This is a genomic window from Streptomyces fuscichromogenes, assembly GCF_014645815.1.
GTDB classification, from domain to species: Bacteria; Actinomycetota; Actinomycetes; order Streptomycetales; family Streptomycetaceae; genus Streptomyces; species Streptomyces fuscichromogenes.
Genome location: NZ_BMML01000002.1, coordinates 1 through 111,012, shown reverse-complemented (window position 1 = coordinate 111,012; position 111,012 = coordinate 1). Strand labels below are relative to the sequence as shown.

The 111,012-nt window shown below is 70.5% G+C and carries 106 protein-coding genes, 1 tRNA gene and 2 pseudogenes (1 of these 109 only partly in view); 35 read left to right on the top strand and 74 right to left on the bottom strand.

Going from position 1 to position 111,012, the window contains the following annotated elements:
* The 8 genes from IEZ11_RS04275 to IEZ11_RS04240 form a co-directional block, all read right to left on the bottom strand.
* On the bottom strand, nt 1–301 hold the 5' portion of the coding sequence (locus tag IEZ11_RS04275) for an AbfB domain-containing protein (protein ID WP_189261212.1). The gene continues 167 nt to the left of window position 1, outside the view; only the first 301 of its 468 coding nucleotides appear in the window; its start codon is at nt 299–301; its stop codon lies beyond the left edge, outside the window.
* Between the two features lie 116 nt (nt 302–417).
* The gene (locus IEZ11_RS04270; RefSeq protein WP_189261211.1) at nt 418–1,452 is read right to left on the bottom strand and encodes a glycoside hydrolase family 6 protein; all 1,035 of its coding nucleotides are present in this window, start codon (nt 1,450–1,452) and stop codon (nt 418–420) included.
* A 384-nt stretch (nt 1,453–1,836) separates the two neighbouring features.
* Nucleotides 1,837–2,508, bottom strand: a complete 672-nt coding sequence (locus IEZ11_RS04265; RefSeq protein ID WP_189261210.1) for a class F sortase — start codon at nt 2,506–2,508, stop codon at nt 1,837–1,839.
* 12 nt (nt 2,509–2,520) lie between these two features.
* Complete coding sequence (locus tag IEZ11_RS04260; RefSeq protein ID WP_189261209.1) at nt 2,521–3,177, bottom strand: hypothetical protein; 657 nt, start codon at nt 3,175–3,177, stop codon at nt 2,521–2,523.
* A 128-nt stretch (nt 3,178–3,305) separates the two neighbouring features.
* Nucleotides 3,306–4,085, bottom strand: coding sequence for an HAD-IIA family hydrolase (locus IEZ11_RS04255; RefSeq protein ID WP_189261208.1), 780 nt, complete (start codon nt 4,083–4,085; stop codon nt 3,306–3,308).
* 530 nt (nt 4,086–4,615) lie between these two features.
* Nucleotides 4,616–5,611 (bottom strand): hypothetical protein, encoded by a 996-nt coding sequence (locus IEZ11_RS52190; RefSeq protein WP_189261207.1) that lies wholly within the window; start codon nt 5,609–5,611, stop codon nt 4,616–4,618.
* A gap of 205 nt (nt 5,612–5,816) precedes the next feature.
* Nucleotides 5,817–6,503 carry a DUF4232 domain-containing protein gene (locus IEZ11_RS04245; protein ID WP_189261206.1) on the bottom strand — a complete coding sequence of 229 codons (687 nt, stop codon included), beginning with the start codon at nt 6,501–6,503 and terminating at the stop codon, nt 5,817–5,819.
* A gap of 131 nt (nt 6,504–6,634) precedes the next feature.
* The gene (locus IEZ11_RS04240; RefSeq protein WP_189261205.1) at nt 6,635–7,552 is read right to left on the bottom strand and encodes an alpha/beta hydrolase; all 918 of its coding nucleotides are present in this window, start codon (nt 7,550–7,552) and stop codon (nt 6,635–6,637) included.
* Between the two features lie 235 nt (nt 7,553–7,787).
* Here IEZ11_RS04240 and IEZ11_RS04235 point away from each other — a divergent pair, with 235 nt between their 5' ends.
* Entirely contained in the window at nt 7,788–8,657 is an 870-nt protein-coding gene (locus IEZ11_RS04235; protein WP_189261204.1) for a helix-turn-helix domain-containing protein, read from the top strand.
* Between the two features lie 35 nt (nt 8,658–8,692).
* Here the strand turns inward: IEZ11_RS04235 and IEZ11_RS04230 are convergent, their stop codons facing one another.
* Nucleotides 8,693–9,748 (bottom strand): ROK family transcriptional regulator, encoded by a 1,056-nt coding sequence (locus tag IEZ11_RS04230; protein WP_229712801.1) that lies wholly within the window; start codon nt 9,746–9,748, stop codon nt 8,693–8,695.
* A gap of 210 nt (nt 9,749–9,958) precedes the next feature.
* Here IEZ11_RS04230 and IEZ11_RS04225 point away from each other — a divergent pair, with 210 nt between their 5' ends.
* Both IEZ11_RS04225 and IEZ11_RS04220 read left to right on the top strand, forming a co-directional pair.
* Entirely contained in the window at nt 9,959–11,035 is a 1,077-nt protein-coding gene (locus IEZ11_RS04225; protein WP_189261202.1) for a Gfo/Idh/MocA family oxidoreductase, read from the top strand.
* Nucleotides 11,035–11,535, top strand: a complete 501-nt coding sequence (locus tag IEZ11_RS04220) for a heme-degrading domain-containing protein (RefSeq protein WP_189261201.1) — start codon at nt 11,035–11,037, stop codon at nt 11,533–11,535. The genes IEZ11_RS04225 and IEZ11_RS04220 overlap by 1 nt, the downstream gene beginning before the upstream one ends.
* Nucleotides 11,536–11,640: 105 nt before the next feature.
* Here the strand turns inward: IEZ11_RS04220 and IEZ11_RS04215 are convergent, their stop codons facing one another.
* Nucleotides 11,641–12,498 carry a fumarylacetoacetate hydrolase family protein gene (locus tag IEZ11_RS04215; protein WP_189261200.1) on the bottom strand — a complete coding sequence of 286 codons (858 nt, stop codon included), beginning with the start codon at nt 12,496–12,498 and terminating at the stop codon, nt 11,641–11,643.
* Nucleotides 12,499–12,627: 129 nt separating this feature from the next.
* Nucleotides 12,628–13,155: a winged helix-turn-helix transcriptional regulator gene (locus IEZ11_RS04210; protein WP_189261199.1), complete on the bottom strand. Its 528-nt coding sequence runs from the start codon at nt 13,153–13,155 to the stop codon at nt 12,628–12,630.
* A 91-nt stretch (nt 13,156–13,246) separates the two neighbouring features.
* Here IEZ11_RS04210 and IEZ11_RS04205 point away from each other — a divergent pair, with 91 nt between their 5' ends.
* Entirely contained in the window at nt 13,247–14,632 is a 1,386-nt protein-coding gene (locus IEZ11_RS04205) for an MFS transporter (protein ID WP_189261198.1), read from the top strand.
* 157 nt (nt 14,633–14,789) lie between these two features.
* Here the strand turns inward: IEZ11_RS04205 and IEZ11_RS04200 are convergent, their stop codons facing one another.
* The gene (locus tag IEZ11_RS04200) at nt 14,790–15,494 is read right to left on the bottom strand and encodes a glycosyltransferase family protein (RefSeq protein WP_189261197.1); all 705 of its coding nucleotides are present in this window, start codon (nt 15,492–15,494) and stop codon (nt 14,790–14,792) included.
* A gap of 198 nt (nt 15,495–15,692) precedes the next feature.
* Here IEZ11_RS04200 and IEZ11_RS52185 point away from each other — a divergent pair.
* Together IEZ11_RS52185 and IEZ11_RS04195 are read left to right on the top strand one after the other, a co-directional pair.
* A pseudogene (locus tag IEZ11_RS52185) lies at nt 15,693–15,755 on the top strand (hypothetical protein); the annotation flags it as partial.
* A 94-nt stretch (nt 15,756–15,849) separates the two neighbouring features.
* Complete coding sequence (locus IEZ11_RS04195) at nt 15,850–16,899, top strand: glycosyltransferase (protein WP_308426455.1); 1,050 nt, start codon at nt 15,850–15,852, stop codon at nt 16,897–16,899.
* Nucleotides 16,900–17,057: 158 nt separating this feature from the next.
* On the opposite strand, the gene IEZ11_RS04190 is transcribed toward IEZ11_RS04195, so the two are convergent.
* On the bottom strand, nt 17,058–17,822 hold the full coding sequence (locus IEZ11_RS04190; RefSeq protein WP_229712800.1) for a class E sortase: 765 nt from the start codon (nt 17,820–17,822) through the stop codon (nt 17,058–17,060).
* Between the two features lie 276 nt (nt 17,823–18,098).
* Between IEZ11_RS04190 and IEZ11_RS04185 the strand changes: the two genes are divergently transcribed.
* Nucleotides 18,099–19,571, top strand: coding sequence for a glycoside hydrolase (locus IEZ11_RS04185; RefSeq protein ID WP_189261196.1), 1,473 nt, complete (start codon nt 18,099–18,101; stop codon nt 19,569–19,571).
* 51 nt (nt 19,572–19,622) lie between these two features.
* Here the strand turns inward: IEZ11_RS04185 and IEZ11_RS04180 are convergent, their stop codons facing one another.
* Nucleotides 19,623–19,913 carry a DUF1905 domain-containing protein gene (locus IEZ11_RS04180; RefSeq protein ID WP_189261195.1) on the bottom strand — a complete coding sequence of 97 codons (291 nt, stop codon included), beginning with the start codon at nt 19,911–19,913 and terminating at the stop codon, nt 19,623–19,625.
* 77 nt (nt 19,914–19,990) lie between these two features.
* On the opposite strand from IEZ11_RS04180, the gene IEZ11_RS04175 reads away from it, so the two are divergent.
* Entirely contained in the window at nt 19,991–21,001 is a 1,011-nt protein-coding gene (locus IEZ11_RS04175) for a hypothetical protein (RefSeq protein WP_189261194.1), read from the top strand.
* Nucleotides 21,002–21,178: 177 nt separating this feature from the next.
* A complete protein-coding gene (locus IEZ11_RS04170) occupies nt 21,179–22,522 on the top strand; it encodes a DNA cytosine methyltransferase (RefSeq protein WP_189261193.1) in 1,344 nt (447 codons plus the stop codon).
* On the opposite strand, the gene IEZ11_RS04165 is transcribed toward IEZ11_RS04170, so the two are convergent.
* From IEZ11_RS04165 to IEZ11_RS04150, 4 genes are all read right to left on the bottom strand, one after another.
* The gene (locus IEZ11_RS04165; RefSeq protein ID WP_268239899.1) at nt 22,466–22,894 is read right to left on the bottom strand and encodes a very short patch repair endonuclease; all 429 of its coding nucleotides are present in this window, start codon (nt 22,892–22,894) and stop codon (nt 22,466–22,468) included. The two genes, IEZ11_RS04170 and IEZ11_RS04165, sit on opposite strands and share 57 nt — an antisense overlap.
* A 75-nt stretch (nt 22,895–22,969) precedes the next feature.
* Entirely contained in the window at nt 22,970–24,787 is a 1,818-nt protein-coding gene (locus tag IEZ11_RS04160) for a DEAD/DEAH box helicase (protein WP_189261191.1), read from the bottom strand.
* A complete protein-coding gene (locus IEZ11_RS04155; protein ID WP_189261190.1) occupies nt 24,784–26,214 on the bottom strand; it encodes a ParB N-terminal domain-containing protein in 1,431 nt (476 codons plus the stop codon). The genes IEZ11_RS04160 and IEZ11_RS04155 overlap by 4 nt, the downstream gene beginning before the upstream one ends.
* A 19-nt stretch (nt 26,215–26,233) precedes the next feature.
* Entirely contained in the window at nt 26,234–26,923 is a 690-nt protein-coding gene (locus IEZ11_RS04150) for a KpnI family restriction enzyme N-terminal domain-containing protein (RefSeq protein ID WP_189261189.1), read from the bottom strand.
* A 300-nt stretch (nt 26,924–27,223) separates the two neighbouring features.
* On the opposite strand from IEZ11_RS04150, the gene IEZ11_RS04145 reads away from it, so the two are divergent.
* Nucleotides 27,224–28,228 carry a helix-turn-helix domain-containing protein gene (locus IEZ11_RS04145; RefSeq protein ID WP_189261188.1) on the top strand — a complete coding sequence of 335 codons (1,005 nt, stop codon included), beginning with the start codon at nt 27,224–27,226 and terminating at the stop codon, nt 28,226–28,228.
* 30 nt (nt 28,229–28,258) lie between these two features.
* On the opposite strand, the gene IEZ11_RS04140 is transcribed toward IEZ11_RS04145, so the two are convergent.
* Entirely contained in the window at nt 28,259–28,882 is a 624-nt protein-coding gene (locus tag IEZ11_RS04140) for an ATP-binding protein (protein WP_189261187.1), read from the bottom strand.
* Between the two features lie 213 nt (nt 28,883–29,095).
* On the opposite strand from IEZ11_RS04140, the gene IEZ11_RS04135 reads away from it, so the two are divergent.
* Entirely contained in the window at nt 29,096–29,944 is an 849-nt protein-coding gene (locus IEZ11_RS04135) for a helix-turn-helix domain-containing protein (protein ID WP_189261186.1), read from the top strand.
* Nucleotides 29,945–30,142, top strand: a complete 198-nt coding sequence (locus IEZ11_RS04130) for a DUF397 domain-containing protein (RefSeq protein WP_189261185.1) — start codon at nt 29,945–29,947, stop codon at nt 30,140–30,142.
* Between the two features lie 13 nt (nt 30,143–30,155).
* On the opposite strand, the gene IEZ11_RS04125 is transcribed toward IEZ11_RS04130, so the two are convergent.
* The 11 genes from IEZ11_RS04125 to IEZ11_RS04080 all read right to left on the bottom strand — a co-directional run bounded on the left by IEZ11_RS04125 (nt 30,156) and on the right by IEZ11_RS04080 (nt 40,086).
* Nucleotides 30,156–31,190, bottom strand: a complete 1,035-nt coding sequence (locus IEZ11_RS04125; protein WP_189261184.1) for a hypothetical protein — start codon at nt 31,188–31,190, stop codon at nt 30,156–30,158.
* Nucleotides 31,190–32,206, bottom strand: a complete 1,017-nt coding sequence (locus tag IEZ11_RS04120; RefSeq protein ID WP_189261183.1) for a glycosyltransferase — start codon at nt 32,204–32,206, stop codon at nt 31,190–31,192. The genes IEZ11_RS04125 and IEZ11_RS04120 overlap by 1 nt, the downstream gene beginning before the upstream one ends.
* Nucleotides 32,206–33,498 carry a serine--tRNA ligase gene (gene serS / locus IEZ11_RS04115; RefSeq protein ID WP_189261182.1) on the bottom strand — a complete coding sequence of 431 codons (1,293 nt, stop codon included), beginning with the start codon at nt 33,496–33,498 and terminating at the stop codon, nt 32,206–32,208. Before serS ends, IEZ11_RS04120 begins: the two co-directional genes overlap by 1 nt.
* A complete protein-coding gene (locus tag IEZ11_RS04110; RefSeq protein ID WP_189261181.1) occupies nt 33,491–34,201 on the bottom strand; it encodes a histidine phosphatase family protein in 711 nt (236 codons plus the stop codon). The genes serS and IEZ11_RS04110 overlap by 8 nt, the downstream gene beginning before the upstream one ends.
* Nucleotides 34,198–35,121 carry an aminoglycoside phosphotransferase family protein gene (locus IEZ11_RS04105; RefSeq protein WP_189261180.1) on the bottom strand — a complete coding sequence of 308 codons (924 nt, stop codon included), beginning with the start codon at nt 35,119–35,121 and terminating at the stop codon, nt 34,198–34,200. Before IEZ11_RS04105 ends, IEZ11_RS04110 begins: the two co-directional genes overlap by 4 nt.
* Nucleotides 35,121–36,410, bottom strand: a complete 1,290-nt coding sequence (locus IEZ11_RS04100) for a methionine adenosyltransferase (RefSeq protein ID WP_229712799.1) — start codon at nt 36,408–36,410, stop codon at nt 35,121–35,123. The genes IEZ11_RS04105 and IEZ11_RS04100 overlap by 1 nt, the downstream gene beginning before the upstream one ends.
* A 117-nt stretch (nt 36,411–36,527) precedes the next feature.
* A complete protein-coding gene (locus IEZ11_RS04095; protein WP_373294819.1) occupies nt 36,528–37,091 on the bottom strand; it encodes a flavoprotein in 564 nt (187 codons plus the stop codon).
* Entirely contained in the window at nt 37,088–38,323 is a 1,236-nt protein-coding gene (locus tag IEZ11_RS04090) for a helix-turn-helix domain-containing protein (RefSeq protein WP_189261178.1), read from the bottom strand. The genes IEZ11_RS04095 and IEZ11_RS04090 overlap by 4 nt, the downstream gene beginning before the upstream one ends.
* A gap of 224 nt (nt 38,324–38,547) precedes the next feature.
* On the bottom strand, nt 38,548–38,679 hold the full coding sequence (locus IEZ11_RS51875; protein WP_268239898.1) for a hypothetical protein: 132 nt from the start codon (nt 38,677–38,679) through the stop codon (nt 38,548–38,550).
* A gap of 172 nt (nt 38,680–38,851) precedes the next feature.
* Nucleotides 38,852–39,343, bottom strand: coding sequence for a GNAT family N-acetyltransferase (locus tag IEZ11_RS04085; protein WP_189261177.1), 492 nt, complete (start codon nt 39,341–39,343; stop codon nt 38,852–38,854).
* Between the two features lie 248 nt (nt 39,344–39,591).
* The gene (locus IEZ11_RS04080; protein WP_189261176.1) at nt 39,592–40,086 is read right to left on the bottom strand and encodes a hypothetical protein; all 495 of its coding nucleotides are present in this window, start codon (nt 40,084–40,086) and stop codon (nt 39,592–39,594) included.
* A 285-nt stretch (nt 40,087–40,371) separates the two neighbouring features.
* Between IEZ11_RS04080 and IEZ11_RS04075 the strand changes: the two genes are divergently transcribed.
* A complete protein-coding gene (locus IEZ11_RS04075; protein ID WP_229712797.1) occupies nt 40,372–42,354 on the top strand; it encodes a protein kinase domain-containing protein in 1,983 nt (660 codons plus the stop codon).
* Between the two features lie 51 nt (nt 42,355–42,405).
* Here IEZ11_RS04075 and IEZ11_RS04070 read toward each other — a convergent pair whose 3' ends face one another.
* Both IEZ11_RS04070 and IEZ11_RS04065 read right to left on the bottom strand, forming a co-directional pair.
* The gene (locus tag IEZ11_RS04070) at nt 42,406–42,882 is read right to left on the bottom strand and encodes a DUF6924 domain-containing protein (protein ID WP_189261175.1); all 477 of its coding nucleotides are present in this window, start codon (nt 42,880–42,882) and stop codon (nt 42,406–42,408) included.
* A gap of 147 nt (nt 42,883–43,029) precedes the next feature.
* Nucleotides 43,030–43,539 (bottom strand): hypothetical protein, encoded by a 510-nt coding sequence (locus tag IEZ11_RS04065; protein ID WP_189261174.1) that lies wholly within the window; start codon nt 43,537–43,539, stop codon nt 43,030–43,032.
* A gap of 356 nt (nt 43,540–43,895) precedes the next feature.
* Here IEZ11_RS04065 and IEZ11_RS04060 point away from each other — a divergent pair, with 356 nt between their 5' ends.
* A complete protein-coding gene (locus tag IEZ11_RS04060) occupies nt 43,896–45,830 on the top strand; it encodes an N-acetylmuramoyl-L-alanine amidase (RefSeq protein WP_189261173.1) in 1,935 nt (644 codons plus the stop codon).
* Nucleotides 45,831–45,952: 122 nt separating this feature from the next.
* On the opposite strand, the gene IEZ11_RS04055 is transcribed toward IEZ11_RS04060, so the two are convergent.
* The gene (locus IEZ11_RS04055; protein ID WP_189261172.1) at nt 45,953–46,657 is read right to left on the bottom strand and encodes a Clp protease N-terminal domain-containing protein; all 705 of its coding nucleotides are present in this window, start codon (nt 46,655–46,657) and stop codon (nt 45,953–45,955) included.
* A gap of 164 nt (nt 46,658–46,821) precedes the next feature.
* Here IEZ11_RS04055 and IEZ11_RS04050 point away from each other — a divergent pair, with 164 nt between their 5' ends.
* Nucleotides 46,822–47,991: a serine hydrolase domain-containing protein gene (locus IEZ11_RS04050; protein ID WP_189261171.1), complete on the top strand. Its 1,170-nt coding sequence runs from the start codon at nt 46,822–46,824 to the stop codon at nt 47,989–47,991.
* Nucleotides 47,992–48,098: 107 nt separating this feature from the next.
* On the opposite strand, the gene IEZ11_RS04045 is transcribed toward IEZ11_RS04050, so the two are convergent.
* The gene (locus IEZ11_RS04045) at nt 48,099–48,947 is read right to left on the bottom strand and encodes an SDR family oxidoreductase (RefSeq protein WP_189261170.1); all 849 of its coding nucleotides are present in this window, start codon (nt 48,945–48,947) and stop codon (nt 48,099–48,101) included.
* Between the two features lie 142 nt (nt 48,948–49,089).
* Between IEZ11_RS04045 and IEZ11_RS04040 the strand changes: the two genes are divergently transcribed.
* Both IEZ11_RS04040 and IEZ11_RS04035 read left to right on the top strand, forming a co-directional pair.
* Entirely contained in the window at nt 49,090–49,638 is a 549-nt protein-coding gene (locus tag IEZ11_RS04040; protein WP_373294844.1) for a TetR/AcrR family transcriptional regulator, read from the top strand.
* A gap of 154 nt (nt 49,639–49,792) precedes the next feature.
* The gene (locus IEZ11_RS04035) at nt 49,793–50,095 is read left to right on the top strand and encodes a hypothetical protein (protein ID WP_189261168.1); all 303 of its coding nucleotides are present in this window, start codon (nt 49,793–49,795) and stop codon (nt 50,093–50,095) included.
* Nucleotides 50,096–50,115: 20 nt separating this feature from the next.
* On the opposite strand, the pseudogene IEZ11_RS04030 reads toward IEZ11_RS04035, so the two are convergent.
* Together IEZ11_RS04030 and IEZ11_RS04025 are read right to left on the bottom strand one after the other, a co-directional pair.
* A pseudogene (locus IEZ11_RS04030) lies at nt 50,116–51,332 on the bottom strand (helicase-related protein).
* Between the two features lie 99 nt (nt 51,333–51,431).
* Nucleotides 51,432–52,394 carry a GlxA family transcriptional regulator gene (locus tag IEZ11_RS04025; protein WP_189261167.1) on the bottom strand — a complete coding sequence of 321 codons (963 nt, stop codon included), beginning with the start codon at nt 52,392–52,394 and terminating at the stop codon, nt 51,432–51,434.
* A 144-nt stretch (nt 52,395–52,538) separates the two neighbouring features.
* Between IEZ11_RS04025 and IEZ11_RS04020 the strand changes: the two genes are divergently transcribed.
* Together IEZ11_RS04020 and IEZ11_RS04015 are read left to right on the top strand one after the other, a co-directional pair.
* The gene (locus IEZ11_RS04020; protein ID WP_189261166.1) at nt 52,539–53,000 is read left to right on the top strand and encodes a DUF2269 family protein; all 462 of its coding nucleotides are present in this window, start codon (nt 52,539–52,541) and stop codon (nt 52,998–53,000) included.
* A gap of 53 nt (nt 53,001–53,053) precedes the next feature.
* Nucleotides 53,054–54,556, top strand: a complete 1,503-nt coding sequence (locus tag IEZ11_RS04015) for an alginate lyase family protein (RefSeq protein WP_229712796.1) — start codon at nt 53,054–53,056, stop codon at nt 54,554–54,556.
* A 96-nt stretch (nt 54,557–54,652) separates the two neighbouring features.
* Here the strand turns inward: IEZ11_RS04015 and IEZ11_RS04010 are convergent, their stop codons facing one another.
* The 7 genes from IEZ11_RS04010 to IEZ11_RS03980 all read right to left on the bottom strand — a co-directional run bounded on the left by IEZ11_RS04010 (nt 54,653) and on the right by IEZ11_RS03980 (nt 63,026).
* Complete coding sequence (locus IEZ11_RS04010) at nt 54,653–56,149, bottom strand: MFS transporter (protein ID WP_189261165.1); 1,497 nt, start codon at nt 56,147–56,149, stop codon at nt 54,653–54,655.
* Between the two features lie 64 nt (nt 56,150–56,213).
* Nucleotides 56,214–57,530, bottom strand: coding sequence for a DUF445 domain-containing protein (locus IEZ11_RS04005; protein ID WP_189261164.1), 1,317 nt, complete (start codon nt 57,528–57,530; stop codon nt 56,214–56,216).
* 289 nt (nt 57,531–57,819) lie between these two features.
* Nucleotides 57,820–59,394, bottom strand: a complete 1,575-nt coding sequence (locus tag IEZ11_RS04000) for a COG1361 family protein (protein WP_189261163.1) — start codon at nt 59,392–59,394, stop codon at nt 57,820–57,822.
* Between the two features lie 160 nt (nt 59,395–59,554).
* Complete coding sequence (locus tag IEZ11_RS03995; protein ID WP_189261162.1) at nt 59,555–60,328, bottom strand: DUF1707 SHOCT-like domain-containing protein; 774 nt, start codon at nt 60,326–60,328, stop codon at nt 59,555–59,557.
* Between the two features lie 33 nt (nt 60,329–60,361).
* Nucleotides 60,362–61,402 (bottom strand): ABC transporter ATP-binding protein, encoded by a 1,041-nt coding sequence (locus IEZ11_RS03990; protein WP_189261161.1) that lies wholly within the window; start codon nt 61,400–61,402, stop codon nt 60,362–60,364.
* Nucleotides 61,403–61,432: 30 nt separating this feature from the next.
* On the bottom strand, nt 61,433–62,197 hold the full coding sequence (locus tag IEZ11_RS03985; RefSeq protein WP_373294843.1) for an ABC transporter permease: 765 nt from the start codon (nt 62,195–62,197) through the stop codon (nt 61,433–61,435).
* Nucleotides 62,198–62,240: 43 nt separating this feature from the next.
* The gene (locus IEZ11_RS03980; RefSeq protein WP_189261717.1) at nt 62,241–63,026 is read right to left on the bottom strand and encodes an ABC transporter permease; all 786 of its coding nucleotides are present in this window, start codon (nt 63,024–63,026) and stop codon (nt 62,241–62,243) included.
* Nucleotides 63,027–63,736: 710 nt separating this feature from the next.
* Between IEZ11_RS03980 and IEZ11_RS03975 the strand changes: the two genes are divergently transcribed.
* Complete coding sequence (locus IEZ11_RS03975; RefSeq protein WP_189261716.1) at nt 63,737–66,055, top strand: transglycosylase domain-containing protein; 2,319 nt, start codon at nt 63,737–63,739, stop codon at nt 66,053–66,055.
* A gap of 69 nt (nt 66,056–66,124) precedes the next feature.
* On the opposite strand, the gene IEZ11_RS03970 is transcribed toward IEZ11_RS03975, so the two are convergent.
* The gene (locus tag IEZ11_RS03970) at nt 66,125–66,481 is read right to left on the bottom strand and encodes a GroES family chaperonin (RefSeq protein ID WP_189261159.1); all 357 of its coding nucleotides are present in this window, start codon (nt 66,479–66,481) and stop codon (nt 66,125–66,127) included.
* A 24-nt stretch (nt 66,482–66,505) separates the two neighbouring features.
* Complete coding sequence (locus IEZ11_RS03965; protein WP_089106679.1) at nt 66,506–66,838, bottom strand: DUF3618 domain-containing protein; 333 nt, start codon at nt 66,836–66,838, stop codon at nt 66,506–66,508.
* 96 nt (nt 66,839–66,934) lie between these two features.
* On the opposite strand from IEZ11_RS03965, the gene bcp reads away from it, so the two are divergent.
* The 3 genes from bcp (at nt 66,935) to IEZ11_RS03950 (ending at nt 68,701) form a co-directional block, all read left to right on the top strand.
* Complete coding sequence (bcp, locus tag IEZ11_RS03960) at nt 66,935–67,402, top strand: thioredoxin-dependent thiol peroxidase (protein WP_189261158.1); 468 nt, start codon at nt 66,935–66,937, stop codon at nt 67,400–67,402.
* Between the two features lie 159 nt (nt 67,403–67,561).
* The gene (locus IEZ11_RS03955; RefSeq protein ID WP_189261157.1) at nt 67,562–68,584 is read left to right on the top strand and encodes an HNH endonuclease; all 1,023 of its coding nucleotides are present in this window, start codon (nt 67,562–67,564) and stop codon (nt 68,582–68,584) included.
* Between the two features lie 32 nt (nt 68,585–68,616).
* Nucleotides 68,617–68,701: transfer RNA gene (locus IEZ11_RS03950), tRNA-Leu, on the top strand.
* 44 nt (nt 68,702–68,745) lie between these two features.
* On the opposite strand, the gene rdgB is transcribed toward IEZ11_RS03950, so the two are convergent.
* The 4 genes from rdgB to IEZ11_RS03930 all read right to left on the bottom strand — a co-directional run bounded on the left by rdgB (nt 68,746) and on the right by IEZ11_RS03930 (nt 70,996).
* A complete protein-coding gene (gene rdgB / locus IEZ11_RS03945) occupies nt 68,746–69,351 on the bottom strand; it encodes an RdgB/HAM1 family non-canonical purine NTP pyrophosphatase (RefSeq protein WP_189261156.1) in 606 nt (201 codons plus the stop codon).
* A gap of 33 nt (nt 69,352–69,384) precedes the next feature.
* The gene (locus IEZ11_RS03940; RefSeq protein ID WP_189261155.1) at nt 69,385–69,792 is read right to left on the bottom strand and encodes a hypothetical protein; all 408 of its coding nucleotides are present in this window, start codon (nt 69,790–69,792) and stop codon (nt 69,385–69,387) included.
* A 130-nt stretch (nt 69,793–69,922) separates the two neighbouring features.
* Nucleotides 69,923–70,660: a ribonuclease PH gene (rph, locus tag IEZ11_RS03935; RefSeq protein ID WP_189261154.1), complete on the bottom strand. Its 738-nt coding sequence runs from the start codon at nt 70,658–70,660 to the stop codon at nt 69,923–69,925.
* Nucleotides 70,661–70,762: 102 nt separating this feature from the next.
* The gene (locus IEZ11_RS03930) at nt 70,763–70,996 is read right to left on the bottom strand and encodes a PTS sugar transporter subunit IIB (protein WP_189261153.1); all 234 of its coding nucleotides are present in this window, start codon (nt 70,994–70,996) and stop codon (nt 70,763–70,765) included.
* 201 nt (nt 70,997–71,197) lie between these two features.
* Between IEZ11_RS03930 and IEZ11_RS03925 the strand changes: the two genes are divergently transcribed.
* Both IEZ11_RS03925 and IEZ11_RS03920 read left to right on the top strand, forming a co-directional pair.
* A complete protein-coding gene (locus IEZ11_RS03925) occupies nt 71,198–72,496 on the top strand; it encodes a PTS transporter subunit EIIC (RefSeq protein ID WP_189261152.1) in 1,299 nt (432 codons plus the stop codon).
* Nucleotides 72,497–72,628: 132 nt separating this feature from the next.
* Nucleotides 72,629–73,876, top strand: coding sequence for a PTS transporter subunit EIIC (locus tag IEZ11_RS03920; RefSeq protein WP_189261151.1), 1,248 nt, complete (start codon nt 72,629–72,631; stop codon nt 73,874–73,876).
* A 77-nt stretch (nt 73,877–73,953) separates the two neighbouring features.
* Here the strand turns inward: IEZ11_RS03920 and IEZ11_RS03915 are convergent, their stop codons facing one another.
* A complete protein-coding gene (locus IEZ11_RS03915; protein WP_189261150.1) occupies nt 73,954–74,706 on the bottom strand; it encodes an MBL fold metallo-hydrolase in 753 nt (250 codons plus the stop codon).
* 237 nt (nt 74,707–74,943) lie between these two features.
* On the opposite strand from IEZ11_RS03915, the gene IEZ11_RS03910 reads away from it, so the two are divergent.
* A complete protein-coding gene (locus tag IEZ11_RS03910; protein ID WP_189261149.1) occupies nt 74,944–75,402 on the top strand; it encodes a type II toxin-antitoxin system PemK/MazF family toxin in 459 nt (152 codons plus the stop codon).
* A 3-nt stretch (nt 75,403–75,405) separates the two neighbouring features.
* Here the strand turns inward: IEZ11_RS03910 and IEZ11_RS03905 are convergent, their stop codons facing one another.
* The 9 genes from IEZ11_RS03905 to clpS all read right to left on the bottom strand — a co-directional run bounded on the left by IEZ11_RS03905 (nt 75,406) and on the right by clpS (nt 83,592).
* A complete protein-coding gene (locus IEZ11_RS03905) occupies nt 75,406–75,912 on the bottom strand; it encodes a hypothetical protein (RefSeq protein WP_189261148.1) in 507 nt (168 codons plus the stop codon).
* Between the two features lie 122 nt (nt 75,913–76,034).
* Nucleotides 76,035–78,113, bottom strand: coding sequence for a putative Ig domain-containing protein (locus IEZ11_RS03900; RefSeq protein ID WP_189261147.1), 2,079 nt, complete (start codon nt 78,111–78,113; stop codon nt 76,035–76,037).
* Between the two features lie 245 nt (nt 78,114–78,358).
* Nucleotides 78,359–79,309, bottom strand: a complete 951-nt coding sequence (locus tag IEZ11_RS03895; RefSeq protein WP_089106667.1) for a PLP-dependent cysteine synthase family protein — start codon at nt 79,307–79,309, stop codon at nt 78,359–78,361.
* Between the two features lie 7 nt (nt 79,310–79,316).
* Complete coding sequence (locus IEZ11_RS03890; protein WP_189261146.1) at nt 79,317–79,595, bottom strand: MoaD/ThiS family protein; 279 nt, start codon at nt 79,593–79,595, stop codon at nt 79,317–79,319.
* Between the two features lie 87 nt (nt 79,596–79,682).
* Nucleotides 79,683–79,778, bottom strand: coding sequence for a putative leader peptide (locus tag IEZ11_RS52360; RefSeq protein ID WP_350784557.1), 96 nt, complete (start codon nt 79,776–79,778; stop codon nt 79,683–79,685).
* A 355-nt stretch (nt 79,779–80,133) separates the two neighbouring features.
* On the bottom strand, nt 80,134–80,556 hold the full coding sequence (locus IEZ11_RS03885; RefSeq protein ID WP_189261145.1) for a M67 family metallopeptidase: 423 nt from the start codon (nt 80,554–80,556) through the stop codon (nt 80,134–80,136).
* A gap of 129 nt (nt 80,557–80,685) precedes the next feature.
* On the bottom strand, nt 80,686–82,143 hold the full coding sequence (locus IEZ11_RS03880; protein WP_189261144.1) for an amino acid permease: 1,458 nt from the start codon (nt 82,141–82,143) through the stop codon (nt 80,686–80,688).
* 373 nt (nt 82,144–82,516) lie between these two features.
* Nucleotides 82,517–83,122, bottom strand: coding sequence for a DUF2017 domain-containing protein (locus IEZ11_RS03875; RefSeq protein ID WP_189261143.1), 606 nt, complete (start codon nt 83,120–83,122; stop codon nt 82,517–82,519).
* Between the two features lie 152 nt (nt 83,123–83,274).
* Nucleotides 83,275–83,592 (bottom strand): ATP-dependent Clp protease adapter ClpS, encoded by a 318-nt coding sequence (clpS, locus tag IEZ11_RS03870; protein WP_189261142.1) that lies wholly within the window; start codon nt 83,590–83,592, stop codon nt 83,275–83,277.
* 58 nt (nt 83,593–83,650) lie between these two features.
* Between clpS and IEZ11_RS03865 the strand changes: the two genes are divergently transcribed.
* Together IEZ11_RS03865 and IEZ11_RS03860 are read left to right on the top strand one after the other, a co-directional pair.
* Nucleotides 83,651–84,997, top strand: coding sequence for a nicotinate phosphoribosyltransferase (locus tag IEZ11_RS03865; RefSeq protein WP_189261141.1), 1,347 nt, complete (start codon nt 83,651–83,653; stop codon nt 84,995–84,997).
* Between the two features lie 148 nt (nt 84,998–85,145).
* The gene (locus tag IEZ11_RS03860; RefSeq protein ID WP_189261140.1) at nt 85,146–85,730 is read left to right on the top strand and encodes a nicotinamidase; all 585 of its coding nucleotides are present in this window, start codon (nt 85,146–85,148) and stop codon (nt 85,728–85,730) included.
* A gap of 540 nt (nt 85,731–86,270) precedes the next feature.
* Here IEZ11_RS03860 and IEZ11_RS03855 read toward each other — a convergent pair.
* A complete protein-coding gene (locus IEZ11_RS03855) occupies nt 86,271–86,600 on the bottom strand; it encodes a hypothetical protein (protein ID WP_189261139.1) in 330 nt (109 codons plus the stop codon).
* Between the two features lie 121 nt (nt 86,601–86,721).
* On the bottom strand, nt 86,722–89,073 hold the full coding sequence (locus IEZ11_RS03850) for an immune inhibitor A domain-containing protein (protein WP_189261138.1): 2,352 nt from the start codon (nt 89,071–89,073) through the stop codon (nt 86,722–86,724).
* 423 nt (nt 89,074–89,496) lie between these two features.
* Here IEZ11_RS03850 and IEZ11_RS03845 point away from each other — a divergent pair, with 423 nt between their 5' ends.
* Nucleotides 89,497–89,805: a hypothetical protein gene (locus tag IEZ11_RS03845; RefSeq protein ID WP_189261137.1), complete on the top strand. Its 309-nt coding sequence runs from the start codon at nt 89,497–89,499 to the stop codon at nt 89,803–89,805.
* Between the two features lie 115 nt (nt 89,806–89,920).
* Here the strand turns inward: IEZ11_RS03845 and IEZ11_RS03840 are convergent, their stop codons facing one another.
* Both IEZ11_RS03840 and IEZ11_RS03835 read right to left on the bottom strand, forming a co-directional pair.
* The gene (locus tag IEZ11_RS03840; RefSeq protein ID WP_189261136.1) at nt 89,921–90,637 is read right to left on the bottom strand and encodes an RDD family protein; all 717 of its coding nucleotides are present in this window, start codon (nt 90,635–90,637) and stop codon (nt 89,921–89,923) included.
* Nucleotides 90,638–90,817: 180 nt separating this feature from the next.
* On the bottom strand, nt 90,818–92,113 hold the full coding sequence (locus IEZ11_RS03835) for an RDD family protein (RefSeq protein ID WP_189261135.1): 1,296 nt from the start codon (nt 92,111–92,113) through the stop codon (nt 90,818–90,820).
* Between the two features lie 242 nt (nt 92,114–92,355).
* On the opposite strand from IEZ11_RS03835, the gene IEZ11_RS03830 reads away from it, so the two are divergent.
* Entirely contained in the window at nt 92,356–92,769 is a 414-nt protein-coding gene (locus IEZ11_RS03830) for an SsgA family sporulation/cell division regulator (protein ID WP_189261134.1), read from the top strand.
* 33 nt (nt 92,770–92,802) lie between these two features.
* Here IEZ11_RS03830 and IEZ11_RS03825 read toward each other — a convergent pair whose 3' ends face one another.
* A complete protein-coding gene (locus IEZ11_RS03825) occupies nt 92,803–94,209 on the bottom strand; it encodes an FAD-binding oxidoreductase (RefSeq protein ID WP_373294817.1) in 1,407 nt (468 codons plus the stop codon).
* 93 nt (nt 94,210–94,302) lie between these two features.
* Between IEZ11_RS03825 and IEZ11_RS03820 the strand changes: the two genes are divergently transcribed.
* Nucleotides 94,303–95,796: a tetratricopeptide repeat protein gene (locus IEZ11_RS03820; protein WP_189261132.1), complete on the top strand. Its 1,494-nt coding sequence runs from the start codon at nt 94,303–94,305 to the stop codon at nt 95,794–95,796.
* A 2-nt stretch (nt 95,797–95,798) separates the two neighbouring features.
* On the opposite strand, the gene IEZ11_RS03815 is transcribed toward IEZ11_RS03820, so the two are convergent.
* Both IEZ11_RS03815 and hppD read right to left on the bottom strand, forming a co-directional pair.
* Nucleotides 95,799–96,680, bottom strand: a complete 882-nt coding sequence (locus IEZ11_RS03815; protein WP_229712795.1) for a phage baseplate protein — start codon at nt 96,678–96,680, stop codon at nt 95,799–95,801.
* A 64-nt stretch (nt 96,681–96,744) separates the two neighbouring features.
* Nucleotides 96,745–97,893, bottom strand: coding sequence for a 4-hydroxyphenylpyruvate dioxygenase (hppD, locus tag IEZ11_RS03810; protein ID WP_189261131.1), 1,149 nt, complete (start codon nt 97,891–97,893; stop codon nt 96,745–96,747).
* Between the two features lie 123 nt (nt 97,894–98,016).
* Here hppD and IEZ11_RS03805 point away from each other — a divergent pair, with 123 nt between their 5' ends.
* From IEZ11_RS03805 to IEZ11_RS03795, 3 genes are all read left to right on the top strand, one after another.
* Nucleotides 98,017–98,496 (top strand): Lrp/AsnC family transcriptional regulator, encoded by a 480-nt coding sequence (locus IEZ11_RS03805; RefSeq protein ID WP_189261130.1) that lies wholly within the window; start codon nt 98,017–98,019, stop codon nt 98,494–98,496.
* Nucleotides 98,497–98,575: 79 nt separating this feature from the next.
* Nucleotides 98,576–99,160: an ArsR/SmtB family transcription factor gene (locus IEZ11_RS03800; RefSeq protein WP_189261129.1), complete on the top strand. Its 585-nt coding sequence runs from the start codon at nt 98,576–98,578 to the stop codon at nt 99,158–99,160.
* Between the two features lie 10 nt (nt 99,161–99,170).
* Nucleotides 99,171–99,347 carry a hypothetical protein gene (locus IEZ11_RS03795; protein ID WP_189261128.1) on the top strand — a complete coding sequence of 59 codons (177 nt, stop codon included), beginning with the start codon at nt 99,171–99,173 and terminating at the stop codon, nt 99,345–99,347.
* A 119-nt stretch (nt 99,348–99,466) separates the two neighbouring features.
* On the opposite strand, the gene IEZ11_RS03790 is transcribed toward IEZ11_RS03795, so the two are convergent.
* The 3 genes from IEZ11_RS03790 to IEZ11_RS03780 form a co-directional block, all read right to left on the bottom strand.
* On the bottom strand, nt 99,467–100,255 hold the full coding sequence (locus IEZ11_RS03790; protein ID WP_189261127.1) for a S16 family serine protease: 789 nt from the start codon (nt 100,253–100,255) through the stop codon (nt 99,467–99,469).
* Between the two features lie 75 nt (nt 100,256–100,330).
* A complete protein-coding gene (menC, locus tag IEZ11_RS03785) occupies nt 100,331–101,440 on the bottom strand; it encodes an o-succinylbenzoate synthase (RefSeq protein WP_189261126.1) in 1,110 nt (369 codons plus the stop codon).
* Complete coding sequence (locus IEZ11_RS03780; RefSeq protein ID WP_189261125.1) at nt 101,437–102,231, bottom strand: chorismate synthase; 795 nt, start codon at nt 102,229–102,231, stop codon at nt 101,437–101,439. The genes menC and IEZ11_RS03780 overlap by 4 nt, the downstream gene beginning before the upstream one ends.
* A 109-nt stretch (nt 102,232–102,340) precedes the next feature.
* Here IEZ11_RS03780 and IEZ11_RS03775 point away from each other — a divergent pair, with 109 nt between their 5' ends.
* The gene (locus IEZ11_RS03775) at nt 102,341–103,888 is read left to right on the top strand and encodes a PucR family transcriptional regulator (protein WP_189261124.1); all 1,548 of its coding nucleotides are present in this window, start codon (nt 102,341–102,343) and stop codon (nt 103,886–103,888) included.
* On the opposite strand, the gene dapE is transcribed toward IEZ11_RS03775, so the two are convergent.
* From dapE to IEZ11_RS03755, 5 genes are all read right to left on the bottom strand, one after another.
* Nucleotides 103,866–104,912 carry a succinyl-diaminopimelate desuccinylase gene (dapE, locus tag IEZ11_RS50550; RefSeq protein ID WP_229712794.1) on the bottom strand — a complete coding sequence of 349 codons (1,047 nt, stop codon included), beginning with the start codon at nt 104,910–104,912 and terminating at the stop codon, nt 103,866–103,868. The genes IEZ11_RS03775 and dapE overlap by 23 nt on opposite strands.
* Entirely contained in the window at nt 104,909–106,351 is a 1,443-nt protein-coding gene (locus IEZ11_RS50545) for an amino acid permease (protein WP_229712793.1), read from the bottom strand. Before IEZ11_RS50545 ends, dapE begins: the two co-directional genes overlap by 4 nt.
* 341 nt (nt 106,352–106,692) lie before the next feature.
* The gene (locus IEZ11_RS03765; protein ID WP_189261123.1) at nt 106,693–107,334 is read right to left on the bottom strand and encodes an IclR family transcriptional regulator; all 642 of its coding nucleotides are present in this window, start codon (nt 107,332–107,334) and stop codon (nt 106,693–106,695) included.
* Nucleotides 107,335–107,675: 341 nt separating this feature from the next.
* Nucleotides 107,676–109,478, bottom strand: a complete 1,803-nt coding sequence (locus IEZ11_RS03760) for a DEAD/DEAH box helicase (protein ID WP_189261122.1) — start codon at nt 109,476–109,478, stop codon at nt 107,676–107,678.
* A 133-nt stretch (nt 109,479–109,611) separates the two neighbouring features.
* The gene (locus IEZ11_RS03755) at nt 109,612–110,943 is read right to left on the bottom strand and encodes an MFS transporter (RefSeq protein WP_373294816.1); all 1,332 of its coding nucleotides are present in this window, start codon (nt 110,941–110,943) and stop codon (nt 109,612–109,614) included.
* Nucleotides 110,944–111,012 lie beyond the last annotated feature (69 nt).

The window sequence follows — 111,012 nt, the reverse complement described above, 5'->3', positions numbered from 1 at the left end:
CCAGGACGAAGGTCGATTCCTCCAGGACCTCGGCCTTGACGGCGGCGTCGACGATCGCGGTGTAGAACTTGCCGTGCACGCGGAACCCGTCGAGCGGATCGATCCGCAGGTAGAAGCCCAGTGGCGCGACCGCCCGCTGCAGCTGTCCCGTTTCCCCGAAGTCCAGCTGGAGACCGCTCCACCCGAACGTGGCGTTACCACGGTCGATATCGGTTTCGATCTTGGCGATATCGACATCGCCGACCCGTTCGATGACGTAGAAGTCCGGGAAGTTGTTCGAAGACAGCGAAAGGTCAGGCATGGTGCCCCTTCTTCCGCGATGTGGGAGATGTGAGAACGGGAAGTGGCTCCCCTCGGCTCCATCATGCGCCCCACGGGGCGGAGCCGCATATCGGACACGGCCCCGCGCCGCACGCCTCAGGAGGTCGTCGCCCTCGCCAGGTCCAAGGCGTAGCCCGGCCACCAATTCCCCGCCTGCGGACCCCCCTTGCAGGTGCCGTCCGACTCTCCGGGGCGTTTGACCCACAGGTAGGCGTCCACCAGGGGGTCGGCGGTCTTCGTCGTCGGGGTCTCCCCCAGGGCCCGGCCCGGGGGATTGCACCAGCGTTCGTCCGGACTGCCGCCCGCGTAGGGGCCGTTGCCGTTTCTGCTGGTGTCGATGACGAAGTGCTTGCCGCCGACCTTCGCCGAGAGCTGCTTGCCGTAGGCGATGGAGTCCTGGGTGGAGTAGAAGTTGGAGACGTTGACCGCGAAGCCGTCGGCTTCGGTGACGCCCGCCTCCTGGAGGGGCTGGTAGATCTGGTCGGGGTGGCCCCAGCCGGCGTTGCCCGCGTCCAGGTAGACCTTCGTGTTCTTCAGGGACTTGAGTTTCGTGATCGCGCCGCGTAACAGGTCGTAGCGCTCCTCCGCGAACCGGGCCGGGGTGCAGCCGTCCACCAGGTGCAGTACCGCGTCCGGTTCCAGGACGACGGTGGCCGGGCGGTCCTGGATGCCGTGCGCGACCCCGTCGATCCACGCCCGGTACGCGTCGCCGTCGGCCGCGCCGCCCTGGCTGTACTGGCCGCAGTCGCGGTGCGGGATGTCGTAGAGGACCAGAAGGGCCGTACGGCCGGACTTCTGGGCGGCCTCGGTGAAGCCGCGTGCCTCCTGCTCCGGGTTCTCCGGGCCGATCCACTCGCCGGTCGGCTGTGCCGCTATCTTGCGGATCTGCTCGGCGTACCCGTCCTTCCCGGCCTTCGCGTAGGCCTTCACCTGACGGGCCGCGTTGGAGTCCGGGTTCACCCAGAACGGGTCGGCCTCCTTGGGCTGCTGGGTGATCGCCGCCCGTGGGCCGGCGGCCGGTTCGTCCCCGCCTCCGCCTCCGCCGCCGCCCGAGGAGCAGCCGGCGAGCAGCAGCGCCGCCCCCAGTGCCCCGGCCCGAGCCGCCGCGCGGGCCCCCCTGCTGTCGTACATCCAATTCCCCCCTGGGTGCACTTGGCCAGAGCCCAATCGTGACATACCCACCGTACTCGTCACGAGATCACCCAACTCTTGTCGGTGAGCTGTTACAGCCCTGGTTGACGGGCGAGTTGACGAGTCCGGGGAGGCTTGGCGAGCGCGAACCTAGGCCCGGGTGCCCGTTGCCCTCTAGAGTCGCTTGCGGGCGGCCCGGACCCCGGCCCGCCTTCCCAGCCTCCCGCGCCTGCCGCCGGGTTACTCCCGCAGCCCGAGCGCGCGCGGTCGAGGACCGGCCCGGTCGGCGGTCTCAGGGGAGCGGGCCGCCGACCGGGTGACAGGTGGGCGCACACACAGGTGGGCGCGGCACCGCGGGCCGGCGGTACCTCAGGCGGCGGTACCTCAGGCGGCGGTGCCGGTGAGGTACGCCGAGACGACCACGTTCGCGGTGTAGTTCCCGGTCGTCCGGTCGAAGGCGCCGCCGCAGGTGATCAGACGGAGCTCGGCGCGCCCCGACTCCCTTTCTCCATAGGCCTGTTGGGCGTCGAAGTGGTCGCGGGGCAGGACCCGGACGTCGTCCACGGTGAACTCGGCGACCGTATTGTCGGAGCGGACCACCCGGATCGTCTCACCGGGGCGCATCGCGCTGATCTTGTAGAAGACGGCGGGCCGGGTCTCGGTGTCGACGTGCCCGACCAGGACCGCGGTGCCGGCCGCGCCGGGGCCGGTCCCGGCGCCGTACCAGCCGACCACGCCGGGCTGGTCGAGGGGCGGCGGGTCGACACCGCCGTCCCGGTCGAGGCCGCGGGCGACCACGGGGGCCTGCACGCCCAGTTCCGGGATGTCGACGCGCTCGGGCACGGCCGAGGTCAACGGCTTGGCGGCGGGCGGGAGTTCGGGGTCCGTCGGCGGGCGCCCGACGGCGGCCATGTCACCCGTGGTGGGCGCCGTCATGCCGTCGGGCACCTCGGTCACCCCGCGGCCCCACAGCCACAGCCCGAGCAGCAGGATCGCCCAGGCCACCCCGGTCAGCAGCCGTCCGGTGCCGGGGGAACGTTCGGTGTCGTCGGCCATCTGGTCCCGTCCTCAGCGCGAGCCGCTTCCGCGGCGGGCGCCCAGCAGCCCGACGGCGACCGCGGCGAAAGCGGCGAGGACAAGGCCGGTCACCGCCTGCGCGGTGTCGGGACCGGTCGAGCGGGACTCCACCGAGGCGAGCGGAGCGGTGCCCCCGCCGCCGGCGTGCACGGGCGCGACCGGCGAGGCGGGCAGCACACCGGCCGCGTCCTGCCGGGACGACTGAGACGCCTGGAACGACTGGGCCGACTGAGCGGACTGGGCCGACTGGGCCGACTGGGCCGACTGGGCCGACGACCGCGGTACGACCGTGACGCTGCCGGTGACGGCGGAGCCGGCGCAGCTGACCCGCACGTCGTAGGTGCCGGCGCCGATCGCGGAGCGGACCTCGGCATCGCCGGTCAGGGCGCCGCCGGTGCCGCCGGTGCCGGCGAGACGGGCGTCCGAGGCGAAGGCCGTCGAGGTGGCGGTGCCGGTCGTACCGGAGCAGCCGCTCACCCGCAGCGCCACGACGGACCCGGCGGGCGGGGAAGCCGGGGTCACGGTGACGTCCTGGCCGTCCGCCGCACGGGCGGCCGCCGGGGAGAGGCCGGGGAGACCGGAGAGACCGGAGAGGCCGGCGGCACCGGCCAGCAGTCCGGTACAGAGAGTGAGGCGAATTGAGCCCATCGTGAACCTCCAGATATCTGGAGGCTCCCCCGCACCCGGCGCCCCCGCATCCTCGGGGGGCGCCTTCTTGCTCCGTACGGGTGGCGCCGGGTTTGGTGCCCGACGGCCGGAAGCGGTTCGGCGGCGGTTCAGATCCGGTCGACGAGGTCCGCGATCGAGTTCACGACCTCAGAGGGCCGGAAGGGGTGGCGGTCCACGTCGGCCGGCTGTGTGACGCCGGACAGCACCAGGAAGGTGCGCATCCCGGCCTCCAGACCGGCGAGGACGTCGGTGTCCATGCGGTCGCCGATCATCGCGGAGTTCTCCGAGTGGGCGCCGATGGCGTTGAGGCCGGCCCGCATCATCAGCGGGTTGGGCTTGCCGACGAAGTAGGGCTGCTTGCCGGTCGCGGCGGTGATCAGCGCGGCGACCGAGCCGGTGGCGGGCAGGTCGCCCTCGACGGACGGGCCGACGTTGTCGGGGTTGGTGGCGATGAACCGGGCGCCGCCGTTGATCAGCCGTACGGCCTTGGTCAGCGCCTCGAAGGAGTAGGTGCGGGTCTCGCCGAGGATGACGAAGTCGGGCTCGTGGTCGGTGAGGATGTACCCGATGTCGTGCAGCGCGGTGGTCAGGCCGGCCTCGCCGATGACGTAGGCGCTGCCGCCGGGGCGCTGGTCGTCCAGGAACTGCGCGGTGGCGAGCGCCGAGGTCCAGATGTTGTCCACCGGCACGTCCAGGCCCATTCGGCGCAGCCGTGCGTGCAGGTCACGGGCGGTGTAGATGGAGTTGTTGGTGAGCACCAGGAAGGGCCGACCGGACTCCCGCAGCTTCTTCAGGAAGGCGTCCGCTCCGGGGATCGGAACCCCCTCGTGGATGAGAACCCCGTCCATGTCGGTGAGCCACGACTCGATGGGCTTGCGCTCTGCCATGTGGTGCGTCTCCTGCGTGCGGGATGGCGTATGTGCCGTAAGTGCGGTCATGCGTCAGCTGGGGGGAGCGCCGGAACCACGGCGTACCGACGCCCCCAGCGTATGCGCTCCACGCTGGGGGCCGTACGGGGCCTCTGCGGCGCGGACGGGGCACGGGGCACGGGGCACGGAGTGAGCGGCACGGGGCGAGCGGCACCAGGTACTGCTGGCAGGGGCAGGGGCCGAGGGCAGACGGCAGCGGGCCGAGGAGAGACGGCAGGGGCAGCGGGCCGAGGGCAGACGGCAGCGGGCAGGAAACACCGCCGCGGCACGACTTGCGAGGTCCACGAGCTGCGCCGCCCGTACGCCCCCGCACGATCCGCCGCCCACGCGGCCCCGGGATCCGGCGACCCCATCGAGCCCGGCGACCCCGGGGAGCCCGGGGACCCCGGCGCGGTCGGGGAGCCCGGGGACCCCGTCGCGGTCGGCGACCCCGGCGAGCCCGGTGACCCGTCGCGGTCGGCGTGCGCGTCGCGGTCGGTGTGCGCGGGTCAGCGGCGTCGGCGTGCCAGCAGGTACGCGCCTGCTCCTACGGTGAGGAGGGTGACGGCGGCCGTGAACAGGCCGTGGGCCAGGCCGAGGCCGGTTCGGGCCAGTTCGCGGGCACGCTCGCCGGCCTCCCAGGCGCCCTCCGCGTCCCAGGCTCCTCGCGCGTCACCGGCCTCACCTGCTCCTCCGGCCCCTCCGGCCTCACCTGCTTCCTCGGCTTCCTCTGCTCCCTCGGCATCCTCGGCCTCGTCGGTGACGGGTCGGGCGCTGGTGTCGGGTGAGGGGGTGGGGGTGGGGGTGGCTCCGGGGCTGGCCCCAGGGCTGGTCCCTGGACTGGTGTCGGGGCTGTCTGGGCTGTCGGGGTTCTCGGGTGTCCGCGCGCCGTCGGAAGGGGCGGCGGGGGCGACGCCCGAGGGCAGCGGCGGTGGTTCGCCGGCGATGCCGAAACGGTAGTCGTTCGACTCCCCCACCCACTTCCCGTCCGCCCCCTGCCGCTGGACCACGGCCGCGTCGACGGTGACCCCGTTCCGTACGGCGTCGGAGGTGACCGCGAGTCTCACCTTGACCGAGACGGTAGCGCCGGGGGCCACGGTGAACCCCGGGAAGTCGGTCCCGTCGAACACGCCGACCAGCTCGGACTCGTCGGTCTGCGTCAGCGGGACCGGGCGGGTGGCCGGGCCGTCGTAGAACTCCAGCTCGGTCTGGGACGGCTTGAGGACCCGCTTGTCGTCGACGAGGACGACGACCGGGTGGATGTCGGTGCAGGTGCGGCGGGTGATGTTGGTGAGGTCGAGGTACCAGGTGCCGTAGCCGCCGCCTGGTTCGTAGGACGAGGGGCCGTCGTGGAGGCGGGTGGTGAGCGGGAAGCCCTGCTCGTCGGCGCCCGCGCAGGACGCCTCGGCGACGGCGGGGGCGGCCGTCGCCGGTGACGCGGGGGCGAGCAGCGCGGCTGCGGCGGCCAGGCAGAGGGACAGGGGCGTGCTCAGTCGCATGCGCATGGACAGGTGACTCTGCCGGGCGCGCACCGCGGCCGCCGGGCGCCACTCCGCGGGAGCGGACACACTCCGCCCGATCAGCCGTCCCCGTACCCGGTCCGGCGCCGCGGCCGCCGGGCTCGCCGCTCTGCCCCGCCCCCGCCGCCGCGACAGTGATCCCGTCTGCCTGCCGGAGGCACCCGACCGTGTGTACGGCCCGGCCCGGCCCTCAGCTGCCGACGGGACCGGTGTAGGTGCCGGGGTGCGTGGCGCCGTCCTGGAGCAGGACACTGCCGCCGGGCCAGGCCAGGGTGGTCGAGGTGGTCTCGTTGGGCGGGGTGACGACGACGGAGGTGGCCTTGAACTCGGTGCCGCTGCCCTGGTTCCACGGCAGGTAGGTGATGGTGAACGTCGCGCTGCCGCCGGCGGCCAGGGTGATCTTCTTGGGCGTGGCACTGCTGCGGGTCAGCGACCAGCTTCCCCCGGAGGACTTCAGGTCGACCCCGGGGAAGCCCTCGATGGTGCACGCGGCGGAGGTCTTGTTCTTCAGCACCACGGGAAGTTGCTGCTGGTCGTCCGAGCTGCTGATCTTGCCGTCGCCGGAGCCGAACGAGAAGCCCAGCCCGGCGGTGTGGCAGCGGCTCGTGCCGGTGCCGTCACCGCTGGTGCCCGTACCGCCGCCGGAGCCGCTGCCCGCGGCACTGCTGCCACTGCTTCCGGTGCCGCTGCCCGCGTCCTTGGTGGCACCCGCGTTCTCGGCCGTGGCGCCGCCGTCCGCAGCGGCCGAGGACGAGGACGTCGGTGCCGACGACTGCCCGCCCGAAGTGTCGTTGCCACTGCCGTTTCCGCAGGCGGTGAGCGCCAGGGCGAGCACTGAAGTGGCGGCCAGCGCGGTGGCGGAGTGGAGCAGGCGCATGATGGTGTTTCTCCGTTGCGTAGGCGCGCTGACGAGCGCGGTGTTGATCACCAGAGTAGGTGGAAAATCTCAACAGGCTTGTAATCAAGGAGTTCTGATGCAGCATCAGCGAGCAGGGGAGCCACCGCGCGTCACCCGGCCAGGTGCCTGCCGAAGAACTCGGTGAGCTTGGCCACGGCGGGGGTGACGTGTTCGTCCTTGTCGTACAGGTCGATATGGGTGGCACCGTCGATGACCACCAGTTCCCTGGGCTCGGCCGCCTGCTCGATCGCTTCCCGGCTGAAGTAGGCGCTCTCCGCCTCCGACCCGGCGATCATCAGCAGGGGGCGGGGCGAGATGAGCCGGATCATCGCGTACGAGTCGTACTGGGCGAGCTGGTCGACGCTGCGCAGCACCCATCCCTGGACCGCGCGGGGGTGGTGACCGCGCGGGGTGCGGTAGTACTCGAACGTCTCCCGGAACTGGCCGGTGGCGGTCCTCATCAGTTCCTCGGCGTTGTCGGGAATCCATGCCACCAGCTCCGGAGCCGCGCCGCGTGCCTCGGCGGTGCGCGCCGCCGCGGCCCGGTCGAGCATGCCCGTGAGGATCGCCGGGTCCTGGGTGCGGCCCAGCCCCTCACGGATCACCGAGCCCATGTCGACGGCGCTCACCGTGGCCACGCCCCTGATGCGGTGGTCGGTCTGTGCGGCGTAGGGGACGTAGCCGCCGGACGCGCAGATGCCCAGCGCCCCGATCCGGTCAGGGTCGATGTCGTCACGCGTGGTCAGGTAGGTCACGGCGGACCTGACATCCTCGGCGCGCTGGAAGGGGTTCTCCATCCCGCGCGGCTCGCCCTCGCTCTCGCCCTGACAGGCCGCGTCGAAGACGAGCGCGGCGAATCCCTCCCGGGCCAGGCGTTCGGCGTACACGCTCGGGCTCTGCTCCTTCACGCCGCCTCCCGGATGGGAGATGACGACGGCCGGCAGCCGGCCGTCGACATGGCCGTCGGGGGTGAAGAGGATCCCTGCGAGGGAGAGACCACTGCTGGGAAAGGTGACGCTGGTCTTCACGACCTGTTTCTCCTGGTACGGGTGGGGAAGTGCGGTGACCGCGGACGGCGCGGATCTTCCGGCCGGCTCTCCGGCGGCGCCTTCGGCCTCGGGGCGGCCCGTCCGCCGGCCATGCCACCGACACTCGCACGCGGTACACGGGCGGGTAAGGGGCTTGTCCTGTCCCCGGACAGCGCGGTCCTGGGACACGGCAGGCCCCCTGTCACAGGCCCGGCAGGCTGCAAGACTTCTGCCCATGAGCAGCAGCAGCGCCCACGACAGCGAACTGGGCGCCTTCCTGAGGGCGCGGCGCACCGAGCTGAGCCCGGCCGAGGTGGGGCTGACCGGTTCGGCCGGCAGACGCCGGGTCAAGGGCCTGCGCCGCGAGGAGGTGGCCTTGTTGGCGTCGATCAGCCCCGACTACTACACGCGCCTGGAGCAGGGCCGCCGTCAGGCCTCCGAACCGGTGCTGGACACCCTCGCGCGTGTCCTCAGGCTGGACGACGGTGAGCGTGCCTACCTGTTCGAACTGTCCGGTCGGGACGCGGCCTGGCCGCGTCGGCGCATCACGCAGAAGGTCCAGCCGCATCTACGGCGGCTGCTGGAGGACCTCTCCACCACGCCGGCCGTCGTCATGGGCCGCCGCACGGACATCCTCGCCTGGAACGCCATGGCGGCCGCCCTGTTCACGGACTTCGCGCGGATCCCGGAGAAGGACCGCAACTTCGTACGGCTGGTCTTCTGCGAACCGGCCATCAGAGCGCTGTATCCGAACTGGGATTGGGTGGCGCAGACGACCCTGGCGCAGCTGCGCATGGAGGCCGCCCGTGATCCGAAAGATCCGCGGCTGGCCGAACTGGTGGGCGAGTTGTCGCTCCAGGACCCCGACTTCCGGCGCTGGTGGGGCGCCCACCGCGTCGCCCCCCAGGAATCGGGCACGAAGACGCTGAACCATCCGGTGGCCGGCCCGCTCACCCTCGACTGGTCCTTCCTCACCTCGACCGACGACCCCGACCAGCAGCTCATCATCCTGACCGCCGAGCCCGGCACACTCAGCCACGACCGTCTGCGCATCCTCGCCTCATGGGCCGCGCCGGCCGCCGACCACCCGGCAGCGGACCGTTAGGGGCTCGTCCGCTTCCCGGGCCGGCCGAACGCCGGTCAGCCGTCCGCGCGACCGAACAGCGGGGCGAGGAGCAGTTGGGCGGCCCCCTCCGCGACCCCCCGGTCCCCGCCGGGGGCGACGCGGACGGGGATCGTCGTACCGAGGCCGCCCTCGCGCCGGGCGCGTTCGTCGAGGACGGCGGCGACCCCTCGTACGAAGGGCTCCGGCGCGGCCGCGATCGTGCGGCCGCCGAGCAGCACGAGGTCGATGTCGAGCAGGCCGGCCAGGTTCGAGGCACCGACGCCGAGGACCCGCGCCGCCTCGGCCACGTCGCCGCGGGCCACCGCCGCCAGGCACAGCGCCTCGATGCAGCCGCGGTCGCCGCAGTGGCAGGGCGGCCCGTCGAGCTGGACGACCTGGTGCCCGAACTCCCCGGCCCCGGTACGCGCCCCCCGGTGCACGGTGTCGCCGATCACCAGACCGGCACCCAGCCCCGTACCGAGAAGCAGACAGGCGAAGGACCCGCCCTCACCGCCGACGGCGAGCCCGAGGGCGGCCGCGTTGCTGTCCTTGTCGACGACGACCGGCACCCCGAGCCGCTCCGCGAGCGCGTCCCGCAGCGGGAAGCCGTCGTACTCGGGGAACCCGGTGACCCGGTGCAGCACCCCGTGGGTGTGGTCGAGCGGACCGGGTGCCCCGACCCCGACCCCGAGCAGGGTGTCGCCGCCGCGCTCGACCAGCTCCCCGGCCAGTTCCACGACCGCGCCGAGGACAGCCTCCGCCCCGGCGCCCAGGTCCACCTCCGCGTGCCGGGCCGCCACCACCGTGCCGTCGAGCTCGACGAGCACCGCACGCAGCTCGTCCCGGTCGAGCTGGATGCCCACCGCGTGCCCGGCGTCCGGCACCAGCCGCAGTACGGTGGCCGGCTTGCCGCCCGTGGACGCGCGCCGCCCGGCCTCCGCCGCGAGGCCCTCCTCCCGCAGCCTCGCGGTGATCTTGCTGACCGCCTGCGGGGTGAGCCCGGTCCGCTCGGCCAGTTCGAGCCTGCTGATGCCGCCCTCGCCCGCCGTGCGCAGCAGATCCAGCACCAGCGCGGTGTTGTGACTGCGCATGGCCGGCAGATTCGCCCCGGCCACACCCGGCCGTCCGCCCGATCCAACCGGTCCACCCGGTCCACCCGGTCCACCCGGTCCACCCGGTCCACCCGGTCCCACCGGTCCCACCGGTCCACCCCGTGCGCCCCGTCCGCTCCTCGTCGTGTTCACGGCGCTCATTCTCCCCGCCGCTTGCACTTTGGCAACAGCGTTGCGAAAGTAGGGCGCATGACAGCTGCCACTCCCCTGCGCGTCGGCCTCATCGGCTACGGCCTCGCCGGATCCGTCTTCCACGCCCCCCTGATCGCCGCCACCGAGGGCCTCGCCCTGGACACGGTGGTCACCTCGAACCCCGAGCGGCAGGCACAGGCGAAGGCCGAGTTCCCCGAGGTCCGGGCCGTCGCCACCGCCGACGAGCTGTTCGACCGGGCCGACGGGCTCGACCTGGTCGTCATCGCGTCCCCGAACAGGACGCACGTCCCGCTGGCGACGACCGCCCTCGATGCGGGTCTGCCGGTCGTGGTCGACAAGCCGGTCGCCGGCACCGCCGCCGAGGCGCGCGAGCTGGCCGCCCTCGCCGAGGAGCGCGGCCTGCTGCTCTCGGTCTTCCAGAACCGCCGCTGGGACAACGACTTCCTGACCCTGCGCAAGCTGCTGGAGGACGGCGAACTGGGCGAGGTGTGGCGCTTCGAGTCCCGGTTCGAACGCTGGCGTCCGCAGCCCAAGGGCGGCTGGCGCGAGTCCGGCGACCCGGCAGAGATCGGAGGTCTCCTCTACGACCTCGGCAGCCATGTCGTCGACCAGGCCCTGGCCCTCTTCGGCCCGGCCACCGAGGTGTACGCCGAGTCGGTGATCCGCCGGGCCGGCGCCGAGACCGACGACGACACGTTCATCGCGCTCACGCACGCGGGCGGGGTCCGCTCCCACCTGTACGTCTCGGCGACGACCGCCCAGCTCGGCCCGCGTTTCAGGGTGCTGGGCTCGAAGGCGGGCTACGTCAAGTACGGCCTGGACCCGCAGGAGGACACCCTGCGCACGGGCGGGCGCCCCGGTGCCGTGGACGCCTGGGGCCACGAGCCGGAGTCGTTGTACGGTCGTATCGGCGCCGGCGAGTCCCCGGTCACCGGCGGCGGCCGGACCGTCCCGACCCTCCCCGGCGACTACCCCGCGTACTACGCGGCCGTGGCCCGGGCCCTGCGGGGCGAGGGTCCCAACCCGGTGACCGCGCTGGAGGCGGCCACCGCCCTGGACGTACTGGAAGCAGCCCGCCGCTCGGCACGAGACAAGGTGACGGTGACCCTCTGATGCAGCACCCGCAGATCACCCCGAGGTTCGCTCCCGAGATCACCCCGTCGGTGGAGGAGCTGGAGAAGCAGGAACGACTCCTGGTCTTCCGGCAGTTCACCTGCGACGACGCGTGGGCCCTCGGCTCGCTGCTGGTGGAGATGGCGCGGGAGCGGCAGGCCCCGGTGGCCGTCGACATCCACCGGGCCGGCCAGCAGCTCTTCCACGCGGCCCTGCCCGGTTCGGCCCCCGACAACGACGCGTGGATCGCCCGCAAGCGCCGGGTGGTGGAGCGCTACGGCTCGGCGTCCTACCTGGTCGGCGCCCGCTTCCGGGCCAAGGGCACGACGTTCGAGGAGTCCTCCCGCCTGGACCCGGACGAGTACGCGGCCCACGGCGGCTCGTTCCCGATCACCGTGGAGAACGTGGGCGTCATCGGGGCGGTGACGGTCTCGGGCCTGCCCCAACTGGAGGACCACCGCTTCGTGGTGGAGGCCCTGGAGGCGTTCCTGAAGCTCTGAACGCCGCCGGCCGGAGCGCCCCGTAGGGGCACGGGGAACTGCGCGGGCAACCACAGCACAGCCGCCCCCGCCCGCGCAGAGCACCCGCAGAGCACCCCTTGCCCCTCAGGCGTTCTTGAACTCCTGGCGCTGACGGCCAAGCCCGTCGATCTCCAGCTCCACCACGTCCCCGGCCCGCAGGAACGGCTTCGGCTCCGGCGCCCCCAGCGCGACCCCCGCCGGAGTCCCGGTGTTGATGACGTCCCCGGGGTACAGCACCATGAACCGGCTGACGTACCGCACGACCTCGGCGACCGAGAAGATCTGCTCCGCGGTCGTCCCGTCCTGCTTCGGCTCGCCGTTCACCCAGAGCTTCAGCGACAGGTCCTGCGGGTCCCCGACCTCGTCGGCGGTCACCAGCCACGGACCCAGCGGGTTGAACGTCTCGCAGTTCTTCCCCTTGTCCCAGGTGCCGCCCCGCTCGATCTGGAACTCCCGCTCGGACACGTCGTGCGCGACGGCGTACCCGGCGACGTAGGCCAGCGGGTCCTCGTCGTCGGCCACGTACCGGGCCGTGCGCCCGATGACGACGGCGAGTTCGACCTCCCAGTCGGTCTTCACCGACCCGCGGGGCACCAGCACGGTGTCGTTCGGCCCCACCACCGTGTCCGGGGCCTTGAAGAAGACGACCGGCTCGGCCGGTGGCTCGGCGCCCGTCTCCCGGGCGTGGTCGTGGTAGTTGAGCCCGATGCACACGATCTTCCCGATCCGCCCCAGCGGCGGCCCGATCCGCAGCCCGGTCGCGTCGAGCGCCGGCAGCTCCCCCGCGTCGGCGGCGGCGCGGACCCGCCCGAGCGCCGCGTCGTCGGCGAGCAGCGCCCCGTCGATGTCGTCGACGATCCCCGTCAGGTCCCGCAGGACACCCTCGGCGTCGAGCAGCGCGGGCCGCTCCGCCCCCGCCGTACCGACACGCAGCAGCTTCATGGTCGTCACCATCTCCCTTGACAGCAGTCGCCCGGCCGATGGGTGCAGCCATCGGAGGACTGGCCGATCCTCCAAGATGAACGTGCAACGGGCAAGAGCCTGTTCACGTACTGGACCGTAGGCCGCCGCTCACGCGGGGTCCGCCTCCAGCGACTCCAGGAGCCTCTTGGGCTTGAGGAGCGCCCTGCTGACCGGATCCGCCGGGTCGGGGTCGAGTCCCGGTCCCGGTGTGATGAGAACGTCCGCGACGGGTACGACGGTTCCGCAGGCGGGGCATTCGCCGTACGAGCCGAGTTCGGTCCCGCAGTCGGCGTGCCGAAAGTAGCGCAGCCGGCAGTCCGTGAGGTGCTCGCGTCCCCAGACCGCGAGGGTGCGCAGGACGGGCCAGAGCTCGATCCCGCGCTCGGTGATGACGTACTCGTCCCGGGGCGGCGACTCCTGGTACCGGCGCTTCTCCAGGACCCCCTCCTCGGTGAGCGTCCTGAGGCGGGCCGACAGGACGGCGCGCGGGATGCCGAGGTGGACGAGGAAGTCGTTGTAGCGACGGACGCCGTAGAGCGCGTCGCGGACGACGAGCAGGGTCCAGCGCTCGCCGACGACCTCCAGCGCGCGGGCGATCGAGCACTCCTGCGTCGCGTAGTCCTTGCCCAGTGCCATGGGACCACCTTAGTCAGTTTTCCTGCCATGGGTTCAATGACTGAACCGACGGTGCTACGGTACCCCCATGAGTAGGTTCAATGAAAGAACCATGAAGCGCGCAAGCTCCGCCGCGGACACGGACCCCAGCCCCGGCCCCACCCGGAGCGGCCGCCCCGCCCTCGCCCTCACCAGCGCCGCGACCGCCGTGGCCCTGATGACCTACACCGCCCCGGTGGTCACCCTTCCGAACACGGTCGCCGCCCTGCACACCCCGCCCTCCGCGCAGGCCTGGCTGCTGAACGGCACCCCGCTGGGCCTCGCCGCGCTCCTCCTGGTGGCGGGCAGCCTGGCCGACGACTACGGCCGGCGCCGGATCTTCGTCGCCGGCACCCTCGCCCTCGGCCTGACCACCGCCCTCGGCGGCCTGACCACCTCCACCTGGGCCTTCACCCTGGCCCGGGTGGCGCAGGGCGCGGCGAGCGCGGCGATCCTGGCGAGCAGCCTGGGCCTGCTGGTGGCCGCGTTCCCGAGCCCGCGCGGCCGACTGCACGCGACCGGCGTGTGGGGCGCGTTCGTGAGCGGCGGCATCGCGCTCGGCCCACTGGTCGCCGGCGCGCTGCCCAGCTGGCGGGTGGCGTACGCCGTACTGGGCGCGGCCGCGCTGCTGGTGGCCGGAGTCTCCGCCCGCACCCTGACGGAGTCCCGCTCACCCCGCGGCGGCCGCCCGGACATCGCCGGCGCCCTGACCTTCGGCCTCGCGCTGGTCTCCCTGGTGGCGGCGCTGACCCTGGGCCGGGACGGGTGGCTGCGCGCACCGGTGGCCCTGCTGCTGGCGGTCACGGTCGTCCTGCTGGCGGCCTTCGCCCTCGTCGAACGCCGCTTCTCGTCCACCCCGATGATCGACCTGGCCCTCTTCCGCACCCCCCGCTTCCTGGTCTCCTCCCTCAGCGGCCTGGTCACGGGCCTGACGGTGATAGGCCTGTTCAGCTACCTGCCGGCGGTGCTCCAGCAGACGCTGGGGATGTCCGCGATGGACACGGCGTGGCTGTTCCTGCTCTGGTCCGGGCTGTCCTTCACGGTGGCGTTGCAGGCGAAGCGCCTGGCGGGCCGGGTCCCGGCGCGCCGGCAACTGGCGGCGGGTTTCCTGCTGCACGCGGCCGGCGCGCTGACCATGCTGGGCGCCCTGGACGCCGGCTCCTGGCCCCGGCTGCTGCCGGGCCTGGCCCTGGGCGGGGTGGGCAGCGGCATCCTCAACGCCGCGCTCCCCCTCCAAGCGGTCGAGTCGGTCCCCGCCGCCCGCGCCGCGATGGGCTCGGGCGCCCAGCAGACCTTCCGCTACATCGGCTCCTGCGCGGGCGTGGCCCTGACCATCGCCCTGGCCACCTCCACCGGGGGCGGCCTCGCCCACGGCACGGACGTGGCGATGGCGGTGTCGGCCGGCGTGGCGGTGCTGGGGGCGGCAGGGGTGGTGGCGCTGCGCGAGCGGGCGCACTAGCCGAGCGGGCGCACCAGCCGAGCCGCCCCGCGACATGCGGAGCACCCCGCGACCGGCTTGCCGCCCCGCGACATGCGGAGCACCCCGCGACCGGCTTGCCGCCCCGCGACGCGCGGGGCGCCCGCCCCGCACGAGCGGCCCGCGGGCGCCCGGGACGTCAGCCCACCGGGGTGTTGTAGTTGGTGATTCCCGCCACCATGAGGGCGACCGCACCGGCCAGCGGGCTGTCCACCCCTTTCGCCACCACGTCGGGTAACCGGTGCGCCTCGTTCTCGGCAGCCGCGACCATGCCCCAGAACGCGTTGAAGCCCGACGGGTCGGCCGGCTTGTCGATGGCCGCCCCGACGGTCAGGAGACCCCCCGCCTCGACCACGGCCAGCGCGCCCATCTGCCGCAGCACGCCTGGATCCCGTTCCTCCGCGGCCACGACGCTCCACCCCGTCACCGCCGTGTGCCGCACCGCGGCGAGGAGAATGTCCGCGCTGTCCGCGTCGGAAACAACGATGTCAGGCAGGACCAGGGCCACCGTCCCCCGCACCATGGGCAGGGCGGACCGGATGGCCCCGTCGAGACCCGGTTCAAACGACTCGTTCTGGTAGATGAAGACCAATTGAAATGTCTCGGCATAACGCTCGAGATAACGCACGGTATCCAGTTTGTGCGCCCCGATCACGACGACCAGACGCACATTGAGCCCGCTTTCGGCCAGTTTGACGACGCCCTCCAGACTGCGGTCCAGGACCGTGACTCCAGGAGCCAGACAGTGCAGCTCCTTCGGGTAGGGCGCGCTGAATCGGGTGCCGAATCCGGCACAGGGCAAGATGACCGAAACATCAGGTATGAACTCTGACGAACCATGCATGCAGCAGCTCTCAGGTTGTGTTGACGATCGGGAACCAGCCTGGAAGGCAGGCCGGCGCTCACCGCGGCCATCGAGGACGGCGCCCTGCTGCCCGCATATTCCCTGCGCCCTCCCGCCGCGCGGTAAACGGGCATTGCCCGATGCCGCGGCGGGTACGGACCGAGACGCACGGGAATCCGGAACGAAAGAGGGCGCGGAATGCGGGTGTTGTTGTCCACATACGGAACGCGTGGCGATGTAGAACCGCTGGTGGCACTCGCGGTGCGGTTACGGGCGCTCGGCGTCCGGGTGCGGATGTGCGTCCCTCCGGACGAGGAGTTCGCACGGCGGCTGACACGGACTCGGGATCGAACCGGTGCCGGTCGGCCCGCCGGTGCGCGAACTGATGCGCGGCACGGCGCTGCCGTCGGCGGCGGACCTGTCCCGGTACCGGGCCGAGCTGGTCGCCACCCAGTTCGACGTCTTCCCCTCGGCGCTCGACGGATGCGACGCCCTGGTGGCGGCCGGCCTGGCCCAGACAGCCGCACGGTCCGCGGCCGAGGCCGCGGGTGTCCGCTACGTGTACGTGAGCTACGCGGCGGTCCACCTGCCCTCGCCGTACCACGCTCCGCCGCCGCGGCCGGGCTGGCCGGAGCCGGCGGAGACCGACAACCTGGCGCGCTGGGAGCTGGACGCCCGCGCCGTGCACGCGGAGTTCGGCGAGGCGCTCAACGGCCACCGGTCGTCGATCGGCCTGCCACCGGTGGCCGACGTCCGCGGCCACGTCCTCACCGACCGGCCGTGGCTGGCGGCGGACCCGGCCCTGGGACCCTGGCGGACGACACCCGGCCTCGACGTGACACAGACGGGCGCGTGGACCCTGCCGGACGAACGCCCGCTCCCCGCCGACCTGGTGACGTTCCTGGAGGCGGGCGACCCGCCGGTCTACGTCGGCTTCGGCAGCATGATCCCGCCGCAGGACATCGCCGGCTCGGTCATCGAGGCGATCCGCGCCCAGGGGCACCGCGCCCTGGTCTCCCGCGGCTGGGCGGACCTCGGCCTGGTGGACGGCCGGGACGACTGCTTCGCCATCGGCGAGGTCAGTCACCAGCGGCTGTTCGGCAGGGTGGCCGCCGTGGTGCACCACGGCGGCGCGGGCACGACGGCGACGGCCGCCCGGGCGGGCGTCCCGCAGGTGGTGGTGGCCGTCCAGCTGTCGGACAACCCCTACTGGGCCGGCCAGGTGGCCGAGCTGGGCATCGGCGCGGCACTCGACGGTCCGGCCCCGGCCGTCGACGCCCTGGGCGTCGCCCTCAAGACGGCCCTGGCACCCGAGACCCGCGCGCGGGCCAGGTCACTGGCCGGCGGGATCCGCACCGACGGGGCGGCGGTGGCGGCGAACCTGCTGGTCGACACCCTCCGCTGAACGGGAGCCCCGGCCGCCGGACCACCGGCCGGGGCTCCGCCCAGCGACCGCGTGTACGCAGGCAACGTGACCGCGTGTACGCAGGCAACGTGTACGCAGGCAACGCCGACGAGGACGCGACCGTGGACCGGGGCCGGCTGCCCGGCCGCGGCCCCGCGTCAGGCCCTCGGCCGCGTCGACACCAGCTTCCCCCACACCGCCATCCGGTACCGGGACGTGAACTCGGGCGTACAGGTGGTGAGGGTGATGTAGTACCCCGGCTCCTCGTACCCGTACGACGGCTTCACGATCGAACGCGGTACGGGCCGTACGACCCCCGAGTCACGCGCCGACGTCTGCGGCAGGATCTGGTCCACGACATAGGTGTACGTCGCCGTTCTCGTCTCGACCTCGATCGTGTCCTTGCGCCGGAGCCGCGGCAGATAGCGGAACGGCTCGCCGTGCGTGTTGCGGTGCCCGGCGAGTGCGAAGTTCCCTGCCTGGCCGGGCTGTTGGGTACCGGGGTAGTGGCCGACGTACCCGTGGTTGAGCACCTTCGGCTTGCTGACGCCCTCGGCGATCGGGACCCGCAGCCCGAGCCGCGGGACGACGAGGACGGCGTACGCCTGGGAGGCGACGACGCGGGTGGCGTACGACGTGCCGGACCGGGCCGCCGACGACGAGGAGCCACTCGTACCCGCACCGCCACCCGACCCCCCGGAGGCCCCCGAGCCGTCGGAGCCACCGGAGCCGCCCCACTCCCGCTCCAGTGCCGCCACCTTCCGCGCGGCCCCCTGCTTGGCCTCCCGGTTGGTCCACCACAGCTGGTGCACGACGAGGAGCATCAGCACCACGCCCATGGTGACGAGGAGTTCGCCCCCGGTCCACAGCACCCGTCGGCGCCGCGCCCGCCTCCGCCGCTCGCCGTGCCCCACGACCCGCACCGCGCACCTCCCGCCGACCCCCGGTCGGTCCCGCACGATAAGGCGCCCGCCGCCAACTCACCAGAGCCACGCGGACCCTGCTCACCGGACCTCCCCCTCCGCCGCTTCCCCTTTGCTTCCTCAACGGGTTTTAGAAACCACTGTCAGAAAGCACTGTCACACCCCTCGACAACCTCATACGCCACACCTGATGCTTCCTGTTGGCATGCGGGGGGACGAGTCGACGCCGGTCCGGGAACCGGTGTTTGAGCCGCACGGAGAGGTTGAGAAGCAGCCATGATCCGACGCAGAACACTCCTGGCCGCCGCGGGAGGCGGCCTCCTGGGCAGCGCCCTGGCCACCGGCACGGCACGGGCCGACGCGACCATCGCCGTCAGCCCGTCCACCTCGTACGGCACCTGGGAGGGCTGGGGCACCTCACTGGCCTGGTGGGGCAATGTCTTCGGCACCCGGGACGACTTCGCCGACATCTTCTTCACCACCAAGTCGACGACGTACAACAGCACTTCGCTGCCCGGACTGGGCCTGAACATCGCCCGCTACAACCTGGGCGCGTCCAGCTGGAACAGCGTGAACGGCGAGAGCATGGTGGCTTCCGCCAACATCCCCGCGTTCAAACAGATCGAGGGCTACTGGCAGGACTGGAACAACGAGGACCCCACCTCCTCGGCCTGGGACTGGACCGCCGACGCCACCCAGCGCGCGATGCTCGTGAAGGCGGTGAACCGCGGCGCGACGGCCGAACTCTTCGCCAACTCCCCCATGTGGTGGATGTGTCTGAACCACAACCCGTCCGGCGCCTCCGACGGCGGCAACAACCTCCAGTCCTGGAACTACCGCCAGCACGCCTCCCACCTCGCCTCCGTGGCCCTGTACGCCAAGAACAACTGGGGCGTGAACTTCGCGACGGTGGAGGCCTTCAACGAACCGTCGTCCTCGTGGTGGACGGCGACCGGCACCCAGGAGGGCTGCCACATGGACTCAACGGTCCAGGCGGCCGTACTCCCCTATCTCCGCAGCGAGTTGAACAGCCGAGGCCTGACGACGACCAAGATCTCGGCCTCGGACGAGACGAGCTACGACCTCGCCCGCACCACCTGGAGCGCCTTCTCCTCCACCACGAAGGGCTACGTGGACCGCGTCAACGTCCACGGCTACCAGGGCTCCGGCGGCCGCCGCGACCTCCTGTACACCGACGTCGTGACGACGGCCGGCAAGGCCCTCTGGAACTCCGAGACCGGCGACAACGACGGCACCGGCTACACCCTCGCCTTCAACCTGCTCTACGACTTCCGCTGGCTGCACCCGACCGCCTGGGTCTACTGGCAGGTCATGGACCCGTCCACGAACTGGGCGATGATCGCGTACGACGCGGACACCCTGGCGGCGGGCGCGGTCACCACCAAGTACTACGTCATGGCCCAGTTCAGCCGCCACATCCGCCCCGGCATGAAGATCCTGGACACGGGCGTGAGCAACGCCGTGGCCGCCTACGACAGTTCGGCCAAACGCCTGGTGATAGTGGCGTTGAACACCGCCACCTCCGCCCAGACCTTCACCTTCAACCTCTCCGGCTTCACGACGGTGACCGGCGGTACGAACGGCCTGGTCCCGCGCTGGAACACGGTGACGACGGGCGGCGACGCCTACAAGTCGTACTCGGACACCTACCTGTCCGGAAAGACGGTCGCGGTGTCGGTCGCGGCGAAGGCAGTGCAGACCCTGCAGATCGACGGCGTGACGATCTGACCCGGCCCGGCGGCGGGGGCGCGCACCCACCGTGCCCCCGCCGCCGCAGGACTACCCGAGCCGCACCCGCACCGCCACCCGTACCTCGTCCCCCTCCCCCAGCCCCCGCGGCCTGCGCACCGCGCTCTTGAGCGGCAGCAGATACCCGCCGTCCCTGGGGAACAGGGACGTCTCGAAGACCACCCCGTCCAGGGTCACCTCGACCGGGATGACCCCCCACCCGTACGAGGCCATGGCGGCCACGGCCCGGATCTCCTCGCACTCCTCCTCCGGGACGGGCAGGAAGTAATAAGGAGCGGGCCCCCGCCACTCCACGACACACCCACCGAACTCGAACCGCACCGAACGACTCCTCTCGCCACCGACTGCCCCCCATCCCTATCTCTTCTTTGTCACCGCCGGGCAGTACCGTGTCGTTCATGCGCCCCGACACGCCTGCCGAGAACGTCGTCGACCACACCGCCGAAGCGGCACGCCTGGAGCGGACCGCCGACCGGTATCCCGAGGACGCCGAGGCCCTCCTCCTCCAGGCCGCCGCCCACCTGGAACTGGCCGACGCCCGCCCCGCGGCCACCGCGCTCTACGACCGCCTCCTCGCCACCCCGGACACCCTGGAGAACGCCCCCCTCGTCCGCGCCCTCAAGGCCTCGAACCTGTGGGAGTACGACCACGAGGCAGAGGCCAGGGCGATCATCGACGGCATCCGCACCACGGCCCCCCGCGACCCGGCCCCCTGGGTCATCGTCGCGGAGTCCCTCGAATCCCACGACGAGCTGGAAGCGGCGCACGACACGTTCACGGAGGCGGCGGTCCTCCTCCTCACGGACGCCGTGGAACCCCCGTACGCGACGCACCCGGTGTTGTTCGGCCGCCACCGCGTCCGCCGCATGCTCGGCCTGCCCCACGACGACTGGGACGCCCGCGCCGACACCCTCCACTCCTCCCCGATCTCCCTGGACGAACTCCACGACCCGAAACGCGTCTGGTCCCTGGGCTCGGACAACCCGGCGGAACTGGAGGCGGAGATCTCCCGCCTCCGAGCGGAACTGGGCACCTACCGCGAGGCCCTCTCCCGCCCCTTCCCGGTAGCGGTCCTGCACTGGCCGGCGACCGAACTGGCGGAACTCCTGACGGCCTACCCCGACCTGGCCGCCGAGTACCCGTCCCACTCCACCCACCTCTCGACCATAGAGTCCTCCCTCCGCGAGCTCTCGACCTCCGGCACCCCGAACCTGGGCATCGTCACGGGCACGGTCCCCTCCTACGAGGCCTTCGCCGCCTCGGAAAGCTCCTCCCCGTCCGACACGGCCCTCCTCCCCCAGTACGCGACGACGCTCGCGGCGCGTGGCCGAGCAGTGGCCTGGCCGCCACAGCGCACGTCGGACTGCTGGTGCGGGAGCACAACCTCATACAGCGCTTGCCACGGCTGATCGCCAGCGGCTGCGAGCAATGCCATTCGACTCTCGGGCCTCCAGCTCATGTGACTCATGCCCCTAGGCGTACGGGCGCGCACGCGTGGGTCCTGATTAGTGCGAGACTCATGGTGCCGGGGTTGCTGTGGCAAGATCACCAACTCTCGTATGAACCATGATCCAGTAAGGAGAGTCATGTCCAGCGGCCATGATCGCCCCCAGTTCAGCCAGCCACTGACCTCAATCGAGATCTGTGCGGGGGCGGGCGGCCAAGCCGTTGGGCTGCACCACGCGGGATTCGATCACAGCGCCCTGGTCGAGTGGGATACTCACGCTGTCACCACGTTGCGTGCCAATGTGGGTGATTGGCCAGGATGGAGCCCCGAGAAAGCACAGCAGATCCACCCTATGGATGTCCGCAAATTCTTGGGATCCGATCTCGAAAAAAGCCTGAACCTAAAGCCAGGAGACCTCGACCTCCTGGCTGGCGGCGTACCCTGCCCTCCTTTCTCCCTGGCCGGAAAAAGACTCGGGGAAGACGATGAGCGCGATCTCTTCCCTGCCGCCCTGGAGATCATTGAAGAGTTGCTGCCGAAGGCTGTAATGATCGAGAATGTGCGCGGCATTCTCGAACCTCCAGAATTTTTCATCGACTATCGGATTAAGATTTTGAACCGCCTGCGAAAGGCAGGCTACGCAGTTCCGAAGATCAATTCCAACGACTCACCCAAAGCTCAGGATATTGCCATGCGTAAGGTATGGCGACGGCTGGACGCCAAAAATTATGGCGTGCCACAGCTACGCCCACGGGCAATCCTTGTCGCCATCCACAAGAACGCACTGGACAAGAGTCCACACGATTTCGAATGGCCAGCTTACCTCAGGGCCGACGAGGCGACAGTCTTCTCTCATCTCCGAGAGACCATGCGTGAGCGCCTTGAAAAGTACTGGGACCTGAACAAGGACGGCAAACCCGCGAAACCTGGCGAGCGCACCGGCCAGAACGTGTACGACGACTGGTACGACGCAGCCGAGAAGGCCGCCTCGGCGGGCCGGGGCGTGGCTCCGACCCTGGTAGGTGGATCCAAGAAGCATGGCGGAGCAGACCTCGGCCCCACGCGAGCCAAGCGCGCCTGGGCGACCATGAACGTCGACGCCATGGGCGTCGCAAACGACCCCAAAGAATGCAACCCGGAGCGGGATCTTTTCAGGCCCGTCGGCCCCATGCTCACGGTGGAGCAGGCGGCAATCATTCAGGGTTTCCCGCGCGAATGGGATTTCCGGGGCGGGAAGACAGCACGGTACCGGCAGGTCGGAAACGCTTTTCCGCCGCCGGTCGCCGAAGCGGTGGGTCGCGCTATCGCAGCAGTTCTCCGCCCCGAATACCGGACCAAGTTGCTGGCCAAGTACGCAATGGAATCTAGCGATACTGTTCGCCTTGAGACCTCCGATCCCAGCGCAGAGCAGATGGAGATTTCCGTATCAACGCGCCCTGCGCGCCAGAACCGCGTCAGCGATCTGGCTAGCACAAGCGCCTGACGGCTCGTGCTCCCAAAACCGGAGCACGAGCCACCCTGCCTCGGTCAGCCGCTGGTCCGTATCACGGTCTCTTGTTACGTTCCGGAGAACCTTCTCCGACCAGTAGCCGGAGTTTGTCTTCGGCGGCACATAGTGCTCGGGGCATCCGTGCCAATAGCACCCGTCGACAAACACCGCGACCTTCACCGGCCGGAAGACCATGTCAGCCGTCCGGCGGAGGTCCGGTAGCGGGCGGGCGGCGACACGGTAACGAAGCCCTTTGGCGTGCACCAGCCGACGGATCAACTGTTCGGGCTTCGTGTCACGGCTTCGGATCGCCTGCATATTCCGGCGTCGCGCCGCAGAGGACGCCCACGATCCCTCCGGGGGCACCCACTCGGGTTCGTTCGTCACACTTCCAGAGGGTAGTAGGCGTCCCCTCCCCGCCGACAGGAAGCCGGCGGTACGTCAGCGACCGCCCACGTGACGCAACAGGGCTTCGACATCGCTGGGCGCAAGACCGGCCCCGACCGAGGGTTCCTCCTCAAGGTCCGCGAGCTGCTGAACCGTCGGGTCGTCGAGGATCCGCCCCATGAAGTCGAGCTTCTTCTCAAGCCGGTTAGCCACCACCTCATCGATCGTCTTGCGCGCCGCCAGCACAGTAACCCTGGTCTCAGTGTCCGGTGCCAGTCCGAGCCGGTGGATGCGGTCGAGGCTCTGAAGAAACCGGCCGGCCATGAAGTCCCGGTCGACGTAGACGGCGTCGTGACAGACGTGGTGCAAGCTGATGCCCTCGCCCAGGGTGGCGGGGTTGGAGATGAGCACCATGCAGCTCGGGTCTTCACGAAAGCGCCTCAGCTGTTCGTCACGGTCAGGCGTGCCACCGTAGACGACAGCCGGGCTGTACTTCTCCAGCAACCGCTCCAGCGTGGTCAGGCTCCGGACAAAGGTCGTCCAGAGCAAGGTCTTGCGGCCACGCGCGGCGTTCTCCGCGATGATCGTGATGGCCTCCTGGTACTTGGGTGACAGTTCATGGTCAGGCAGGGACTGCATGAGTGCGTACAGGGAACTGTTCGCTGGAATCTCCAAAGGCGGGAGCTGGTACGCCAACGGCTCGTACTTGCTTCCGCTCTCCAGGAGAAGCGCGGGGCTGACCGCCGCCATCAGCAAGCGAAGCGCTGTCCGGCCCAGAGCACTGAGATCGTCTCGGGCTCGCTCCGCTTTCGCGCCCTGGGCCAGCGACTCGTAGATTTCGTCGTGGAGCGGAGGCAGATCCACGTAGCGCAGACTCAGCTGAACTGGGGGAAGACCGAGTTCGTGCTTGGTCGTCCGGGTGAACAGGGGTCGTAGGACCGTACTCGCATGAGCGAGGTCACCACCAGCCACAGCTTGGACCACCGTGCGCTGGCCATGCCCCGGCCATACGAAGCCCAGCAGGTTCTCCAGGTCCTTGGCCCCGTTCGGCGCAGGCGTTCCTGTGAGGATGAGGCGACGCGCTGCCAGCGGTCCCAGGGCCATGCAGGCAGCGCCATACGTACCTCGCGCGCCCAGTTTCATCCGGTGCGCCTCGTCCAGAATGATCATCGCGGGTCCGGCCTTAAGCCACCCGGCCAGCAAGCCGAGCGAGCGGTCAAGGCGTTCGTAGTTGACGATCAGGACTTCCGTCCACTGGTCCATCGAGCCGTCGAGCACGTGTGTCCGCAAGGCGTGTTGGAAGCACACGGCCGTCTCGTAACGCCACGACTCGTAAGCCGACTTAGGGCAGACGACGAGAAGGCGGCTCACCCGTCCCTGTGCCTTCTGAGCCGCGTACACAGCGAGAGCGACACGGGTCTTGCCGGCACCGGGGACGCTGAAGTTCGCCCCATGCTGAAGAGACAGCAGCTTGGCTATGTCCCGGAGCTGGAACTCACTGAGCTCACCCCGCCAGGTCTCTCCCAGGAGGCCTCGCACCTCGCCGGGTGCCGTCTCAGTGTGCCCGGGAGACTCGTCCAGGCGTTGCTTGACCGTGTTGGCGTCCTGCACCACGCCGGCCACCAGCGTGCGCAACCCGGATTCCCACTCCACACCCTGGGGGTGCGGCCAGGACCCGAGCACCCCCAGGTCAGCGAGGAGTTCATCCAGCGCGATCGACGCGCTGAGAGGGCCCAGCTGGCCGCCCGTACGAAAGCGGGCGGCCAGCTGGACGAGATCCTGCTGATACTCATCGGTGGTGCGCAGCACCACACGGGTGCGCGTCTCATCGAAAGCGAGTCGCAGCGAGGTTCCTTCAGCACTGAGCGTCATACCGTGGGCTCCACCGTCGCGGCTTCGAGCAGCCAGGCAACCCCGTCACCGGGGTCAGGCATACCCCGGCCCGCCTGCTGCGCCAGCTTGCGCAGGCTGCTGCGGAGCTTGAGGACGGCATCGTCGAACGCTTCCTCGTCCAGACTGCGAGAAGACCGTGCCTGCACAAGGTCGGCCACACACTGGTCGATGCTGGCGCACGCCTCGGCAAGCCGGGCGGGAGCGAGCTGCTTACGCTTGCGCAAGCGGGCACTCCGGCCGGCCGCCTCGATGGCCTTGTCGAAGGCCTTCTCCGCCTTAGTGATCACTTCCTGCTTCTCGGCCTTTCCGCTGTCCGCGAGACCAGGGTTGCCGGTGGCCACCGCGGCTTTGGCCCGAAGAAGCCGGTCGTTCAGCGCGCGCGCCTCCGAGACGGCGGAGGAGGCCGCCGGGACAGTAAGCCCCAGGCCGGGAATGGCTATCCCTGCGGCCTCAGGCACCGTGGGGCCCGAAGCCTCTGCGGCGGGGAGCATGTCGCCAAGCCCCTCCTTGAGGAAGTCCTCGTCAATGTGTCGCACATCCGTCTTGGAGAAGTCCAGAAGGATGGCCGCCAACCGCCATTCCTTGAGCACTTCGGCCTGGTCGCGGTCAACCGACTCCAGCTTCATGTAGAGCCTGTGCAGTTCCTTCAGGCGTTCCTGGGCTCCTTCCCAGTCGACAAGGCGCAGCTTCGAACCCCCGCCGCTCGCGCTGCGGTCGATCAGCTCCCGAATCGTCGTCAGGATCCAGCGCTCCTGGTGGTACGTCTTCACCTGGATCCGGAAAGCCTTGGCGATCTGCTCCGGGGTCCGCCCGAGAGCGGCCTGCTCCTCCAGCGCGAGCGCGCGGTTGATGAAGGTGTAGTCCCTGCGGTGATCCTTGCGGAGCTGCAAGGACAGCTCGACAGCGTTGACATCGGCCCAGGTGAACGACTCAGGCAACACCCCGACCCGCATCGACTGCACACCCAGCTTCCGCAGGGCGCAAGCCCTCGTGTTGCCGTTGACCAGGATGCCGTGGTGGGTGACCAGGCCGGGATCGTTCTGCCCGAACTGCTTGAGGCTGTCCAAGAGGGCGTCGAAGTCCGGGTCGCGAAGGCTGGGGTCGGCCGGCGAGGCCTGGAGGAGGAACCCCAGGTAGTCCTGGCTCTCCGTGCTCCACGGATCCTTGTCCAACCCCTCGTCCCGGACGGGGTCGTGGCTACGCTGGGCACGAATCCGGTGTGTGCCGGGGTTGAAGTACAGACTGTTGAGCGGGAGGTCGATGACCTCGACGTGGGCCTGCTGCTCGTTCCAGTCGACCGTCACGGTTTCGCGGGTGCCGCCGGCGTCGCGGACCTCCCGCACCTTCGTTTTGATCCGTTCACTGAACTCATCCGCCCTCGGCGGCGGGGCAAACTCTCGCATCATCGTTGTCTCCGCTCCCGTGTCAGTCGTTGTCGTCGGCCAGTTCGGCGGCCACGACCTTGCGCGAATCCGCGGGGAGACTCCGGTAGGTGCCCCACGCCCTTTCCAGCACTCCGAGTGTGCGCTGGTCAGCCTCAATCCAGCTGGTGAGCACCTGCCGTTCCATCGGAGAGAGAGCGCGGACCTCCGCCAGCACCTGCGCCAACTCGACCGTCCGCTCACCGCTCCCCACACCGCACCGCTTGCACTCCGTCACGGTCTGGTAGCCGACGGAACCGTCCGGCAGCACCACCTTGCGCCGGGCCACATTCAGCACGGCCGGGGTAACGGTGTCCTCGTAGGCCTCACCGGCTGTGATTCCGCACGACCGGCACATGTAGTTGTCATCCGCGAGGATCTTGGACCTCTGAGACGTCGTGATACTCGCCTTGTGCTTGGGAGCCTTGGCCTGTCCAGGCAGCCATACCTCGGCACCCGCGGCGACGAAACGCTGCTCCTGCTGCGTCAGCGTCGGGTCTTCACGGCTCGTATCGATCTTCCAGCCGTAGTCCCGGAGGCCGCGCAACCGCCGGTCGATCTGCGCGACGTCCGGAAACGCCTCCCGCAGCTCCACCTTCTTGAACCTCTCGCCTACCCCCACCACCTGGAGAAGCCACAAGGCCGTACGCGCCATGCTTCCCAGGTCCTCGCTCTGCCACGACGGCAGCGTCATCTGCTGATCCTCCAGAATCTGCCAAACGGCGAAGGCGCACATAAGCCGCCAACAAAGCAAGTCGCGTTTAAAGCATGCATAAAGCACATCTTTAGACGCAACAAGCCCCCCGCTACGCGACTTTGACGTCACGAATGATTGCCTACGAAGATTCTTGCACCAGCGATCAGGAAGGAGTCAAGGATGCGCCTCTTGCGACAAAAACAGCAAGCGCACCTCACGCTCCTTACGGCACAATCGATGACACAGCAGCAGCCTGAACCGGCAGCAGGGCCGCGGAGCGCAAGGGATGACTGAGACATGACATATGGCAGCCCTGGTCACACGTGGGCGCGGAAGGCCATCGGCAGTGACGTTCCGCCAGGGAAGCGGGAGCTGGCTCTGCAGCTCCAGCAGCTCTGTTGTCACCTGACGGGTGAAAGTAGAACAAAGAAAGACATTCCCGATCCGACTCAGGCGCAAGCGGCAAAGCGTCTCGGAATTTCCGAGACGTCACTGTCGCGATTCCTCAGCGGAAAATCCGTTCCAGCGCTGGAGCTCCTTGAACAGATACACGCGTCATCCTGCGCGGACGCAAGCAGCGGCTCCCAAGTCGACGTCACGTTCGCCGACCTGCGTGAGCTTCGGCAGCGAGCGAACGCGGACCACTGCGACAACTGCGTGGCCCTGCGCGCCGAACTGGAGAAGCTGAGGACAGAATCTGCGGGCGACGCCCTCACGGAAGCTCGGCCATCCTCGGCCACGACCACGCATCTCGCTCGTCACCCCCAGGGAACGGAGGTGGCGAGCGACGAGCTGGAGCCGCAGAGGGGTCGCCTGAAACAGCTCCGCGACGACTCCGAGATCGAGATTGACCGGCTCAGGAACGAAAATGCGCGACTCAGACTCCTCGCCTCACGGTCGGCGAGGCACGCCGGCCCGGGATCTGGTCCGGCAACAGTCGCAACAAATGAGCCGAGTGCGCTGCCGGTCCCCCGTCAGCAAGGGGACCGGCAGCGGAGCGCCTCGGACGAGCATGCCGCCCGGAACATTGCCGCCAAGGCTGGCGCCCTTCAGGCAAGCGGCCGGCAAGGCAGCCCGTTGGCTCTCCTGTATCACACAGTGCACACACTGAGTCACGTGGAGATCGCGACACTGGTGTGCTTGCTCCGCCACCAGCAGGATCGGGAACTGGCTGACAACCTGATCCACATCTACGGACGGGATCAGAGTCATCAGAACGTCGTCCGCATGGCACTGGAGCTCCATGAACACGGAGCCGTGGACGACGCGGGCACACTGCTCCGCATCCGCGCAACACTGTGATCAGGGTACGGACGAGAGACTGGCAGTTGCTTACGCTGCAGTCTCTGCCTCGTAGCGCATCTGAGCCTGGTCGAGAACGTCGTCCGGGTCGTGGCCGCGGGCGGCGGACCAATGAAGCAGGTCAGCGATCAACTCGATCGCCGACTCTTCAAGGCCGGCTCCCCGCACCCTCCCGTGACAGCCCACGCCACCGGCCTTGTAGCCGTCCAGCACTTCGGCCGCCCGTTCGATGCGGCGGCAGCCCCCCTCCATGCCGAGCGCAATCTCGCACCAAACCGATTTGCCGACTGCAGCCAGAACGGTTCCCCAGTCCAACGCGAATGCCGCGAGGAGATGCAGGCCTCGGCCGCACTCCTCGTCACACTCCCCCGGCTTGAGGACCGGGACCGTACGGCTCTTGTCGTGAACTTCCACCCTCAGCCGCCCACCTCTCCGTTCGAGGATCAGGGTCGCCGACGCGCCCTCACCTACGTGCTTGACAACGTTCGTCGCCAACTCGGTCACAAGCAGCCCAGCCTCGTCGGCGGCCTCGGGCAGACCCCATCTAGTCAGCTGATGAACCGCAGCTCTCCGAAGCGAGCGCACCTCCGCCGGCGCCGCCTCGAAGGGCAGGACACAGCGGAGTCGGGGCTCAGGGACCTTGCAGTCAGACATGCCGGTTCCTCCCTCCCGGCCACACGCGTGCTGCGCCTGCCGTATCCGTACGGCTGCAGCGCGTAGCCATCCGTAAGCGAGAATGGCACAGAGAAATCTCCCTGTGTAACTTCTCACGAGAATCCATCGAGTGAATCTAGTGGTCAGTCAGTTCGCTGCTGCCTAGCCTGAGGGCGATCACCGGGCCATTCCCGGCGTGGACGAAGGAGTCACATGGTCGAGCGGACCACCACCCGCCGCCGCCAACTTGGCGTGATGATGCGCAAGTTACGGGCCCGCAAGGGCCTAACACTGGAAGAGGCCGGCGGGCTCGTCGGCGTCTCCAAGGCCACGGTCAGCCGGTACGAGACGCAGTCCGGGCCGGTCAAGTGGATCGTCGTCGATGCGCTGTGCCGGGAGTACGGCGCAACCGATGCCGAGCGGCAAGCGATCGTCGGACTGGCCAAGGACGCCAAGCAACAGGGCTGGTGGAGTTCCCTCGCCGATTCCATCCCGGAGAGCATGAACCTGCTGCTCACCCTTGAGGACGAAGCGGTGAGCGAAAGCCACTTCTCCTGCGTCTACGTCCCCGGTCTTCTGCAGACCCGCGCCTACAGCACCGCGCTGCAGCGGGCCAACGAGATCCCTCTGGAGTCAGGGGAGATCGAGCGACTGGTCGACATCCGCATGAAGCGGCAGGAGATCCTCAACCGGGCACCCAGGCCGTTGCGGCTCTGGGCGATTCTCGACGAGTCCGTGATCCGCCGAGTCGTCGGGTCACCGCAGATCATGAAAGAACAGCTCGACCGGCTCCTCGAAGCGAACGAGTCGCCCGCCATCACGCTCCAGGTGCTGCCCTTCTCCAAGGGGGCCCATGCCGCCGCCCTGGGCAGCTTCGTCATCATCGGCGGGACCGAGCCAGCTCTCGACGTGGTGTACGTCGATTTCCACACCGGCTCACTATTTCTTGAGAAGGACGAGGAACTTGACCGCTACAAACTTGCGTTCGAGTACCTTCGCGCCCAAGCGTTGGACATGGAGGCTTCCTCGTCCGTGATCGAACGCGTCCATAAGGAGCTGTGAATGCCCGTCGTCGGCGGAGTTACCGAAGAGCCCAGATGGTTCAAGTCGTCACACAGTGGAGCAAACGAAACAGAGTGTCTTGAGGCGGCTTTTGGCCGGATAGGGGTGCTCATACGCGATTCCAAGCGGCCCGCCGGTCCTCACCTGAGCGTCTCGACCGCGACGTGGAGCAGGTTCGTGGCCGACGTCGTGGAGTGACCGGCTCACGGGTCTAGGTGTGGGCGGCGGATGGTTCGTCGTGGCATTTGCGCCAGCCCACCGTATGCAGGGGCCGGTCGGTGATCTCCCGTTCGATCACGGCGACGATGACCGGCCAGGGGACACGGAGCGTCGTAATCGACGACCAATACGCATGTGATGACCGAACCGCAGCGCTCACCCCAAGCCTTACGCACTCACGGTCCAGGGCGCCAAGGACCCGACGAGTTACCCCACCCGCCCCGCGTGCTGCGGGCATGATGCCGTTGCCGATCAGGAGCGTCGCCGTCCGCAGTGCGTCCAAGGTAGAGCGGGATGCGGCTCCAGCGAGACGTCCGAAGATCAGTTCATTCCAATCCTGGAGCGTCCGTGCCCAGGCCAAGCGTTCAAGGCCCGTGCCGAGGTCGACCGCCATGCGCTGCGGGTTCCAGATGTTCCAGAGGAGCACGATGTCACCGAGGATGAGATCCATGTGCCGGAACATGAGAGTCACTCCGGCCACCTGCCGACGGTGCCAGACCTTGAGCTGGCCGTGGAGACTTATATGCCGGGCGTGGAATCCGAGCCGTGAGAGAACATAGAGCCAGTCGTCCAGGGCGACCGCGTACTCGTCGATACTCTGAATCGCTTGCACGCGTGACACGTTGACGAAGGACGTCAGGTAGCCGTCGAGGAGTTCTCCGTCGTCGCCACGTTCGCCTGTGAACCTGACAACCGGTTGAGGGAGGAACCCGCTCCGGTATGTCATGGGACGGCCGTCCTTGAGGAGAGGATCAAGAGCTTGGACCGCCGATATCGCCAACTCGGTTTCTCGTCCCCAGCGAAGTGGGATACACGCGTCGCGGCGGACACCTCGTGCAGCGAAGGCGTCCTCCAGGGTCGACAGGATCTCGGCCCAGGATGGTGATCGGCGGGGTGGTGTATAAGGCGTTCCGCAGTGGCGATGACGGACCTCAAGTTCTTCGCCATTGATCGTGAACTGCCAGTTCTGGCCGAGGACTTGCCGAAGAGCAGTTGCTATCTGCTGCGTGATCGGCTCGGTCGGCATCAGCGTGCCGCCATGGCCTCGAAGTGCCGCCTTGGGTCGAAGCGGTGCTGGCCGACGGACTGTACCTCGGCGTAGTCCAGCACGGTAGCTCGTTCGATCGCCTCGGCGAGGGCCACGGAGGCCGTCTCGTCGTCGGCGTCAGGCGGTACGGCTGCCGTCGCTCCGGTGCGGTCGCAGAGTGCCGCTTGAGCGCAGGTCCCCTCCCGCCAGGTCAGCGCGGCCATAGGCGTCCCCGCCCGGAGGGACTCACCGAAGACGGCTGCACCCGCTTCCACATAGGCCCGCTCGTAGGTGTAGACGAACACGGAAGCATCGCTGATAGCAGCTGTCTTGGCATGGCCGCCGAGTTCGCCGACCCACTCCACATGGTCTGCGGCGAAGACCTTCTCGTGGCTGCGCACGTAGTCCTCGTTGAAGACGGGACCGACGATTCGGATTCGGCGGCCGAGTATCTGAGCCGCTCTGACTGCGAGGTGAGGTGCCTTCTCCTCGTCTATACGCCCGAGCCATACCAGGTCCTGCCCCTTGACGGCTGACGACTCCTCCTCATTGAGGCCGAGGTGGACAGCCAGTTCCGACAAGGGCTGGTGGGCTGCATATCGCTCGACCATCTCGGGCGAGTAGCAGTAGAGGCGTGACCGTTTGCCGTCGAATGCGGATTCGGCGTGCCGGAAGTCGGGAGAGTGCTGGAACGTGGCCACGTCACAGTCCAGCTGGCTCCAGGTACGTACCCAGGCCGGCAGAGACGGATACTCGTGGCCAACGATCAGAAGGTCGTAGCGGGCTGCTTCGAGCTCGCGCTCGGCCAGCGAACCCGCGTTGACGTCTTCGAGACGGACCGGCTTGCGGACCCATTCGGCGTCCAGCTCAGAAAGCCAGCCTGGGCCCAGTAGGTGTACGTCGGCGCCTGCGGCACGGGCACCTACTGCGACCGCCCATAGCCATCGTTCGATCCCGCCGTATCCGGCAGGGGGGAAAGCGTAGCTGCCTGGAAAGTCGCAGACGCCGACGAGCACTATGCCTCCGGAGTTCCGTCCGCCGAGATACGGCGGAAGCCGAGGTAAGGGACGAGTGATTCGGGCAGGACGAGGGAGCCGTCCTGTTGCTGGCAGTGTTCCAGCAGCGCGGCCATGGTCCGGCCGACCGGAAGGCCCGAGCCATTCAGCGTGGCAACCAGCTTGGGCTTACCGTCCGCACCACGAGTGCGGATATTCGCGCGGCGCGCCTGGAAGGTGCCGAAATTCGAGACCGAGGAGATCTCGCGGTAGGTGTTCTGGCTCGGGAACCAGACCTCAATGTCGTAGGTGAGCTGGGCGGAGAAGCCCGTGTCGCCTGCGGCAAGGGTGACCACGCGGTAAGGAAGACCCAGTTCCTTCAGGCATGCTTCAGCGTGGCCGATCATCTTCTCCAGCTCGGCGTCAGCGTCCTCGGGGTCGCAGATCCGCACCATCTCCACCTTGGTGAACTGGTGCTGACGGATCAGTCCCCGGGTGTCGCGGCCGTACGAGCCGGCCTCTGACCGGAAGCACGGAGTCTGCGCGGTGATCGCGACCGGAAGGTCGGCCGACGGGATGATCTCGTCCGCGTAGAGATTGGTGAGAGGGACTTCAGCCGTCGGGATCAGGAACAGTTCGCGATCGGCGACGCCGGTCTTGAACAAGTCCTCCTCGAACTTCGGCAGCTGGCCGGTCCCGGTCATCGTCTTCCTGGTGACCAGGAACGGCACCGAGTGCTCGACGTAGTCGTGCCGACGGGTGTGGATGTCGAGAAAGAGCGTGGCGAGGGCCCGCTCCAGCGCTGCCCCTGCGCCGCGAGAGACGGCGAAACGGGGACCCGACAGCTTCGTGGCACGCGCGAAGTCGAGGATGCCGGTGGCTTCGCCGAGGTCGACGTGGTCCTTCGGAGCGAACGAGAACGTCGGCGGGGTTCCGATCCGGCGGACCTCCACCGCGAACTCCTCGGAGTCGCCGTCGGGCGCCCTGTCGTCCGGGAGATTCGGGATGGTGAGCAGGAGCGTGCGCAGCTCTTCCTGGATCTGCTCCTGGTCCGCCTCGATCTCGCGGATCTGTTCCTTGATCTCGCGGGCGCGTTCCTTCAGCTTCAAGATGTCCCCGCCCTGCTTCGCGGTCTGCTGAACCTCGCCGGCCACCCGCTTGGACTCTGCCCGCAGCTCGTCGGCTGAGCGGATGTTCTGGTTACGCCGAGACTGGAGGCTCTCCAGCGCCGACAGGTCCAGCGAGTATCCGCGGCGACCGAGGCGACGTACTGCTTCGGCACCCATTTCGAGAAGGGCGCGGGCATCATGCATGGGGAGGTTCCTTTTTCTCCGGCGAGTGGACTGCTGCGTCGAAGGTAGCAACCGCCGACCCCTGTCCCATCCGCAATATCGCGGCGCTGCCACGCGCCTCCGGATCCTGCGGCTCCTCTCTGTCGAGCTCGGTCAGAAGAGCTTCGATCCAGTCGGGAAGCACATCGTCGGGAACCGAAAGAGGCTCGACGCAGGGGGCTTCCGGGAAGAACAGCGGAGCGGGTTCGGACCGACTCCGGTCGCGGTACCAGAGGAGGACCGACAGGAGCAGACCATGTCCGACCAGAACGCGAGGGCCCGGGTACTTCAGCGCCGCATGGACCCCGGAGAGCATCCTCCGGATGCCGTCGCGCTGGGATTCGCGAGATCCTGGCGGACATGGTGATCTGCCGTGGGTATCGAGCCAGGCGGCGTACTCCAGGAAGGGGCGCCCTTCGAACTTCCCGTAGTCCAGTTCGTTGAGGCGTGCGTCCACGACCAGGTCCGGCGCGGGCACCCCCGTGAGCAGGGAAGCCGTCTGCCGGGCTCGCGGGAATTCGCTCGCCAGCCATGTGCGCACCCTGTAGATCGGCAGCGCCGACCACGGCTGTCGGCAGGAACGGACACCCGCTTCGTTGAGCGGGACGGCACGGGACGGATCCCCGTTGACGAGGTGCTGCTTGCTGTAGTCCGTCTCTCCGTGACGGAGGAGGTATGTGGTCATTCGGCACCCTCCACGTCGGAGGCCAGGAACGAGAACAGAACCTTCTCGATCTTCGGCTCGGCGGGGTCACCGATCTCCACGTAATAGAGAAATCCGTCGACCGCGAGCGCCCTGCACCACGGAGTGATCTCCGGGACGGGGATGCGTGAGATACCCGCGGCAGTCGCCAGTCGCTCGGTCACCTCGTGGTCGAGGTCGTAGTAGACCGTCCAGAAGGCCCAGTCGAACGCCGCATCTCCGACCAGAGGGTGCGGATCGATCAGGCGGGGATGCCCAGCACCATCGAAGATCACGTTCTCCCGGTACAGATCGGCGTGCAGCACGGTCCCGCGAGTGGCATCTTCCCGGAACGAGGAAAGCTTTGCGCACGTCTCCTCCACGAGCGCTCGGCGAGCACCAAGATCCAGGCTTCGTGCTCGCTTTCGGATACGGGGCAGCATGACCTCCCGGCGGAAGCCGTCCAAACTGGGCAGATCCGGCTGCGGCCTTCTCCGGGCGAGCTCATGCAGCCCGTGGATAGCAGCGGCGACTGTCTGCCTTTCGCATCCGCCGGAGTCGCCGCCGCCCGGTCGGCCACCCACCAGCTCCAGGGCGGCCACGGACAAGTCATCTGCAGACTCGGCCAAGCCCGCGGTGGGCCCGCCGGTCCAGGTACGCAGCGCGGCGGTTTCGTGGCGGTAGCGCAGAGGCTCGTACCACGCCTTGAGGATCAACGGTGTCTCATCACCAGTGGTGGCCAGCGCGACGGCGGAGGCGTGTCCGGCGTCGTGGTAGCTCTTCAGCGAGAGCTTCCAACGCTCCGCCGCCTCAGCCAAAAGGAACGGCGCATCCCTCAGCCAGGCTTCCGCCGCTGGACCGTAGTGATCGAGGAGACGCCGCCGGCACCCCGGCGGCACCTCTCCGAGCGTATGCAGTTTCATCAGCTCAGAACGATCCCGTCCGAGACCAACTCGTCCGTGAGGGCCGGAAACCCGTCCAGGGCCTCGGAGACGAGCGCGTGGACCTTGTCCATCTCCGCATCGTGCGAGGACAGGCGCACGAGGATGCGCCAGGGTTCGTCGAGCCGCTGCCCCGTGGTGCTGACGAGGTGGACCTCGGCATGTCCGTCGGTCGCTTCGTGCAGACGGTGTGCGAGGCGCTGCGCGGCGACGTTGTAGAGCTTGCCGACGTGGTAAACGGGGTTCTTTCCGTTGGCACCCTCCAGGTTCATCGGGCGCAACGGCGTGATGAGGCCGTTGACGCGGTTGCCGCGTCCAACGACTCCCTCGTCCCCGGACTCGATCGAGCTTCCGGTGTACGTCAGGTAAAGCTCGTCCTTTTCGGGCATGTCCCGAGCGTTGAGCCGGAATCGGGCCTCGGTGTCGGGAAGCCGGATGCCGGCGAGTCGCTGGCACTCGGCCAGGACGGTCTCCGTGTTGCGTATGTACTCCGCCCGGCTGCCCACATGCCGCGACTTCTGCGGCACGCACAGAACGATGTCGGCGCTCTCGCTGTCCCAGTAACCCATGAGCTTCACGTCGGAGCCGCACCAGGAGTGAGCCCTTCTGAAGTCGGTCTGTCCGGAAAGGTGGTCGACCAGCTCGCGCACGAACGCCTCGAAGGAGTTCTCGGGCGCCCAGCCGGTACCAAGCGACGTGTCGTTCGCGAGCCGGACCCTGCGCTCCCGGAGATCGTCTATGGATCGCGGGCTGAACCAGCGGGTGCGGTCCGGAACGGCTTCCCCGGTCAGTACAGCGCCAGGGCTCGAATTGCTCGTGATGTTGAACGAGAGGTCGAGGTGATCCGAGACCTCCGGGAGGCGCTCAGCGAAGAAATCCCGGACCTCCGCCTCGACGATCTCTCGGACCGGGATACTCTCACCGCCGCAGGCGGGCGCCGCTCGCCCGTTGATCAGGACCCGGACCGGAGCCGTCATCTTGCCGCCGGCGTAGCGGACCTCGCTGGCCCCGCCCAGAAGGGCGAGCTTGTCGAAGTTGTGGTGCAACACAGCGCCGAAGTGACGCACCGTGTAGCGGCTGTAGGCACGAGAGAGCCGCTCGGCCAGGTGGTCGGCAAGGGTGTCCGGGTGGCCAAGGCCTTTGCGCTCCACAATGGTCGTGCCACCGGGCTCATGAGCGCCGGTCTCGACGACCAGGCGGCTCTTGCCGAGGGTCATACTCGTTCGGGGCATGGCGAACTCCCGTCCCAGAGTCAGCAGATGGCCCAGCACGGGCGTCGGATAGCCCGGCGGGGAACAACGGGAGATAGCTTCGATGCCCTGAGGATCGGGAGCCCTGACAAACTGTCCGGGTTCGTTGCTACGGCACTTGGGGAGCCGCGAATCGAGTCAGCCCAGGAGGCGTTCGACGGTTTCGAGCACTGCGGCCCAGGGCAACTCCCGCCCGGCAGGAGCCTCGCGTGGCTCGTACAGAGGCCAGACATCCGGACCGTAGACCAGGTGCACGTCGGCCTCTCGCAGCGTCGCGACATGGCGCTTCCAGGCTGGATGGCGCGCATGAGCTGCATTGACCCGGGGGAACATCACGACGGGCAGTTCGAGCGTGCCGATGGCTTCGCCTACTTGCGTCAGCGCCTGGTTGTCCGCAATGCCGGTCGCGAGCTTGGCCACCGTATTCGCGCTCGCGGGGGCCACCACATAGCAGTCCACCTTCGGATGGGGACTTGCCTCGCCGGGCAAGCGCGCTTCGTCCCGGACGGGGAGGCCGGTCAGCGTCTCCAACCGGTCGGCCTCACCGCTCATGCGCAGCCAGCGACCCGCTGTCGGTGTCAGCGTCACCGCCACTTGCCAGCCTCGCGCCAGCGCGGGCTCCACGAGCCCGGCGCGCAAGGTCTCGACTCCACCGGCACTGGACCCTACGACTCCCAAGACCCGGCCATTCCCTGTGCTCACTGCACCGCCCTGCACCGTTGAGCCATCACGAACAGCTCCGAGGAAGGAGCTCCACCCGTGACCGGCGACTGCTTGATCAGGTCGCGCAGCGTGTCACGGACACGAGGATTGTTCCGTACGAGCTGAGGCGACGTTGACTCGGCCGTGCGCAGTTCCGTGAACGCGTCGTCCGCCCGCCCTGTCAAAGAGAGAGCGCGGGCGTGGTCGATGCGGTGAGAGACGCTTCGCTCCGCGGCCATGTGGTCCACATCGACGTCTCCGTGCTCCACCAGGTACGCCACGTTGTCGAGATCGAGTTCCGCCGACAATCGGTGCAGCATCACGTTCGTCGGGCCGAAGCAGGTGTGCCAGTAGTTTTCGTCCGATCCGAGCCGATCGGCCAAGTCCTCGGCGCGGTCCAGGAGGCTCATAGCGGTCGAACGGTCCTGATGCCGGGCTGCGGCGATGGCAGCTCGGAGGTGAATCATGCCCAGCAAGCTCAGTGCAGCCGGGTCGCTCTCATCTATTCGGGCGGACAGCCATCTCGACGCCGTCATCGCCAGCTCCAGAGCGTCGTCGTACCGTCCGTTGGCCAGAAGGGCATGAGTGCCTGACCGTGCTGCGGAGGCCAGGACCAGTGGGTCCTCCGCCTCGTCGGCAGCCCTCATGGCCCTCTCAGCGGCGAGCCAGGAGATGTCGGACTCTCCCACCTTGGCAAGGGCAGTCGCTGCGAGGTGGTGGACACGTGCGGAGACGGCCCAGCAGTCCATGCGCTCTGTGGCGGAGCGAACGGCGCGGTCTTCGAGTCCATGGACGCTCTGAAGAAGTCCGGGAAGCGCAGCGATAACCTTCCCGAGCCGACCGGCTTGGTAGTCGTCCCAAGCTTCATCGACGCGAGGCGCCACTGAACCCGGGCTCGGGAGCTGGCTCTCGGCCTCTGGCCCGAAGAGCAGGCGTGACAAGCGGCGTGGGCTCATCAAGGCGTCTCGGACAGCAGGTACATCGTCCTGTTGGCGCTCGTCCTCCATGAGCACAGGTCTCCCAAGCAGGTCACCGAGAGGCACTCGCAGCACATGGGCCAGCTCGGCGAGCATGTCGATACGGGGAGGCTTGCGCCGGCCTGACTCCGCTTTGGCCAGCCAGTCGGTGCTACGGCCCACCAACCCGGCCAAAACCTGCTGGGTATAGCCGCGGCGGCGCCGGTGGAAAGCGATGCGCTCACCGATGGTCAGATGATCTCCGAGCCCACGCATGCGTGCCTTCCTTCACCTGGAAGAGCCGTGCCCGTGCGAGGAACGGCCAACCCCGTGTACGGACTTGGTTGATTTTTCCACCGGGATCCGAGCAGGTCTGCTGTCGTGCCGTTGGTTCGAGGGCCCCTGGGCCCCACTCCATTCTCACTTGTAGGCGACGCGTGAATCGTGCGCTAATTCCGACACTCAGCCGTCATCCGAGGACCATGTCTTTCTCGCACAGGTCATCGAACTGAAGCGCCCTGGGGTCTGATGGAGCCTCCACCGATCCCGGAGCGCTTCATGCCGCGCCCGGACAGCCGCATGAGCATCAGGCGGGTGTTGTTGACGTTCTTGGGCGCGATCTCCAGGTCCATCGCCTCCCACACCTGCCGCGCCCGCAGCGACGCATCAGCCGCGCGAACACCGCCGTGATCTGCTGGTAAGCCGGGGGTCCGGCAGCTTCGGGCTCGGCGGCGCGGGCGGTGAGGGCGGTGCGGATCAGGCAGCTTCAGCCTCGTCTTGCGGGTATGGCCGGCGGCGACTGAGTCAGCCGCGCCGGGGCAGTGGAAGGATGAAATAGCAGCCCCTGTCATCGCCGTCGCGGACGATTGGGTGAACGGCGAAGCCGAGCCGCAGTTTGAGCTGGTGGTTCTCGACGTTGTCGCCCGAGCTGTGCGACCTGACCTGGTGACAGCCCTGCCTGCCTGCCGCCGCGATGACCGCTCGCTGCAAGGCGGTGCCCACACCCCGTCGACGCCACCGCTCGGGAACGCCGAAGGCGAGGATTTTCGCTTCGTGTACCTCTTGTCCCTGGACGGTGATGGGCGGGCAGCCGGTGTCGGGGCCTATGGGCTGCACGATGTAGCGGCAGAAACCCATCAGCCGTGTGTCCGGTGAGTACGCGGCGAGCAGGTGCGAGCTCAGGTGGAATCCCGCAGTGAACCGCACCCAGTCGCCCTGGCCGAGTTCATCGATCAGCGCCCACACCGGGTCGTCCTCCCGGCGGCCGTCCAGGACTTCCCTGACCTCGATCTCCATCCCCGGGACGATAACGACAGCCCTTCATGGGCGCTACCGGTTTTCCACGGCCGTCCATGTCGCCCACCACTCTCGCGGTCAGACCCACACCGCGACGAACGCGGATGGCCTGGCCCGGCTCCGCGAACAGGCAGACGACGACGTGGATCGGCGCAGGCAGGGGCCAGCCCGCCCCTCATGCCCGGCAGATCGGGAACCTGCCGCCACCGCATCGCCACGCAGGCCGTCCGGCCGCCGCGGACCGTGACTCAGAACTGGTAGGGGCCGGGGAACAGGAAGCTGGTCGCGTGGCAGTTGAACGTGATGCCGTAGAGCACGAACGTCAGCCTGGACAGGCCGCCGCCGATGGTGTCCAGGGTGCTTCCGGGGGTGACCGTGCCCTGGAGCCAGCCCAGGTCGAGAGGGTCGCCCACGGCCATGTACGGGTTCACGTCTCCGGTGAAGGTGGTCGAGGCCCCGGTGTTGATGTCGTAGAGCACCAGGGTGGCGGGGACGGAGAACGCCTGGACGGGGAGGGGGACGGTCAGCGAGGGCAGCTCGACGGTGATCGTCGCGTAGGTGCCGTTCTGGGTGGCGATGAGATCGGCGGGGGACGATCCCAGGGTTCCGCAGTCGTAAGAGGTCGAGGCCCATGTCGGTGTCACGGCGCTCGCACCGGGAGCCAGTGCCACGGTGCCGGCCAGCAGTGCGGCGGATGCGGTGGCGATCACCGCGGCGCGTAACTTCCGCTTGCTACGTCTCATGATCACTCCCCTTGCGGAGGACTCACGTTCCCGACGTCACGTCGGATGTCGGCCACATTGACGCGCAGGGATCACGAGAAGGCAAGCGGCACGGACGGCCTCGTGTGTCCAAGGCCTCTGCGGGACGGACGTGTCGGTGTCGGCGCCCGTCGGCGGGGGGGGTGGGCCCGGCCTCGTGGGATCGTCCCTGACCACAAGGGCAGGATCGAGGGCAACTCGTCTTTGATGAAGGGTTGTTGCGTTAGTCTCCCGGTCTCATGCGGCACGCGAGACACCTGGATTCCCATGCCTGACCACTACCGCAGCGGGTCCGACGTGACGGCCTACGCGGCGGCCGGTATGGAACCGCCCCTGCCGGTCCCGTTGCGGAAGAGCGATCCCACCCGGGTCGGCCCCTACATCCTGACCTCGGTGCTGGGCAGCGGCGCGATGGGCCGGGTCTATCTGGGGCGGAACGCCGGTGGAGGTGCGGGGCAGGCCGCCGTCAAGGTGGTGCGGCCCGAGTACGCGGAGGATCCGCTCTTCCGTAAGCGTTTCGACCGTGAGGTCAGTGCCCTGGGACGGGTCCAAGGAGCGCACACCGCACGGTTGTTGGGCAGCGGCACCGACGACGAGCTGCTGTGGGTGGCGACCGAGTACATACCGGGGCCCACGCTCGCCGAGGCCGTCGACGCGCGCGGGCCGATGACCGCGGAGGCCGCCTGGCGGCTGGTGGCGGACCTGGCACGGGCGGTCGAGGCGGTCTGGCGCGAGGGCATCGTCCACCGCGACCTCAAGCCGTCCAACGTGATCCTGGCGGCCGACGGGGCCCGCGTCATCGACTTCGGGATCGTCCAGGCCGCCGACGCCACATCGATCACCGTCACGGGCCAGAACGTGGGCACGCCCGCCTTCATGTCCCCGGAACAGGTCCGGGGTACGGAGGTGACGGCCGCGTCCGACGTCTTCTCGCTCGCGTCCACCCTGGCGTACGCGGTCGCGGGAACTCCGCCGTTCGGTGAGGGCACGGGGGTCGACGTCCTGCACCGGGTCGCCTTCGACCCGCCCCGGGAGGAAGTCCTCGGCAAGGTGACGGCCGCGGATCCGGAGCTGGGCGCGTTCGTGCGCGCCTGCCTGGACAAGGATCCCGAGTCCCGGCCCGCGCCGGACGAGGTGTTCCGGACCGCCATCGGACATCAGCTCTCAGCACCGGTACCGGTGCGGGTACCGCCCCGGACGCCTCGGGCGGCTCGCGGGGCGAGACCGCCGGCGGCTCCCGCAGCCGTCGGCCCGGCCACCGTGCCCGCCGCGCCCGAGGTCCGTCGTAAGCATAAAAAGGCGCTGGTGGGAGCGGTGACGGCGGCAGCCGTCCTGATCGCCGGTGGTGTCACCGTGGCGCTGCTGTCCGAGCGGGACGACCCCGCTTCGGCCGGTTCCGTGCCGCCGTCCACCCTCTCCGTGACCGGCGATCCGGTTTCCGCGCCCGGCACCCCGGCCGCGTCTGACTCCGTGTCGAGCTCCCCTTCCGCGGCGGCCTCGACCAGCGGGGAGCCGACGGCCACCGGCTCGGCGAAGGCGTCATCGCCGAGCCTGTCGGTCTCGGACCTGCGGTCCGCGTCCTGTCCCGACGAGATCACCGCGGGAACCGCAGGAACCGCGGGAGCCTCGGCCGCGTGCGTCACTCTCCTGCAGAGCCTGCTCAACGCCCACGGCCTGTACGTCCCGGTCGACGGGGACTTCGACGCCGTGACCCGCGCCGCCGTCAAGGCGTTCCAGACCGAGACGGGAGCGGATGTCGACGGCAGGGTCGGCCCGGAGACCAAGAGGCTCCTCTACGGCCCGCGCGGTCCGGTGCGGGCCGGCGCGGTCACCGTGACGGAGATCATCAACGGTACGCCGGGCCCCCGATGCCTCGGCGCCGGTGCGGACAGCACCGACGTCCAGGTCCTGGAGTGCGCGGACGTCGCCAAACAGAAGTGGGCGCTGTACGCCGTTCCCGGGCGGGACGGGCAGTACATCGTCGTCAACCGGGGCAGCCGGTTCTGTCTGGAGGCCGACAGCGCCGGCTCCGGCCAGAACGGTCACGGGGTCCACGGCAGGGCCTGCGACGGGCTGCAGGGGCAGCGGTGGAAGCTCGGCGACTCGGGGCCGGACGGAGGTCAGTCCCTGGTCAGTCTTCCGGATGGCTTCTGCCTGGACGCGGATGCCGCCTCGTCCGGCCAGGACGGCCAGCGGATCCAGGCATGGAGCTGCGCCGGCAACAGCAACCAGGCGTGGACCTGGTCCTGACACCGCTGCCGGGTCCTGTCGGGTCCTGTCGGGTCGACGGGTCAGCTCGCCTCAGGCGGACCGGTAGATGCCCTCGGCGTCGTCGCGGGCCCACTCCGCGTACTCCTCGAAGCCCAGGTTGCCGATGCTCAGGTTCGCGTGGACGTCGTGGACGCCTGCCGGTGTGGTGCGGAACTCGGTTCCGAACTCGGTCAGTTGCTCGTAGTCCTCGTCGTCCACGCATTCCTCGCGGGTGAGGGTGGTGATCGCGAGCAGCGGGTGGCTCCCGGTCCGCATGGTCGTCCGGTCGGCCAGGAACACCACGGCGAGGTTCTCGTCGGCGCAGACCGCGGGGAGTATGTCGTCGGCGACCGCGTCCGCCCAGGCCGGGTCGTCGACGAAGTGGACGCATGCCTCGTACGCGCCGTCTCCCCAGGGCGCCGTCAGTGCCGCCGTCACGTCCTGCCAGGCCCGGTCGTCCTCGTAGTCGGTCCTGACGACCAGGGCGTCGAACTCCTTGCGGTCGGTGACGGCGGGCAGCGCTCTCATGATGCTCTTCTCCTCGGCGGGGCTCGGTGGCCGGTGGTGCCCGACTGTCTCATGCCGGGCGGGTCGGGCCGGCGCGGGACGGATCCTGTCGAGGGGCCGAGGAGGCGACCGGCGTCGGCGCGGGGCGCGTCAGCGTCAGCATCAGCTTCAGAAGGTGAAGGGGCCCGGGGACAACGGGGAGACCGCCTCGCAGGAGATTCTGATGCCGTACAGCTGGAAGGTCAGCTCCTGCCCGTAGGCGTCCAGGCTCTCGCCGGGGTCGACCACGCCCGGGAGCGGGCCGAGGACGATCGGGTCGCCTGTGGAGATGGGAGGATTCACGGTTCCCGCGAAGTAGACCGGCCGCCCGGTGTTGATGTCGTCGAGCACCAGGGTCGAGGGGATGCTGTACCACGGGACGGCGAGGGGGGCGGTCACCGAGAGCTGGATGGTGATCGTCACGTACGAACCGGTCTGAGTGGCCGTCAACTGGCCGTTGGTCCAACCCAGGAGGTCGCAGTCGTACTGGGTGGTGGCCTGCGTCGGGGTCACCGCGGCCGCCCCGGGGGCCAGCGCCACGGTGCCGGCCAGCAGAACGGCGGTGGTGGCGGTGACCGTGGCGGTCACCGCCGCGCGTAACTTCCGGTTCCTGCGGCTCGCGCCTCTCGTACGTCTCACGACTCGGCTCCTCTCGAAGAGACCGCACATTTCTGACATCTCGTCAGGCGATCGCCCACATTGACGCGCAAGGATCACGAGAAGGCAAGCGGCGCCCGCCGCGGACGTGGTGTTCACGGAGACGTCACCCGACGGGTGGGGCTCTTCACCACTCCTGCGCATACGCAAGTGCCTTGTTTTCGACCGTAGTTGACTCCAGTTCGCCCTGAGGGGGATCATCCACTTCCAGGCGTCGACGGACGGAGCCCCGCGTAGGGCGCGGAGCCGTGTGCGTACCGGGGCGGTCGATGAACCGATCTCCCGTCGTACGCATCCTCCATTCCGCCATTTGTTCCTCCGAGGTCCGGGGACTTTCCATGAGTTCAAGCAATTCCAGACGCGGCGACGCGTCGAAGCGCCGTCGTCCGGTCGTGCTGACCGCCCTTGCCGCGCTCGCCGTTTCGGGCGGGGCGGCCGTGCCGGCGCCGGCGCTGGCCGCCGGTGGAGCAGGCGATGGAGCAGCCGGTGGAGTCAGCTCCCTGCAGGGGGACTTCGCGGCCGCCGCCGACGCGTACCACGTTCCGCGTCAGGTGCTGCTGGCGGTGGCGTACCAGGAGTCGGCGTGGGACACCCATGCCGGGCAGCACAGTACCGACGGCGGCTACGGCCCGATGCATCTGACGGACGTCACCCCGGCGATGATGGCCGGTGGCGACGCGGGCGCGGCGGGCCGTGGGGACGTGGCGAAGCTCGCCGCCGAACCGGCCCTGCACACCATCCAGTCCGCCGCGAGGCTGACCGGGCTGTCGGCCGAGGACCTGCGTACCGATCCGGCGGCCAACATCCGCGGTGGCGCGGCGCTGCTCGCCTCGTACCAGAAGGCCGTGACCGGTTCGGGCGACGCCACCGACCCCGGCAACTGGTACGCGGCCGTGGCCCGTTACAGCCAGTCGACCGAGCGGCAGGGCGCCGCGGCCTTCGCCGACCGCGTCTTCGCCACCATGGAGAAGGGCGCAGGCCGTACGACGGCCGACGGCCAGCGCGTGAAGCTGGCGGCCGACAGCGATGTCGACCCGGCGACCGGCCAGTTGGCCTCGCTCGATCTGACGTCCGCGGCCGACACCGGTGTCGAGTGCCCGACCACCGTCGCCTGTACCTTCGTGCCGGCGTCGCCGTCCAACGGGCAGGTGTCCAACCGGCCCGCCAACGGCATCCGGATCGACAGCATCGTCATCCACGACACCGAGACGTCGTACGACACCGCCGTCAGTCTCTTCCAGCAGCCGGGCGGCTCCGCGGCGCACTACGTCATGCGGTCCTCGGACGGCGCGGTGACGCAGATGGTGCCGACGAAGGATCTCGCCTTCCACGCGGGCAACTACTCCACCAACATGCACTCGGTCGGCATCGAGCACGAGGGCTACGCCGCGCACGGTGCCACCTGGTACACCGAGGCGCAGTACGAGGCCACGGCCGACCTGGTGAAGTACCTCGCCGACCGGTTCGGCATACCGCTGGACCGCGAGCACATCATCGGCCACGACAACGTCGCCGGGCCGAAGTCCTCCCTCGTCTCCGGCATGCACTGGGACCCGGGCCCGTCCTGGGACTGGAACCACTTCATGAGCCTGCTCGGGGTGCGCACCGGGCGGCACGGCGTCGGCCCGGCCGGCTCGGTGGTCACCATCGCGCCGCGCTTCGCCGACAACCAGCAGACCGTCCAGATCTGCCCGTCCGACGACCCGACCGGCGCCACCACCGCGTGCACCGAGACGCAGCAGGCGTCGAACTTCGTGTACCTGCGCACCGAGCCCAGTGACACCGCTCCCCTCTTCGGGGACCAGGCGCTGCACCCGGGCGCGGCGGGCACCGACCGGATCAACGACTGGGGCAGCACGGCGGCGGCGGGGCAGCAGTTCGTGGTCGCCGACCAGGACGGCGACTGGACCGCCATCTGGTACAGCGGCGCGAAGGTGTGGTTCTACAACCCGCACGGCTGCAACACCGCGCCCGCCCACGGGGTACAGGTGATCGCGGCGAACGGCACCTCGCCGGTGGCGGTGTACGGGTCCAGCTACCCGGACGCCGCCGAGTACCCGGCGGGTCTGTCGCCGTCCACGCAGGCCCCGCTGAGCATGTACTCGGTACCGGCCGGTCAGGCCTATGTGGCCACCGTGGCGCCGTCCCTCACGGACGACTTCTTCCCGTCCAGCGGCGCGGTCGTCACCGGCGCCAAGGCGATGTACACCATCCAGTACAACCACCGGGTCGCCCTCGTGTACGCCTCGGACGTCACGGCCACGGACGGCTGACGGTCCGCAGGCCACACGCCCAAGCACGGCCACGCACGGCCACGCACGCCCAAGCACGGCCACGCACGGCCACGCACGCGCATGTGATGCCCAGGAGGTTCCGGCCTCCTGGGCATCACTCGTCAGCGGCCGTCTCGCGCGGCCAGGCGCCTGGTGTTCTCGGTCTTGACCGTCTCGTGCAGTTCCTCCGACGTGAAACCGAGGTCGCGGAGGATCCGGGCGGCCGGGCTCCGCTCGGTGCGGATCAGGCCCAGGAGGGTGTGTTCCGTACCGACCCAGTCGTGGCCGAGGTCGGCGGCGGCCCGGCGGGCCTGGCCGATGGCCTCCTTGCTCTCCTCGTGGAACGGGATGTGGCCGCGCGGCGCCTTCCGGCCGGCCGGGGGCAGCGCTTCCCGGACCGCGTCGCGGACGCGCTGTTCCGACCCGGTCTTCGCGACCAGCACCTCGTACGCCAGGCCGAGCGGTTCGCCGAGCAGGCCGAGGAGGAGGTGTTCGGTGCCGATGGAGTCGTGCTTGCAGGTGCGGGCGGCCTCCTGGGCCAGCACGATGCTGTGCCGGTTCAGGTTGCTGAACCGCTCGAACGCGGTGGGCGCGTGGCGCTGCTGGGCGGCCTGTTTGGACACCCCGATGGCGTCGCCGATCTCGGTCCAGGACGCGCCGGTCAGCTTGGCCTTGCTGACGTAGTGGTCGATGAGCTGGTCACCGAGGTCGGACAGGGTCTGAGCGCGCAGTCGGGCCTCGCTGACGCGGGCCAGTTCGTCGGCTTGCGGGAACTCCTCGTCGAGACGGGCGATCAGGTCCGCGAGGCTGATGTCGAGTGGACTCATGCGTCAACTTTAAATTGACGATCCCCTGTCGTCAACTTGCAATTGACGATTTCTGTCACCCCATCACATCACCACCCTCACATCACCCCCTCACATCGCTCCCTCACATCGCTCCGACCCGTTTACGGCATCCGCCCGGACGCTCCCGGTGCCAGGATGAGGGGATGACGACCATTCACGGGGAAGTGGCCGACGGGTTCGAGGGAGTGCGGGACGCGTTCCGCACCAACTTTGCCGAGCGGGGGGATGTCGGGGCCGCCGTGTGCGTGTACCGGGACGGGCGGCCCGTGGTGGATCTCTGGGGCGGGGCGGCCGACCCGGACACCGGGCGGGAGTGGGAGCGGGACACCTTGCAGCTCGTGTACTCGGCGACCAAGGGCGTCACCGCCACCGTGGCCCATCTGCTGGCCCAGCGCGGTGAGTTGGACCTCGATGCGCCGGTGGCCGACTACTGGCCCGAGTTCGGGGCCGAGGGGAAGGCCGGGATTCCGGTGCGGTGGCTGCTGTCGCACCGGGCCGGGGTGGTCACGGTCGAACCGCCGGTACCGCTGGACGAGGCGCTGCGCTGGCGGCCGATGGCCGACGCCCTCGCCGTACAGCGGCCTGCATGGGAGCCGGGGACCGCGCACGGGTATCACGGGCGGACGTTCGGGTGGCTGGTGGGCGAGGTCGTCCGGCGGGTCTCCGGGCGCACCCCCGGACGGTTCTTCGCCGAGGAGGTCGCCGGGCCGCTGGGCCTCGACTTCTTCATCGGGCTGCCGGCGGCCGAGCGCGGGCGGGTCAGCCGGATGGTGTACCCGAAGCCGGAGGTCGACCTGAGCACCGTACCGCTGGATCTCGTGCCGCCGGAGGTGCGGGAGTTCGTCGCCGCGCTCCAGGATCCGCGGTCGCTGAGCAACAGGGCGTTCACCGTCACCGACCCCGCCGAGATCGACTTCAACTCGGCCGAGGTGCAGGCCGCGGAGCTGCCCGCCTCCAACGGGATCGGCACCGCGCGGGGCCTCGCGCGGATGTACGCCGCGCTGATCGGGGACGTGGACGGGGTACGGCTGTTCAGCCCGGAGACGCTCGCGTCGGCGACCGCGGAGCAGGCCGCCGGGGTGGACAAGGTCATCATGTTCCCGGTCCGGTACGCCTCCGGGTACATGCTGCCGGTCGACACCAACCCCCTGACCGGTCCCCGCGCCTTCGGCCACCCCGGCCGCGGCGGATCGCTGGGCTTCGCCGACCCCGAGCACGGCATCGCGTTCGCGTACGTCATGAACAGCATCGTCGAGGGGACGGAGGACACCCGGGCGGCCACGCTCGTCGAGGCGGTACGGGCCGCGCTGTGAAGGGGTGAGGCCCGGGAAGCCGGGCGCACGGGTGCCCAGTGCGCACGGGACACCCGGGCGCACGGAGTCCCGGGCGCACGGGGCACCCAGCGCACCCGACGCACCCGCTACCGGAACGCCGGCAGGTTCCGCCTCACCCATCCGCCGAACCCGCCCGCCGGCCTCCCCAGTGCCGTCTCCACGTCGGGGCTGATCCTGAGCTCCGCGGGGAGCGGTGCCCCCAGGACGTCCAGCGTGCCCGCGGCCGCCTCCCGCGGCATGAAGCGGGACATGACCTCGTACGCCTCCTCTCGGGAGAGTTCCACGAACGTCACCTCCTCGCCCAGCGCCGCGGAGATGGCCGCCGTCTGCTGACGCGGGCTGATGAGCTCCGGGCCCGTCAGCTCGTGGACGCGGCCCCCGTGGCCGTTCTCGCGGAGCGCCTTCGCCGCCACCGCCGCGATGTCCGCGGGGTCGACGACCGGGAGGGCCACGTCGGCGAACGGGGCGAAGACCGTGCGCTTGGTGCGGATCGTGTCGGCCCAGGCGAAGGCGTTGGAGGCGAAGCCGCCAGGACGCAGGATCGTGAAGTCGAGGCCCGACGCGCGTACCGCCGCCTCGAACGCGCGCAGCCGGGCGTGCGAGGGCGCCTCCGGGCGGGTCGCGCCGACCTGGGAGGAGACCAGGACGACCCGTTCGACACCGGCGTCCGCGGCCGCCCGGAGCAGCGACTCCGGGTTCTCGCCGTGGGCGTTGAGCTCGCCGCCCAGGACGATGAAGAGGGCGCGGGCGCCGGCCAGGGGCGCCCGCATGCTCGCCGCGTCACCGACATGGCCCTCGGCCCATCGGAGACCGGGCCGCCCCCCGGCCGCCTGCCGGGGGTGCCGGGACACCGCCACCACGTCCTCGCCCGCGTCCACCAGCAGGTCCGTCAGCGTCCGGCCGATGTTGCCGGTCGCGCCCGTCACTGTGATCATCACTGACCCCCTGTTAGTTAGTCGACTGACTTAGTCGACTGCTCCGACGCTAGCACGGCCGAACCCCCGGCTGTCTATAGTTAGTTGGGTGACCAACTCAGTGGATCGGCGGGGACAGGCGGCGCGGAAGCGGCAGCGGCTGATGGCGGCGGCCGCCCGGGTGCTGCACGAGCAGGGCGTCGAGCGCACCACCCTCGCCGACATCGCGCGGGAGGCCGACGTCCCCGTCGGGAACGTCTACTACTACTTCAAGACCAAGGACGAGCTGGTCCGGGCCGCCCTGTCCGAGCACACCGCGTACCTCGACGAACTCACCGGCCGGCTCGACCTGTTGCCCGATCCGCGCGACCGGCTCAAGGCACTGGTCGAGGCATGGGTCGGGCAGCGTGACGTCGCCGCCCGGTACGGCTGCCCCACCGGCACGCTCGCCGCCGAGCTCGGCAAACGCGCCGACGGGACCCTCGACACCGAGGCCGGCACGGTGATCCGGCGGCTGCTCGACTGGGCCGCGCGCCAGTTCCGCGAGCTGGGGCCGACCGGCCCGGCGGGCTCGCGGGATCCGGACGACCTGGCCCTCACCCTGGTCGCGGGCTACCAGGGCATGTCGCTCCTGGCCCATGCGCTGCGCGACCCGGAGATCATGAACCGCGAGGGCGCCCGCCTCCTCGACTGGCTCGACTCGCTCCGATGACGGGGCCGGCACCGACGTCGGCCATGAAGCAGCCGCGCGCGACCGTGCTCGGCGGGAAGTGGCGGCCGTGGTCCGGGGGCGGGTGAGTGGGTGCCGAGCCGCCGGTTACGCTCGGGAATCCAGGCAGCGGCGGAAGCAGCAGAAGGAGACAGGCATGGCCAGGGTTCCCAGTTCGGTGATCGCCGCGAGCGGGCTCGTCGGAGGGTACGGCGTGGCCCGGTGGACGAGGAAGCGGCCGCTGGGCGGGGCCGTGCTGGCCGTCGCCGGGGTCGCCGCCGCGCAGCAGTGGCGGCAGCGGGCGGGCGGGAAGGCCGCCGGGGCGCTGTCCGCCGCGTATGTCGCCGCGTTCGCCGGGTCGCATCCGCTGGCCAGGAAGGTCGGCGCCTGGCCGTCCGTGTTCGGGGTGGCGGGTGCGGTGGCGCTGGCGTCCTGGGCCGTCGCGGACCGCAAGGCCTGAGGGGCGGCCGGGCCCGCGGCTCAGGGCTCGACGGGGTCCCCGACCGCCATGCCCAGGCGCGCCTGTTCCTCCTCGACGATCCGGCGGGCCAGCTCGGTGTCCGACACGTCGACCGCGGCCGGGGTGGCTTCGGCCACCGCGCTGCGCCGGGCGTAGGCGTCGAACAGGCGGGTCTTCCGCTCCAGCATCTTCACCAGGCGTTCGTCCACTCCTCCGGTGGCCAGCAGACGGTGCACCCGGACCGGCCTGACCTGCCCCATGCGATGGGCGCGGGCCACCGCCTGGTGTTCGATGGTCGGCTTGATCTGGGGTTCGCAGATGACGACGACGGAGGCGGCCTGCATGTTGAGGCCGATGCCCGCCGCCTGGATCTGCGCCAGGAGCACCGCGGCGCCCGGCGCGGCGGCGAAGTCGTCGACGAGCTGCTGCCGGCGTGCGGCGGCGACGGCGCCGGTGAGCGGGCCGAAGACCGTGGTGCCGGTGGCGAGTGCCGCCTCGACCACGCGCAGGACGTCCTTGAAGTTGGAGAAGACCACCGTCTTCTGCCCGTTCTCGCCGGCCTCCTGGACGATCTCCCGGAGCCGCTCCAGCTTGGCCGACTTCTCGGGGCGGGTGTACGCGGCCCTGCGCATCGCCATGAAGTTGCCGGCGCGTACGGCGTCGCGGTACGCCTCCTCGTCCGACGCGCTCAGCTGCTCCCACTCGTCGGTGTGCTGGAGGCCGGGGAGCTCCGTCAGTACGTCCTGCTGGTTGCGCCGCAGGTAGACGGGGGCAACGGCCTTGCGGCGCGGCGCGCCTGCGGTCCGGCCTCCACCAGCACGTGCAGGGCCATGACGAGCGCGGTGGTGCCCGGCTCCGGCCGGTCCACGTCGACATGGACCGCCACGGTCTCCTGGACGGCCTCGGCGAGCCTGCGGGCCGCGGCCAGCATCTGGTCGACGGTGCGCCGCCCGACACCGGGTATCTGCAGCAGCCGGTACGCGCCCGCTTCGAGCACGGCGCCCACCGTCCGCACTCCGCTCTGCTCGACACCGCCCAGCCGCAGCCTGCCCTCGGTGACGTCCTGGAGCCGCGCGACCGGGATGGCGTCCAGCTCCCGCCGTACCGCCGCGTCGTGGATCGGCGCGAGGGCCGCCCGTACCGCGCCGACGGCCCCGTCATGGTCGCCGACCAGGTTCCGGGCCGCCTCGGCCAGCCGCGCCGACCGCGCGACCACGCCCCGCTCTTCCCGCCCCATGGGCCCCCGTCCCTCACTCACTCCTCACCGGCCGTTCCGGCATCTTCCCACCCCGCACGGACACCGGCGGCAGGGCCGGGGCGGCGGTCCTCCGTGCCGTCAGGGCCAGGTGTCCGAGGCGCGGAAGGCCCGGCGGTAGGCCTGGGGGCTGGTGCCGACCACTCTTCTGAAGCGTTCCCTGAAGGCCGTCGGGGAGCCGAAGCCGGACTGGGCCGCGATGCGTTCGACGGGGTGGGCGGTGGTCTCCAGCAGGTGCTGGGCCCGGCGCACCCGTGCCCGGTGCAGCCACTGCAGCGGGGTGGTGCCGGTCTGGTCGCGGAAGCGGCGGTTGAGGGTGCGGGTGCTCATGCCGGCCCGCACCGCGACCTCGTCCAGGGTCAGGTCCCGGTCGCAGTTGTCCTGCAGCCAGGCGAGGAGGGGCTCCAGGGTGGCACCGGCCGGGGCCGGCGGCTGGTCGTGGACGATGAACTGGGCCTGGCCGCCCTCCCGTTCCAGCGGCATGACCGACATCCGGGCGGTGTGCGCGGCCACCGCCGAGCCGTGGTCCCTGCGGACCATGTGCAGGCACATGTCCATGGCCGCGGCCGCGCCCGCCGAGGTCAGGAACTGGCCGTTGTCGACGTACAGGACGTTCGGGTCCACCTCGATCGCCGGGTGGCGGGCGGCCAGGGCGTCGGCCGCGGCCCAGTGCGTGGTGGCGCGCAGGCCGTCGAGGAGGCCGGTGGCCGCGAGGACGAACGCCCCGACGCAGACCGACGCGATCCGCGTACCGTTCGCCGCCGCCGTGTGCAGGGCGCCGGCGACCTCCGGCGCGAGGGCGAGGGCGGGATCGGCGAGCCCCGGCACGATGACCGTGTCCGCCTCGGCCAGCGCGTCCAGCCCGTACGGCGCCCTGACCGTGAACGCGCCGCCCGCCGCGGTCACCTCGTCCGCCGGCCCGCACACCCGCACCCGGTACGCGGCCCGGCCGTCGGGCAGCCGGGCCCAGCCGAAGGTGTCGATCGGCACGGTGAAGTCGGACGGGATGACCTGGTCCAGAACGAGTACGGCGACGGTGTGCATGGCAGGAACGTAGCCCTCCGACGGAATGCCGCCGACCGTGGGCCCGGTGCACGGGCGGCACTGGCCGCCCGCTGGCGAGAATCCGTCGAAGGGTGTCACTATCGCCGCTTCTGCGTGATCGTCCGGCCGCCTACGGTCGTCGCCGTGACCAAGTTCCTGCTCGCCGTCCATGTCCTCGCGGCGATCGTCGCGATCGGTCCCGTCACCGTCGCCGCCAGCATGTTCCCGCCGGCCGCCCGCCGCGCCGTCGAGGCACCGGACGACGTCCGGGCCGCCGAGACCCTGCGGCTGCTGCACCGGATCTGCCGGGTGTACGCCGTCGTCGGCGTCGTCGTCCCGGTGTTCGGGTTCGCCACGGCGAGCAGCATGCACGTGCTGGGCAGCGCCTGGCTGATCACGTCGATCGCGCTCACCGCGCTCGCGGCACTCGTCCTCGCGGCCCTGGTGCTGCCCCGGCAGAACGCGCTGGTGGAGGCGGCGGGCGACGGCGGCGGTACGCGCGAGGCGACCGTCCGACTGGCCATGTTCACCGGGGTGTTCAACCTGCTGTGGGCCGCCGTGACGGTGCTGATGATCGTGCGGCCGGGGTCGACGACGGGCGCCTGAGCGACTTCGCGGCTTTCTGTTATCGCGGGGCGGGCCGGTTCGTCTCCCGGGGCATGCACAGGACTCGACAGATCAGCCGCCGGAGCATGCTGAAGGTCTCGGGCGCGGCGGTGGGGGCCGCCGCCGCCGGGGGCGCCGTGGGGGCCGTGGGGGCCGGTCCCGCGGCCGCCGCCGGGGCCTTCGCCCACCCCGGTCTGCTGCACACCCGTACCGACCTCGACCGCATGGCCGCCAAGGTGCGGGCGGGCGCCGCGCCCCACACGGCCGGGTTCGCCCGGCTCACCGCCAACCGGCACGCGCAGAGCGGCTGGCAGGCGCGGCCGCAGGCCGTGGTGTACCGGGGCTCGGGCACCCCGGAGAACTACTCGCTCCTCTACAACGACATCCACGCCGCGTACCAGAACGCCCTGCGGTACCACGTGACCGGCGAGAGCGCGTACGCCGACACCGCCGTCGCCGTCCTCAACGCCTGGTCCGCCGCCCTCACCGCGGTCAACGGTTCCGCCGACCGGTTCCTGGCCGCCGGGCTGTACGGCTACCAGTTCGCGAACGCCGCCGAACTCGTCCGCGACCACGGGGACTTCGAGCTCGCCCGCTTCCAGGAGATGCTCAGCAAGCTGTTCGGCGCGGTCAGCGACGACTTCCTGGTACGGCACAACAACGCCGTCGTCTCCAACTACTGGACCAACTGGGACCTCGCGAGCATGGCCTGCGTCCTGGCCACCGGCGTCTTCTGCGACGACCGCGCCCAGGTCACCCGCGCGGTCGACTACTTCAAGCACGGCGCCGGGCTCGGAGCGATCAGGAACGCGATCCCCGTCGTGTACGAGGACGGGCTGGGCGAGTGGCTGGAGGCGGGGCGCGACCAGGGGCACGCGCTGCTCGGCGTCGGGCTGATGGGCACGTTCTGCGAGATGGCCTGGAACCAGGGGATCGACCTGTACGGCTACGACGACAGCCGGTTCCTCAAGGGGGCGCAGTACGTCGCCAAGTGGAGCCTGGGCGGGCAGGTGCCGTTCACCGCGAACACGCGGCGCAAGGGGGCGGTCGGGGGCTGGTCGGGGAGCGAGACGGTGACGGCCGCGGCGGGCGTCGATCCCTCGATGACCCGCCCCATCTGGGCGATGATCGCCAACCACTACACCAGGCGGCGGGGCCTGTCGGCGACGTACGTCACGCAGATCGCGGCCAAGGCGGCGCCGGAGGGCGGCGGCGGGGACTACGGGCCGAACAGCGGAGGGTACGACCAACTGGGCTTCGGCACGCTGACGTTCACGCGGGACCGGGCGAGCACGGCTTCGCCCGCCGCGGCGGGGTCGGCGGGAGCGGCGAGTCCGTCGGCGTCCGCCTCGGCTACGGCTGCTGCTACGGCTACGGCTCCGGCTCCGGCTTCCGTGTCCGCTTCGGCGTCCGCCTCGGCTTCGGCTGCCGGCAAGGGCGGTGATCTCGCCGCCACGGGGTCGGGCGACGTCGTCGCGTGGACCACGGCCACGGGGATCACCGCGCTGGCCGGCGGGTTGCTGCTGCTGCGCAGGCGGGCGCGGGGCGGTCAGTAGGTCACGGCCGCCTGCCGGGGCAGCCCCGTGCGGGGCACGGGGACCGCGCGACCGGTCCCCGCCCGCCCGCGGCCGCCCGGCGGCCGTGACCACGCCCTATGTCCGCGTCTTCGCCGCCCCACCCCCCGCGGCCGTCAGCGGCGTCGCGATCTCCTCCAGCGGCCTGCGCTCCGCCTGCACCGCCAGCACCGCCGCCACCAGGCCCGCCGCGCACATCAGTCCGGCGCCGATCTGGAACGCCAGCACCGTGTCGGACACCTTGCCGGTCCCCGTCAGGTCGGCGAAGAGCAGCGGCCCGCTGATGCCGCCGGCCGCCGTGCCCAGCGCGTAGAAGAAGGCGATGGACATCGCCCTCGTCTCCATCGGGAAGATCTCGGAGACGGTCAGGTACGCGCTGGACGCGCCCGCAGACGCGAAGAAGAGGACCACGCACCAGCACGCCGTCAGCGTTCCCGCCGTCAGCACGCCCCGGCCGAACAGCCAGGCGGTGAGAAACAGGAACAGGCCCGACAGGAGGTACGTCGAAGAGATCATCACCCGTCGGCCGACCGTGTCGAACAGCTTGCCCAGCAGCAGGGGGCCCAGGAAGTTGCCCACCGCGATGACCGCGAAGTAGTACCCCGTGTCGCCGGTCGGCACGTCGAAGAACCTGGTGAGGATCGCGCCGAAGCCGAAGGTGATCGCGTTGTAGAGGAACGCCTGGCCGACGAAGAGGGAGAAGCCGAGGACGGCGCGGCGCCGGTAGTCGTGGAAGACCGTGCGGGCGATCTCGGCGAACGTGACACCGGGCCGCTGGTGGATCACCAGCTCGCCGGCCGGTTCCGGGAGCGGGACGCCCTTCTCGGCCGTCACCCGCCGCTCGATCGACGTGACGATCTCCTCCGCCTCCCGCTCCCTCCCGTGGATCAGCAGCCAGCGCGGGCTCTCCGGGACGTTGCGCCGTACCAGCAGGATGACCAGGCCGAGGACCACGCCGAGGGCGAAGGTCAGCCGCCAGCCCACGTCCTTCGCGAGGAAGTCCGTGTTCAGCGCGACGATCGAGAGCAGCGAGCCGCCCACGGCGCCCACCCAGAAGCTGCCGTTGATGATCAGGTCGACGCGGCCCCGGTAGTACGCCGGGATCAGCTCGTCGATCGCCGAGTTGATCGCCGCGTACTCGCCGCCGATGCCGAAGCCGGTCAGGAAGCGGAAGGTGAAGAACCACCAGGGGGCGAAGGAGAGCGAGGTCAGGGCGGTGGCGGCCAGATAGACCGCCAGGGTGATCATGAAGAGTTTCTTGCGGCCGTGGCGGTCGGTCAGGCGGCCCCAGAAGAGGGCGCCGGTGCAGGCGCCGGCCACGTAGAGCGCCGCGGCCGTGCCGGTGACCTGGGAGGAGGAGATCGCGAGGCCGCTGCCCGGCTCGGAGAGGCGGCTCGCGATGTTGCCGACGACCGTGACCTCCAGGCCGTCCAGGATCCAGACGGTGCCGAGGCCGATGACGATCGTCCAGTGCCAGCGGGACCAGGGGAGCCGGTCCAGGCGGGCCGGGACACGGGTGGTGATCGTGCGGCCGCCGCCGGTCCCGTCCGCGCTCGCGCCCGCAGCCGTACCCATCGCGCCTCCTCGACCGACCGGAGAAGAACCGGAACCCGCGGCCGAGTGCCCACCTCCGGGCGCGTCACGCGCCCAGTGCCCGGGACACCGTGAAGATCAGCACTCCGGCCAGCGACCCCACCACCGTGCCATTGATCCGGATGAACTGCAGGTCGCGGCCGATGTGCGCCTCGATCTTCCGGGTGGTGTGCTCCGCGTCCCAGCCGGCCACCGTGTCGGTGATCAGGGACGTGATCTCCTTGCGGTACGTCGTCACGACGTGCACGGCCGCGCCCTCGACCCAGCTGTCGACCTTGTCCTGGACCTTGGGTTCGGTGGCCATCCGGGCGCCCAGGGAGATCAGCGAGGCGCGGACGCGCAGCCGCAGCTCGCTGCGCTCGTCGTCGGCCGCCGAGACGATCATGGATCGTACGGCCGTCCAGGCGGACGCGATCAGGTCCTGGACCTCGCCGCGGCCCAGGACGTCGCCCTTGAGCCGTTCGACGCGGGCCCGGGTGTCGGTGTCGGACTGGAGGTCGTTCGCGAAGTCGGTGAGGAAGCGGTCGAGGGCGCCGCGGGCCGGGTGGGAGGGCATGTCCCGCATCTCGGCGCAGAAGCGCAGCAGCTCCTTGTAGACGCGCTCGCCGACCTTGCGGTCCACGAACCGGGGGGTCCAGCCCGGCGCCCCGCCCTGCACCGCGTCCATCACGGAGTCCGCGTGCAGCACCAGCCAGTCGTGCGCGCGGGTGACGACCAGGTCCACGACCCGCTTGTGGCCACCGTCGGCGACGATCCGCTCCAGCATCTTGCCGATGCCGGGGGCGATCTCCTGGGCGTCGGCCCGCCGGGTGATCGCCTCGCCGACCACCGCCTGGACGTCGGAGTCCCGCAGCACGGTGAGCGCGCCGCGGAGCGCGGTCGCGAGCTCGGCGGTCACCCGGTCGGCGTTCTTCGGCTCGGCGAGCCAGGCGCCGAGGCGGCTGCCGATCCCCACGGCGCGCAGCCGCTGCCGCACGACGTCCTGGGAGAGGAAGTTCTCCCCCACGAACTCGCCGAGCGAGACGCCCAGCTGGTCCTTCTTCGTCGGGATGATCGCGGTGTGCGGGATGGGCAGGCCGAGCGGGTGCCGGAACAGGGCGGTGACCGCGAACCAGTCGGCGAGCGCGCCGACCATGCCGGCCTCCGCGGCGGCGGCCACGTAGTCCGCCCACGCTCCGGCGCCGGCTCCGGACGCCCACCTGGCCAGGACGTACACCACCGCGACGAGCAGCAGCAGGCCGGTCGCCGTGCGCTTCATACGCCGTACGCCGCGTTGGCGTTCCTCGTCGGCGGGTGTGAAGGCGTTCATGGACTTGTAGGACGGGGTGGCGGCGGCCGACCCCGCTTCCGTACGTTCCGCCATCTGCTCCACCCGTTCGCACCCGGGACCACCCTCACGGTGATCCCGCACCCATTGTCCCCACCTGACCTACTCCCGGAACGAACGAAGAGTTCCCCCTCCGGGTCCGAGGATTCCGCCGTTGCCGGTGACCGACGCCCGGCGGGCCGTACCGGAAGACCGGGTGCGTCGACGCGCGGCGGGCCGGGCGCTGACCCGGAGATCGCGGATCGTGCCGGTGTGCGCTGACGGGCGCTCGATCACGGAGGTGCCACGGCGGCTGCGGGTCACTCCCGAGGCGATGCGGTCGGGCTCAGCGTGCGCGCCGGCGCCTCCAGGTCGCCAGAGCCCCGACGAGGACGAACACTCCGAGGGCGATCCCGGCAGTCGCCCAGAGGCCAGGAGTGGCCCAGGCCGGGCCCGGCCACACGGACACCGCGACATCGGCGCTGTCGTTGGCGGTCTTCGGGTCGTTGCTCGGGTGGTGGCTGTCGCCGTCGGCGACGGTGACCCGCCCGCCACGATGCGCCGTCTCCTTGTCGATGCGGAGGGTGAAGGGGAAGGTCGTGGTGGCTCCCGCCTTCCCCGCCTGTGCTGTACACACGTACCGGCGGGCGCTCGGCTGCCTCACGGACGCCTCGGCCAGGGGCGAGCCGTCGGCGGCGAGGGCTCGGCAGACCTGGTCGATCACCTCCTCGTCCCGCTCGGGGTCGTACGGCGACGACACGACGGTGGTGCCCGCCGGAACCGTGAACTCGACCCTGACCTTGGCCGGAAGCGCGCCTGGGCCGTCGTTGCGGACGCCGACCCGCACGTCCGCCCGGCTGCCGACGGGCCCCCTCGCGGTGCCGGCGAGCGCGACCAGGTCGCTGGTGCTGCGCACGGCGAGCTGGAGGTGCGCCGCGCTCTCGCCCGTCGCGTGCGGCGCTCCCGCGTCCTTGCCGTCGTCCTGGCCGGCCCCGGGGAGGTAGCGGAGTGCGGATCCCTGTCCGGACGCGTACTGCGAGGCCGTCTCCTCCGGCGGGACGTAGTCCGCCCCGAGCCCGGCGGCCTCGAAGGTGACGGTCGGGTAGGTGGCGTCGTCGGCGAGCGTGAAAGCCTCGGGAGCGGCGAGGTGGTAGGACGCTCCGGGCGGGATGACGACATCGTCGGCGGGCAGTCGGCACCAGGCCGATGTGGTGCCGCGATAACGGCAGTTGCGGTGCTTGCCCGCCATCCGCAGACCGTCGCGGGTACTGATGAAGAGGGAGACTCCGCGAGCGGGGACGTCCCCGGTGTTGCGCAGGGTCAGCGAGACGGCGACCCGTCCGCCCGGCGTCACGCCGACCCGGTCCGCCCGTGTCTCGACGGCCAGCGCCGGCTTGCCGATGACGATGCGGGTGCTCGCCGTGACGCTCGGCAGGCCCGGCGAGGTCAACCGGTAACGCAGCACCGCCGAGTCGCCCGCCTCGGCCCCGTCCGCGGGACTCACGCGGAAGGACTGCCCGCTCCCGCCGTGCCGGCGATCGACCAGTTCGCCACCGCAGCGGAAGGTGGGCAGCCGGACCGGGCAGTCGTCCTGACCCGTTTTCAGTACCGCGACGCCCCTGAGGTCCGTCGCGTCGAAGGCGACCGTGTAACGGCCCGATCCCTGCTCCCCGGACTGCTCCCGGATGCCGAACCTCGATTCCGGGTCACCCTCGGGACCACGCGAGACATAGAAGACGAAGGGCACATCGAGCTCGGGACGGGAGGTGCCCGACAAGGCCGAGCAGCCGAGGAGCCCCGCCGGCACGCCGAGGACGAGGACCACCATCGCGACCACCACCTGGAAGGACCGGACCGGACGCGAGGCACCTCTGCCCGGTATGCGGTGAAACCTGGTGGTGACGCGCTTCGACGTGTGCACGACGGTCACTCTGCCATGGCGCCACAGTGACGGGACGCTTGACGCCGGACGGCGTCACGGACCGGCGCACGCCGGTGTCCGGGACGGCAGGGCCGAGGGAGTACCCGGATCGCCCGGCGGAGCTCAGGAACCCGTTCCAGGTCCGGCCGGTCGGTTTCTCTCAGTGGTCCCCGCGGCGTCGGCGGTCCCGGTTCTCGCGGCGTTCCTCGCGGTGTTCTCTGCGCTGCTGGTGCCACTCGTGGCGGGACTCGTGGAGTTCGTGGCGGGCCGATCTGCGGTCGAGGCCCTCCTGGCGGCGTTCCTCCTTGAGGCGTTGGCGTTCCGCCTTCGTCACCTTGTGGGCCACCTCGACCCCGCCCCAGAACGCGAAGCCCGTCACGATCACCCTCGGCGCACCCGGGTCCGGCGACATGTCGTGCTCGCGTTCGTCGAAGCCGCCCATGATGCCGATGCCGCGCATCACCACCTCGACGCCCGGCGGCACGATCACGCTGATCCCGCCCATGACCGCGACGCAGTTGATCACGACCTCGCCGGCCGCGAAGTCCGCCTCGCGCAGGTCGATCTCGCCGCCGCCCCAGAACGCGAAGGAGTCGAAGCGCCGGGGCACCGTCCAGCGGCCCTTGCGCTGGAAGCCGGACATGATCGCCACGGCCCAGGAGGACGTGCCCTCGCCGCCGACGATCCTGCTGCCCCAACTTCCGTCCCGGACAGGGGGTTTCGTGAGCGATACGGCCGGTGACGTGCCCGCCGCGGGCAGGTCCCTCGTGATGGGTGTCAACTCACCGTACGTACGGGCCTGGTACGTCGCCTCCAGCCGCTCCTCGAACTCCGCCATGTCGAGCCGCCCCTCCGCGAGGGCGTCCCTGAGGATCTCGGCGACTCGTTCACGATCGGCGTCGGCGGCACGCAGCTCCGGGGCATCGTCGGTCATAGAGTGCAGCGTACGAGTTCCCGGCGCGGCGGACTACGCCGTCGTCCGCTCCGACGGGGGCCTGGGGGTGTCCCCCGTCGGATACAGCATGGCCGCGATCACCGTCTCGATGTCCGGCTCCCGGACCGACAGGTCCAGCAGCGGGTACTCCGCCGCGATCCGGGCGACCAGCGGCGCCGCCGACTCCGACGCCGGGAACGCCAGCCACTGCCTGGGGCCCTCCACCTTCACCACCCGCGCCGACGCGCCCATGTCGATCGGCGGCAGCTCCCGCTCCAGGTCGACCACGAGGGTCCGCTCGCTCTCCCCCACCTCGTGCAGGCCGGCGAGCGGACCGTCGTACACCAGCCGCCCGTGGTCGATGACCATCACGCGGGAGCAGAGCTGCTCGATGTCCTGGAGGTCGTGGGTGGTGAGCAGGACCGTGGTGCCGCGTTCGGTGTTCAGTTCGCGCAGGAAGTCGCGGACCTTCGCCTTCGAGATCACGTCCAGGCCGATCGTCGGCTCGTCCAGGTACAGCACGTCCGGGTCGTGCAGCAGCGCGGCCACGATGTCGCCGCGCATCCGCTGGCCGAGGGAGAGCTGGCGTACCGGGACGTCCAGGAGGCTCTCCAGGGAGAGGAGTTCGACCAGGCGGTCGAGGTTCTCCCGGTAACGCGCGTCCGGGATGCGGTACATGCGGTGTGTCAGGCGGTAGGAGTCGATCAGCGGGAGGTCCCACCACAGGGTGGTGCGCTGGCCGAAGACCACGCCGATGCGGTGGGCCAGCCGGGTGCGCTCGCGGGCCGGGTCGATGCCGGCCACCCGGAGCCGGCCGCCGCTCGGGGTCAGGATGCCCGTCAGCATCTTGATCGTGGTCGACTTCCCGGCGCCGTTCGGGCCGATGTAACCGACCATCTCGCCGCGCGCCACCGTGAAGGAGAGCGCGTCGACCGCCCGCACCTGCCGGCGTTCCCGTTTCAGGAACCCGGTCTTCCTGCGGACCTCGAAGACCTTCTCCACCTCGTCGACCTCGATGAACACCTCGCCTGCCGGGTGGGACGCCCTGCCGGTCCCGTCGGACGTGTCCGACATCGGATCTCCTCCTCTCGCTCCGGTCATGGATCAGCTGCCCGTGCTCCGGTACGCCCTGAGGCCCGCCCGCCAGGCCAGACCCGCCAGCGCGCAGCACACCACCGCCACCAGCGGCGGCGACCACGCCGCCCACGCCGGCAGCCGCAGCGGATACGGCCGCCCCAGCACGTACGCGGCCGGCACCCAGTTGACGAAGGCCAGCGGCAGCAGGAACGTCACCCCGCGCACGAAGTCCTTCCCGAACACCGTCGGCGGGTACTGGAGCAGCGTCGTACCGCCGTACGTGAACGAGTTCTGCACCTCCGCCGCGTCCTGCGCCAGGAACTGGAAGGCGGCGCCCGCCACGAACAGCGCGCAGAAGATCGCCGCGCCGGCGCCCAGCATCAGCGGGACCAGCAGCACCTTCGCCGGTGTCCAGTCGATACCGGCGGATACCAGCGCCCAGCCCAGCACCACCGCGCCCTGGACGACGCGGCCGAGGCGGCGCAGCGCGAAGTGGTCCGCGCCGATCTGGGCGAGCACCGGAGCGGGCCGGACCAGCAGCATGTCGAAGGAACCGTCGCGGATCCGGGTGCCCAGCACGTCCATCGAGCCCAGCACCAGGTCGGCGAAGCCGAACGCGGTCGCCGACAGGCCGTACAGGAAGGCGACCTCGGGCAGCGACCAGCCGCCGAGCGAGTCGACCCGCGAGAACATCAGCAGGATCGTGGCGAAGTCCAGCCCGGTCACCAGCAGGTTCCCGGCCATCGTGAGGGCGAAGGAGGTCCGGTACATCATCGTGGAGCGCATCCACATCGCGGCGATCAGCCGGTACGCCCGCAGCCCCTCCCGGGCACGCTCACCCACCCTGCACCACCACCCTGCGGGTCGCCGCCGACTGGAGCAGCCGCCCCGCCGTGAGCAGCGCCGCCGCCCACGCCGCCTGGAAGGCGAACGCCCGTGTCAGACCGGTCTCCCCCAGCAGCACGTCCGCCGGGACCTGGAGCTGCGCCGCCCACGGCAGGAAGCGGACGACCTCGCCGAAGGCGCCCGGGAAGACGTTCAGCGGCAGGGACATGCCCGAGAAGAAGATCCCCGTGATCGCCAGGACCTGGCTGACGCCCATGCCGTCCAGCAGCCAGAACACGCTCAGCGCGAGCAGGTAGCGGATGCCGAAGCTGACGAGCATCGCGAGCAGCAGCGCCACCAGGAAGGCGGCCCAGGTGCCGGCGTCCACGGGCAGCGCCATCGGGAAGAACACCGCGCCGACGAGGAAGGGGATCACCCCCCGTCCCAGCAGCTGGAACAGCGAACGACCCAGATCGGTCGACAACCACCACAGTTGAAGATCGGCCGGACGGTACAGGTCGATCGCGATCGCGCCCGTTCGGATACGCTCCATCAGGTCTTTTTCCACGCCCCCGCCCGAGATCGCGAGGGTGGCGAAAAGACACTGCCCGAGCCATACGTAGGTCACCGCCTGCGCCTGGTCGTAGCCCCCGAGGTGCGGTTTCTCGTCCCACAGCGCCAGATACGTGTAGACGAGGATGATCCCGAAGGCCGTATTGGTGAACACCCCGGCCGCGGTGGCCGCCCGATACGTCGCGTACCGTCGGAAACCCCCCGCCGCGACGGCCGTGTACAACCGCCCCACGCCCACGCCAACCGACCTCCCGGACCGCCCGACACCGAAGCGCAGGAGCCTACTGCGCGGACGACATCGCAGGCCACGCAATTTCCGTGACCGAAGCGTGCCGGAATCCGGGAACGGAACGCGCGGTGCGAGAGTCTTCAACAGGGAGCGCAGAAGCGTACGAGGTCGTACGGGAACAAATGTACGACGCGAAACAGGAGTCCGTGCACGACATGAGCGACGAGCCGCAGCCGCAACATCCGAACCAGGGCGGCGGAGGCCCGACGGAGCCGCCGACTGCGGCCGAGGAGAAGAAGAACCCGCCGCAGCCGGCGGCCGAGGCGAAGCAGCCGGAGCCGCCCGCGGCGGCCGGGCCGACGGCGCGGACGGAGCAGCCGCCGGCGGGCGGGAAGCCGGGCGACGAGAGGACGGGCGAGAAGAAGACCGCACCGCCGAAGGCGGCGGCCGAGGACACCCACACACGGCAGCTCACGGCGGTCACGGTGCCGAAGGCGCGCCCGCCCGCGGCGACCGAGAACCGGCAGGACGCACAGGACACGCAGACACGGCAGCTCGCGGCGGTCAGGATCCCGAAGGCAAAGACGCCCGGGGTGGCCGCCGCGGCCGCGGCGGCCACCGCGGTCACCGCTCCCCTCGCGCCCACGGCGCCCGGGGCGGAACCGCCCGCGGCCGACGTGCCGACGAACGGGGGCGGGAAGAAGATGAAGCGGCCCAAGCGGACCGGATGGCGGCGGATCCTCCCGACCTGGCGGATGGTGCTCGGCGCCTTCGTGCTCGGGACCCTGCTGCTGGTCGGCCTGTTCTTCGTCGGCTACTCGATGGTGAAGATCCCGGCGGCCAACGCGTTCGCCACCAAGCAGTCCAACGTGTACCTGTACGCCGACGGCTCCCAGCTCGCCCGCGACGGCGAGGTCAACCGGGAGAACGTGACCCTCGCCCAGGTCTCCGCGGACGCCCAGCACGCCGTGCTCGCCGCCGAGGACCGCGAGTTCTACAACGAGTCCGCCATCGACCCCAAGGCGATGCTGCGGGCCGGCTGGAACACCGCGACCGGCAAGGGCACCCAGTCCGGCTCGACGATCACCCAGCAGTACGTGAAGAACTACTACCTCGCCCAGGAGCAGACCGTCACCCGCAAGGTGAAGGAGTTCTTCATCGCGATCAAGCTGGACCGCACGGAGTCCAAGGACAAGATCCTGGAGGGCTACCTCAACACCAGCTACTTCGGCCGCAACGCCTACGGCATCCAGGCCGCCGCCCAGGCCTACTACGGCATGGACGCCACCGACCTCGACCCGGCCCGCGCCGCCTACCTCGCCGCGCTCGTGAACGCGCCCAGCGAGTACGACGTCGTCGCCCATCCCGAGAACAAGGCCGCGGCCGTCGCCCGCTGGAACTACGTCCTGGACGGCATGGTCAAGAAGGGCTGGCTCACCGACGCGAAGCGGGCCGGCATGAAGTTCCCGATGCCCAAGGAGCAGACCGTCTCCACCGGCATGTCCGGGCAGCGCGGCTACATCGTCAACGCCGTCAACGACTACCTGATCAAGAACAAGATCGTCGACTCGGACGCCCTGGAGGCCGGCGGCTACCGCATCACCACCACGCTGCAGAAGTCCCGGCAGAACGCCTTCGTGAAGGCGGTCGACGACAAGCTGATCTCCCAGCTGAACAAGAAGAACAAGGTCGACACCTACGTGCGGGCCGGCGGCGCCTCCGTCGACCCGAAGACCGGCAAGGTCGTCGCCATGTACGGCGGCATCGACTACGTGAAGCAGTACACCAACGGCGCGACCCGCGGCGACTTCCAGGTCGGCTCCACCTTCAAGCCGTTCGTGTTCGCCTCCGCCGTCGACAACGGCTCCACCACCCAGTCCGGCCAGACCATCACCCCGAACACCTACTACGACGGCACCAACAAGCGCGCCGTCCAGGGCTGGCCCGGCGGCGCCTACGCACCGGAGAACGAGGACGAGAAGTCGTACGGCAAGATCACCGTCCGCAAGGCCACCGACCTCTCCGTGAACTCGGTGTACGCGCAGATGGCCGTCGACGTCGGCCCCTCCAAGGTCAAGCAGACCGCCGTCGACCTGGGCATCCCCTCCGACACCAAGGACCTCCAGCCGTACCCGTCCATCGCCCTCGGCACCGCCACCGCCAGCGTCCTGGACATGGCGGAGGCGTACGCCACGCTCGCCAACCACGGCAAGCACGGCACGTACACGATGGTCGACAAGGTCACCCGGGACGGCACGCAGGAGATCAGGCTGCCGGACGCGGCGACCAAGCAGGCCGTCAGCCGGCAGGCCGCCGACACCACGACCTCGATCCTGCAGAGCGTGGTCGACAACGGCACCGCCACCGCCGCCCAGGCCGCCGGCCGCCCGGCCGCCGGCAAGACCGGCACCGCCGAGGAGGACACCGCCGCCTGGTTCGCGGGCTACACCCCGGACCTCGCCACCGTCGTCTCCGTGATGGGCCAGGACCCGGTCACGGCCGCGCACAAGTCGCTGTACGGCGCGCTCGGGCTCCCCCGGATCAACGGCGGCGGGGCTCCGACGGAGATCTGGGCGGAGTACACCAAGGCGGCCCTGAAGGGCACCACGGCCTCCGAGTTCGACCTGGACCTCCAGGCCGGCGCCGAGACCGTGGCCCCGGGCACCCAGGCCTCGGCCACCCCGGGCACCGGCGGCACCACGGACCAGGGCCAGGACAACGGCGGCACCACCGGCGGCGGCACCGGCAACGGCGGCACCACGGACGGCTCCACCACCGACGGCACCACCGGCTCCACCACCGACGGCACCACGACGGACGGCTCCACCACCGACGGCACCACCACGTCCGGTACCACCACCTCGGGCACCAGCACGGGCACGACGACCTCGGGCACGGACTCCGGCACCTCCACCGGAACCACGACCGCGGGCACCAGTACGGGGACGACGACCGGCACCGACAGCGGCACCACCACCGGCACGACAGCGGGCGACGGAGGCGGGTTCGGGTTCGTTCAATGACCGCTGGTCGCCCCGGCACGCCGAAGGGGCCTGGTGACCACGGTCACCAGGCCCCTTCGGCTCTCCGCGTCACAGATACAGGCCGGTCGAGTCCTCCGAGCCCTCGAAGCGGTCCGCGGCCACCGCGTGCAGGTCGCGCTCCCGCATCAGCACGTACGCGACCCCGCGCACCTCGACCTCGGCACGGTCCTCCGGGTCGTACAGCACCCGGTCGCCGGGCTCCACCGTCCGTACGTTCTGCCCGACCGCGACCACCTCGGCCCAGGCCAGCCGGCGCCCGACGGCCGCCGTGGCGGGAATCAGGATGCCCCCGCCCGACCGTCGCTCACCCTCACCGGTGTCCTGCTTGACCAGGACCCGGTCGTGCAGCATCCGGATCGGCAGCTTGTCGTGCCGGCTGCTCTGCTCGTCTCTCTTGGCGCTCACGCCTGTGAACCTACCTGCCTCTGGTCAGCTCTTGCGTCGCCGGGTACCGCTGAAGACCAGCAGCCCGACGACCCCCACGGCGACGAGGGCGACCGGCACCACCCGCTCCAGCCGGGGTGCGCCCTCCTCGTCCACGAACTGCGCCCGCACCTCACTCACGACCCGGTTGACCTGGACGTAGGCCCTCCCGAGCGTGTGATCGACGTTGGCCGCGACCTTGGCCTTCGCGTCGCCGACGATGGTCTTCGGATGCACTCGCACCCCGATCTCGTCCAGCGTCTCGGCCAGCACCTCGCGGCGGCGCTTGATGTCCGCCTCGATCTGCGCCGGGGTTCTGGTGTCCGACGTCTCCGCCACCGTAGGCCCTCCGAACTCTGCCGTACTGCATGTTCTGGACAGTCTGTCAGTTCTCACCACGGTCGCCATGTCAGGACCCCCCGTTACGCTAGACCGATGAGCGAGCGACTCCAGCCCGGGGACGTAGCCCCCGACTTCACCCTCTCCGACGCCGACGGCAACGAGGTGTCCCTCTCCGCCCACAAGGGCCGCAAGGTCATCGTCTACTTCTACCCGGCCGCCCTCACCCCCGGCTGCACGAAGCAGGCCTGCGACTTCACGGACAACCTCTCCCTCCTGGCCGACGCCGGCTACGACGTCCTCGGCATCTCCCCCGACGCCCCGGAGAAACTCGGCAAGTTCCGCGACAAGGAGAACCTCAAGGTCACCCTCCTCGCCGACCCCGACAAGAAGGTCCTGGACGCGTACGGCGCCTTCGGCGAGAAGATGAACTACGGCAAGACCTACCTGGGCGTCATCCGCTCCACGGTCATCGTCGACGAACAGGGCAAGGTGGAACGAGCCCTCTACAACGTCCGCGCCACCGGCCACGTCGCCAAGATCATCAAGGACCTGGGCATCTGACCCCCACCCGCCCACCGACACCGACGGCTCGCACCGGGACTCCCTGGCGCGAGCCGTTTCCCTTTCCTCGATTCACCGACCTTCGGGCGTGACTGTCCGATAAGCGGTTCGTTACTCCGTACGGGCTGCGAATGTGCGGCCGGAGACGGAGGGGGCTCGATGGGAGCTGGTGCGTACACCAGGGAGCGGCTGGCGCCGGAAGTCGCTCAAGCGCGCAACTGGACCGATCTCATGCGGCGACTGAGCCTGAATCCGAGTGGCGGTCAAAGGCGGGTGCTGCAGGAGCACGTGACACGTCACGAACTCGATACAAGCCACTTCGTCAAGCGCAGCCCATGGCGCAAGTACCCCGACGCCGCCATCGCGGAAGCCGCCACATCCTCGTCCTCCCTGCGAGAAGTGGCGCTCAAGCTGGGCGCCACACCAGCCACGGGGACCCTCTCGCACATCCGACGCCGCCTTGACGCCGCAGGCATCGACATCAGCCATTTCCCCGGCATGGACCGCCCCGAACTGGATCTGCCTTTCACTTCGGAAGAACTCCGGGCCGCCGCGGCCACAGTCACCAGCGTGCGGGGCGTGGCTCGCATGTTGGGTGTTCCCGATGACAGCCGGTCCCGGGCGACGCTGTGTCGCATGTTGGCGGCCCAGCTCATCGACACCAGCCACTTCTCACATCGACGTGCGGTGATTCCCGAGGACGAACTACGCGGCCTGGTAGGGACCTGCACCAGCTACGCCGAGGTCATGCGTGGACTCGGGATGGACGTCAACGACACCAACCACCGACGCGTACGGCGCGCCGCCTCCCGCCTCGGCCTCGACACCGGCCACTTCACGCGCCGGTCCTGGGGACGACCCGAGCGGCCGGCACCTCCGTCGACATCGCATCGAGTGCTGGTGATCCTGCCCCAGCAGGCCGGACGGACAAACAGATCCCGACTTCACCAAGCTCTGACCGAGATCGGGGTGCCGTATGCGTGCGTGGAGTGCGGCAACGTTGGTGAGTGGCGCGGGCGTCCGATCACCTTGCAGATCGACCATGTCAACGGCAACTGGCGGGACAACCGCCAGGAGAACCTTCGATATCTGTGCCCCAACTGCCATGCCCTGACAGAGACGTGGTGTCGCCAGAAGAGCAGAGTCCCACTCGCCGAGTGTCCCGACGGCCCCGTACACTGAGTGCCGCCGGTCGAGCACGATGACCGTTTTGAGCGGCCGTGATGGAATTGGTCAGACATGTTGCGTTTAGGGCGCAATGGGCGAAAGCCCGTGTGGGTTCGAGTCCCACCGGCCGTACGTGCACCGAGGGGCGCCCGACATGGGCGCCCCTCGGCTGCGTCTCAGCCCAACAGCTCCCGCACCACCGGCACCAGCGCCCGGAACGCCTTCCCCCGGTGGCTGATCGTGTTCTTCTCGGCGGGGGTCAGTTCCGCGCAGGTCCGTGACTCCCCCTCCGGCTGGAGGATCGGGTCGTAGCCGAAGCCGTTCGTGCCGGTCGGGGTGTGGCGGAGCACGCCCCGGAGTTGGCCCTCGACCACGCGTTCCGTGCCGTCCGGCAGCGCCAGGGCCGCCGCGCAGGCGAAGTGGGCCGCCCGGTGCTCGTCGGCGATGTCGGAGAGCTGGGCCAGGAGGAGGTCCAGGTTGGCCCGGTCGTCGCCGTGGCGGCCGGCCCAGCGGGCGGAGAAGATGCCGGGGGCGCCGTTCAGGACGTCGACGCAGAGGCCGGAGTCGTCGGCGACGGCGGGGAGACCGGTGGCCTGGGCGAGGGCGCGGGCCTTCAGCAGCGCGTTCTCCGCGAAGGTGACGCCCGTTTCCTTGACGTCGGGGATGTCGGGGTACGCGTCCGCACCCACCAGCTCATGGGGCAGGCCCGCCTCGGCGAGGATGGCGCGGAGTTCGATGATTTTGCCCGCGTTGCGGGTGGCGAGGATCAGGCGGGTCGTCATGGGAGGCAGTATCCCAAGGGCCCGGACTGCCGCTTACGGCGTGCAGACCTTGGTCAGTTCGCCGGCCGCGTCGGTGACCGGGGTGACGTCGGGGGTCGAGTCGCCGTTCCTGACGGCCGTACGGACGTTGTCCACGGCCTGCTGGAGCTGGTCGACCGCCTTGTTGACGTCGGCGTCGTCCGTCCTGTCGCCGATCTTCTTCAGGTTCTGCTGGATCGAGTCGAGGGAGGCGTCGGTCCGGGTGGGGTCGTTCGCCGCGTTCTCCACGGCCTGCTGGAGGGCGGTGACGCTGTCGGCGATGGAGTCCGCGGTGCGGACGCAGTCCAGTGCCGTGTCGACCGAGCCGCAGCCGGCCAGCAGAGCGGCGGTGAGTGCGGTGGTCGCGGCTACGGCGGCGATGGCGGTGACGCGACGGCGCCCTCGGCGTCTGCTGGCGGCCATGATGTGGGTTCCCCTCCCCGTTGTACGGCTGGCCGGGCGCACGGATGTACGTGCCGTGCGCCCGTATTCATAGGGACGCGGGGTCGACCGCCCGGGTTGCGCCGTCGTACCTCTGCTTTTTCCTTTCCCTTTACTTCTTGAGGGCCTCTTCGAGCGCTGCCTGCTGGATGGCTGCCAGGTCGGTGCAGCCGGCGACCGCGAGGTCGAGGAGGGCGTTGAGTTCGTCGCGGGCGAAGGGCTCGGCCTCGGCGGTGCCCTGGACCTCGACGAAGCGGCCGTCGCCGGTGCAGACGACGTTCATGTCGGTCTCGGCCCTGACGTCCTCCTCGTAGCAGAGGTCCAGGAGCGGGACCCCGCCGACGATGCCGACGGAGACGGCGGAGACGGTGCCGGTCAGGGGCTGGCGGCCGGCCTTGACGAGCTTGCGCTCCTTCGCCCAGGCGACGGCGTCGGCGAGGGCGACGTACGCGCCGGTGATGGCGGCCGTGCGGGTGCCGCCGTCGGCCTGGAGGACGTCGCAGTCGAGGACCACGGTGTTCTCGCCGAGGGCCTTGTAGTCGATGACGGCGCGCAGGGAACGGCCGATGAGGCGGGAGATCTCGTGGGTGCGGCCGCCGATCCTGCCCTTGACCGACTCGCGGTCGCCGCGGGTGTTGGTGGCGCGGGGGAGCATGGAGTACTCCGCGGTGACCCAGCCCTCGCCGCTGCCCTTGCGCCAGCGGGGGACGCCTTCGGTGACGGAGGCGGTGCAGAAGACCTTCGTGTCGCCGAAGGAGACGAGGACGGAGCCCTCGGCGTGCTTGCTCCAGCCGCGTTCGATGGTGACCGGGCGGAGTTGTTCGGGGGTGCGGCCGTCGATTCGAGACATGGTCGTGAGCCTATCGGGAGCGACGGAAGGGGCCCTCCCCAGGCGGGAAGAGCCCCTCGCCGGCGAACCCGGCGAACCCGGTGAACCCGGCGAACCCGTGGGCTACATCATGTCCTCGATCTCCGCGGCGATCGGGTCGGCGTCGGTGCCGATGACGACCTGGATGGCGGTGCCCATCTTGACGACACCGTGGGCGCCGGCGGCCTTGAGCGCGGCGTCGTCGACCAGCGAGGGGTCGTTCACCTCGGTGCGCAGCCGGGTGATGCAGCCTTCGATCTCCTCGATGTTCTCGATTCCGCCGAGGCCGGCGACGATCTTCTCAGCCTTGCTGGCCATGTTCCTTCTCCCTGATCCGAACCGCTTTGTCGCAGTAACCCACAGTTGGCCCATCTTTGCGAGCGGCCGTACCGCCGGTGCCGAATGATGGCGAGCACCGCGGCGGAACCGTCTGCCGACTGGTCTACACCAGCTGGCGGGCGGTCGACAAACCCCCGCGGCGATCCCGCGGTGCAGCCGAGCGGCCCGGAGGACGCGCGCATGAGTGCCGAGAGTGCCGGCAGGACGGTCGATCCCGGGCGGGAGCGGTGGAACGCGCTGTTCCAGGGGCTCCAGAAGATGGGCCGCAGTCTTCAGCTGCCGATCGCGGTGCTGCCGGCGGCAGGCATCCTCAACCGGTTCGGCCAGCCGGACATGTTCGGCGACCAGGGGCTGGGCTGGACGGATGTCTCCCGGGTGATGAAGGGCGCGGGCGGCGCGCTGCTGGACGGGTCGATCGGGCTGCCGCTGCTGTTCTGCGTCGGGGTCGCGATCGGGATGGCGAGGAAGGCGGACGGTTCGACGGCGCTGGCGGCGGTGGCGGGGTTCCTCGTCTACTACGGGGTGCTGCACCAGTTCCCGGAGGACTGTCCCGGGGGTTCGCGGGCGGTGCCCGGGATCGGGTGCCAGGTGACCGACGGGACGGTTACGGCGTTCACGTTCCAGAATCCGGGGGTCTTCGGAGGGATCGCGCTGGGGTTGCTGTCCGCCTTCTTCTGGGCCCGGTACCACCGGACGCGGCTGGTGGACTGGCTCGGGTTCTTCAACGGGCGGCGGCTGGTCCCGATCCTGATGTCGTTCGTGGCCATCGCGTTCGCCGCGCTGTGCCTGTGGGTCTGGCCGCCGGTCGGCGGCGCGCTGGAGAGCTTCAGTCACTGGCTGCGGGACGCGGGCGCGTGGGGCGCCGGGGTGTTCGGGGTCGCGAACCGGGCTTTGCTGGTGATCGGGCTGCACCAGTTCCTGAACGTGCCCATCTGGTTCCAGTTCGGCAGCTACACCACGCCGGACGGCCGGGTGGTGCACGGCGACGTCAACATGTTCCTGGAGGGTGATCCGAGCGCCGGCCAGTTCACCTCGGGCTTCTTCCCGATCATGATGTTCGCGCTGCCGGCGGCCGCGCTCGCGATCACGCACTGCGCGAGACCGCACCGGCGCAAGGAGATCGGCGGGCTGATGCTGTCGGTGGCGCTGACGTCGTTCGTGACGGGCATCACCGAGCCGCTGGAGTACTCGTTCATGTTCGTCGCGCCGCTGCTGTACGCGGTGCACGCCCTGCTCACCGGGGTGTCGATGGCGGTGACGTGGGCGCTCGGGGTGCATGACGGGTTCAGCTTCTCGGCCGGACTGATCGACTACGTCATCAACTGGCACCTGGCGACGAAGCCCTGGCTGATCGTTCCGATCGGCCTGTGCTTCGCGGCGGTCTACTACGCGATCTTCCGGTTCGCCATCACGCGGTTCGACCTGAGGACGCCAGGGCGAGAACCGGAGGGCGAGGTGGAGGACGTCACCAAGGCCTGAGCAGCCTGTCACCCGGCGGTACACACCGCGTAATGCTCCGGTTGCGGAACTGACGGGTTCCTTATAACGCCCCCATCGTGTACAACAGGTCTACACCACTGAGTGGTGTAGACCACCACCGATGGAGGAAGTATGACAACCGCCACCTCGACGGCGGCCCCCACAAAGAAGTGGGGATCCGGTCTGTTCCAGGGTCTGCAGAAGGTCGGCCGCAGTCTCCAGCTCCCGATCGCCGTACTTCCGGCGGCTGGTCTGCTGCTCCGCTTCGGTCAGCAGGACATCCACGACAAGCTGCACCTGCCCGACAAGGTCACCTCGGTGTTCGCCACGGCCGGCGGCGCGATCTTCGACAACCTCCCGATGCTGTTCTGCATCGGTGTCGCGATCGGCTTCGCCAAGAAGTCGGACGGCTCCACCGCGCTGGCCGCCCTGGTCGGCTTCCTGGTCTACAAGAACGTGCTCACCGCGTTCCCCGTCACCGACGCGAAGGTCCTGAAGGGCGCGGACATAGCCGCGACCTACAACAACCCCGGAGTCCTCGGCGGCCTGGTGATGGGTCTGCTGGGCGCGGTGGTCTGGCAGCGCTTCCACCGGACCAAGCTGGTGGACTGGCTCGGCTTCTTCAACGGCCGCCGGCTCGTCCCGATCATCATGGCCTTCGTCGGCACGGTCATGGGTGTCTTCTTCGGCCTGGTCTGGAAGCCGATCGGCGAGGGCATCTCCCACTTCGGTGAGTGGATCACGGGCCTGGGCGCCCTCGGTGCCGGTCTGTTCGGCCTGATCAACCGCGCGCTGATCCCGGTCGGCATGCACCAGTTCGTGAACACCGTCTCCTGGTTCCAGATCGGCGACTACAAGACGGCGTCCGGCACGATCGTCCACGGCGACCTGACCCGCTTCTTCGCCGGTGACCCGACGGCCGGTCAGTTCATGTCCGGCTTCTTCCCCATCATGATGTTCGGCCTCCCGGCCGCCGCCCTGGCCATCGCGCACACCGCCCGCCCGGAGCGCCGCGCGGCCGTGATGGGCATGATGATGTCGATGGCGCTGACCTCCTTCGTGACCGGTGTGACCGAGCCGATCGAGTTCACGTTCATGTTCATCGCGCCGCTGCTGTACGTGATCCACGCGGTGCTCACCGCCCTGTCGATGGCGATCACCTGGGCGCTCGGGGTGCACGCCGGCTTCACCTTCTCCGCGGGTGTCATCGACTACGCCCTGAACTGGAACCTGGCGACCAAGCCCTGGCTGATCATCCCGATCGGCCTGGTGTTCGGAGCGATCTACTACTTCGTCTTCCGCTTCGCCATCGTCCGCTTCAACCTCCCCACCCCGGGCCGCGAGCCCGACGAGGAGATCGAGGACCTCACGAAGGCGTGAGGCCGCACCGGACATGACGAAGGCCCCCGCCACGGCGGGGGCCTTCTCGTCGTACGGCCCTGAACGCCGTACGTGCGTCAGATCTCGTAGGTCGCCCGAGGCGCCGCGAGATCCACCGGGCCGTCGAAGACCTCGCGGGCGTCGGCGAGGTTGACGGCGGGGTCGGTCCACGGCGGGATGTGGGTGAGGACCAGGCGGCGGGCGCCCGCCCGGGCCGCGGTCTCGCCGGCCTCGCGGCCGTTGAGGTGCAGGTCCGGGATGTTCTCCTTGCCGTGCGTGAAGGCCGCCTCGCACAGGAACAGGTCGGTGTCCCGGGCCAGGTCCTCCAGGGCCTCCGTGACTCCGGTGTCGCCCGAGTACGTCAGGGACTTCCCGGCGTGTTCGACACGGATGCCGTACGCCTCCACGGGGTGGCGGACCCGCTCGGTGTGGACCGTGAAGGGCCCGACGTCGAACGTGGACGGCTTGACCGTGTGGAAGTCGAAGACCTCGCTCATCGAGGAGGCGGTGGGGGTGTCGGCGTAGGCCGTGGTGAGACGGTGCTCGGTGCCCTCGGGGCCGTAGACCGGGATCGGGGGGCACGGGCCGCCGTCGTGACGGTAGTAGCGCGCCACGAAGTAGGCGCACATGTCGATGCAGTGGTCGGCGTGCAGATGGCTCAGGAAGATCGCGTCGAGGTCGTAGAGACCGCAGTGGCGCTGCAGCTCGCCCAGGGCGCCGTTGCCCATGTCGAGGAGCAGCCGGAAGCCGTCGGCCTCTACGAGGTAGCTCGAACAGGCCGATTCCGCGGACGGGAACGACCCCGAGCAGCCGACGACGGTGAGCTTCATGAAGCAGAAACCTCCGTTGGCGGAAACCCAGATGCGCTGGGCACAGGAGTCGGGAAAAAGGGCATGACGGGGGTCGTGCGGTTTGTCGAGCGTAAGGCGCAAAAGAGCCGGTCGCTCCTCCGCCAGGGGCCGTTGTGGGCGAACTCACCTGTGGTGTCACCGGTTCGGCTGGACCGGGGGCGTATGAGGATCGCGCAAGGGCGCGCATCGTTTATCTCGCGCCGGTAACGTCGTCGTATGGACACGTCATGGTGGCTCGCGCTCGCGGCAGTGGTCCTGCTGGCGCTGGTCGCCACGCTCGTCGACGGCTGGGGCAGGGGCCACCGGCCGCGCGGGCACCGCACCCGCCCGCCGGGGTATCCGCGCGGCACCCGCGCGCAGGCCGGCCGGCCCCGCCCGGGTGACATCTGGTGGGCCAACGTGCCCTACGAGGACGGTCCCGGCGCCAAGGACCGGCCCTGCCTGGTGCTGGCCGTGCGCGGTGACCGGGCGACGATCGCGAAGATCACCAGCAAGTACCACGACGAGCGCGCCGGGGTGATCCCGCTGCCGCCCGGCTCGGTCGGCGACGCCCAGGGCCGGCCGAGCTTCCTGGAGACCGACGAGCTGCGCGAGATCGAGGTGTGGGAGTTCCGGCGCCGGGTGGGCGTGGTCGACCCGGTCCTGTGGGACCAGGTCCGGCACCTGGCGGGCTGAGGCTCAGCTCACCCGCACGGTGACCTGCCACTCCTGGATTCCCTTGCAGGAGACCTGGCCGGAGCCGGTGGGCTCGGCGCACAGCGGGCGGGTGGTGGAGAGCGTCACGGTCCCCGCGGCGGCCGCCTGGTAGGCGGCTCCGGCGTCGCCGCCGCGCAGCATGATTCCGTAGTTCACGGGCTTCAGGGCGGTGGTGTCGCCGGCCGTGCCGATCTTCTTCCAGGGGCGCTGCTCGGAGCCGGTCAGGGTGACCCGGAAGGTGCCGTCCTGGGCCAGGCAGAAGGTACGGCCGCTGTCGGCGGCGGTGAGCTCGGCGGTCAGGGGCGTGCAGCCGGCGGAAGAACCCCCGGCGGAGGGGGTGGGTGTCGAGGTCGTGCTCGGGGTCGGGGTCGGCTTCGGGGAGACCGCGCCGCTGCCCTTGTCCCCGCCGCCGCTCTGGGAGCCGCAGCCCGCCAGCAGGAGCAGGGTCGCCGCGGCGAGAGTCGCGCGGTGGAACGTCGTACGGCGCATGAGGTGTCCGCCTTTCCGTCGGGGTACGGACCCTTGGTGCCGATATGACGTATCCGCCGCTCATACGGATCCCGCACCCGGACGGCTTCCGGGCGCGGGATCCGGTCAGTTCGCGGAAGAGGTCAGCCGGTCGTGACGGCGGTGTCGTCGACGACGAAGCTGGTCTGGAGCGAGGAGTCCTCGACACCGCTGAACTTCAGGGTGACGGTCGAGCCCGCGTAGGAGCCGAGGCTGAAGGACTTCTGCACGTACCCGGTGGCCGCGTTGAGGTTCGAGTAGGTGGCCAGGGTGGTCGAACCGGCGGTGACCGTCAGCTTGTCGTACTGGGTGCTGGTGGTGGTCTCGGCGGTGTCGACGTGCAGGTAGAAGGTGAACGTGGTGGCGGTGCAGCCGGACGGGATCGTCACCGACTGGGAGAGCGTGTCGGTGTGCGAGGAGCCGTAGCCGTCGAGCCAGGCGTAGTAGGAGCCGGCGTGTGCCGACTCGCTGCTGGAGTTGGTGATGACGCCACTGCTCGCGGTCCAGGTGGTGTTGCCCGACTCGAAGCCCGCGTTGCCCAGCAGCTGGGACGAGGAGCAGGTGCCGCCGCCGCTGGTGCTGACGGTCCAGGTGAAGGAGGCCGTGCCGGAGGCGCCGGTGGAGTCGGTCGCGGTGACGGTGGTGCTGTAGGTGCCCGCGGTGGACGCCGTACCGGAGATCAGACCGGTGGAGCTGGAGATGGACAGGCCGGTGGGCAGGCCGCTGGCGCTGTAGGTGAGGGTGGCGCTCGCGCTGTCGGTGGCGGAGATCTGGAGGCTGACCGAGGAGCCGGTCGCGGTGGACTGGCTGCCGGGGTTGGTGACGGTCACCGTGTTGCCGGTGCTGGTGCCCGAGGCGAAGGCGGTGGTGCCGTTCGGGGTGCCCCAGCCGGTCGGACCGTCGTAGCCGGTGCCGGCGGTGCAGAAGTACGACGTCGAGCAGGAGCCGTTGTTGCCGCTGGTCACGTCGTACAGGTTGCTGGTGTGGGAGTACGGGTACTTCGCCGGGTAGTCGCTCGAACCCGGGGTGCCCGCGAGGGCGTACACGCCGGCGATGATCGGCGAGGAGGCGCTCGTACCGCCGTAGACCGCCCAGCCGGAGCCGCCGTAGGTGTCGTAGACCGCCACGCCGGTGGCCGGGTCGGCGACCGCGGAGACGTCGGACTCCATGCGCTTGGTGCAGCCGGTGTCGGTCTGCCAGCTCGGCTTCGCGTCGTAGGCGGAGCAGCCGGAGCCGGTGCCCTCGGAGGAGCTGGTCTTCCACACGGACTCGGTCCAGCCGCGGGTGCTGGAGGAGGTGGACAGCGCGGTGCCGCCGACGGCGGTCACGTACTGGGAGGTCGCCGGGTACTCGGCGCCGTAGTCCTCGTCACCGGCGGAGACGGTGATCGCGACACCCGGGTGCTTGAAGTACGAGGTGTCCTCACTGGTCTGGGAGGAGGACTCGGAGCCGCCCCAGCTGTTGGAGACGAACTTGGCGCCGAGGGTGACGGCCTCGTTCTCGGCGGTGCCGAGGTCGGAGTCGGTGGCGGAGCTGGCCTCGACGAGGATGATGTTGCAGTTCGGGCAGACGGCGCTGACCATGTCGATGTCGAGCGCTTCCTCGCCGGCCCAGCCGGAGTCGTTCGTCGGCAGCGAGGTCGTCGAACCGGTCTGGCTGACCTGCTTGAAGCAGCCGTTGGCGACGGTGCACGCCGACAGCCCGTACGTGGAGCGGTAAGTGGCCAGGTCGGAGGCCGCGTTGGGGTCGTTGTAGGCGTCGACCACGGCGACGGTCAGGCCGGAGCCGCCCGTCGAGGGCAGGTTGTAGGCGCTGTGCAGGTTGGTCGGGCTCAGGCCGGAGGGGGCGGCGGCGAGCGCGGCGGACAGCTGCTGCTTGATGTCGGTGCGGCGCTGCGCGAAGCAGTTGACCTCACCGGGCTTGGAGACGGTGGCGCACAGGTGCTTGGTGGGCACCTTCTGACCGGCCTTGCCGGTGCTGTGCACGGCCTGCCGGGCGGGGTCGGTGAGGGCCTTGGAGTTCTGGGCGGCCCGGGTGCTCTGGGCGGTGGCCAGGGGGGCGACGGTGTGTGCCGACGCCTGTGCCTGTGCGGTCGGCGCTGCTACGAAACCGGAGACGGCGAGGGCGAGGGCGGGGAAGGCGAAGGCCAGAAGTCTTCGCAGGCTCCGTCGTGATTCACGCATGGGGGTACTGCCTCCATCGGTGGGGTTACAAGGCAGGCCCGTGACGCGCGTAGCGGCGGCAGAGTGCGCGGTCATGAGCATGACACTTCAAACACCCTGGGATGCCGATGTGCGTGGCATGACAGGACGGTGAGGAACCTAGCGGGGTTCGCCGGGGACCGGTTCCCCCGGACGAAGATCTTTGCTACGCCATAAACAGCGCTTAGCCCCCTCATAGGAGGGGGTTGGCGCGTACATGATGAGCACTATGCCCAGAGCTGACCCTGGAGGGTCTCGATGGCTTCCTCGGTCGTGGCGGCGGTGTAGACGCCGGTCGACAGGTACTTCCAGCCGCCGTCGGCGACGACGAACACGATGTCCGCGCTCTCGCCGGCCTGTACGGCCTTCTTCCCGACGCCGATCGCGGCGTGCAGCGCGGCGCCGGTGGAGATGCCCGCGAAGATGCCCTCCTGCTGGAGCAGGTCCCGGGTCCGGGTCACCGCGTCCGCGGAGCCGACGGAGTACCGGGTGGTGAGCACGGAGGCGTCGTACAGCTCGGGCACGAAGCCCTCGTCGAGGTTCCTGAGCCCGTACACCAGGTCGTCGTACCGGGGTTCGGCGGCGACGATCTTCACGTCCGGCTTGTGCTCCCGCAGATACCGCCCGACGCCCATCAGCGTGCCGGTCGTCCCCAGCCCCGCCACGAAGTGCGTCACCGACGGCAGGTCGGCGAGGATCTCCGGACCGGTGGTCGCGTAGTGCGCACCGGCGTTGTCCGGGTTGCCGTACTGGTAGAGCATCACCCAGTCCGGGTGCTCGGCGGACAGCTCCTTGGCCACCCGCACGGCGGTGTTGGAACCGCCCGCGGCCGGGCTGGAGATGATCTCCGCGCCCCACATCCCCAGCAGGTCCCGCCGCTCCTGCGAGGTGTTCTCGGGCATCACGCAGACCATCCGGTAGCCCTTGAGCTTGGCGGCCATCGCCAGCGAGATGCCGGTGTTCCCCGAGGTCGGCTCCAGGATGGTGCAGCCCGGGGTCAGCCGGCCGTCCTTCTCCGCCTGCTCGATCATGTGCAGGGCGGGGCGGTCCTTGACCGAGCCGGTCGGGTTGCGGTCCTCCAGCTTGGCCCAGATCCGGACGTCGGCGGACGGCGAGAGCCGCGGCAGGCGCACCAGGGGGGTGTTGCCGACCGCGGCCAACGGGGAGTCGTAGCGCATGCCGATCTCAGGCCATGCCGCCGGCGACGGCCGGCAGGATCGTCACGGTGTCGCCGTCGGTGAGCTTGGTGTTGATGCCGTCGACGAAACGGACGTCCTCGTCGTTCAGGTACACGTTGACGAAGCGGCGCAGCTTGCCGTCGTCCACGATGCGGGCGTGGATGCCGGCGTGCCGGGTCTCCAGGTCGTTGAAGAGGTCGGCGATGGTCTCACCGGTGCCCTCCACCGCCTTCTGACCGTCGGTGTACTGGCGGAGGATGGTCGGGATGCGGACCTCGATGGCCATGGTTGCGGGCTCCTGTCGGGAAGTCTGGGTGGTTGGGCGCGCACAGCAGCACGCCGCGGCTCATGGCCGTACGGCGGCAGGGAAACGTCAACAGATGGCGCTGTTCAGCCTGCACAGATCGACGTGCAGCCGCGCCACGAGCAGGGTGCCCCGCGCCTTGTCGCCCACGTCGTTCAGAACCATGGGGTCATCGTATCGATTCCCGGTACCGGTCCCGGAGTGTGATTCCACATCCCGGACGGATTCTGACCGAACTATGAGATAACCCTCACCAGGTCGCTCCGACACCGCCGAAATCCACCGTCGTGGCCGAGCGCCGTTGCGGCGGAAAGAAAAGACGGGCGGAGGACAGGCGGCACAGAAGGGTTTGGTGATCGGCGGAGAAGGGGCGATGGATCACCGCCGGGCAGGGCAGCCCACCCAGGGGCGCGGGGAACTGCGCGACCAGCCCCCACCGGCCCGCACGTGAACACCGGCCGGTCCGGCACCGCCGAAGGCGGGCAGGGGGCAGGCGGCGGAGGGGAAGGTGGTGGGGAGGTCAGTATGTCTCGACGATGGTGATCTCCTCCTCCGTGACCACGCCGTCCACGATGCGGTACGAGCGGAACTGGAAGTCGCCCAGGGAGTCGGTGTCGGCGGTGGAGACGAGGACGTAGTGGGCGCCGGGCTCGTTCGCGTAGGAGATGTCCGTGCGGGACGGGTACGCCTCCGTCGCCGTGTGGGAGTGGTAGACGATCACCGGCTCCTCGTCCCGGTCGTCCATCTCCCGGTACAGCTTGAGCAGGTCCCCGGAGTCGAACTCGTAGAACGTCGGCGACATCGCCGCGTTCAGCATCGGGATGAACCGCTCGGGCCGGTCCGAGCCCGCCGGGCCCGCGACGACGCCGCACGCCTCGTCCGGGTGGTCCTTGCGCGCGTGCGCGACGATCTGGTCGACGAGGGCCTGGGTGATGGTCAGCATGGTCGCCAGGATAAGCAGAGGGCCGCCCCGTACCGAAGGCTGGTACGGGACGGCCCAGATGCCGGACGCCCTGAGCGGCTGCCGCGAGGGGCGCCACGAGTGCTCCCCGCGGCGGGCGTCCTGGGGGGGTTAGCTCACCTTTTCCAGCGGTGCCGGCTCGTGGCGCTCGGCGACCTCGGGGTTGCGGTTCTTCAGCACCAGCCAGCCGACGCCCAGCGCGGCGGCCCAGCCGGCCATGACGTACAGGCACACCCGGGAGTCGCCGTCGTACGCGATCAGGCAGGTCACGAAGAGGAGGAAGGCGATCGCGATCCAGCTGCACCTGGCGCCGCCGGGGGCCGGGAAGGAGGACGCGGGCAGGCGGCCGGCGTCGACCGCGCGGCGGTAGAGGACGTGGCTGATCAGGATCATCAGCCAGGTCCAGATGCCGGCCGCGGTGGCGACCGAGGTGACGTAGCCGAACGCCTTCTCCGGGACGACGTAGTTGAGGACCACGCCGATGCCCATGAAGAGGACCGAGACCGTGATGCCGAGCGCCGGGGTCTTCGACGCGGACAGCCTGCGGAAGACGGCCGGGGCCTCGCCGCTGTCGGCCAGGTTCCGCAGCATGCGGCCCGTGGAGTACATGCCGGAGTTGCAGGAGGACAGGGCGGCGGTCAGCACGACGAAGTTGACGATGCCGGCACCGGCCGGGATGCCGATCTTCGCGAAGGCGGCCACGAAGGGGCTGACGCCCGGGGCGAACTCCGTCCACTTCACCACGCAGAGGATCACCGTGAGCGCGCCGACGTAGAAGAGCGCGATACGCCAGGGGAGGGTGTTGATCGCCTTGGGGAGGGTCTTCTCCGGGTTCTCCGACTCGCCGGCGGTGACGCCGACCAGCTCGACCGCGAGGTAGGCGAACATGACGCCCTGAAGGGTCATCAGGGAGGAGCCGACGCCCTTGGGGAAGAAGCCGTCGAACTGGTAGAGGTTCGCGACCGACGCGGTGTCACCGGCGGCGCTGAAGCCGAAGGTGAGGACGCCGAGACCGATCACGATCATGCCGATCAGGGCGGTGACCTTGACCATGGAGAACCAGAACTCCAGCTCCCCGAAGACCTTCACCGAGATCAGGTTGACCCCGAAGAGGATCACCAGGAAGACGAGCGCGGTCACCCACTGCGGGACGGACGGGAACCAGTAGTTCACGTAGATCGCCGCGGCGGTGAGCTCCGCCATGCCCGTCACGACCCACATCAGCCAGTACGTCCAGCCGGTGAAGTAGCCGAAGAACGGGCCGAGGAACTCCCGGGAGTACTCGGCGAAGGAGCCGGAGACCGGGCGGTAGAGCAGCAGCTCGCCGAGGGCCCGCATGATGAAGAAGATGATGCCGCCGGCGAGGGCGTACATCAGGATGAGGCTGGGACCGGCCTTGGCGATGTTCGCCCCGGCACCCAGGAAGAGCCCGACGCCGATGGCGCCGCCGATGGCGATCATCTGGACCTGGCGGCTGCCGAGTCCGCGCTCGTACCCCTCTTCGGAGGCCTCGGGTGCTTCCGGGGACCCGGAGCCCTTCCCCGGCGTGCCGACCTGAGCGGAGGTCATGTGTGGTGTGCGCCTTTCTCCATGCCGACCCGGGCCTCTCGTCGGCCTCGGATCGGGTTTCGATCCCCCCGGATTGCTGGAGCGGTGCCTGACCGGTGGTTGCCGGTTCGGTGGCGCACCCGGACGTACACATGGGTGGTGTTCGCCGGGCGGTCGTGAAGATTTATCACGGCCGCAACGCTGATCACCCGGTTCCGCCGAGAGGGATTGTGGCGTACAACACTGGAAGAAGTGGACAAAGTGCGGCCAAAAAGGTCATAACAGGCCGCAACGGTGACGGGATCGTTATCCGGATCTGAGCGTCCTCTGAGCGAACGCGAAACCGGGACGTATCCGCGATGTATCCGGGACGTATTGATGCATCCGGGACGTATTACGGCATAAGGGTGGCGACCAGGGTCTCCTGGAGGCCGCCGAGCCACAGGTACGCCATCACCATCGGCTTGCGCGGGTCCTCGTCCGGGAGCCGGTAGAGCAGGTCGGTGTCGTCCTCGTCGGTGATGTCGAGGCGGGAGCCGATCGCCAGGCGCAGGTCGGTGAGGGCGCCGAGCCACTGCCGGGACTCCTCGGGCGCCAGCTTGAGGACCGCGTCGCCCTTCCCCTCCGGGGCGAGGGCGTCGAGGGAGCGGATCACCGCGAGGGCGGTCCCCCGCTTTCCGGCCCTGAGGTCGTTCTCGGTGTAGCGGCGGAACTCCGCGGAGTGGGCCTGCTGCTCCTCGGCCTCCTCCGGGGACTTCGGGAGCCGCTCGGGGTCGCCGTAGGCGTCCGGGAAGAGCCGGCGCAGCACCGGGTCGCTGGGCGCCTCGCTCGGCCCCTCGGCGAACAGCTCGGCGAGCGGGTCGTCGGGCGCGTCCTCGGCGGGGCCGGGGCCGATGAGCTCCAGGAGCTGGACGGCCAGCGACCGGATGATGGAGATCTCGACGTCGTCGAGCGCGACGGCCGCGCCGCCGCCGGGGAGCGGTTCGAAGATTCCTGGCATGGGGAGGGGTCCTCTGGGTCAGGTCGGCGGTAACGCCGAGTGCGTTGACGGCCGGCCCGAGCGGGTTCTGGTACGTGCGGCTGCAGGGCGGAGGAGGAGGTCGAAGCGATGCGGGCACCCCCGTCCGGCGGGTGCGGCCACCGCGGGTGCGGCTACTTCCGGTCCTGCTGGAGGGTCGCCCACAGACCGTAGCCGTGCATGGCCTGCACGTCGCGTTCCATCTCCTCGCGGCTGCCGCTGGAGACGACCGCGCGGCCCTTGTGGTGGACGTCCAGCATGAGCTTGGTGGCCTTGTCCTTGGGATAGCCGAAGTACGTCTGGAAGACGTACGTCACGTAGCTCATGAGGTTGACCGGGTCGTTGTGCACGATCGTGATCCACGGGACGTCCGGCTCGGGGACGGCGAAGACCTCCTCCGCCGACTCGGTACGTTCGATCTCTACGGGAGCGGGTGACGTCACAAGGCCCATGCTGCCACGGGGCGCTTAAATCGTCACACTGACGCGAAGGGGTGTAGCATCTGTCGTCATGAACACTGCGGACCTTGGCCTGCCGGTGGACGTCCCGTCGACGGCGCTCTTCACGGACCAGTACGAGCTGACGATGCTGCAGGCGGCCCTGAAGGCGGGTACGGCCGAGCGGCGCAGCGTCTTCGAGGTCTTCACCCGGCGACTGCCCGACGGGCGCCGCTACGGCGTCGTGGCGGGCACCGGCCGCGTCCTGGACGCGGTCGAGAACTTCCGCTTCGACGCGGACGTCCTCCGCTTCCTCCAGGAACGGAAGATCGTCGACGGGCCGACCCTGGAGTGGCTCGCCGGCTACCGCTTCAGCGGCGACATCTGGGGCTACCCCGAGGGCGAGGTCTACTTCCCGGGCTCCCCGATCGTGCGGGTCGAGGGCTCCTTCGCCGAGTGCGTGCTCCTGGAGACCGTGCTCCTCTCCATCCTCAACCACGACTCCGCGATCGCGGCCGCCGCCTCCCGCATGTCCTCGGCCGCCGGGGACCGCCCGCTGATCGAGATGGGCGCCCGCCGCACCCACGAACTGGCCGCCGTCGCCGCCTCCCGCGCCGCCTACGTCGGCGGTTTCGCCACCACCTCCGACCTGGCCGCCGGCTTCCGCTACGGCATCCCGACCGTCGGCACCTCCGCCCACGCCTTCACCCTGCTCCACGACCACGAGCGGGACGCCTTCCGCGCCCAGGTCGACTCCCTCGGCCGCGGCACCACCCTGCTGGTCGACACCTACGACGTCGCGGAGGCGGTCCGTACGGCCGTGGAGGTGGCCGGGCCCGAGCTGGGCGCGGTCCGCATCGACTCCGGCGACCTGCTGCTGGTCGCCCACCGGGTGCGCCAGCAGCTGGACGAGCTGGGCGCGCGGGACACCCGGATCATCGTGACCTCCGACCTCGACGAGTACGCCATCGCCTCGCTCGCCGCCGCCCCCGTGGACGCGTACGGCGTCGGCACCCAGCTGGTGACCGGCTCCGGGCACCCCACCTGCTCCATGGTCTACAAGCTGGTCGCGCGTGCCGAGTCCGCCGATCCGAAGGCGCCGCTGGTGCCGGTGGCGAAGAAGTCGTCGGGCGGCAAGACGTCCATGGGCGGCCGCAAGTGGGCGGCGCGGCGGCTGGACGCCGACGGGGTGGCGGAGGCCGAGGTGGTCGGCACGGGCGAGGTCCCGGCCGGGCTGGTCGACCGGCAGCTGCTGGTCGAACTGGTGAAGTCCGGCGAGGTCGTCGCCCGCGAGCCCCTGGACGCGCCCCGCACCCGGCACGCGGCGGCCCGCGCGAACCTGCCGCTCTCCGCGACGCAGCTGTCGCGCGGGGAACCGGTCCTTCCGACGGAGTACGTCCAGGGGCGCTCGGGTAGCTAGAGCGAGTGCCCGCGCACGCGCCCCGCAGAGCCCCCTCCCCTACGCCCCCGTAAGTCTCTACGCTCATAGGTTCAGGCCGGGCCCGCACCCCTTCTTTCCGCGTCTCTCCTCCCGACGGACCCGATATCGAATGTGAAGGACACCGACCATGCGCCGCGCCTTGATCGTCGTCGATGTGCAGAACGACTTCTGCGAGGGGGGCAGCCTCGCGGTGGCGGGGGGCTCCGATGTGGCCGCCGCGATCACCGAGCTGATCGGGCAGGCTCCTGCCGGCTATCGCCATGTGGTGGCGACCCGCGACCACCACATCGCGCCGGGCGGCCACTTCGCGGACAACCCCGACTACGTGCGCAGCTGGCCGGCGCACTGCGTCGCCGGCACGGAGGGGGTGGGCTTCCACCCGAACTTCGCCCCGGCGGTCGCCTCGGGGGCGGTGGACGCGGTGTTCAGCAAGGGGGCGTACTCCGCGGCGTACAGCGGCTTCGAGGGCGTCGACGAGAACGGCGTCAGGCTGGCGGAGTGGCTGCGGGCCCGGAAGATCGACGAGGTGGACGTGGTGGGCATCGCGACCGACCACTGCGTGCGGGCCACCGCCCTGGACGCCGCGAAGGAGGGCTTCCGGACCCAGGTCCTCCTGGACCTCACGGCAGGCGTGGCGGAATCGACGACGGTACGGGCCCTGGAGGAGCTCCGCCAGGCAGGCGTGGAACTGACAGGCAAGCCGGTGGTCTGAGTACCGGAACCACCGCCGCCGGGCACCCGCGGGCCGGTGGGGGCCGGTCGCGCAGTTCGCCGTGCCTCTGGGGCGGGTGCCTGAGCGGGCGCCTGAAACCGACCGCCTCCCCGTCCCGCCGCAACCGCGATCAACCACGACGGCGGATCCCGGCGGTGCCGGACCGTGGGCACCCGCGGGCCGGTGGGGGCCGATCGCGCAGTTCCCCGCGCCCCTGGGGCGGGCCAGCCGGGCGGCGCCCGCAACAAGCCGCCGCTCCCCTGTCCCGCCGCAACGGCGATCAGCCACGACGGCGAAATCCGGCGGTGCCAAACCGGACCGTGGGCACCCGCGGGCCGGTGGGGCCGATCGCGCAGTTCCCCGCGCCCCTGGGGCGGGCCACCCGGGCGGCGCCTGAAACCGACCGCCTCCCCCGTCCCGCCGCAACCGCGATCAGCCACGACGGCGGAATCCGGCGGTGCCGGACCGTGGGCACCCGCGAGACGGTGGGGGCCGGTCGCGCAGTTCGCCGTGCCTCTGGGGCGGGTGCTTCGCGGGCGGCTAGGCCGCTGTCGGTCTGGGGAGGAGGGATCTGATCGGTCTCCAGAGTTCCAGGGGGGTGACACCGTTGTCAGGGGCCGTTCGCCATATGAGGCCGTCCGGGTGGTGGAGGACGGCGGTGATCTCGTCCGGGGTCGGGGGGGCGGCGTTGCCCCGCAGGTAGACCGCTCGCATGCCCAGGTTGCGGAGCCTCGTCAGGGCGCGGGCGCGGTTGTGGGCGTGGACCAGTACCCGGACGGCGGACGAGCCGTCCCCGGTGGCGGGACTGGGCAGGTTCAGCGCCACCACCACCCTGCCGTTCGGCAGCTTGCAGAAACCTCCTGCGGCCATGCGATCACGCCCCCGTGTGCGTCGGTGTCAATAAGAAATCCACAGGACGCACCTAAACACGATCGGCGGCGACCCGCCAAGGGGTCACCGCCGATACGTGTCTGACCTGCAGATATACCGACTACTTCACCGCGGGGCCGACCTGGAGGGAGATCGTCGAGCCGTCCCGGGCCTCCGTGACGATGTTGATCTTCGTGTTGGTGTCAGTGATCTTGACACCGCCCGCCGGGTTCGAGGCGTCGTAGTAGTCGCTCTTGTGGTCGTTGAAGACCGACACCCCGGAGGACTGCCTGATCTTCGTCGCCACGTCCGCCTTGTGGAGCGTGATGCCGTCGCTCGCGTAGAGGCTGAACGGCGAGTCGTAGGCCTGGATGCGGTTGCGCATCAGCGTGCCGTCGGACCACTTCAGCGGCGTCGGGTGCGAGTCGACCGGGAGGATGAGGCCGGTACCGGGGTGGACGCTGGTGTTGTCGTCCGCCTCGGAGGTGTCCCACTTCCAGATCAACAGGCCGTTCTGGTACGGGTAGTGCTCCACCCAGTCCGGACGGGTCGTCGAGAAGCCGAAGTTGTACGGGCCGACCTTGAGGGTCTTGTCGTACGACACGTACTGGCGGTTCTCCGCGATGTAGTACTGCGCGTAGTCCTTGGTGAAGGACGCGCCGATGCGGGAGAAGCCGGAGGCGGTCCAAGCCGCGTCCGCCGACTCCGCGTTGTCGGAGAAGACCGTAGAGCCGTCCGCGGTCAGGGTGATCTCGTCGGCCGCGAAGCCCTTCAGGGCGACCCCGCCGTCGGTCTGGTAGCGGAAGCGCAGCTGGATCTTCTGGCCCGCGTAGGCGTCCAGCGGGTACGACAGCTTGGTGTACGCGTCGACCGAACCGGTGAGCGCCGGCTTGTCGCTGCCGTCGCGCGGGATGGCCGCACCGTTCACCGTGCCGTCCAGGGCGGTCCAGTTGGCACCGCCGTCGGTGGACACCTCGGCGTAGAGGTAGTCGTAGTTCGCCTCGATGTCGTACCAGCCGTCGAGCGAGAGGGTCGCGGACGACCTGCCGGTGAGGTCGACGTCACGGGTCAGCGTGTTCTTGAGGTTGTCGCCGCTGCCGCTCCACCACTGGGTCGACCCCTGGGCCGGGGTGACCACGGTGGTGGTGACCGCCTTGTCGGGCAGCGTGACCACCAGGGCCTGCTTGTCCTTGGTGTTGTACTCGGCGACGCCCAGCTTGTGGCTGGACTTGGTGCCGGCCTTGGCCACGCCGTAGTTCAGCCAGCCCAGCTGGAGCTTGTCCCAGGCGTTCATGTCGCCCGGCAGGTCGCCGATGGCCTCCTTGCCGGTGCCCAGCCAGGAGCCGGAGGACATCAGGGTCCAGAAACCGGTGGAGTTCTCGCCGCCGTTGGTGTCGTACTCGTCCGGCAGACCGAGGTCGTGGCCGTACTCGTGGGCGTAGACGCCGAGTCCGCCGTTCTCCGGCTGCATGGTGTAGTCGCCGACCCAGATGCCGGTGTCGCCGACCTGGGTGCCGCCGAGCTTGTTGTCGGCGGGGCCGGTGGAGCCGGCGTCGGTGCCGAAGGCGTACCAGCGGTGCGCCCAGATCGCGTCGGTGCCCTGCGCGCCGCCGCCCGCGGACTCGTCCTCGCCGGCGTGCACGATCTGGAAGTGGTCGACGTAGCCGTCGGGCTCGTTGAAGTTGCCGTCGCCGTCGTAGTCGTAGCGGTCCCACTGGTCGTACTGGGCGAGGTCGGCCTTGATCGCGGCGTCGGACTCGCCGGCCGCCTTCTGGTCGGCGACCCAGGCGTTCAGGCCATCGCGCACCAGGTTCCAGACGCTGGAGCAGGTGGTCGAGCCGCAGGCGTTGTTGCCGTAACGGGCCTCGTTGTAGGGGACCTTGACCCAGTCGGTGACCTCACCGTCGACCGAGTAGCGGCCCGAGGACTGCTTCTCGTAGTACTTCTTCAGCGACTCGGTGTTCTTGCCGGTGCCGAAGTAGAGGTCCTGGAAGTGGGCCTGGTTGTAGTCCGCCTGCCACGCCGTGGAGTTGTCCTTGGTGCGGTCGGGCTGGGCTATCTGGTTGTGCAGCGGGCCCGCCGTGCCGTTGTACCGGGGGTCCGTCTGGTCGCCGAACTCCACCAGGATCGTGAAGATCTTGTCCGTCTTCTCGCGGCCGAGTTCGACGTACTTGCTGTCGCCCTTCTTGCCCTTGAGCTGGACGACCTTCGATCCGTCGCGGTCCTTGACCTGGGCCTTGCCGGATATGACCTGGTCGAGGGCTTCCTGGCGCTGGGCCTCCTGGGTCTTGCTCAGAGGGCCGTCGAGGTCGTGTTCCTCCTGCTTCGTCGACGGGTCGTGCCGGTCGACGGTGCTGGTGGTCGCCGCCGGAACCGCGGCCTCCGCGACCGCGAAGGTGGCGAAGCCGACGGAGGCGGTCGCGAGCGTCACGCCGACGGCGAGTGCTCTGAACGTCCAGGGTCTGCTGGTCACTTGAGTTCCTCCCCCGCGCCGCGCGCACGGCAAGGGGGACCGGGTGATGGTTGGGGGTCCGTGCGCGCACGTTCAACGCGTCGATTCAAGTGACGATATTTGACTACTGGTTTACGGAAAAAGACAGACCTTGACTCGGACAGTTCAACTGCACTATGCGGAGCGGGAGTTCGCTTTACGGACACCGGGACGCGCCGGTACCCCCGATCCGCCCCGCCCGACCGGCGCGCATATGCCTCCGGTTGCCGTATGCCATGCGACCGTGCGCCCCCTGTGCACCGGTACCGTGGGTTAGGTCACGCTTACCGGTCGTTCCTCTCGGGCATGCACGCGAATAGAGTCGAACGGTGGAACGCCCGGAAACCGGTGGAAACCAAGGCCGGTTCCCCGTCTCACCCCCCATCTTCCGAGGACACGATTGCCATGCCTCGTCCGACCCCGGCACAGCTCGTCTACGGTTCCTGCACCGTGATCTGCTCGACGCTCGCCATGCTGCTGCTGTCACAGACGAGTTCGGGCATCGGGATCGCGGTCATCGCGCTCGCCGCGCTCGGTCTGGGACTGCTGGTGGCCATGACGGTTCCGCTCCCCCGGACGCGTGCGGCCGCCCAGTCCGTTCCCGTCCCGACCCCCCTGCCCGAGCTGCGGGTCCCCGTGCACCGGGAGCCCGTGCGCCGGGAGCCCGTGGCCGCCGCCGCGGCCGAGCCCGTCCGGGAGCCCACCGCGCCCTGACGCACCCGCACAGCCGAAGTCGGCGGGTCCGTGAGACTGACGGACCCGCCGACTGCTTGTGCGCCCCCTCGGTGCCGGCCCCTGTCACGAGGAGGCGGGGCTGCGGGGCTGCGGGCTACGCCTTCGTACTGACCACCACGGTCTTCGCGGCCTTGTCGTGCAGGCCCTGTTTGTACGGCTTGTCGAAGTAGCTCCAGCCGCCGCAGATCACCGTCCAGATGCAGGCGCAGCAGAAGGCGAACGGCACCCACAGCACCAGCGCGCGCAGCAGCGAGGTCTGGGCGGAGGGCGTGGCGCCGTCGGACAGGTTGGCGACCCGCATGCCGAGCCACTTCATGCCGAGGGTCTGTCCGGACTTGGCGATCAGCAGGGTGTCGTAGGCGACGAAGAGGACGGCGGCGACGAGCGACTGGACGAAGGACCGGCCGGCCGTGATCCGGTCGCCGTCCATCTGGTACTCGCTCACCCCGAACGCCCAGGTGAGCAGGGCGACCACGATGCCCACCAGGATCATGTCGATGATCCGCGCCAGGGTGCGCTTTCCGCTGTCGGCGAGCGGCGGCATCCCGGCGAGGGGATCGGCGGGATAGCCGCCGGCTCCACCGTCGTAGGGGCCGCCGCCGTGCGGGCCGCCGCCCCCATCGGGGTCGCCGCCGGCTCCGTAGGGGCCGCCGCCGTAGGAGGGCGGCGGGGGCTGCGAGCCGCCGTACGGGGTGTCGTACGGCGAACCCGGCCCCTGGCCCTCGCTCTGGCCCGGCGGGGGCTGCTTCCGGAACGGATCGTCCTCCGGCGGCTCTCCGGAGCCGGGGGGCGGGGGCGGTTCGGTGCTCATGGCCCGAGTGGACCGCGAAGGGGCCGGGCCCGCATCCGGCGAGCGGCCGTTCGGAGTACGGCGGCTCCGCACGGGCCGGGTACCCCCGGCGCCCCGAAGGGCCGGGGGAGGAACTGCGCGAGCAGCCGCGACGGCGCCGCGGACGAACGACGGCACATCGCGGCGCCACCGGCGAAGCGCTCAGCCGGCGACGAAGGTGTGCGCCGCCTTGTCGTGCCAGCACTGGTGCCAGGGCCGGTCGAACAGGCACCAGGCGACGCCGATGATCCCGATGCCGAGCAGTCCGGGCACGGTGTACACCAGCCAGCGGCGCAGGGCGGCGCCGAAGGCGGGCGGCTCGTGGCCCTCGATGTCCCGTACCTCCAGGCCGAACAGCTTCTTGCCGAGCGTGCGGCCCCACCTGGCGGTGGGCAGCACCTCGTAGAGGACGCCGACGACGAGCAGGACGCCGAGCACGATGCCGAGGCAGACGCCGGTGGTGCCGTCGAGCAGCCAGACGGTCTCGGTACGGCCGGACAGCCTGGCCGCGTCGATCTTGTCCTGCACGTGGTCGGCGGCCTTGGTGCCGAACGGCACGGCGGCCACCGCGGTCAGCCCGCCGACGACCAGGCTGTCGACGAGGCGGGCCGCGAACCGCTTGCCGAGCCCGGCGGGCCGGGCCGCCGCCTGCCGCCGGGCGGCCGCCTGGAAGGGGTCGTCCACCGGCGGCTTCCAGGGGGCGGCCGGCGCGTCACCGGCGAGCTGGTGCACCTGCTGTGCCCAGGAGGACTGCCCGCCGCCGACACCGGGGGCCATCGGGGACCGGGGCCCGGCGGACTGCTGTGCGGGGACGGCGGGGGCGACGGCCTGCGGAGCCGCGCCGGCCGCCGGGGCCGGTCCGGACTGCGCCTGGGCGTACGGGCCCTGGGCCGACGGCGTCTGGGCGGCGGCACGGGCGGCGGCCGCCTTTCCGGCACCGAAGCCGGGACGGCCGGTACCGGCGCCGGAGGCGGACTCCGGTGTGTCGTCGTCCCGGATCGGCCGGAAGGTCAGCGTGCCGTCGTCCATGGGCGGCGGGCCGGCCGCCGGGCCCACCGTCGGCCTGCGGAAGATGAACGTGCCGCCGGAGTCGACGTCCCCCTGGTCCGCCGGCGGGATCGTGGCCGTGCCGTCGGTCCGGGAGGACCTGCCGTCCGGCCGGGCCGGCGAGTCGGTTCCCCAGCCGCCCGCACCGCCCGGCTGCGGGTCCTCGTCGAAGAAGTGCGGGCCGGTCTCCTCGACCGCCGAAGGCACCTGGGCCGCGGGGGCCGGGGGAGCCGCGGGGTGGTGGGAGCCGGGCGGCGCGAGAAGGGGTTCGCCGTCGGACGGGGCCGGTCGGCTGGTGCCCGGCACCCACGCGGCGCCGTTCCAGTAACGGACGTAGCCGGGGATGGACGGGTCCGGGTAGTAGCCCTCGCGGGGCCGTTCGTCACCGGGTGCCGGGGTTGGGGCGGTCATGTCCGTCATCCCGTATCTGCTCGGGGGTCATGTGGGAGTCTCCACATCTATCAGACCTGGGTGCCCGTCACCGCCAGTCCCGCGGGACCCGCCCCTTTCCGGGCAGCCCTGTGCGCCCCCTTCACCACATCGGAAAAAAATCTTCCGGAACCCGCGTAATGCTCACGGCCCCAGCCGCTCTCCACTCGTACGGGCCCGGTCGCAGGCGCCCGTACGACTGTCCGAGAGAGGAACCGAACGCCATGCATCACACCGTGGTGGAGCGCGAACTGGAGCTGCGGCTCATCCTGTCCCCCGAGCGGAGCATCCCGGTCCCGGCCCGGCTGACCTACCGCTCCGACGACCCGTACGCCGTGCACGTCGGCTTCCACATCAACTCCGAGTGCCCGGTGCACTGGACCTTCGCCCGCGACCTGCTGGTGGAGGGGGTGTTCCGGCCGTGCGGGCACGGGGACGTGCGGGTGTGGCCGACGAAGTCGGAGGGCCGCAGCGTCGTGCTGATGGCGTTGAGTTCACCCGACGGTGACGCCCTGCTCGAAGCACCGGTCCCCCAGGTGTCCGCCTGGCTGGAGCGGACGCTGCGGGTGGTGCCCCCGGGGAGCGAGGGCGGGCAGCTGGGGATCGACGAGGCGCTCGACCAGCTGCTCGCCCGGTGACGGCCCCGTCGCACGGGACCGGAACGGATGCGATCAGAACAGCTTGCCCGGATTGAGGATGCCCAGCGGGTCGAAGACGTCCTTCACGGCCCGCTGCATCTCCACGCCCACCGGCCCGATCTCCCGGGCCAGCCACTCCTTCTTCAGCACACCGACGCCGTGTTCGCCGGTGATGGTGCCGCCGAGTTCCAGGCCGAGGCCCATGATCTCGTCGAAGGACTCGCGGGCGCGCCGGCACTCGTCGGGGTCCTGGGCGTCGAAGCAGACGGTGGGGTGGGTGTTGCCGTCGCCCGCGTGGGCGACGACGCCGATGGTCAGCCCGTGCTTCGCCGCGATGCGCTCGACGCCCTCGATCAGGTCGCCGAGCCGGGAGCGGGGCACGCACACGTCGTCGATCATCGTCGTGCCCTTGACGGCCTCCAGGGCGACGAGCGAGGACCGGCGGGCCTGGAGCAGGAGTTCGGACTCGGCGGCGTCGTCGGCGGGGACCACCTGGGTGGCGCCCGCGGCCTCGCAGAGCTCGCCGACGGCGGCGAGGTCGGCGGCCGGGTCCGGGGTGTCGAAGGCGGCGAGGAGCAGGGCCTCGGTGGACTCCGGCAGGCCCATCCGGGTGAGTTCGTTGACCGCCTTCACGGTCGTACGGTCCATCAGTTCGAGCAGGGACGGCACATGGCCGCCCGCCATGATCCGGCACACCGCCTCGCAGGCGGCGGCCGCGGAGCCGAACTCGGCGGCCAGCACCAGCTGTTGCGGCGGCCTGGGCTTCAGCGCCAGCACGGCCCGGACGACGATGCCGAGTGAGCCCTCGGAGCCGACGAAGAGGCGGGTGAGGTCGTACCCCGCGACGCCCTTCGCCGTACGGCGGCCGGTGGACATCAGCCGCCCGTCCGCGAGGACGACGTCCAGACCGAGCACATACTCGGCCGTGACCCCGTACTTCACGCAGCACAGTCCGCCCGAGGCCGTCCCGATGTTGCCGCCGATCGTGCACATCTCCCAGCTGGAGGGGTCCGGCGGGTAGGAGAGGCCGTGCTCCTCGACCGCGCGGGAGAGGGTGGCGTTGACGACGCCGGGCTCGACGACCGCGATGCGGTCCACCGGTGAGATCTCCAGGACGCGGTCCATCTTCGTCAGGGACAGCACGATGCAGCCGTCGGTGGCGTTGGCGCCGCCGGACAGGCCGGTGCGGGCCCCCTGCGGGACGACCGGGACGCGCAGTTCGGTGGCGGTCCGCATGACGTGCTGCACCTGTTCCACGGTGCGGGGCAGCACCACGACGGCCGGGGTGCCGGCCGGGCAGAAGCTCGCCATGTCGTTGGCGTAGGAGGCGGTCACATCGGGGTCGACGAGGACCGCGTCGGCCGGCAGACCCGCGAGGAGCCGGTCGGTGAGGTTGCTGGTTGTCTCGTCCCGAGGCGCTTCGATACGGCTCATGATCACAGCGTCGCACCGGGGGGCCATCGGTGTGAACCCCGCGAGTGCCTTCCCTGGGCCACCCGGATCAGGTCGTCGTATTGACGCACAGTGTCCGACATGTGCGCGCTGGATAACCGACCGTCCCCACCGGCCACCTCGCTGCTCCCGGAGCCGGCGCCACCGCGCCGCCGGGGCCGGGTGCTGCGACGGCTGCTGGTCGTCGCGCTGACGGGCGGGGTCGCGGCCGGCGGCGCGCTGATGTTCTGGCCGCACGAGCGGCACCGGACCGCACCGGCCCCGGCGCCCGGGTCCCGGGCCCAGGCGGCCGCGCGGGCGGCGGTGCTGGCGGCGGCGCAGACGGCCGTCGTCAACGGGCTGCCCGCCACGCTGCCCGACCTCGGCACGCTGATCGGCGCCCGCGAGGCGCGGGTGCGGGAGCAGCCGAAGGACGCGTCGGCCTGGGCGGTGCTCGGGGCCGCGTACGTCGAGCGGGCGCACCGGACCGCCGACACGTCCGACTATCCCCGGGCCGAGCGGGCGCTCCAGACCTCCCTGAAGGTGGCCGGCCGGAACAACACGGAGGCGCTGGGCGGGCTGGCGGGCCTGGCGGTGGCGCGCCGGGACTTCCCGGCGGCCAAGCGGTTCGGGGAGGAGGCGCTGAAGACGGCGCCGAAGCGGTGGTCGGCGTACCCGGTGCTGATCGACGCGTACAACGGGCTCGGCGACTACAAGGCGGCCCGGTCCGCGCTGGACCGGCTGACGGCGCTGAAGGTCGGGGCGGACGTGAAGCCGGCGGTGATGGCGCGGGCCTCCGCGGTGTACCGGGACCGGGGCTGGCGCGAGGACGCGGTGGCCCAGGTGACCGACGCGGCGGCGGCCGCCCGCACCCCCGCCGAGCAGGCCGCGTATCTGTGCCAGGCCGGGCAGCTGGCCTGGGAGCGGGGCGACCGGGAGGACGCACTGCGGCACTTCAGGGCGGCCGAGCGGCTGGACCCCGACCAGCCGGCGGCGCGGGCCGGGGAGGGGCGGGCGCTGGCCGCGCTGGGCCGGACGCAGGAGGCGCTCACCGCGTACCAGGGGGCGCTCGCGCACCGGCCGACTCCCCAGGTGGCCCTGGAACTGGCCGAGTTGTACGAGTCGCTGGGGATGGGGCAGCAGGCGGAGTCGCAGTACGCGCTGATGCGGACGCAGGTGCGGCGGGAGCTGGCGGCCGGGGTCGACGACGATCTGGTGATCGGGCAGTACGAGGCGGACCACGGGGACGTCCAGGAGGCGGTGGAGCGGCTGACGGCCGAGTGGGAGCGACAGCCCGGCATCGAGGTCGCGGACTCCCTCGGCTGGGCCCTGCACCGGGCCGGCGACGACAAGGAGGCGCTGCGCTACGCCTCGGTCGCGACGGACTCGACGAAGGGCGGCGGGGTGCGCAGCGCGCTGTACGCCTTCCACCGGGGCATGATCGAACGCGACCTGGACCTGGAGGCCCCGGCCCGCCGGCACCTCCAGGACGCCCTGCGCATCAACCCGTACTTCTCCCCGCTCCAGACCCCGGCGGCCCGCACCGCCCTCACCGCCCTCGGCGACCAGCCGCCGAACGAGGAACTCCCGGGGTGAGCTCACAGGGCCTTGTGGAAGAGGGAGAACTCGCGTTCGCCCGCGGTTCCCGAGGCCAGGCCCAGGTAGAGGCCGGGGGTGCCGGTGTGGCGGACGGCGAGGCCCTCGGGTTCGCGGTAGGCGAGGGAGCGGCCGGCCTCGGTGCGCCGCTGCTGGACGAGTGCGCCGGTGCGGATGTCCAGGCAGGAGATGTACGCGTTGCCGTACGCCGAGGCGAGGTTGGCGGTGTCGTCGTAGGCGGTGCCGGCCAGCTGGTAGACGTGGTCGCCGTCCAGGGCGTACCCCTGGAAGGGGACCTCCGGGTCGGGGTGGGCGCCGGTCTGGGCGAAGTCGGCCACGGGAGCGGAGTAGTCGCGGGCCACGAAGGCGTCCAGGTCCCAGACCCGGTAGCGCGGGACACCGGCCAGCCGGTACCGGACGGCGATCCGCCGGCTGGTCATGCACACGGTGGGCTGGTTGTTCTTCGAACCCGCCACCGGGTAGCGGACCTTGACGTCCTTGACCGTGCGGGTGGCGCCGTTCTCGAACCGGAAGCGGGTGACGCCCTTGCCGTAGCCGCCCACCGAGTCGGCCTCGGTCCAGATCCAGACGGTGCCGTCGGAGGCGTTCTGCACGCCCAGGCTGACGCCGTGCCCGAATCCCTTCAGGTACATGTGGCCGAGCCGCTCGCCCTTGTAGCCGAGGCGGTTGAGGCACAGGTCGCCGCTCTCGTGCCCGGTCGCGGTGATCTGGAGGACGTAGAGGTGCCGGTGCGTCTCGTCGAAGGCGAAGGACTGCAGGACCGTGGGCTCCTTGAGGGTGCCCTTGCGCCACAGCCAGCACTCGGCAGCCGCCGCCAGGTCGATGTGGTCCACGCCCGGGTCCCCCTCGTGTCGTACAGGCACCCGTGCGGCACCTGTACGACACATGATCGCCGCCGCCCCCGGATCGGTTGCGTGTTCTACGGATTCACAGGTTTCCGCGGCGCTCCTGCTCCCGTTCGATGGCCTCGAACAGGGCCTTGAAGTTGCCCTTGCCGAAGCCCATCGAGCCGTGGCGTTCGATGATCTCGAAGAAGACCGTCGGACGGTCCTGGACCGGCTTGGTGAAGATCTGCAGGAGGTAGCCGTCCTCGTCGCGGTCGGCGAGGATCTTCAGCTCGCGCAGGGTGTCCGGCGGCACCCGGGTGTCGCCGACCCACTCGCCGAGGGTGTCGTAGTAGCTGCCCGGGGTTTCCAGGAACTCGACGCCGGCCGCGCGCATGGTCCGTACCGTCGCGACGATGTCGTTGGTGTTGAGCGCGATGTGCTGGACGCCCGCCCCGCCGTAGAACTCCAGGTACTCGTCGATCTGGGACTTCTTCCTGGCGATCGCGGGCTCGTTGATCGGGAACTTGACCTTGCGGGTGCCGTCGGCGACCACCTTCGACATCAGCGCGCTGTACTCGGTCGCGATGTCGTCGCCCACGAACTCCTTCATGTTCGTGAAGCCCATGACCTGCTGGTAGAAGCCGACCCAGTCGTTCATCCGGCCCAGTTCGACGTTGCCGACGCAGTGGTCGACGGCCTGGAAGGTGCGCCGGGAGGGCGGCTCGACGATCGGGGACGCGGCGACGAACCCGGGCAGGTAGGGGCCGTCGTAGCCGGTCCGCTCCACGAGGGTGTGCCGGGTCTCGCCGTACGTGGCGATCGCGGCGAGGACGACCGTGCCGTGCTCGTCCTTGAGTTCGTACGGCTCGGCCACCGACCGCGCGCCGTGCTCGACCGCGTAGGCGTACGCGGCCCGTGCGTCCGGGACCTCGATGGCGAGGTCGACGACCCCGTCGCCGTGCTCGGCCACATGGCGGGCCAGGAAGTGGCCCCACTCGGTCTCCGGCCGCACCACGGAGGTGAGGACGAACCGGGCCGAGCCGTTCTCCAGGACGTAGCTCGCGGTCTCACGGCTGCCGTTCTCCGGTCCGGAGTACGCGACCAGCCGCATGCCGAAGGCGGTGGAGTAGTAGTGCGCCGCCTGTTTGGCGTTGCCCACCGCGAAGACGACCGCGTCCATTCCCCGGACCGGGAAGGGGTCGGCCTGCCGGGCGGTCGCAGCGGGAGCGTGATCTGTGGTCTGCGTCATGTCCGAAGGGTGAACCCGGCCCACAAGGTGCGCAATAGATGGCGTTTCTGCTGGGCAATATGCTCAGCGGTACGGCCGTAGTAGCGGACTTTCTGTACATGGTGACCACCCGTGGAGGCGGACATGGCGATCGATCAACTGGACGGGCGGATCCTGGTGCTGCTGGCCCGGGAGCCGCGCATCGGGGTCCTGGAGATGTCCCGCCGGCTCGGGGTGGCCCGCGGGACCGTGCAGGCGCGCCTGGACCGGCTCCAGTCGAGCGGGGTGATCCAGGGGTTCGGCCCCCAGGTGGACCCGGCGGCCCTCGGCTACCCGGTCACCGCGTTCGCCACCCTCCAGATCCGGCAGGGCCAGGGACCGGACGTGCGGGCGCACCTGGCGAGCGTGCCGGAGGTGCTGGAGCTGCACACCACCACCGGCACCGGCGACATGCGGTGCCGTCTGGTGGCCCGCTCCAACGCCGATCTCCAGCGGGTGATCGACCGGGTCGTCGGATTCGACGGCATCGTCCGGGCCTCCACGGCGATCGTCATGGAGAACCCCGTTCCGCTGCGGATCATCCCGCTGGTGGAGCAGGCGGCGGCGGACAGCGAGGGGCACTGACCGGCACGCGGGGAGTTACAAAGAAGTTGATGCAAAAGAGGTGTTGCAAAGGAGCCTTTGCATAGCTACCTTTGTACACATGACGGAGCACGAGGAACCGAAACCGCGCCGGCTGGACGCCCGATCCCTCCGGGGACTCGCGCACCCGCTGCGGATGCAGCTGCTGGACGCCCTGCGGCAGCACGGTCCCGCCACCGCGTCCCAACTGGCCGAGCGGCTGGGCGAGTCCAGCGGCGCGACCAGCTACCACCTGCGCCAGCTCGCCGAGCACGGCTTCGTCGAGGACGCCCCGGAGCGCGGCAAGGGCCGGGAGCGGTGGTGGCAGGCGGTGGACCAGGGCATCAGCTACGACAGCGCGGACTTCGAGGACGCCAGTCCCGAGATACGGGGACTGACGGAGGTCTTCCTCCAGGAGGCCGCCGCACGTCACACCCGCGAGCTGGCCGCCTGGCTCGGCACCCGTGACCAGTGGTCCCCGGCCTGGACCCGCTCCTCCGACATGAGCGACATGGGCCTGCGACTCACTCCCGAACTGGCCTTCGAACTGATCGAGAAGATGCACGCCCTGGTCGACGACTACCGCAACCGGGTCCCCGACAAGGACACGCCGGAGTCGCAGCAGGTACGCGTCCACACGCACCTCTTCCCCCTCAAGACGGACTGAGAGGCACACCATGTACACGCACGCGCAGCTCGCCCAGCACCGCATGGCGGAGATGCACGCCCAGGCGGAGAACCACCGGCTGGCGAAGTCGGCCAGGCCCGAGCGGGAACTCCGCGAGCGCATCGGCTGGACCCTGGTGGAGGTAGGCCTGCGGCTGGCATCGCCGGCCCCGGCAATCGTCCCGTAATCTCACAACGCCGTGCGGGTCAGCGCCCCGTAAGGGGCGCGGGGAACTGCGCGGCCGGTCCCCACCGTCCGACGGCCGATCACCCGCCTGCGCCGCCCCACCCAACCCGCACCCGGAACTCAGCAGCTGGGGACCTTCTCCCCCTTCTGCAGCGCGACCAGGTCCGACACGGCCCCCTTCAGCGTCGTCACCGGCACCAGTCGCAGCCCCTTCGGCAGCTCCCCCTTGGCATCGGCGCACTCCCCCTTCGGCACCAGAAAGACGGTCGCCCCGTCCCGGCGCGCGGCCTGTGTCTTCAGTCCGACCCCGCCCACCGCCCCCACCGTGCCGTCCGCACCGATGGTCCCGGTACCGGCGATGTTCTTCCCCCCGGTGAGGTCTCCCCCGCTGCCGTTCCCGTCCAGCTTGTCGATGATGCCGAGCGAGAACAGCAGCCCCGCGCTCGGCCCGCCCACGTCCGCCAGCTTCAGGGTCACCTTGACCTTGCTCGCGCTCAGGCCGAGGTACTTCAGCGCGGCCTGGGCCGCCGCGTCCTGGGACTGCACCATCTGCTCGGTGTTGTGCTGCTCGATCTCCTTGACGTTGTCGCCGCTCGGGTAGACCGAGTCACGCGGCATCACGGCCCGGTCCGTCCGGAACCAGCTGCCGATCACGTCGCCGAGCGAGACCCGCGCGTCCGGCCCGGTCGCCTCGATCGTCGTCATCCGCAACTGCCCGGCGGTCGTGCGGACGGGCGCCCCGGAGACGGTGATCACCGGGGTGCCCTTGTTGTCACCGAGGACGTTCGCCGTCATCCCGGGCTGGGCCACCGAGAACGGCAACGGAGCGAAGACGGCCGTACCGATCAGAGCCACGACGGGAACCGCACAGACGGCGACGGCCTGGAGACGCGTGAGACGTGAGAGCACGGAGTCAATCTAACGCGGCGGTCTGTTCCGGCCATCGCCCGGCCGCCGCGCGGCCATCGCCCGGCGGCCGCCCGGTCAGCGCCCGAGCAGCTCGCGGCGTCCGCGGGTGAACCGGCGCAGCGCGTCCGGCAGCGGCTCGATCCCGATCCCGGGTCCCGTGGGCACCGGGAGGTGCCCGTCCTCCAGCACGAACGGTTCGGTGATGTCCTCCGCGAAGTACCGGCCGGACGCCGAGGTGTCGCCCGGCAGCGTGAACCCGGGCAGCGCCGCGAGCGCCAGGTTGGGCGCCCGCCCGATCCCGGTCTCCAGCATGCCGCCGCACCACACCGGCACCCCGTGGGCGCGGGCCACGTCGTGGATCCGGCGGGCCTCCAGATAGCCGCCGACACGCGCGGGCTTGACGTTCACCACCCGGCACGCGTCCATGGCGATCGCGGCAGCCGTGTCCCGCGCGCCGTGCAGGGACTCGTCGAGACAGACCGGCGTGGCGATCCGGCGCTGCAGCCGGGCGTGGCCGTGCAGGTTGTCCTCCTCCAGCGGCTCCTCGATCAGCAGCAGCCCGAACTCGTCGAGCCGCCGCAGGTGCTCCGCGTCGGCGAGGCCGTACGCCGTGTTCGCGTCGACCTGGAGCGGCAGCGCGTCCCCGAACCTGCGGCGCACCGCCCGTACCGGCTCGATGTCCCAGCCGGGCTCGATCTTCAGCTTGATCCGGACGTACCCCTCGGCCAGGTACCGCTCGACGTCGTCCAGCAGTTCGCCGACCGAGTCCTTGATGCCGACCGAGACGCCCGCCGGCACCCGGTCCCGCACCGATCCCAGGAACACCGACAGCGGCATGCCGTAGGTCCGCAGCTCCGCGTCCAGCACCGCCGTCTCCAGCGTGGCCTTCGCCAGCTCGTGCCCCTTGACCTTCGCCGTGGCCGGGCCGACCGCGGCGGCGGTGAGGTCCCGCAGCGCCGCCACCCGCGGCACCAGGAAGTCCCGCAGCACGATCTCCGCGCCGGCCACGAACTCCGAGCAGTACAGCGGCTCGGGATCGGCGGCGAACTCCGACCAGCCCTCGGCGGTGTCGGTGACGACGTGGAGGAGGAAGGTGTCCTTGGTCGTCATGGTCCCGAAGGACGTACGGAAGGGCGTCACCAGCGGGATCGCCACCTGCACGAGTTCCACGCGCTCCAGCTTCATGCCGTCGCCTCCGTCGTGCGGGCGAGCGTGTACCAGCCGTCCCGGGACATCCCGACGGCCCGGAATCCCTCGGCGAAGGCGGTGGTGAACACCTCGCGGACGGCGTACCGCCAGCGCAGCGCGAGCGCCGGGTCCGCGGCCCGCAACCGCACGACGTCCTCCGGCACCCGGCACCACACGGCCCGGTCGCCGAGGTCGCGGCGGGCGAGGACCTCGCCGTCGGGGGCACGGTGGCTGGCCGGGGCGTCCTCACGGTCCCGGTCGCCGAACGGCGCACCGAGCCCGCCGAGCGCGACGGGGTCGGTCGTCAGGTCCCAGGTCACCGTCAGCCGGTCGCTCTCGTCGCCGTCGTTCACGCCGTCGGCCATGGGTCCGTAGAAGTCGACGAGGTACTCGGTGCCGGTGGCGCCCAGCTTGACCAGGTTGAAGCGGGCGTTGCGGCCGACCAGCGGGTCGAAGGTCCAGCGCATGGTGCGGGCGCCGAGGTCCAGGGCCCAGTCGCGCTGGGCCCGCTTCACCGCGTACCCGACTCCCTGGTCGGCGGCGGCGACCAGGGAGTAGGTGTCACGGTCCGGGCCGAACACGGCGACGGCCGCCCCGGCCAGCCGCGCACCGTCGTAGGCGGCGTGCACGGCGCCGCCCGCGTGGACCAGGCTGTGCAGGACCTCGGCCGGGTAGGGCGGGGCGGTACGGGGCGTCTGCCAGACATCGCTGAAGTAGTCGGTGACGGCCGCGAGCCCGGCGACGTCGTGGACGGTACGGATACTGACTCCGGTCACGGTCAGGGTCATGATCCGAGTCTCGGAGCCGACCCCTTTCCGTGTGTTGTGCGGACGGACAAGGAATGCATATCTTCATGAGGAGATCGGCCAAGCACCCCCTGTTCCCTTGAGGACTCCCATGGACGCCTGCACCCTCGGTGACCTGCTCGACGTCGTCGGCGGTCCCTCGGTCCGGCTGCACACGGCCCCCGCCGGGCTGGCCGTGCCGGTGACCGAGGCGCTGCTGTACGACGCCCACGCCCCGCTGCCCCGGCGGCCGGGTGCGCTGCTGCTGGCGGTCGGGGTGCGCGCGGCGGCGGCCGGGCCGCTGGTGCGGGCGGCGGCCGGGGCGGGGCTGACCGGGGTGGTGGTGCGGGGCGCGGACGGGCCGGTCGGGGAGGCGGAGACGCACGGGATCGCGCTGCTGTCGGTCGACGAGGACGCCGCCTGGCACCACGTCCACCTGCTGCTGGCCTCGGCGATCGGCGCCCGCCCGGCGGCCCCCGGCAGCGGGCTCGGCGACCTGTTCGCGCTGGCCGACGCGATCGCGGCCGGGGTCGGCGGGGCCACCGCCATCGAGGACCCCCGGCAGCGGATCCTCGCCTACTCCACCGTCGCCGGGCAGCCGGTCGACGAGGACCGCCGGCAGGGCATCCTGGGCCTCCAGGTGCCGGCCAGCGCCGAGAACACCGAGCAGTACCGGACCCTGTTCTCGGCCGAACGGCCGGTCCGGCTCCCGGCGTTGCGGGATGCCGACCTGCCCCGGCTGGCGATGGCGGTGCGGGCCGGCGGCGAGACGCTCGGCTCGGTCTGGGTGGTCGACGGCGGCACGCTCGCGCCGGACGCCGAGGAGACCCTCGCACAGGGCGCCGCCACCGCCGCCCTGCTCCTGCTGCGTGCCCGCGCCGCGCAGGAACTGGCCCGCCACCAGAGCGGCGACCTGCTGCGCCGGCTCCTCGACGGCACGGCCGACGCCCCGGCCGCCGCGGCCCGCCTGGGCGTGGACGGCGAGGTACGGGTGGCCGCGTTCGCGCTCGACACCGCCACGAACGTGCCGGACGCCGAGCGCACCGCGCTGCGCCTGCTGGACGTCGTACGGCTGCAGTGCGAGGCGCGCTACGGGCGGCAGGCGTGTGTGCTGGTCGAGGGGGTGGTGTACGCGCTGCTGCCCGGTCCGGGGGCCCGGCACCGGCCGCTGGCCGAGGACATCGTGCGGCGGGCCGGGCAGGCGCTGCGGGTACCGGTGCGGGCGGGGCTGGGCGAGCTGGTCCCGGACGTGGGCGGGGTGGCCGCCTCCCGGGCGGACGCGGACCTGGTGCTGCGGGTGCTGGACGCGCGGTCGCCGGTGGCCACGGTGGACGAGGTGCGCCCCCGGGTCACCCTGCTCCGGCTGGCCGAAGTGCTCGGCGAGCGGCGGGAGTTGACCGCGGGGGCCTGGCAGCGGGTGCTGGCGTACGACGCCGGGCACGGCACCGAGTACGCCCGCACCCTGGTCTGCTGGTTCGACGCGGGCTGCGACATGGCGGGCGCGGCCGAGCTGCTGGCCGTCCACCCCAACACCTGCCGCTACCGGCTGCGCCAGGTCCGGCAGCACGTCGGGATCGACCTGGACGATCCCGACGAACGGCTGGTGCTGTGGCTGCAGTTGCGGGTGCTGGCCGGGCTCAGCGCAGCAGCCACGCCCTGAGGCTCCGTTCGCAGGCGCGCAGTTGCCCGACCGGCACGTACTCCCCCGCCGTGTGCGCGAGGGAGGGGTCCCCCGGGCCGTAGTTGAGGGCGGGCACGTCCAGCGCCGCGAACCGCGCGACGTCGGTCCACCCCAACTTGGGCCGGGGCACGGCCCCGAGCGCCTCGACGAGCTCGGCGACCCGGTCCAGGCGCGGCGGCGCACCGGCGACCACCTCGGTGACCCGGACCTCGTACTCCGGGAACAGCCCTCGTACGTACTCCTCCGCGTCCGCCGTCGAACGGCTGGGCGCGAAACGGTAGTTGACGCTGACGACGCACTCGTCGGGTACGACGTTCCCGGCGACCCCGGCCCGTACGGCGACCGCGCTCAGCCCCTCCCGGTACTCCAGCCCGTCGATCACGACCCGCTCGGCGGTGTGGTCGTCGAGCCGTTGGAGCACCCGGGCGGCCCGGTGGGCGGCGTTGACGCCCTGCCAGGCGCGGGCGGTGTGCGCGCGCCGCCCGCGCACGACGACGTCGGCGCTCAGGTACCCCTGGCAGCCGGCCTCGATCCCGGCGTCGGAGGGCTCCATGAGGATGGCGAGGTCGGCGGCGAGCACCTCGGGGGTCAGCTGGTTGAGCCCGTTGCGCTCCCCCTCCACCTCCTCGCACTCGTAGAGGACGAAGGTGAGGTCGACGGCCGGTTCCGGGACGGTGGCGGCCAGCCGCAGGGCGACCGCCACCCCGCCCTTCATGTCACAGGCGCCGAGGCCGTGCACGCGGCCCTCGGCGAGCCGGGAGGGCAGGTTCCCGGCGGCCGGGACGGTGTCCAGGTGCCCTGCGATCAGGACCCGCCGGTCCCGGCCGAGGGCGGTGCGGGCGACCACGGTGTTGCCGACGCGGTCGACCTTGAGATGCCCGAGGCCGCGCAGGGCGTGCTCCACCGCGTCCGCGATCCGGGCCTCCGCCCCGCTCTCGGAGGGGAGGTCGACGAGGGCCCGGGTGAGGTCGACGACGTCGGTGGTGAGGTCGAGGGCGGTCACACCAGGTCCCGGGTGGCGAGCTTGGAGTGGCGGATGCCGTAGCAGCCGTAGACGACGAGGCCGACGGCCATCCACGCCCCGAAGGCGATCCAGGTGTCGGCGCCGAGGCTGAACAGCAGGTAGCCGCAGAAACCGACGCCGAGCACCGGCACGACCGGGGAGAAGGGGACGCGGAAGGAGCGGGGCGTGTCCGGGCTGCGCCGTCGCAGGATCACCACGGCCACGTTGACCAGCATGAACGCGAAGAGGGTGCCGATGCTGGTGGCATCGGCGAGGCTGCCGAGCGGCACCAGGGCGGCGAGGACGGCGATGAAGGAGGAGACGATCACGGTGTTGGCGCGGGGCACCCCGGTGCGCGGGTGGACCTTGGCGAACAGCGGTGGCACGAGCCCGTCCCGGGACATCGCGTACAGGATCCGGATCTGCCCGTACTGCACGGTGAGGACGACGCTGGTGGTGGCGACCACGGCGCCGACGGAGAGCAGGATCGGCCACAGGTCGCCGCCGCCGACGGCCCGTACGAGCACCTCGCTGAGCGTCGCCTCGGTCCCCGCGAACTGCTTCCACGGCATCGCGCCGAGCGCGGCGACGGCCACCAGGACGTACAGGGCCGTGACGAGGACGAGGGAGAGGATGATCGCCCGCGGCAGGTCGCGCTGCGGGTTGCGGGCCTCCTCGCCCGCGGTGCTCGCGGCGTCGAAACCGATGTAGGAGAAGAAGAGCGAGGCGGCGCCCGCGCTCATCCCGGCGGCGCCGAGCGGGAAGAGCGGCTGGAAGTTGCCGGCGTGGAACGCGGTGAAGGCGACGGCGCAGAACATCACGAGGGCCGCGATCTTCACCCCGACCATGATGACGTTGGCGACGGCGCTCTCCTTGGCCCCGCGCAGCAGGACGACCATCGCGAGGACGACGATGAGCGCGGCCGGGACGTTGAGCGTGCCGCCGGCGCCGGGCGGGGCGCTGAGCGAGTCCGGCAGGGTGACGCCGAAGGTGAGACCGAGCAGTTCGTTGACGTACTGCCCCCATCCGACGGCGACGGCGGCCACCGACACGCCGTACTCCAGGATCAGACACCACCCGCACACCCAGGCGACGAGTTCGCCGAGGGTGGCGTAGGCGTAGCTGTACGACGATCCCGAGCCGGGGATCATGCCGGCGAGCTCGGCGTACGACAGGGCCGAGAACAGGGCGGTGACACCGGCCAGCACGAAGGAGACGACGATCGCCGGGCCGGCCTCGGGCACGGCCTGCCCGAGCACGACGAAGATGCCGGTGCCGAGGGTCGCGCCGACGCTCAGCAGGGTGAGCTGGGTGACCCCCATGGTCCGCTTCAACGGGCTCGCGTCCGCCTCGCCGACGAGGGCGCCGACGGATTGCCGCCGGGTGAGCCGGCCTGCGGTGCCGACTTGTTGCCGGGGTCGTGTCCGCACTGTCTCCACTGTGCCGTTCCCTCCGCCGTGGGCTCTTGTCTGGCCCTGATGATGCGGAGGGAACGGGCGTGGGCGGCTGGGGGGATCGGTCAGAGGTTGAGGGGTGGGATTGGCGGATCGGCCAATGTGGGGTGGGCGGGTGAAACAAAGGGGGGTGGTGACGGCCGTCGTGCGACCGCGGGCCGGTGGGGGTTGCCCGCGCAGTTCCCCGCGCCCCTAAAAGACTTAACTGCGGGCAGGCGTGCCGCAGGGCGATGGGGGTCCCCCCGCTCGAGCGAAGCCGAGAGTGGGGGAGGGTGGGCGCGGCGGCACCCGGCAAGCGCCGGTGAGCGTCCCCACCCCCCAGCCCCCTACCGCAGTGCCTCCGCGACCTCCCGTGCCGCGTCCATCACCCGCGTCCCGACTCGTTCCGGCACGGCGTCGGCCAGCATCACGACCCCGACACTGCCCTCGACCCCGGTGACCCCGAGCAGCGGCGCTGCCGCACCGCTCGCTCCGGCCTCCAGTTCGCCGTGCGTCAGCGTGTACCCGGGGTCGTCCCGCGCCGAGTGCCGGGCGGCGAGGATCGCCCTGCCGGCGGCCCCGCGGTCCAGCGGGTGCCGGAAACCGGCCCGGTAGGCGACGTGATAGTCGGTCCAGGACGGCTCGACGACCGCGACGGCGAGCGCCTCGGTCCCGTCGACCAGCGTCAGATGAGCCGTCGCCCCTATGTCCTCGGCGAGCGAACGCAGCGCCGGCAGGGCCGCTTCCCGTACGAGGGGATGCACCTGCCGGCCGAGGCGCAGCACGCCCAGCCCGACCCGGGCTCGCCCGCCCAGGTCACGCCGTACCAGCGCATGCTGCTCAAGCGTGGCGAGCAACCGGTACACCACGGTCCGGTTCACGCCCAGTTTGTTGGAAAGCTCGGTGACGGTCAGCCCGTGGTCCGTGTCGGCCAGCAGTTTGAGGACACGCAGTCCCCGGTCGAGCGTCTGAGAGGTCTCCGCGGTCACGACGCCCACTCCTTAGGTGGTGAGGTCGGCAACCTCCGACGCGGCGGATGCGTCGCCGAGTCCCGTCAGCGACGCGCTTCAGAGGCCGCCGATCGGCATGGCGGCCCGGCGGCTCCGGGCCCAGTCGCTTCACGGCTGCGCTCCGCGGCGGCGCTGCCACGGGGCGTGTGCGTAGGCGGACAGTAGCGAAGCGGGTTCGCTGAGCGGAAGTCTCCGTCCAGAATCCGGTCACACACCGGTATGGACTACTTCGGTTTCAACCGGTATGCGCCGGAGTGACGCGCCCCTTCAGGGGCGCGGGGAACTGCGCGAGCAACCACGGACGACCCGCACCCGACCGACTACCGCATCCGGGTGGCCCACTCCTGCACCTTGGCGATCCGCTGCCGCAGCTGCCCCGCCGTCGCCTCCGCGCTCGGCGGCCCTCCGCACACCCGGCGCAGCTCCGTGTGGATCACCCCGTGCGGCTTCCCGCTCTGATGCACATACGCGCTGACCATCGTGTTCAGCTGCTTGCGCAGCTCCATCATCTCCTTGTGGGAGACGACGGGCCGCCGGTCCGCGGGCAGTTCCAGCAGGTCGGCCTCGGTGTCCGGCTTCTTGCGGCTGTGCGCGATCTGCCGGGCCTGCCGCTTCTGCAGCAGCATCTGCACCTGGTCGGGTTCGAGGAGCCCCGGGATGCCCAGGTAGTCCTGCTCCTCCTCGCTCCCCGGGTGGGCCTGCATGCCGAACTCGGCACCGTCGTAGAGCACCCGGTCGAAGACGGCCTCGGACTCCAGCGCCTCGAAGGCGAACTGCTCCTGCTCGCCGGTGTCCTCGTCCTGCTCCTTGTTCGCCTCCTCCATCTCCTTCTCGGACTCGGCGTACGGGTCCTCCTCGCCGTCCTTCTTCGGCTTGTCGAGGGCGTGGTCGCGCTCGACCTCCATCTCGTTGGCGAAGGTCAGCAGATCGGGGACGGTCGGCAGGAACACCGACGCGGTCTCGCCGCGCCGCCGGGACCGCACGAACCGCCCGACGGCCTGGGCGAAGAAGAGGGGAGTGGAGATGGTCGTGGCGTAGACCCCGACCGCGAGCCGGGGCACGTCGACGCCCTCGGACACCATCCGCACCGCGACCATCCACCGGTCGCCACTCGCGCTGAAGTCGTCGATCCGCTTGGAGGCGCCGGTGTCGTCGGAGAGGACCAGGGTCGCCTTGGTCCCCGTGATCTCGCGGATCAGCTTGGCGTAGGCGCGGGCCGACTCCTGGTCGGAGGCGATGACGAGGGCGCCCGCGTCCGGGATGCCCTTGCGCACCTCGGTCAGCCGCTGGTCGGCCGCGCGCAGCACCGCCGGCATCCACTCGCCGCGGGCGTCGAGGGCCGTACGCCAGGCCTGGCTGACGGCGTCCTTGGTCATCGGCTCGCCGAGCCGGGCCGCGATCTCGTCACCGGCCTTCGTCCGCCAGCGCATGTTGCCGCTGTAACTCAGGAAGATGACGGGGCGGACGACGTGGTCGGCGAGCGCGTTGCCGTACCCGTACGTGTAGTCGGCGGACGACCGCCGGATCCCGTCCTGTCCCTCCTCGTACGTCACGAAGGGGATGGGGTTGGTGTCGGACCGGAACGGCGTACCGGTCAGGGCCAGCCGCCGGGTCGCCGGCTCGAACGCCTCCAGGCAGGCCTCGCCCCAGGACTTGGAGTCGCCCGCGTGGTGGATCTCGTCGAGGATGACGAGGGTCTTGCGCTGCTCGGACCGGTTGCGGTGCAGCATGGGCCGCACGCCGACACCGGCGTACGTCACCGCCACCCCGTCGTACTCACGGCTGAGCGGTCCGGCGCTGTACTCGGGATCGAGCTTGATCCCTATCCGGGCCGCGGCCTCCGCCCACTGCTTCTTCAGGTGCTCGGTGGGGGCGACGACGGTGACCTGCTGCACGACGTGGTGGTGCAGCAGCCAGGAGGCGAGCGTCAGCGCGAACGTCGTCTTCCCGGCGCCGGGCGTGGCCACGGCCAGGAAGTCGCGCGGCTGCTCCTGGACGTACTTCTCCATGGCCCCCTGCTGCCAGGCACGCAGCTTGCTGGCGGTACCCCAGGGCGCCCGGCCCGGGAAGGCCGGCGAAAGGTGGTGGGAGGACTGGGAAGCAGAGGCGGCGGTGGTAGTCACGGTCTCCGTAGTAAGGGGGTCGGGCGGCAGTGAATGACTCGGGTGGCTACGTATGACAACCGGGCCACCCTACCGGCGCCCCGTGACCGTCAAGGCGCGGACAAGGCCGGGTCACCCCCGGGTGGGACTCACGTCACAGATCACGGAGTCGGGTCGTCACCCAGGCCCCGGCCAGGGCCACGCACGTCATCGGCAGGAACACGGCGACGAAGGCCGCCGGACGGTGACCGGCCCCGGCCGCGCCCGTCATGCTGCCGCCGCCGAGCGCCGCGAAGGCCGCGCCGGTCGCGGCGAGCAGGACGACGTTCGAGAGCGCGTCGGAGATCTGGAGGGCGGCGGAGTTGGCGCCGGCCTCCTGCGGCGTGGAGAGCCGGAGCATCAGGACGCTGACCGAGGCGATCACCAGCCCCATCCCGAAGCAGCCGAAGGCCCAGGCGACGGCGACGGTCCACACCGGCACGCCGGCCACGAGCACCGCGGGCACGGTGGCGATCGCCGCGGCGACCAGCACCATCCCCAGGGTCATCAGCCGCTCCCGGTGCGGCTCCATGCGTGGCCGGGCCTGCACCCACGAGCCCACCGCCCAGGTCACCCCGCCCGCGGCCAGCGAGAATCCGGCGAGGGTGGGGGACAGCCCGCGCTGGGTCACGAGCATCAACGGCACGAAGGACTCGGCGGAGATGAAGGCGCCGGCCGCGACCCCGCGCAGCAGGACGACCGACGGCAGGCCCCGGGCCGCCCGCCAGGTGCCGCGCGGGAGCAGCCCGAGCACGGCGGGCACCAGCAGGGCGCCGCCGAGCAGCCCCGGTACCAGCGCCTGCCACCGCAGGTCCTGGGCCGCGTACTGCAGCAGCCCCGCGCCGAGCGAGATGGCGAGGGCGAGCCGGATCCGCCGCCGGTCGAAGGCGCCCCGCACCCCTTCCACCACGGGCCGGGCGTCCGGCACCCCTTCCACCATGGACCGGGCGCCCTGCGCCCCTTCCGTCACCGGCCCGCCGGCCCGGCGCCGTATCTGCGGCAGGGCGAGCGCCACCGGGAAGACCACCAGCACCGGTATCCCGAGGAACACCCAACGCCACCCGAGCCGCTCGGTCACCGCCCCGGCGGCCAGCGGCCCGACGACGGACGGCACCACCCAGCCCGCGGCGAACGCGGCCATGATCGCGGGCCGCAACCGCTCCGGATAGGCCCGTCCCACGACGACGTACAAGGCGACGATGACCAGCCCGCCGCCGAAGCCCTGCACGGCCCGCCCCAGAATGAACACCCACATGGCCTGTGCGGTCCCGGCCACCACCAGCCCGGCGGCGAAGGCCCCGATCCCGGTCGTCAGCGCCCCGAGCGGCCCCTTCCGGTCCGACCACTGCCCGGCCAGCACCATCCCGAACAGGCTGGTCGTGAAGTACCCGGAGAAGGCGAACGCGTACAGGGACACCCCGTCCAGCTCCCGGGCCGCCACGGGCATCGCCGTCCCGATAGATACTTTGAGACATAACTCAACACGACGGAGTGCCGCTGCCTCCGGCGATACCCC

What these genes read in the sequence shown, in the direction of transcription:
- IEZ11_RS04270 (WP_189261211.1), bottom strand. Translation starts at nt 1,452, where the DNA reads ATGTACGACAGCAGGGGGGCCCGCGCGGCGGCTCGGGCCGGGGCACTG.
- IEZ11_RS04265 (WP_189261210.1), bottom strand. Translation starts at nt 2,508, where the DNA reads ATGGCCGACGACACCGAACGTTCCCCCGGCACCGGACGGCTGCTGACC.
- IEZ11_RS04260 (WP_189261209.1), bottom strand. Translation starts at nt 3,177, where the DNA reads ATGGGCTCAATTCGCCTCACTCTCTGTACCGGACTGCTGGCCGGTGCC.
- IEZ11_RS04255 (WP_189261208.1), bottom strand. Translation starts at nt 4,085, where the DNA reads ATGGCAGAGCGCAAGCCCATCGAGTCGTGGCTCACCGACATGGACGGG.
- IEZ11_RS52190 (WP_189261207.1), bottom strand. Translation starts at nt 5,611, where the DNA reads ATGCGCATGCGACTGAGCACGCCCCTGTCCCTCTGCCTGGCCGCCGCA.
- IEZ11_RS04245 (WP_189261206.1), bottom strand. Translation starts at nt 6,503, where the DNA reads ATGCGCCTGCTCCACTCCGCCACCGCGCTGGCCGCCACTTCAGTGCTC.
- IEZ11_RS04235 (WP_189261204.1), top strand. Translation starts at nt 7,788, where the DNA reads ATGAGCAGCAGCAGCGCCCACGACAGCGAACTGGGCGCCTTCCTGAGG.
- IEZ11_RS04230 (WP_229712801.1), bottom strand. Translation starts at nt 9,748, where the DNA reads ATGCGCAGTCACAACACCGCGCTGGTGCTGGATCTGCTGCGCACGGCG.
- IEZ11_RS04225 (WP_189261202.1), top strand. Translation starts at nt 9,959, where the DNA reads ATGACAGCTGCCACTCCCCTGCGCGTCGGCCTCATCGGCTACGGCCTC.
- IEZ11_RS04220 (WP_189261201.1), top strand. Translation starts at nt 11,035, where the DNA reads ATGCAGCACCCGCAGATCACCCCGAGGTTCGCTCCCGAGATCACCCCG.
- IEZ11_RS04215 (WP_189261200.1), bottom strand. Translation starts at nt 12,498, where the DNA reads ATGAAGCTGCTGCGTGTCGGTACGGCGGGGGCGGAGCGGCCCGCGCTG.
- IEZ11_RS04210 (WP_189261199.1), bottom strand. Translation starts at nt 13,155, where the DNA reads ATGGCACTGGGCAAGGACTACGCGACGCAGGAGTGCTCGATCGCCCGC.
- IEZ11_RS04205 (WP_189261198.1), top strand. Translation starts at nt 13,247, where the DNA reads ATGAAGCGCGCAAGCTCCGCCGCGGACACGGACCCCAGCCCCGGCCCC.
- IEZ11_RS04200 (WP_189261197.1), bottom strand. Translation starts at nt 15,494, where the DNA reads ATGCATGGTTCGTCAGAGTTCATACCTGATGTTTCGGTCATCTTGCCC.
- IEZ11_RS04185 (WP_189261196.1), top strand. Translation starts at nt 18,099, where the DNA reads ATGATCCGACGCAGAACACTCCTGGCCGCCGCGGGAGGCGGCCTCCTG.
- IEZ11_RS04175 (WP_189261194.1), top strand. Translation starts at nt 19,991, where the DNA reads ATGCGCCCCGACACGCCTGCCGAGAACGTCGTCGACCACACCGCCGAA.
- IEZ11_RS04170 (WP_189261193.1), top strand. Translation starts at nt 21,179, where the DNA reads ATGTCCAGCGGCCATGATCGCCCCCAGTTCAGCCAGCCACTGACCTCA.
- IEZ11_RS04160 (WP_189261191.1), bottom strand. Translation starts at nt 24,787, where the DNA reads ATGACGCTCAGTGCTGAAGGAACCTCGCTGCGACTCGCTTTCGATGAG.
- IEZ11_RS04155 (WP_189261190.1), bottom strand. Translation starts at nt 26,214, where the DNA reads ATGATGCGAGAGTTTGCCCCGCCGCCGAGGGCGGATGAGTTCAGTGAA.
- IEZ11_RS04150 (WP_189261189.1), bottom strand. Translation starts at nt 26,923, where the DNA reads ATGACGCTGCCGTCGTGGCAGAGCGAGGACCTGGGAAGCATGGCGCGT.
- IEZ11_RS04145 (WP_189261188.1), top strand. Translation starts at nt 27,224, where the DNA reads ATGACATATGGCAGCCCTGGTCACACGTGGGCGCGGAAGGCCATCGGC.
- IEZ11_RS04140 (WP_189261187.1), bottom strand. Translation starts at nt 28,882, where the DNA reads ATGTCTGACTGCAAGGTCCCTGAGCCCCGACTCCGCTGTGTCCTGCCC.
- IEZ11_RS04135 (WP_189261186.1), top strand. Translation starts at nt 29,096, where the DNA reads ATGGTCGAGCGGACCACCACCCGCCGCCGCCAACTTGGCGTGATGATG.
- IEZ11_RS04130 (WP_189261185.1), top strand. Translation starts at nt 29,945, where the DNA reads ATGCCCGTCGTCGGCGGAGTTACCGAAGAGCCCAGATGGTTCAAGTCG.
- IEZ11_RS04125 (WP_189261184.1), bottom strand. Translation starts at nt 31,190, where the DNA reads ATGCCGACCGAGCCGATCACGCAGCAGATAGCAACTGCTCTTCGGCAA.
- serS (WP_189261182.1), bottom strand. Translation starts at nt 33,498, where the DNA reads ATGCATGATGCCCGCGCCCTTCTCGAAATGGGTGCCGAAGCAGTACGT.
- IEZ11_RS04110 (WP_189261181.1), bottom strand. Translation starts at nt 34,201, where the DNA reads ATGACCACATACCTCCTCCGTCACGGAGAGACGGACTACAGCAAGCAG.
- IEZ11_RS04105 (WP_189261180.1), bottom strand. Translation starts at nt 35,121, where the DNA reads ATGAAACTGCATACGCTCGGAGAGGTGCCGCCGGGGTGCCGGCGGCGT.
- IEZ11_RS04090 (WP_189261178.1), bottom strand. Translation starts at nt 38,323, where the DNA reads ATGCGTGGGCTCGGAGATCATCTGACCATCGGTGAGCGCATCGCTTTC.
- IEZ11_RS51875 (WP_268239898.1), bottom strand. Translation starts at nt 38,679, where the DNA reads ATGGACCTGGAGATCGCGCCCAAGAACGTCAACAACACCCGCCTGATG.
- IEZ11_RS04085 (WP_189261177.1), bottom strand. Translation starts at nt 39,343, where the DNA reads ATGGAGATCGAGGTCAGGGAAGTCCTGGACGGCCGCCGGGAGGACGAC.
- IEZ11_RS04080 (WP_189261176.1), bottom strand. Translation starts at nt 40,086, where the DNA reads ATGAGACGTAGCAAGCGGAAGTTACGCGCCGCGGTGATCGCCACCGCA.
- IEZ11_RS04075 (WP_229712797.1), top strand. Translation starts at nt 40,372, where the DNA reads ATGCCTGACCACTACCGCAGCGGGTCCGACGTGACGGCCTACGCGGCG.
- IEZ11_RS04070 (WP_189261175.1), bottom strand. Translation starts at nt 42,882, where the DNA reads ATGAGAGCGCTGCCCGCCGTCACCGACCGCAAGGAGTTCGACGCCCTG.
- IEZ11_RS04060 (WP_189261173.1), top strand. Translation starts at nt 43,896, where the DNA reads ATGAGTTCAAGCAATTCCAGACGCGGCGACGCGTCGAAGCGCCGTCGT.
- IEZ11_RS04055 (WP_189261172.1), bottom strand. Translation starts at nt 46,657, where the DNA reads ATGAGTCCACTCGACATCAGCCTCGCGGACCTGATCGCCCGTCTCGAC.
- IEZ11_RS04050 (WP_189261171.1), top strand. Translation starts at nt 46,822, where the DNA reads ATGACGACCATTCACGGGGAAGTGGCCGACGGGTTCGAGGGAGTGCGG.
- IEZ11_RS04045 (WP_189261170.1), bottom strand. Translation starts at nt 48,947, where the DNA reads ATGATCACAGTGACGGGCGCGACCGGCAACATCGGCCGGACGCTGACG.
- IEZ11_RS04040 (WP_373294844.1), top strand. Translation starts at nt 49,090, where the DNA reads ATGGCGGCGGCCGCCCGGGTGCTGCACGAGCAGGGCGTCGAGCGCACC.
- IEZ11_RS04035 (WP_189261168.1), top strand. Translation starts at nt 49,793, where the DNA reads ATGGCCAGGGTTCCCAGTTCGGTGATCGCCGCGAGCGGGCTCGTCGGA.
- IEZ11_RS04025 (WP_189261167.1), bottom strand. Translation starts at nt 52,394, where the DNA reads ATGCACACCGTCGCCGTACTCGTTCTGGACCAGGTCATCCCGTCCGAC.
- IEZ11_RS04015 (WP_229712796.1), top strand. Translation starts at nt 53,054, where the DNA reads ATGCACAGGACTCGACAGATCAGCCGCCGGAGCATGCTGAAGGTCTCG.
- IEZ11_RS04010 (WP_189261165.1), bottom strand. Translation starts at nt 56,149, where the DNA reads ATGGGTACGGCTGCGGGCGCGAGCGCGGACGGGACCGGCGGCGGCCGC.
- IEZ11_RS04005 (WP_189261164.1), bottom strand. Translation starts at nt 57,530, where the DNA reads ATGGCGGAACGTACGGAAGCGGGGTCGGCCGCCGCCACCCCGTCCTAC.
- IEZ11_RS03995 (WP_189261162.1), bottom strand. Translation starts at nt 60,328, where the DNA reads ATGACCGACGATGCCCCGGAGCTGCGTGCCGCCGACGCCGATCGTGAA.
- IEZ11_RS03990 (WP_189261161.1), bottom strand. Translation starts at nt 61,402, where the DNA reads ATGTCGGACACGTCCGACGGGACCGGCAGGGCGTCCCACCCGGCAGGC.
- IEZ11_RS03985 (WP_373294843.1), bottom strand. Translation starts at nt 62,197, where the DNA reads ATGTGGATGCGCTCCACGATGATGTACCGGACCTCCTTCGCCCTCACG.
- IEZ11_RS03975 (WP_189261716.1), top strand. Translation starts at nt 63,737, where the DNA reads ATGAAGCGGCCCAAGCGGACCGGATGGCGGCGGATCCTCCCGACCTGG.
- bcp (WP_189261158.1), top strand. Translation starts at nt 66,935, where the DNA reads ATGAGCGAGCGACTCCAGCCCGGGGACGTAGCCCCCGACTTCACCCTC.
- IEZ11_RS03955 (WP_189261157.1), top strand. Translation starts at nt 67,562, where the DNA reads ATGGGAGCTGGTGCGTACACCAGGGAGCGGCTGGCGCCGGAAGTCGCT.
- rdgB (WP_189261156.1), bottom strand. Translation starts at nt 69,351, where the DNA reads ATGACGACCCGCCTGATCCTCGCCACCCGCAACGCGGGCAAAATCATC.
- IEZ11_RS03940 (WP_189261155.1), bottom strand. Translation starts at nt 69,792, where the DNA reads ATGGCCGCCAGCAGACGCCGAGGGCGCCGTCGCGTCACCGCCATCGCC.
- rph (WP_189261154.1), bottom strand. Translation starts at nt 70,660, where the DNA reads ATGTCTCGAATCGACGGCCGCACCCCCGAACAACTCCGCCCGGTCACC.
- IEZ11_RS03930 (WP_189261153.1), bottom strand. Translation starts at nt 70,996, where the DNA reads ATGGCCAGCAAGGCTGAGAAGATCGTCGCCGGCCTCGGCGGAATCGAG.
- IEZ11_RS03925 (WP_189261152.1), top strand. Translation starts at nt 71,198, where the DNA reads ATGAGTGCCGAGAGTGCCGGCAGGACGGTCGATCCCGGGCGGGAGCGG.
- IEZ11_RS03920 (WP_189261151.1), top strand. Translation starts at nt 72,629, where the DNA reads ATGACAACCGCCACCTCGACGGCGGCCCCCACAAAGAAGTGGGGATCC.
- IEZ11_RS03915 (WP_189261150.1), bottom strand. Translation starts at nt 74,706, where the DNA reads ATGAAGCTCACCGTCGTCGGCTGCTCGGGGTCGTTCCCGTCCGCGGAA.
- IEZ11_RS03910 (WP_189261149.1), top strand. Translation starts at nt 74,944, where the DNA reads ATGGACACGTCATGGTGGCTCGCGCTCGCGGCAGTGGTCCTGCTGGCG.
- IEZ11_RS03905 (WP_189261148.1), bottom strand. Translation starts at nt 75,912, where the DNA reads ATGCGCCGTACGACGTTCCACCGCGCGACTCTCGCCGCGGCGACCCTG.
- IEZ11_RS03900 (WP_189261147.1), bottom strand. Translation starts at nt 78,113, where the DNA reads ATGCGTGAATCACGACGGAGCCTGCGAAGACTTCTGGCCTTCGCCTTC.
- IEZ11_RS03895 (WP_089106667.1), bottom strand. Translation starts at nt 79,309, where the DNA reads ATGCGCTACGACTCCCCGTTGGCCGCGGTCGGCAACACCCCCCTGGTG.
- IEZ11_RS03890 (WP_189261146.1), bottom strand. Translation starts at nt 79,595, where the DNA reads ATGGCCATCGAGGTCCGCATCCCGACCATCCTCCGCCAGTACACCGAC.
- IEZ11_RS52360 (WP_350784557.1), bottom strand. Translation starts at nt 79,778, where the DNA reads ATGGTTCTGAACGACGTGGGCGACAAGGCGCGGGGCACCCTGCTCGTG.
- IEZ11_RS03885 (WP_189261145.1), bottom strand. Translation starts at nt 80,556, where the DNA reads ATGCTGACCATCACCCAGGCCCTCGTCGACCAGATCGTCGCGCACGCG.
- IEZ11_RS03880 (WP_189261144.1), bottom strand. Translation starts at nt 82,143, where the DNA reads ATGACCTCCGCTCAGGTCGGCACGCCGGGGAAGGGCTCCGGGTCCCCG.
- IEZ11_RS03875 (WP_189261143.1), bottom strand. Translation starts at nt 83,122, where the DNA reads ATGCCAGGAATCTTCGAACCGCTCCCCGGCGGCGGCGCGGCCGTCGCG.
- clpS (WP_189261142.1), bottom strand. Translation starts at nt 83,592, where the DNA reads ATGGGCCTTGTGACGTCACCCGCTCCCGTAGAGATCGAACGTACCGAG.
- IEZ11_RS03865 (WP_189261141.1), top strand. Translation starts at nt 83,651, where the DNA reads ATGAACACTGCGGACCTTGGCCTGCCGGTGGACGTCCCGTCGACGGCG.
- IEZ11_RS03860 (WP_189261140.1), top strand. Translation starts at nt 85,146, where the DNA reads ATGCGCCGCGCCTTGATCGTCGTCGATGTGCAGAACGACTTCTGCGAG.
- IEZ11_RS03855 (WP_189261139.1), bottom strand. Translation starts at nt 86,600, where the DNA reads ATGGCCGCAGGAGGTTTCTGCAAGCTGCCGAACGGCAGGGTGGTGGTG.
- IEZ11_RS03845 (WP_189261137.1), top strand. Translation starts at nt 89,497, where the DNA reads ATGCCTCGTCCGACCCCGGCACAGCTCGTCTACGGTTCCTGCACCGTG.
- IEZ11_RS03840 (WP_189261136.1), bottom strand. Translation starts at nt 90,637, where the DNA reads ATGAGCACCGAACCGCCCCCGCCCCCCGGCTCCGGAGAGCCGCCGGAG.
- IEZ11_RS03835 (WP_189261135.1), bottom strand. Translation starts at nt 92,113, where the DNA reads ATGACCGCCCCAACCCCGGCACCCGGTGACGAACGGCCCCGCGAGGGC.
- IEZ11_RS03830 (WP_189261134.1), top strand. Translation starts at nt 92,356, where the DNA reads ATGCATCACACCGTGGTGGAGCGCGAACTGGAGCTGCGGCTCATCCTG.
- IEZ11_RS03820 (WP_189261132.1), top strand. Translation starts at nt 94,303, where the DNA reads ATGTGCGCGCTGGATAACCGACCGTCCCCACCGGCCACCTCGCTGCTC.
- hppD (WP_189261131.1), bottom strand. Translation starts at nt 97,893, where the DNA reads ATGACGCAGACCACAGATCACGCTCCCGCTGCGACCGCCCGGCAGGCC.
- IEZ11_RS03805 (WP_189261130.1), top strand. Translation starts at nt 98,017, where the DNA reads ATGGCGATCGATCAACTGGACGGGCGGATCCTGGTGCTGCTGGCCCGG.
- IEZ11_RS03800 (WP_189261129.1), top strand. Translation starts at nt 98,576, where the DNA reads ATGACGGAGCACGAGGAACCGAAACCGCGCCGGCTGGACGCCCGATCC.
- IEZ11_RS03795 (WP_189261128.1), top strand. Translation starts at nt 99,171, where the DNA reads ATGTACACGCACGCGCAGCTCGCCCAGCACCGCATGGCGGAGATGCAC.
- menC (WP_189261126.1), bottom strand. Translation starts at nt 101,440, where the DNA reads ATGAAGCTGGAGCGCGTGGAACTCGTGCAGGTGGCGATCCCGCTGGTG.
- IEZ11_RS03780 (WP_189261125.1), bottom strand. Translation starts at nt 102,231, where the DNA reads ATGACCCTGACCGTGACCGGAGTCAGTATCCGTACCGTCCACGACGTC.
- IEZ11_RS03775 (WP_189261124.1), top strand. Translation starts at nt 102,341, where the DNA reads ATGGACGCCTGCACCCTCGGTGACCTGCTCGACGTCGTCGGCGGTCCC.
- IEZ11_RS03755 (WP_373294816.1), bottom strand. Translation starts at nt 110,943, where the DNA reads ATGCCCGTGGCGGCCCGGGAGCTGGACGGGGTGTCCCTGTACGCGTTC.